Here is an 85,817-nt window from a genome sequence, read left to right as displayed (position 1 = left end):
CCGAGGTAGGCGGCCTCGCTCCTGCCGAGGAGGGTGTAGCCGGCGACGGCCAGGTTGTCGGCGTTGCGGTAGCTGACGCCGGAGACGGCCTCGTCCGCCCACGCCTGCTCGTCGGTGACGCCCTGGTGGGAGACGCGCTGGCCGGCCGCGTAGGCGGCCGGGTCGGCCTGGGCGACGACGTTGCCGTCCGCGTCGCGCTCGACGGTGCCGTCGGCCCTGAGGGCGATGAGGTCGCCGTCGCCGGTGACGACGTAGCGCTCGACGTAGTAGGCCGTGTCGGTGTCGGCGCTCCAGACCGCGTAGAGGGTGATAGTATGCGTGGTGTTGTGCTCGGCCTTGCCCATCACGTAGGAGTCTCCCGGCGCGGTGAAGGTAACGCCAAGGTCGACGCTGGAAGTCCCATCGGCGACGGCCAGCGCGGAGGCATCCCTCGAGGCGAGACCCGTGGAGCTGCAGACCGAAGTCGGCTTCGTCCCAACCTCATAGCTGGGCTTAGTGCTCCATCCCATAAAGGTGTATCCGTCGCGTTTGATGTCAACGGGAAGCAGAATCGTCGTCTCGGAGCGGTAGGAGCCGTCATGGCTGGCACCGTCGTCGAAAGCTCCGAGGCCGGTGTCGAAGACGATGTTGTTAAAGCGACCGACGTAGTAGAGCGTCAGCATCATCTTAGACTCGGCCGAGATAGTGCCGTGGGACTTCGTGATCGCAGTGTAGCTCAGGTCGCCCTTGACGACAGTCTGGGGAGACGCCTGCCAGACGTAGGTGTAGCCGAGGACGTTGTCGTTCTTGCTCCACTCGTTCCTCGTGACATTCTCGACGGAGGCCTCGACGTTGGCGACCTCGTCAGTCGTGCCGTAGAGCGTCTCGGTGGCTTTCAGTGTCTTGACCTCGACGTCGCCGGTAACGTAGAAGTACTCGACGTCGAAGGCGGTGTCGTTGCGCGCGCTCCAGACCGCGTAGAGGGTGACCTCGGAAGCGGTGGGCATGGTGTAGCTCCCGCCCAGGACGACGAAGCTCATGCCATTGGCGGGGTCGTCAACAGGTTGTCCACTGATCGTGGTTGAGGCAGACTGGGAGGCGTAGCCAGTGGAGGTGTTCGCGCCGGAGTAGATGGACCAGCCGACGAGGTCGTAGCCGGCGCGCGTGATGTCAGCCGTGCCCGGGAGCTGGATAACCGTGCCGGTAGAGTACTGCGCATCGGGCTCGGTGATCTGCCAATGGGCGGTGCTCGGTCCAGCCACGAAGTCGAGGAAATTCAGGTTAGGAACGTAGACGAGCCTCAGGACGAGGGCATCGGCGATTCTGCCGTTGATGTTGCCATGCGCCACGGAGGTGTACTCGTCGCCATTGTGAATGTTGGTAGAGCCGGTGACGTTGGAGTTGTCCTGGAAGACGTACGGGGTCAGCTCGTCATCGTCGTAGTAGGCGTAACCCGCCTTATCAGTGTTGTCGTGGTTGACCCAGCTCTTGCTAATGTCGGGATCGTCCAGGGCGGCGTCAGCGTATGCCTCCTCGTCGGTAACGCCAACATGGTTGATCACCGTAGTCGTAGTGGTTCCGTCACCCTTGACGACGACGACCTCGACCGTATAGGCCGTGTCGGCGTTCGCCTCCCAGACCGCGTAGAGGGTGATGTTCGCGCTGGTAGGAACGACGTACGAGAGGGGCGTTACGTCACTGGCGGGAACGGGCGAGAAGACCTTGCCGCCGTCATAGCTGCGCGAAGCGTAGGCGCTGCCCGCAATGACCTGCGACATCGTTCGGCTCGCGAGACCCGTCGACTCGTTGGTCGCGATGCCGTCGAGGGCCTGCTCGGTGGTCCACCCCTTGAGCGTGTAGCCGGGCCTCGCATAGGTGCCCTCTCCCCCACCGGCAACCGTGCTGGAGGGGAGGACTATCGTCTCGTCGGTGAGAACCTCGACGATAGTGGTCTGGCCAAGGTTGGAATCAGAACCGCCCTCGAGGGTGATGACGTGGCTGTTGGGCTGGTAAATCAGGACGAGCACGGTCGAGCCGTCGCCGGAAATAGTCCCACGGGCCACCGTGGAGTGTCCGCCATAGCCGGCTGCCGCATAGGCATATCCGGCAATGGCGCGCCTGTCGTCGTTGCGGTAGCCCTCGGTCGCGTTGGCGTCCGCCCATGCCTGCTCGTCGGTGACGCCCTGATGAACGACGCGGTGGGCGGCGTCGCCGGAGCCCTCGGTGAGGTTCGTGGGGACCACGAGGCCCTGCGCGTCGCGGACGAGGTTGCCGTCCTTGTCGATCGCCACGAGCACGCCGTCGCCGGTGACGACGTAGCGCTCGACGTAATACGTGGTCGTGTCGTTGGCCCGCCAGACCGCGTATAGCTTCTGAGTGGTAGTGGGCATCACGTAGTCGGCACTGACGCCGGAAGTCACGGACGTCCAGTTCGCACCGCCCTGGTCGGGAGCATCGCCCGTAACGGTCGCGAGGCTGGCGGCTATGGTCTGGCTCGCGATGCCCGTCTTGTCCTTGCCCGAGGGGCTCGTGGACCAGCCGACGAGGGTATAGCCCGCGCGCTGGACATTAGTGGGAAGCTTGAAGGTGGACTCGACGTCGTGGTTCTCGACGCGCGCATTGGTGTTCGCGCCCGCGCCCGAAGTGAACGTGCCGAGGCCCGCATCGAACTCGAGCTCGATGGTGTCAGCCTTGTAGAAGATCGTGAAGCGAGTGGCGTCGTCGACGACCTCGTAGCCGAGGATGGTGAGAGTGACGTCGGTCGTCTTCGTGCCGGCGGTAGTCGATACCGAGGAGGCGTAGGAGTAACCGATGAAATTGTACGGGAAGTTGCCGGCCGCGGACTCTGAGCTGGAGAAGATCTTGCGCTGGTGGTCATTCTGCACGTCACCGGTGACGATAGTGTACTGGTCGTCCGTGATGCCCGTGAAGCTCTCGGTCAGCACCTCCTCCTTGATAACGCGGTTGCCGTCCACGCGATAGAGGTCGACGTAGAACGTGGTGTCAGTGTTGGCCCTCCAGACCGCATAGAGAGTGGTAGAGGTCGTCGGCATCGTGTACCTGACGCCACTGGCAATCCACTGGGCTCCGCCCGCAGCGGGGTCGTTGCCCGTCAGGGTGCTGATGCGCAGGTACTCGCTGCGCGATGTCGAGCCCTTGGCGGTGGCGCAAGCGGGGTCGGTGCTCCAGCCCATAAAGGTGTAGCCGTCGCGCTTGACGTCGACGGGAAGCGCGATGTTGGAGAGCTCGGTGGTGCGCTGCCAAACGAGCCCGTTAGTGCCGGCGGTGGAGCCGGCGGTGAAAACGCCAAGGCCCGCGTTAAAGGTGAGGTTGAGTGTGTCGGGCTTGTAGAACAGCGAGAAGTGCGTGATGCCCTCGCCCGCCGCGTTCACGGCAATCGCGAGGGTCGTGTCGGACTCCACGCTCGTCATGCCAACGTTGAAGGACGATCCGAAGGTGTAGCCGACGAACGCGACGTTGTAGCGCGTGTCGCCGCTAACGCCCGAGCGGATGTTTACGTCATGGGAGGCGGTGGAGTACGTAGTGGTGACGGTATAGTCGTCGTCCACGATGCCGGTAAACGTCTCGGCCCAGGCCTCCTTGATGTCACCGTCGCCCTCGACGCGGTAGTGGTCGACGTAGTAGCTGATGTCGTTGGCGCGCCAGACGGCGTAGAGCGTGATGGTGCCGCCCACCTCGGAGGCGTAGGCCATCTCGAAGTCAGTGCCGGGGAGCGTGAAGTGCTTTCCGCCAGAGGTCCAGTCGCCAGTCGCGTCAGAGGAAAGAGTGCCGGCGTTCGTACGATTGGTGCTGCCTGTGGTAGACGCCGCGCTGTCGTGCACCGACCAGCCGACGAAGGTGTAGCCGGGACGGTCGAGGGCTTCGCCGAGCGGAAGCTCGACGAGTTCCTGAGTCAGGTGGTTGGTGCCCGCATGCGGATTGGTGCCCGAAACCCAGATTCCCTCGCCCTTCTCGAGCATGAGCTTGTAGGTGTTGGGCAGGTACCAAAGCGTGAACGAGGAGCTGCCGTCGGGGTCGATGTTCCCGTAGGCGGAAGTCGTGACCTCGTGTGAGCCGACCGAACCCGTCTGGCCCTGAGCGAGGTAGTGGTAGCCAGAGGGAACGACATTGAGGGTCGCACTCGTGATACCGCCTGCATAGCCGGCCACGGTCGCATCGAAGCGAAGCTCGGTATCAGAGAGGCCCGAGTAGACGTCAGTCGTGAGCACGACCTCGTCGCCGTTGCCCGTGAGCTTGCTGCGAATGATGGTGTAGTCGACCTCAATGGGCTTCCAGACCGCGTAGAGCGTGATGTCATGGGTCGGCATCTGGTAGGTCGCGCCCTGCGCGAAGAAGATCTGGTTGTAGCCCTGCTGGGTGTTGAGGACGCCGATCGCATCGATGAGCCGGAAGGCTGTCTCTCCCCTGGCCGAGCTGACCGTCACGTCGGAGCCGTCGACCTCGACGGTCTGGCGCGTGGTCCAGCCAACAAGCTCGTAGCCGGTGCGACTGACGTCGCCCTTGCCCTTGAGTTCGAAGGTCTCGTCGGAGCGGTGCGTGCTATCGGTCATCGTAGAGACGCTGGCAAGGTCGCCAAGGTCGTAAGTGAGGGCGGAGACACGATCGGCGTACCAGTAGAGCCTGAGAATCAGTGAGCCGTCACCGTCGATGTTGCCAGAAGCGTCGGTGGTGCCGCTGCCCGGGGAGATGGTGTAGCTGGCACCGTTCAGCACGAAGGTATAGCCCTCGATGAGGATGTCGTCGTTGTAGACTTTCGCGTTCTGCTCGAAGGAAGTACCGTTGCGACCGTCTGCGTGGGCGATAGAGTCGGTGGTGCCTGTGCGCTCGGCCTGGTAGGCTGCGGCGCTGGTGGGAACGCCATCGTCGTCGCGCACGATGCTGCCGTCGACGTCGAGGGCGACGACCTGACCGTCTCCCGTGATGATGTAGCGCTCGACGTGGAAGACGGTGTTGGTGTGGGGTTTGTAGTACAGCACGAGTGTCGTCGCCTGGCCGTAGACGACCTCGACGTTGGCGTGCGTCGTGACGGTCTGGCTGACGCCGTGGTTGTCGACGTAGGTGTAGCTCTGGTTGTCGCCAACGAAGTCGTAACCGGCAGGGGTGGATTCCTTCTCCTGCGCATAACGGCCGACACGCGTCTCAAGGTTGGTCTTGGCGATGAACGTCTCGAGCGTGCCGTCGCCACGCACCTTGATGTGCTGGACGTCGTAGGTCTGCGGGAGCGCATCCCAGACGGCCTTGAAGGTGACGGCACCGACGGGCATGGAATAGGCGTCGCCGGGCTTGTAGATGACGCTCATGTCGTTGCCGATCATCCAGCCCTTGAGGGCGTAGCCGGCGCGGTAGGCGGCAGATCCGTTGGTGGGCGTGCTTCCCGGATCGATCGCAGGGAATGTGATGGCCGTGGTTGCCTTGAACTGCCCAACGAAGCGCTTGCCGTCATCAGAGAGCGTGTAGCCCTCGAGCTCGGTAATGCGCCAGGTGCCGTTGTTGACGTCGAAGGTGAGGGCGAAGCTGCCAGGCACGTAGTAGAGCCTCAGCACCGTGGAACCGTCACCGAGAATCTCGTTGTTGGTCGAGGTGTCACCATGAATCACCTCGCCACCCTCGCCATCGGGCGTGGTGTAGTAGTACGTCGCGTTGTAGGCGTAGGCCGGCGTCCCGTTGACGATGTGGACGTTGTTGCGGTTGTCGATCGTGTAGTACTGGTGTGCGATCACGTCGTACCACTGGTCGGTGGCGCCCGTGACGGCGGAGGCGGAGGCAGGAACCGAGCCGGGCACGACAACCGTGGCATGCGCGCCGGTCTTGCCCTGGTAGACAACCTTGGCATCGTCCTCGCTCGCGGCATCGTCACCATTGGCGTCGACGGGCGTCAGGGTTCCGTCCGCGTCGACGCGATAGCGGACGACGCTGTAGTCGACGTCGACGGCCTCGTAGATGAACGGAAGCACAAGGCCACCGTCGGCGGCGACGATGCCGGAGGTCTTCGTCTGCTTGGGCAGGGCCGCGTTGACGCTCTGGTCGACGCCGGGCTCGAAGAAACGGTACCCGGCAAGGCCGAACTCGCTCTTGAGGGCGTCGGCACGGCCGGAGAGGTCGCCCGTCGACTCGTCAGCCGTGCCGTCGCCGTAGGCATGGCTTCCGACCTTAGACATGGTGCCGTCGCCGCTGATGGCGTAAACGTCGACAGTGTAGGTCGTGGCGTTAGTAGGGACCCAGACGGCGTAGAGGGTCATCGCCGTAACCGGCATCGTGTAGGCAGAGCCGGCAGAGAAGTACCTGCCCACGTAGCCCGCGCCCGCAAGCGTCGCGGCGAGGGCATCCGCGGCAGTGCCCGTGGCTTCGGCAACGACTGCGGAGTCAACGGTCCGCTCCGACGTCCAGCCGACGAGACGGTATCCGCTGCGCTTGACGGCGGAGGCCGCGGGAAGCGTGATGTTCTGCTCGGCACCGTAGTTCCTGCTGATAGCGTCGCCGTTGAGCTGCCCCTTGCTGCCGAGGTCGAACGTCAGGGGGATCTGGTCGGCCACGTAGACGAGGGTGAGGACGAGCGAGCCGTCCGCAAGAATCTCACCGGAGACCGTGGACTTGCTCAGATCGAAGCTGTAGCCGGTCAGAACGCTGAAGGGGTTGCCCTCACCATCGGTCTCGGAGCTGGTGTAGTTGAGGTGCGCGTAGGTAAGCTGGCGAGCGGAACTCGTGTCACCGGCGTTGCGGTTGACGATCGCGGTGGTACTGGTGAGGCCGCTCATGCTCACGACGTTGGTGGCATCACCCGCAGTGGCCGCACCGCCGTTGGAGTTGAAGGCATTGAGGGCGTAGCGGTTGCCGTTGCCGTCAATCTTGTAGAACTCGACGGTGTAGTCGGAGTAGTCGAGCTGGTAGAAGAGCACGAGGCGTGTCGAGCCGTCACCGGCGATGGTCGCGGACTGGACCATCGCGGAGGGCATGCCCGAAACAGGGGTTAGGCCAGGTGCAACGCTGTTCTCGGTGTCGAACTTGTAACCGAGTATGAACATGGGCGTGATAACGCCGGAGTTGGCGTTGTAAGTGACGTCGGTCGCGCTCGCGCTGGACGCGCCCGTCGCAACCGGAGTGCCGGTCGTACCCGCGAGCTGGGTCGTCTTGTGGAGAAGGACCTTGGTGCCGTCGGGGTTGACGATGTAGCTGTCGACGTAGAAGGTCGTGTCGAGGTTGGCGGCGTAGTAGACCATCAGCTTAAGCGGCGTCGCGCCACCGACCGTGCCCGTAAGGACGCTCTTGAAGCCGTTCGAGCTGTCACCGTAGGCATAGGCTCCGTCGGCCACGAGCGTATAGCCCTTGAACTTCTCGTCCGTGGAGGTGTTGCGCGGCGTCGCGCTGACGGAGACGTCGGTCATGTTCTCGAGATGGTCGACGTCGTAGGCAGACTCGAAGATGGTTGAGTAGCTTCCGTCGTTGTTCTTGACGACCCTCCAGTGCTCAACGGTGTAGGCGGTCTTCGTGTTGGGGGTCCAGACGGCGTAGAGCGTGCTGCCGCCGACGGGCACGAGGTACTGGAGGCCGGGCGCAAGGATGTCGGAGGCGATGTCGGTCGCGTACTGTGCGGCAGTCGCCCCAGAGCGCACGGTGGCGGCGTCGGCCCTCGTCGTCCAGCCGACAAGGGTGTAGCCGGCGCGCGAGGCCTGGCCGACGGCGAGGAGGGTTTCGGTCTTCTCGCTCTTGGTAGCTTCGACGCGCGGGTCGGATCCGCCGACGAGCCACGCGGTATTGGCATCGCCCGCGAGGACGTACGTGAGGGAAGCGTCATCGGCCTCGTAGAAGAGCGTGAGCGTGAGGGCGTCCTTGGCCGAGACGGGACCGGAGACGACGGAGTTGTGCGCACCGAAGGAGGCCTTGTAGGTGTAGCCGTCGAAGCGGGCGTCGTACTTCTCGGAACCGAGAACGTAGGGAACCGCAGTGGCGGTATCGTCGGTCGCAATGCCGCTGAGCGTCTCGGAGATGACCTCCTTTGCGGTGCCGTCACCGGTAATGCGGATGTGCTTGACCGTGTACTCGACGGTGGTCAGGGCCTGCCAGACGGCATACAGCGTCAGGTTGTTGCTCGGCATCTCGAAGTCGAGGCCGCCGACTGCGCTCGCAGAGAAGAACGTGATGCCCTCGGTCGCAAGGATGGCCTGGGCCTTGTCGATGTTGTCCTGTCCGGTGGACACGTTGGCGCGGGAGTCGGTCGACCAGCCAAGGAAGGTGTAACCCAGGCGCTCGACGTAGGCGGTACCGGGCAGCGTGTCGAGCTTGCCCGCCTTGACCGTTTGGGTTCCGTAGTCGGTGCCCGTCCAGCGGGCGCCGCCAGAGGTGCCGACGACCAGCGTCAGGGTCTGGTCGAGCGCCGTGAAGTAGAGTTCGAGCGCATCGTGCTCGGCAAGCTGGTCGATGGAGAGCGTGCTCTTGTGGCCGGGGTACGCGAAGTCGGCATCGAACTGGTATCCGATGATGGAGAGGTCCTTGTCCGCCTGGGTCGCCGCGACGGTGGAGTCGACCTTGGCGCTACGCTCCTCGCGCTGGTACAGACGGATGCTCCTCTCGGCGGTTGAGTTGTCGGTGAACAGGAACCAGTCGACGTAATAGGTAACGTTCTGGGCCTCGTAGTAGAGCTTGAGCGCAAGCGTGGAATGACCGTCGGCATCGACGGTGACGGGGGCGTTCGTGACCTCGTTGTAGGTTCCGGCCGTAGTGGAGGCAGACGTTGCCGCGACCGTGACGCTAGAGGTACGCTGGTAGTGCTCGTAAGTCTTGACCTGCTCGTCGGTCACGCTCGCGTTGATGTCAGTCTCGCCGTTGGTGACGGTGATGACGTCGGCGAGCACGAGCGTGTCGGCGCCGGTGTGCTTCCAGTACTCGATGGTGTAGCTGATGTCGTTGCGCGGGCTCCAGATGGCGTAGAGGGTCGTCGCGGTCGAGGGCATGGTGAACGAGCCGCCAGCCGCGTAGAAGCTGCCGTCGTCGAGGCCCTCGAGCACCTGCAGGAGGTCCTTGGCGAGCTGGCCCTTGACAGAGGGATCGGTGACGGTGACGTCGCCGCCATTGACGGTCACAGTGGCACGCGTGGTCCAGCCGGCGAGGGTGTAGCCGGAGCGACGAACGTTGGAGCCGCCGGGGAGCGTGACGACCTTGCCCGCAAGATAGCTCTTGGAGAGGTCGACGCCGGCGGGGTACCAGCCGCCCTGGGTCGTGTTGAGCGTCAGCGGAAGCTCGGTAGCGATGAAGAAGAGGTTGAACACCGTGGAGCCGTCGGCCTCGATGATGCCCTCGGCGATGGTGCGGACTTTGTCCTCCGCCTCGTTGTTGAGCGTGTACCAGACACCATGCTCGAGGAAGCGATAGCCCTCGGGAGCCGTCTTTCGGTTCCACCTGTTGTTGGCGGCCTCGTCAGAGTCAGCGTCGACGTAGCCGGTGCGATCGGCGATGCCCTGGTGGATGGTCTCGGTCTCGCCCAGCTGCGTCACCGAGCCGTCTCCAGAGATCGCCCAGCGAATGACCCGGAAGTCGATGTCGTTGCGCGGCTCGTAGTACAGGTCGAACACGGTGGTATTGGCGGTGTCGCCAGCCAGGTGTCCGTGGATGCGCTGTGTATAGACGCTCGTGAGGCTGGAGCCACCGAACGAGAAGACCGTGCCATCGGGCTTGACGACATAACCTGAGAGCGTCGGGGGAACGATGGTGTAGTCGGCCTCGGTCGTGGCACTCTGGGTCGCATCGCTGTGGTCGAGCACGACGACACCGTTCTTGAGCTTGTAGTAGTTGATGATGTAGGTCGACGTGGTCGGGCTCCACTGGGCAACGAGGGTCATCGGCGTGCGGTTGGTGACGAACTCGCCACCCGGGAGGATGGTCCTCTCGACGCCGTCGTCGTCGGTGTACTTCCAGCCAGATAGCTCATAGCCAGGACGCGTGACGTCCGCCGCGACTGGCGCGTTCATGGTGTAACCCGAGTTGGGAGCCGTGGTGGGCGTCTGATCGGTTACCGTCCAGGACGCGATGGGGTCGATCGCGTTAAGGTCGTATGTGAGCGCATTGCCCGTGGCACGATAGTAGAGAACGAGCTCGAGCGTGCCTCCTGCGGCGACGATGCCGTCAGAGGTGGTGGAGTACGTAACGCCGCCGATGGTGACCGAGAAGGACTGCACGTACTCGTAGCCGCGGGTGAGCACCGCATCGACGATAACCTCGTTGAAGCGGTAGTCGTTGGAGCCGTCGACGTGGCTCGATGCGCCGTAGGCAAGCGCCGTATCGTCGACGATGACGTGCGTGTTCGCGTACCCGGTGCGCGTGACACTCGCGACGTAGCTGCCGGAACCGTCATCGAAGATAGCGAAGTCCTCGATCGTGCCGGATCCGGTATAGCGCTTGAAGTAGATGGTATAGGTCGTGTCAGGCTTGGCGTTGAAGAAGAGCGAGATGCGCGAGAGGCCGTCCGCGCCAACCGTCACATGGTCGATCGTGTCGTGCGCACGACTGGCGTCGACTTCGTCGTCGTGATAGGTGGCATTGTAGCCGTAGCCGGGATAGGTCTTGTCGTCCGCGGTCGCATAGACGACCGTGTCGGTGTAGGCTTGGCGACTCTCGAGCTGCTGGAGCAGCGTGACCTGCCCGTCCTCGCGAACGCCGTACTGGTAGATCGAGTACGTGGTCATAAGCGGCTTCCACACCGCGTAAAGCGTCGTGTCAGCCTTGGGCATCGTGTAGGAGCTACCGGCGGAGAAGTACGTGCCGCCATCCTTGATCAGGTCGAAGAGGTCGAGCGCCTTCTGGCCCGTAGCCGTGTTGACGGTGACGGACTCGCCGCTGACGGTGACGGTCTGCCGTGTGGTCCAGCCGACGAGCTCGTAGCCCGAACGAGTGACATTGGTCGTGTTGACGGGTAGAGCGGAGATAGTCTTGCCGAACTGGGTCGCCGGGGCCGAGTCGGCCGAGCCAACCCAACTGCCCGCACCGGTGCTATAGGTGAGGGTGTAGGTGTTGGGTTTGAAGTAGATGTAGAACTTCGAGCTGCCGTCGCCTGCAATGGCGCCAGAGGCGGTGCTGCGGAAGGTCCTGCCGTTGACCGTGAAGCTGACCTTGTCACCCGGATAGCTATACCCATCAGGAGCGACCGCAAGCACGTGGCAGTAGGAGCCCTGAGGGGCCACTTCCGAGGCGTCTGCGTCCGCCTTGACGATACCGCCCGCGTACCCGGTGAACGCGTGAGCGGCGTCGACGATAGTGGCGTTGCCGTTGCCATCGACCGTGTAGACCTCGACGGTGTAGCCAACGGTGGCGGGCCTGAAGATGAAGACGAGTTTAAGGCTGCCGTCGCCGGCGATGGTGCCGGAGGTGAGGCCGGCGTAGTCGTCGCCCTGGAATGTGATCGTACCGGTGGCGTCAAGCTGGTAGCCAGCCGGGGCGCTCACCGACGGCGCAGCCGTGCTGTCGGTGCGTCCGTAGGCCGTGGTGGAAGAGATCTTCTCGACCGTTCCGTCTCCGTTTTGCTTGAACTGGATGATGGTGTAGGGGGTGTTCTCGTTCGCCCTCCAGACTGCATAGAGCGTCGAGTCCTTGGCCGCGGGCGTGACGAAGGTCGCGCCAGGGGCGTAGTCGACAGTGCTGAGATCGGAGTTCACGCTCCAACCCTGGAAGGTGTAGCCGGGATAAGTGACATCGGCCACGCCGGGCAGGGAGATGCGACTCTCGGTGCGGTAGGAGCTGCGTGCGTAGTGCGAGTGGCCGGAGACCCACGCCGCGGGCGAGGTAACCACGAGGTTGAGAACGTTTCCGCTGTCGGCCTCATAGTAGAGGTCGAGAACGAGGGTGCCGTTGCCGAGTGCGTTGACGCTGACGACACCCGAGGTGACGGACGGATAGTACTCGTTGGTCCCCGGCGCCCTGAACGTGTAGCCCACAACCGCAATGGGGGTGGCGTTTACCGTCTTGCCCACATAGTCCTCGAATGTGTCGGACTCTGCGGCCTTGACATAGTGGCTGGTGGGATCACTGTCATGCCACTGACCCGTAACCTTCCAGTAGTTGACGGTGTAGGTCGCCTTGACAGCCCTGAAGACGTGGGTGAGCACAAGGCTACCGTCGCCGCAGATCGTTCCAGAGAGCACGGAGGAGACGGTCTTCGAGGTACCCAGGTAGGTGCCGGTAACGCCAACGCCCTCCCCCACCAGCTCATAGCCAGCAGGCGTGCTGACGGCAGGCGTGGCAGTCGAGTCGGTTGTGCCGCTGCCCTGCTGGTCATCGAGGCGAGTGAGGTTGCCGTCGCCGTCAAGGGCCCAACGCTCGACCACATAGGGCGTGCTCGTGTTGGCGGTGTAGAACAGTAGTAGGACAAGGCTGCCATCGGCCTCGACGCGGCCTTCGGTCTTGGCGCCGGTATAGCCGGCTGCATAGGTATAGCCGTCCCAGCCGCTCGTGGTGGCGGTGTCGATGGGCGTAGCATATGCGACGGAGCCCGTCGCGCCGACGAGAGACTCGCTGGCGACCAGAGTCGTGGAGCCATCGCCATGGACCTTGTAGTGCTTGACGGTGTAGCCGACGTTGTCAGCCTCAAAGAGCGCGCGGTAGGTAGCGCTCACATAGATGCCGCTTACGGGATCCTTGGCAGGAACGAGGAACGCGGGGGCCGCGGGACCGTCGATCGTGCCGTCTACCGTGGCGCGATAGCCTGTGGTGACGTTGAGCCAGCCGACGAAGCGGTAGCCCTCGCCAGCGGTAGCCGTAGAGCCTAGCGGAGTTCCGGATACGGGACGGACGCTTTCGCTGGGACGGGAGACGCTTCCGCCCTCGCCAGCCTCGTACGTGAACGTCGCGAAGCCTGGTGCCTCGCCGAAGATGGCGGTGAACACGTAGGTGGCCTCGCTCGACCAGCCGCCGTCGGGCTTCGCGGGGACAAACGTGACGGCCGTGCTGACGTTCCTGCCGGAGGCGTCCTGCCAGTGGTCGAGACGATAGCCGGCGCCCGCAGTGACGGTGGTGCCGGATGCCGCCTGGTCGGCGGAGACGAGCTCGCCGTTCGTGCTTAGGCTGCCGTGGCCATCCGTCTTGTAAACAATGGATATGCCAGGGGCGGGATCGATGACGTAGTAGAGCGACAGGGCCATCTTCCCGTCGGCAGCGACGACGCCGGACGTGGTGGAGAGGTCAGAGCGATAGGTGTAACCGCCGATCGAGACCAGGACGGTATCGCCGGCGACGACCGAGACGGTCTCACCGGTCGTTCCGTAGCGGATAACAGGAGCGGGGTCAGTAGCGACCGAGAAGCTGCCGTCGGCATTCTGGAGAAGGTAACGCACGGCGTAGGCAACGTTGCCCGCCGCCTCGACACGCAGCGTGTAGGTGAGAGACTCGTACAGCCCCGTCTCGGAGTTGCGAGATGGAGTAAAGGCCGCATTTTCGCTCACGAGCTGGTCGCCCAGATACCAGCCGACGACTCGGTATCCCGCGGCCGCATAGCCGGTAGCGCCAGAGGGAACGCCGCTGACGGGACGGACGGACTCGGAGGGGATGCTCGTCCAGGAGGTGGTGCCGCTCTCGACGGCGTAGGTGATGACGACGGGCGCGTCCTCCTCGAACAGCGCGTAGTACGTCATGGGCTCGAAGCGACCACTCGACCCACGAGACGGCACGAAGGTTGCCGAGCTCGACGCGGTGGAGCCGTCGGAGTAGACCCAGCGCACAAAGTGATAGCCGTCAAATGCCCGAGCGGTGACGGCATACGGGCTTACGGCGATGATGCTGCCCGAGGCGTCGACAACGTCGCCGGAAACCGAGCTGAGGAGCTCAGCAACGGAGGCGACACTACGGTCGGGGAACGAGAGGCCGGTATAGGCGTTGCGCGGGTCATGGACGGTCGTGGTGGTAATCGCAAGCCCTACGCCCTCGGCCTCGATGGTTCCGTAGGTCGCGCCGCCGTTCTTCTGGACCTCGAAGCCCAGGGCGATGATGTCCTGCTTCCAATGCGCGAACAGCGGTGTGAGGACGGTCGGCATCGGAATGGTCGCGCCCGCGCCGTAAAGCACTTCTCCGTCAGCCGAAAGCGACCAGCCGTCAAGCAGGTAGCCTCTGCGCGTGACCTCGGTGTCGTCAGGCAGGGTGACGTTGGTCTTGGGAGTTGCGACGATGGTCGCGTAGACGCCCTCGGAGAAGGAGCCACCGTTCGCGTCGAGGGTTATGGTCTGGCTACTGGGAATCCAAAGCGCGACGAGGTTGAGACCGCCGTCGGGAACGACGAGGGAGGCAAGGTCCTCCATGGAGTAGGCGTTGCCGTCGGAGGAGCGCCAGCCATCGAACATCCAGCCCTCGTCGGCTGTCGGCTCGCCCTGGAAGACGGGTGCAAGCGTTCCGGGGACGGCCTCGGGGTAATTCTGCGTCGCGAAGGCGCCATGCTCGCCGGGCTGGTAGGAGACCCTGACCAGACGCTGCCAGATGGCGGAAGCCTCGGTGTCGCCAAGGGCGACGATGTCATCGAGGGAGTCGACGGTGCGTGTGGTGACGGTGCCGTCGTCGGAGGTCATGATGACCTTCCACCCCTTGAGAACCCAACCGGTATCGGAGGTGACGTTCAGAATCGCGTCACTGTGCGTGCCGTACACGATGTCGGCGACGAATATCTCCTGCGAGACGGCACCGGTTATTCTGCTGTCGACGGCAAAGCCCGTACCGGCAGTGAGGGTTCCGTGAGGCTCGGTGCCGGCGTCGACGATCAGGTCGTAGGTCTTTGCCGACCAGACGCCGAAGAGCCCGAGCGTCTGTCCGTCAGAGAGAGTGACCTCGTCCATGTCCGAGTAGACCTTGGCACCGTTGACGCTGGTCGCCCATCCCTGGAACTCGTAGCCGTTCGCACGGAAGCCACACTTGGCAAGAGGCGTCGCAATGCCGGCAACGACTCCCTGGCTGGCCATGGCGCCGACGGAGGCGGAGTTGGCGGGAACGTTGGCATTGTAGACTACGTGGGCATTCGGAACGATCCAGTAGGCGACGAAGCTGACGTCGTCGTTGACGACGAGCCCCTCCACTGCGGAGAGGTCCGCCTGGCGATAGAGGGTCTCTCCAGAATCGAGGGAACCGTTGCCGTTGGCGTCGACGAACCATCCGCCGAAGGAGTAGCTGGCGTCATCGCTCTCGGGCGTCACGCCATTGGTACCGACGAACGCAGGTACCTTGGCACCGGGGGCGACGTGCGAGAAGAGCGTGTTCCCCTCCTGCGAGCTAAACGTCCCGTGGTCGCCGGGGAGATAGCTGAGGGTGTATCCGTCGGCCCACTGCGCGAGGAAGACCGTGGGTCCGATGATCGTGTAGTCCGCGACGGCGTCGGCCGCGATTGTCGTGTGCTTCTCCTCGCCCTGGCTGTAATAGGTGACGGCCCAGCCCGAGAGGAAGCTTCCTTCGGCCGGGGTGACGACCACGCGGTCGAAGGCGGGCTTCGATCCATACCAGATTGCCTGGCTGTCCTCACCCGAGATGGTTCCCTTCGTGACGTCGGAGCTGGCAAAGGTGACGCTCACGCGCTCTGCCGCCCACTGAGCGAAGAAGTCGACGGTGGCACCGTCGCGGTACGTGAGGTTGCTGACATAGCCCTGTGACGACGTGAAGGTGAAGGTCTCGTCCGAGGCACCGACGACCTCCCAGCCCGTCCAGACATTGCCCTCGCGCAGGAAACGGTTAGCGATGGAGACCTGCTCGCCATACCTGACCGTAACGCTCGTCGGCAGACCCGCCGACGAATCGAGGTAGGCGTCGATGACGTTGCCGTGGAAGACGACGGTGTAGGAGATGGGTGTCCAGTGAGCGTAGAGCACGATGTCCGAGTTGCCCATGGTGATGCTGTCACCGAAGGAGTACTGGGCGGTCGCGTCGTCGCGGTGCGTGGCGTCGTTCCAGCCGTCGAAGGTGTAGCCGCGACGCCAGAAGTCCACGGTATCGCCGGCCGTCGCGACCGCGAAGGTCTCGCCGACGGCATGAAGGGCGCCAGAAGGCGGCGTGTTGATGCTGCCGCGCTCGCTGTTGTTGGGATCGTACGTGATGAAGTGACCGACGATCGACCACTGAGCATAGAGCGTGACCGTCGCGCCGTCGGTCGTCGTCAGGTTGTCGAACTGACCGCCGTCGGTGAAGGAACGGCCAGATCCGTCGCGCTTGGTGTTCCAGCCCGCAAACGTGTACCCGTCGCGCGAGAAGGACGTCGCGACGATGGGAAGGGCATCTGGTGTGTCGAAGAGCGCGGGAATGGCGACGATGCCCGTGCCGGTTCCGCCGTTGCCGTCAAAGGCGACCTCGTAGGCTATGGGAACGAAGCGAGCATACCAAGTAGTACCGGGGAACCAGACCTCGTCCACGGTCTTGGTGGGAGCGAAGGAGAGGTTGCGGGAGACCCAGGCGCCCTTGGAGGTGTACCAGCCGTCGAGCTTGTAGCCCTGCGCGGGCGTCGCCACCGAGCCGGTGGGCGAGCCGTCGCCCGCCCTCACGGTCTCCGCATCGGGGGCAACGCTGCCCAAGCCGGACTCGACCGCGTAGTGCAGCGTTGCGTACTCGGGCGTGAACCACGCGTACAGGGTAAACCCGCTGGTAGTGTCATCGATTCCCTTGAGCGTCGCAATCTGGGCAAAGCTCATGCCCTCGCTGACGCGGCCTTCGTCGAGGTCCTCGGTGTTATGAGTGGGGCTGTGGTACCAGCCGATGAAGAGGTAGCCGACGCGCGAGGGGGCCGCGGGAACGATGTCGGTGGAGTCCCAACCGACGTCGGTCCTGGTGGGAATGTACGAGCCGTCCTGGGTGTCATAGTTGACCGTGTAGAGTTTCTGGGTCCAGCGTGCGAAGAGCGTCGTGTTCACATCCATGGCCACGGCGCTGACGCCAGGTGCAAAGGCCACGGGTCCATTGGCCGAGAGGGACCAACCGTCCAAGCGCCACCCGGCACGACGGACGTCAGAGGTGCCGGGCAGCGTCACGCTCTCCCCTGCCGCGGCGGTCACCGAGCTCGGTGCTTCCGAGGAAACCCAGGCTCCACCATTAAGATTGTACGAGATGACGGTGTCGCGCGCCCACAGAGCGGTGAAGACGAGGCTCTGACCCTCGAAGTTCACGGGCTGGATGGCGTTGGCCGCATAGGTGACGCCATCGGAGCCGAGCCATCCAGCGAACGTCCACGTGACGCCGTCCTCGGCCGTCTTGCCAAGTGGCAGGCCTTCGGCAGTCGCGGGACTCGCGAACGCCGGAACCAGATCGCCGTCATTGTAACCGTCGAAGAAGGTTCCCGAAGAGCCGAGGTCCCAGCTGCCGTGCTCTCCGGGGAGGTAACTGACGGAAAGGACCTGTGCCCAGAGAGCCGTAAAGACGGTGCTGCCCTCGATGGCCACTTGGGTCGGGTTGAGCGTCTGCCCGTTCTTGACGGTGCCGTCGTCGAGGGTCATCTGCCAGTTCCAGGCACGAATCTCGTATCCGGAGGCCGCCGTAGTCTTCACACCCTCCATGGCATCTGCAGATCCATAGGTGACGTAGCGGGTGGAAGCAGTTACGGTTCCCTTGGTGCCGTCCTCGGTTCCATAGGTAACGGAGTAGAGGCGGGCTGACCAGACGGCGTAGAGCATCACGTCTCCGCCGGCGCGCGAGGAGAGGTTCTTCACGTACGCCTCGTCGGCATACGTGGCGTCGCCCGACGCGCTGGTAGACCAGCCGATGAAGTCATACCCGTTGCGTTCGAAGAGGTTTTTAGAGAGAGCGCGCTCCACGTCGTAGGTGAACGTCTGGCGCGCCATCGAACCCGTGGCGTCGGGAGTCCCCGCAGAGTAGGAAACGGAGTAGGTGATGGGACTCCAGTGCGCGAATAGTGTCGTCGGGCTGGTGGGCATGGCATACGTCGAGCTCGGGAGGTAAACGACGTCACCACGGGAGGTCGTGGAGAAGCCGTCGAGCACATAGCCGGCACGCTCGAAGCTGCCGCCCGAAGGCAGGTGCATGGAGTCGCCGCTCTTGAGGCTGTAGCTGCGCGTGGTCGTGGCAGAGGAGGGCAGGTGGCCACCGTTGCCGTCAATGGTGAGAGCGAGCGTCGCCGCCGTCCACTGGGCGTAAAGCGTAACGTCAGCGCCCTGGGCGTCAGACAGATTCTTGACCGAGGCGCCGTCGGCCACGTACGTACCGGATCCGTCGGGCGCAGTCGTCCAACCAGCAAACGTGTAGCCGGTGCGCGCGAAGCCGCCCTGGCTCGCCAGAGGAATGTCCTGGGCGATTCCGTAGGTGAAGTGGATTGGATTGAGCGAGCCAGTGCCGCCGTTGGCGTCAAAGTAAAGCGTGAAGTCGTGCGCCGTAAACACTGCGAAGTACTCGGTGGGATTGCCCCAGATGGCGTAGGACCCGACCGAGGGATCGTACGGGTCCTTGGTGGGCACATACGCAGCGGACGTGGAGACTACGTTGCCGTCGGCGTCAATCCAGTGGACGAACATGAACCCCGGACGCGCATAGGCGGCAGAGCCCGTGGCAGTGCCAGTGACGGCCGAGAGGACCTGGCTCTTGTGGTTGACGTAGCCACCGTCGGTCGGCGTACGAACGCCCGTCGTAGCGTCGACCGTAACGACAGAGTAGACGATCTTGCCGCTCATCTCCTCCCAGCGCGCGTACAGCGTTCCAGCGGAGCCGTTGGCAGAGGAGGTTGCGATGGCTGAGAAGGGCGTGTTGGCATCGGCCCGAGCCGCGTCAGCCGCCGTGGAAACAAACCAGCCGCGGAAGACGTAGCCCGTCTTGGTCGGGTCGGCGACGCCGGCGAGAAGGTTGCGGTCGTTCCATCCGATGCCGTTCTTGCTGGCCTGGGTCGACCCACCACCGGTATCGAAGGCCAAGACATAGGAGCAGGCCTCCCAAATCGCGTATAGCGTCGTGTTCTGAGAGAACATCGGGATGGACGCGCCGTCCGCGTACTCGACGGGACCATTGGAGCTCGTCGACCAGCCGGCTAGATCGTAGCCGCCCCTAGCGACGTCAGAGGAGCCAGGAAGCACGACGTTTGCGCCCGTTGCAGCGCGCACGGCAGAAAGCGATCCGGGGCCCGCAGACGTCCCGCCGTTCGCGTCGAAACTCAGGACCTGGACATCAGCCTCGAACAGGGCGACAAAGACGAGGTCGGAGGTGACGGTGGAAGGAAGCGAGTCGCCACTGAGAGTGGAGTAGCTCTGCCCCGCGCCCCGCCAGGACCAGCCAACGAAGGTGAAGCCGGCCTGGGCCTTGGGGTTGTTGTAGTTGCGGGGGTTGGTAGAGACCGTGTCCTTCTCGCCCGCGAATGCGGGAAGTACGGACCCGTTCGCAAGGTCAGTCCAGTATGTGAGTCCGGACTCGTCCGCAAAGGCGCCATGGTCGCCACGGTCATAGCGGACCAAGAACACGTCGTCGTCGATGAAGGTCGCGATAAACGTGACGGAACCGGTGACGGTAAGGTCAGACGGGCTGCCGACGAGGCCCGAGACGGCCTGAGACGTGCCGGCGGGCACCATGCTGTAGGCCCAGTACACGAGCTTCTTGCCCGACTCAGGAACCGCCGCGGGAATCTGGGGGCCGGAGAGTCGTGTGCCCCAGTCGATGTTGACGATCGTCGCACCCGTCAGCGCGCCGCCGACCCCAGCCTCGAAGGTCACGGACTGGGGAGCAGCGATCCACTGCGCGTAGAGTATCACGGTCTGCCCGTTGGACGCGAGCGCGCTCACGACCTGGGCGTTGGAGTAACTGTCACCCGTCCCGTCCGCCTTCGTGTTCCACCCGGCGAACTCGTGTCCCGCAAGGCTATAGGCGTTGGCGGTGATTGCCTTGGCGACGCCGTACACCATGGGCTCGTCGGGCATGCTGCCCGTCGCGCCGGAAGCGCCCGGCCTGAACGAGATGGTGTAGTCGAGGGCATTCCAGCAGGCATAGAGCGTTACCGTCGCCCCCTGCGTGGACGACAGATCAGCGGTGAGCAGCTCGACGTCGGCGAATGAGGCGCCGGAGCCGTCGCCCTCAGTATTCCAGCCCGCGAACGCATGTCCGTCGCGCTTCAAGGCCGCGGCTGAAGGCAGTTGGACGTTCGTCCCGTAGGTCTTCTGGATGGAGGCGACGGACCCCTCGGTCGCGCCGTTGCCGTCAAAGGCAATGGCGTAGGTGATTGGGGCAAAAACCGCGATGTAAGACATGGTCGCAGGCCACTGGGTGCCGGACTTGGAGATGGTGAAGCTGGCGGTCGTGGAGACGGTGGCCCCGGTCGCGGCGTCAATCCACTTGACGAAGATGCGACCATCGGACGGACGTGCGACGGCCGTGATGGCCTGGCCGGTGACGCGGCCGATGGTCTCGGGACGCCAGGTGGCACCCATGTTAACGCCGCCGGCGTTCTCGATAGTTCCACCGTCACGCGTGGAGAAGACAACGCTCGACTGGAGCTCGTTCCAGTGGGCAAACAGCACGATTATCTGGTTGCTGGTATTGAAGTCATTGACCAGCTGACCCGAGCTGTAGTGCGTACTGTTGGAGGCGTCGTCAGTGCTCATGCTCCAGTACGAGAAGGAATAGCCGTCACGGTGGATGCCGTCGGACGTTCCGCCGTCGGCGATCTGGTAGTAGACTCCATAGGTCGCGTTGTCCTGCGGAATAGAACCGGTGCCTCCGTTGGCCTGGTACTGGATGATGTAGGTCATCAGGCCGAAGTGCGCCGTGAACGTAACGGAATGGAAGGAACCGTCATGGTAGGCGATACGGTAGACGACGTCGGGTGTGATGGAGTTGGTGCCCGTGATGACCTCGTCGTTGTAGTTGTTGGTCCAGCTGACGACGCGATAGCCGTACGAGGGCGAGGCGACGCCGCCTACGCCGGAGGCAACAGGCGAGCTTGAGAGGATCTCCTCGGTCGCGCGCTTTCCAGAATCGAAGACGTTTGTCGAGCTGACCGTGCCGTTTCCGTCGGCGAGGTAAGTGATCGTAACGTTGCCGGCCTCCCAGACCGCGTAGACGGTGACCGGCAGACTGTTGTCATCGGGGCTCTCGAAATCGTAGAAGTGCGTCTCGTTGGTGAGTTGGACGGGGTCGTCCTCGCTCTCGACGTCGAAGAACCAGCCCACGAAGCTATAGCCCTCGCGCGTCGGCACGACGGACGGAACGAGGTTGACGGAGTCCCAGTAGACGTCGGTGCGGCTGTCGATCGCGGGGATGCCACCCCTGACGTCGTAGTTGACGGTGAAGTTGCCGTGGGGCGCCCAGATGGCGTAAAGCGTCTGCGCGTAGGTATAGCGGTCCACGCCCGCAGTCGTGTCGTAGGTGTACCAGGTTGCAGTGACGCCGTTCACGGTTACCGTGCCATTCTTGACGACCTGGTCGCTCTCAAGCCACGGCATGCGGAAGGTGTCGCCGTTGAGGTAGCGCGTGCCCGTTCCGTCGGCGGTGGTGCACCACCCAATGATGTCGTAGCCCTCAGCCGAGACCACGCCGTTGTAGTCGGGAAGCTCGATGTCCGTGCCGGCGTCCTTGTTAATCTGCGTGAACCCGATGATTCCCTGGTTGAACTGGGCGTTTGAGTTGTTCTTGTCGAACGAGAGCGTCGTCTGGTCGACGGGTGCCCACATGGCGTAGAGGTTGGTGACCTCGCCGAACTCGGCGTCGGTGGGGACGATGGTGGAGCCAGGCGCGAAGGTGGGGTACTCGCGGCCAGATCCGTCAGGCTGCGTATTCCACCAGAGGAGGCGCCAGCCCTTTCGCTCGTATCCCGTCCACTGGGAGCCGCTGAGGTTGGGGTCCTCGAAGGTATAGCTGTAGTTGAAGGGCGCGAAAACGTCGGGCATCTGCAGCGGGCCACCGGTCTCGTGGCCAGCCGCAGAGCGGTTGAACTTGAAGATAGTGCCGGGATACCAATGCCAGGTGACGGCATTGCCCTTGTTATTCTCGACGTCATAGATGTCGAGGAGCTCGGAGTTGGTCTTATAGGAGCCAACCTTCAGGTCAGGACCATTGGAGCCCCTCAGCCAATCAACGCGCCAGCGCGCGGCCTGGTTGTCTGCGTGATAGAGGCCGGAGTTGGTCAGGATCGAGCCGTTGTCGAGAGACAGCTCGACGAGCGAGGTGGTGCCGGTGAACGCATTGGTCCGCGGCGAGGACAGCGCCATGTTCCAGCCTGTAAGGCGGACGGTCGTGAGGGCAGAGTCGCCCTTGAAGAGGTTGGCGAAGGACGTCGTGGTGCTTCCCACCCGCATGTTCGTGCCATCGAACTCGATGAGCCCATCGTAGAAGCCGTTTGTGTTATTGAACCAATCGGAGAGGTCCGTCGGGTTGATGAGATGGCCGGACTGCGCGTCGCCCTCGATGTACTTGACGGCGCCAGAGTTGAGAACGACCCTCCAGGGCATCGAAGTGCCGTGGTCGGCGACGATGACGGAGCCCGTGGTGGAGCTGCCGGGATTGTCGACGCCAAAGGTGAGCGTGCGAGAGAGCTGGTCGTAGCGCCACCAGGCAGCGTCATTGGACGGGAAGCGGCCACCGATGTCGTCGGTCTGCCAGACGTAGGTCTGGACGCCGAGCGTGCTGCCGATGCCGGCGAGCGAGGAGGGATACCTGCGCTCAAGGTCAGCGCTTGTACCGAGCCAGTTGTTCTCGGAGCCCTGGTTCTTCCAGGAGTGCATGAGAGTCGTGCGGTAGTTGAGCTGACCGGCGACGCGCTTGGTGACCGTCCAACTCGTACCCGCGAGACTGACCTGGTCATCAAGCGTGAGCTCATTGAGCGAGTCGAGGCCGTAGAGCATGTCGCCGTAGGAGGCGGGCATCTTCCAGCCGGTGAGGTTGACGCTCTGGAGCTTCTTGAGGTTGCGGAACATGTTGCTGACGTTCGTGGCAGAGCTCATGTCGAGGCCGGAGCCGTCGTAGTCCAGGACGTTGGAGAAGACCTGCTTACGAGCATAGGTCGTATAAAGGCTGTAGTTGGAGAGCGAGTTGCCGTCGGCGCCGGTGACGAAGTAGTTCCAGCGGTAGTCTTCCATGTAGGAACCGCCGTTGTGGCCGATGCCGTACGCTCCGGCGAACCACATGCTCATGTCACCGGGCTTGGCGCCGCCAGAGGTCCTAATATGCTCCACGGAGCCAGGTTGGAGGATGTCGAACCAGGGAGCGTTGCTCCACCACAGGGCAAGGTCGCCGGAGTACATATCGTAGGCACCGCGGCCGTCGCTCCAGCCGACCGCCGAGCTGGAGTCGCTTCCGGTCGTGAAGTTAGGAAGCGACTTGTTCGTGCCGGGTCCAGCACCATACCAGAACGTCTTCGTCTGGCTGTCGTAGGCCCAGAACGCATTGTCGTTCGGGCTGAACGAGCGACCGACGCCGGGCGTCCAGACCAGCGTTACGGCACCAGCGGGGTGCTGGTTGTGGGTAAGGTCGGTACCGTAGCGCACGTTGGCCAGGTGCGTCGAAGTGTCAAACCAGGTGTCGGTCCCTTCTCCCGTGCGCCACGTGCCATTGTCCTGCCCGCGCGCGACCATGCTGGCGGCAAAGCCGGAGCCGTAAAGAATGACGTTGGGACCGACGCTGACGGTCGAGGGGCTCGTGCCGGCAAACATGTTGGTTAGGTCGGCGGCAACCTCCACAGCCGGCTCCTCGGAAGTGCTGCGAGCCAGGTTGTTTCGCATGTCCCACGCGTCAATCTCGATGGTGGAAAGCGCGGTGCAGCTCGAGAAGAGCGACGCGAAGGAGGTCGAACGCGAGACGTCGAGATTGTTGCCCAGGAACTCCAGAAGCGCGGTATGGCCCTCGAACCAGCTCTGCATGGAGCGTGGCGTGAGGAGCTGCCCCGCGCCGTTTGCGACGGCCTCAAACTTGTGGATCTTGCCCTGCGCAACCGACGGGCGCCATGGGAGGCTCGTGCCGTACTCCGTCACGACGAAGTCGTCAGAGTCGATAACCCCGTCACCGGTCACGTCGACGGGGTTATCGACGATACCGACCTGAAGGGCCTTCGTCTCGGGGTCGTAGAACCACCAGGCGTTGGGGTTGCTCTTGAAGAACTCCTTGGTGACCCAGTCATACGTCACGACGCCATGACCGTTGCCGCCCGAGGGATACAGCGAGATGAGGGCCGCGGTGGAGCCAGGGTCAGAGTCATCGTTTCCGACGACCTTGGCGTCTCCGTTCATCCAGTTACCGGAGTTGGGGACGCGCGTCGTCGTCCCAGAAAGACCGGTACCCGCAAGAACGGAGCCACCGCCCAGCGTGAGATGGGTGATGGAATCGAGGCCATCGAGCATGTTGGAGACGTCATGGCCGACGAGGTTCCAGCTGCTGATATCGAGCGAGACAAGCTCCTGGTCTCCCTGGAAGGCCGAGGAGAAGTCCACTACGTTAGAGGTGTTCCATTCCTCGGTTCCCGTTAGGGTCTCGAGGGAAGTGGCGCCCGAGAAGATACCGGCAAGCGAGGTCGCGGCGCTTACGTCCATGCTTGCCACGTCGGCCTCGGTCATCGCGCTGTAGCCCGCAAACCACCCAGCGGGATTATCGACCTCGACCTTAAGTCCGTCGACGTTGAGGGAGCTGTCTTGGAAGACGAGCTTCTGCAGAACGGACTTGATGCCCTGCCCGCCGGCATCGGGCGGAGCCAGCGAGCCCCACGGCAGGTGGTTGGCATCCTCTTGCACGTGCGTGTTGCCGTCAGTTCCGTCATAGCCGATGGTCAGGGTATGCGTGTTGAGGTTGTACTCCCACCAGACGCCCTGGTTGGAGTCAAAGCGCCCGCGGACGACCTCTTCCCAGGTGTAGGTCGCGGGCGTCAGGCTGTTGCCGCCCGCGGGATAGAGGTCCGCAAGCTTCGACGAGCTGTCGGCCCACACACCGTCAACCGCTGCGGCGGAGTCATCGCGGCTCCAAGAACCGTCGCTCTTGCCATGGCCCTCGAGGTTGTCGGAGAGACCCGTGCCGGCAAGCACCGTGCTTTCGCCCGTCTTGATCTGGGTGAGATCCCCGCAGCCGTCGAGCATGCCCGTCAGGCTCATGCCCCGCCCCTTCATGTTCCACTGCGAGAGGTCGAGGTACTTGAGGTTGGAGCATCCCGCAAACATGTAGCTCATGTTATTGGCGGCGGCGGTGTTCCAGTTACGGATGGGCGACTGGTCCTCGAGAGAGACGCAATCCTTAAACATGGACGAGAAGTTCTGAACGTTGCCGGTCGCCCACCTTGCCAGAGGCGTAAGGTCGCTCAGGCCCGAGGCGCCCTCGAACATGGAGCTGAAGTCGGTGGCGGAGACCGTAGACCAGCCGTCAAGCTGGTAGAAGCCGCCCTCGTTCGTGAGAGCGCTAACACCCTTGAAGACACCGGAAAAATCAGTGACCGAACTGGTGTCCCAGTCCCTCACGCCGGCAAGGGTATCGAGCATGGAGTCACCAGCGAACAGGTTGCTAAGGTCCGTGGCGCCCACGACGTCCATCTGGGAGCCATCGAAGGACGTGAGATTGTCGTATCCCGCAAACCAGCCCGACGGGGTCGAGAGCACGATTCCTCCCCTGCTGCCCACGGAAGTAATATTCGCGAGCCCAACGACGTCAATCCAGGGAAGGTCATCGGCAGACATGGCCACGGACTTCTCGGCACCTCCGTCTGCACCCAAGATCAGCTGGCTCGTTGCGTTCTCGTAGAGCCACCAAGTGTTGCCATTGGGCGTAAAGCGACCGCCGCGGAAGTTGGGGTCCCACACGTAGGTGAGCTGAGAGGTGAAATCGCTGCCGGCGGCGCGGGCAGGATAGCGGGATGCGAGCCTCGAGGAGCAGTCGAACCAGCCGAGGTCCTCAAGCTTCCACATGCCGTCCGAGGGCCCGCGGCCAGAGAGCGAGTCGGTGAGGCCCTGGTCTATGACTGAGCTCCGTCCGGCGACAATCGTTTGGATGCTCGTGCACCCGTCGAGCATGCCGGAGGTTTCCTGCGCAGAGGTCATGTTCCAGCTGGAAATGTCGAGGTTCGTAAGCTTGAAGTCGTCCTTGAAGAGGTCGGAGAAGTCGGTAACGCCGCTGACGTTCCAGGAGGCAATGGCCGCGTTGCTCGCAAGGGAGTCCATCTGGGAGAACATGCCGCTCATGGTGGCAGCCGAGCTTAGCTGCCAGCGCGTGATGTTCGAGAGGTCGGCAAGGCTCTCGTTGTCCCTAAAGACGTTCGAGAAGTCACTCACGTTGCTGACGTCCCAGGTGGAGGTGTGGCTAATGCTGTTGAGAGAGATGTCTCCGTCGAAGAAGCCGCTCAGGTTCTCAACGCACGAGACGTCGAGACCCTGCCCATTGAAGGAGGTCATGGCGATGTATCCGGGTTCCTCGATGAGCGAGAGGTCCTTTACCGAGAACCTGTACGTCCTCCTCGTGTCAGCGATTGCGCCACCACAGATGCCCAGGTAGAATCGCCCGGTGTATGGAGCTGTGAACGTCACGAAACGACGCTGGTAGGAAGAGGCGCCGGACTCGAGGAAGGGGATCACGGCCACGCGGCTGCCGCGTGTGTCGCCGCGAACCGCATAACGGTTGACCTCGACGCCAGGAAGGCCGCTGTTGTCGAGGCGCGTGTACGCGTCACCCTTCATGTAGAGCATGAGCGTGTAGGTCTTCCCCGCCGTCAGCTCGAGGGCGATTTGCGTGTACGCATTCTCCCAGCCGCTATCGCTATAGATGGAGATCTCCCCATCGCCACTCAGTGAGATGTTGCCATGGTCTCGCGTCCAGACGGAGAGGGTCTTGTTAGCAGCGGAGAGCATCTCCTTGGAAGCATAGGGAGAGCTGGCAAACCAAAGCGACGCGTCCTCGGGAAGGACGATCTGCCCCTGGGACGTGACACCGAGGACGTCGGCGAGGGTCACGATGCTGAGCCAAGGAAGCTCGTCGTACTTCTCGCTTACCTCGACGCGTTGGTCATCCTGGGTTCCGAGGGTCAGGACCCTCGTGGCCTTGGTGTAGTACCACCAGGCGAGCTCATCAGAGTGGAAGCGGCCACCCAGCTTCGTGTCGTCCCAGGTGTAGATGAGAGCGTCGCCTCGGCTGTTTCCGCCGAGGGGATAGAGGCGAGAAAGGCGGGGCGAGCCGTCGAACCACGTGCCGTCGGCGAGGACCCAGCGGCCGTCCTTCGAAGTGCGCCCAGAGAGCGTGTCGTCGAGGCCGGAGGTCGCGGTCGCATCGAAGGCATCGTCATCATCGAGCACGTTCTGCTCGTCGAGAATGATTGTGTCAAGCCCCGTAACGCCAGAGAGCATGCCGTCGACAGTCGTGGCCTCGCTCATGTCCCAGCCCGTGAGATCGATAGCAGTCATGCCCGAATCGCCCGCAAAGACGTTGGAGAAGTCGGAGACCGAACTCGTGTCCCAGGCGGTAAAGGCGTAGTTGTTCGCCAGGCCGGTGTCACCGCGAAGGAGCCCGGAGATCGTCGTGGCGCTGGAGGTGTTCCACCCGTCGACGTTACTGACTGTCGTCAGGCGAGGGTCGTTGGCGAACATCAGCGAGAGATCGGTCGCGCCGCTGACATTCATGAGCTCGCCGTCGAAGGAAGTGAGGTTCGAGTAGTTCGCAAACCAACCAGAAGGGTTGAGGAGATTCGCATTGCCCTCGGAGTTGATGGTGTACACGTTGGCGCGGCCGGGGACGGTGGCCCAGGGGAGCTGGGAGGAAGTCTCGGTGATGTTTCTGTCACCGCCGTAGTCGGCGCCAATCGTCAGAACGTGAGTGCTCTTGTTATAGCGCCACCAGGTATTGAGATTGGAGAAGCGCCCACCGAGGTTGGAACCGTCCCAGTAGAACGTGAGGTCAGAGCCGTTAGCGGCACCAACCTGCGAGTAGACCGCGGCCAGGCGCGAGGCGGAATCGAGCGTGTGCTCGTAGAGCCCCTCGATGGCGCTCGAATTACCAAACCAGGTGTAGGAGGACAGGTACCAGCGTCCGTCGTCATCGTTTCTGGAGCTGATGTCGGAAAGTCCCGTCCAGACGATGGAGGTCGGGCCGAGTGTAATCGTGTCGAGGAGCGTTGCATTGTAGAGCATGTTGGTGAAGTCCGCAGAGGTGGACATGTTCCAACCGGAGAAGTCGACCACGCGCAGCGAATCGGGGTGATAGAGGAAATGGGAGAAGGATGTCACGTTCGAGACATCCCAGTTGCTGATGGCGCTGGCATCAGTGAGCGCGTTGGCATCGTAGAGGAACGAGGTCATGTTGATGACGTTTGAGACGTCCCAGTTGGCGATTCCGGAGAGATTGGCGAGGGAGCGTGCGTTGCAGAACATCTCGGTGAGGTCCGTGGCGTCGGCAAGGTCCCAGTTGGAAATGCCCGTGAGCGTCGTGAGGCCGGTGCAGTCGCGGAACATGCGATAGAAGCTCGTGGCCTTGGAGGGATCCATCGCACCACCGTCGAACGTGACGAGGTTTCCGTACCCGTAGAACCAGCTGGCGGGATTGTGGGGCGCGATGTTGCTGCGGGCGACGACGTTGTTGGTATTGCCGGCAACGGCAACACTGTACTTGAGCCACGGAAGCTGGTCGCGTGTCTCGTAGACGTCCAGGTTCGTGCTGTTCGCGTCAACGCCGAAGGTGAGCGTCCTTGTGAACGGATCATAGGTCCACCACGCGGAGGTATTTGTGGTCGTAGCTCCACTGTTGGCCAGGAAGTGGCCTCCAGGCTGCCCGTTCTGCCAGTCGTACGTCATGGTCTCGGCAGGGCGCGTCACGTCTGCGGCATAGCGGTCCGCGAGGTTGGCGGTGCCGTCGAACCAATAGCCACCGCGCAGCTGCCAGCGGCCGTTCGCCGCCGCATGCCCGGAGAGGGCCTGTCCGAACCCCGTGCTGTTGGTGGAAGTGGAGGTGGAGCCGCTCTCGGAAAGAACGACGTTCTGCCCGAACGTCACCGTCGAGAGGCCGGAGCAGTTGTTGAGGAAGCCGGTTCGTCCGCCGCTCGTGGGAATGCTCGCACGCATGTCCCAGCTCGAGATGTTGAGGTTGGTGAGCAGGGTGTCACCGCTGAACATGTAGGCGAACGTGGTCACGTTGGAGGTGTCCCACGTGGGAGAGGTCAGCACGACCTCAGAGAGAGACGTGTCATTCGCAAACATATAGCTCATGTCGAGGGCGGAGGAGGTATTCCAGCCGTTGATGTACTCGACGGAGTTGAGCGCACGGCAGCCGTCGAAGGTGTGGGAGAAGGACTCGACCTTGCTGACGTCCCAGTTGCGGAGGTAAGAGAGATCCGTGAGCGAAGAAGTACCCCGGAAGGTGCTTGCCAGACTCTCGACGTTGGAGGTGTTGGTCCACAGCTCGATACCATCGATGGTAGAGAGACTCGCGTCATCCTTGAAGAGGTTGGCGAGGGAGGTGAAGCGCTCGGTGGGCCAGGCGCCAATGCCCGTGATGGTCGTAAGGTTGGGGTCATTCTCGAACAGGCTCGCGATGGATCCGTCGAACTGGTCGGAGAAACGCAGGCCCGTGCCGTCGAAGTCAATCAGGTTTGCGTAATCCTTAAACCAACCCTCGGGGTTCGTGAGCTTGATGCCGCCGCGGACGACGATGTGGCGAATGTTGGAAATGAGCGCGTTCCACGGGAGTCCGGCCGGGATCTCGGTGGTCCCGTTGATCGCCTTGTCGTCGACGGTAAAGTCAGCCCCGACGACCTCGGTAGTGCCGATGGTCAGGGTCTGGTTGCTCTCGTGATAACGCCACCAGGTGTTGGTAATGCCCGAGCCGTACCTGAAGCGGCCGCCGGGCTCATTGGACCAGACGTACTCGTAGGTCCCCGCGAAGGCGGCACCGTCCGCCGTGTATAGCGCGGCAAGAGCGGAGGTGCTGTCAAACCACTTGGCGTCGTTCCTTTCCCAGGCGCCGTCGACAACCCCGCGACCCAGGAGACTGTCCGTAAATCCGGTTCCGGCAAGAATAGTAAAGTTGTCAGAGACCTTGACCGTCGAGAGAGCGTGAGCGCCAGCAAGCATGTTAGAGACGCTTGTCGCCTGGTCCATGCGCCACTTGGAGAGGTCGACAGTGTCCAGGACGGTGACGGCGTTGTCGGCACCCGTCAACGAGTTAAGCATGTTAAACATGTTCGAAAGGTCTGTGCCGACGACGTTCCAATTTACGAGACCAACCGCATTCGCAAGGTGGATTGCGTTGCGGAACATGGACTCCATCGAGGTCACGCGGGTAGTGTTCCAGGTGGCAAGGTTATCGACCGCCTCAATCGCGGTGTTGCGGAACATGGATGCCATGATGACGTCCTCGGACTGGTTGATCTGCCAAGAGGCCAAGCCCAACAGGTCGTAGAAGGACGCGTCATCGCGGAACATGGACGAGAAGTCGACAACTCCGGAGACATCCCAATCGGACATGTCTCCGACAGACGAGAGCACGCCGTCGCTTTGGAACATCGAAGCCATGGTTGTGACGCCAGAGGTATCCCAGTCGCCAAGCCCACTGACCGTTGTGAGGGCGGGGTTGTTCGAGAACAGGTTGGAGAAGTTCGTCGCATACCCCGTCACGACGCCGCTCATATCGATGGTGACCACGTTGCTGTAGGTGGAGAACCAGGACTGAATGTTGGTGGGCGCTAGGCTGCCGTCAGAGACGACCGAATAAATGTAAGACTGCAAGCCGTGACTGGTCCTCGTGGTGTTCCAGGAGCGCAGGAAGTCCCAGGGGATGGTGGAGGCCCCCTCAACGGTGACGCCAGATGCGACCTCATTCACCTGGCTGTCGGCGGCGACGCCTGTGCCATGAAGCGCAAGCTCGCCGTTGGCATAATGCCACCAGGTATCGTCATTGGACCCGAAGCGACCCGCAATCTCCCCGATAGAGAGCTCGTATATGCCCTGCGATGCAGCTCCACCGTGGCCGGCATACGAAGTCATGAGCTCCTGCCAGGATCCCATCCAACCGTCTTCCCCGCGCTTCCAGACGCCTCGCGAAGTAACGCCCTGGGTCTTGCCCTGGGTGGCCGAGGAGCCGAGGAGCTGGTAGATGTTGTGATCGGACGTAACGGTCAGGTTAAAGCCGACGGCCTCGACGTTATCCTCGACGGTCATGACGATATAAAGCGTGTCACCCTGGACGGTCAGTGTGACGCCGGTCATGGTGCTTCGACTCCAGCTGCCCTGTGAAACGCCGTTCCTGTTATAGATGGTGACCGTATCGGCATGGTAACCGTTGTAGTACCAGGTCCTGTAGCCCATCTTGTAGTAGGGATCCGAGCTAAAGGTCACCGTGAGGCTGGTGGCCCCAGGTGAGTAGACGTACCAGGTGTTCACGCCGAGGCCCGTAGCATAGCGCGTATAGTTGTGGGCACTCTCGACCACGAGCGCGTAGGTGGGACCGTCGGCGTCGGGGTTAAACTTGTCGCCAAGTGTCACCTTGGTGAGGGAGACGCACCCCGTCAGGAAGCCCGAAACCGTGGGGGCGGTCGCGCGACCGTTACTCGCGGTCATGTCCCACCCGCTGAAGTCGAGCGCAAGAACGGAGGACATGCCCCTAAACATGTTGTTAAAGGTAGTCGCCTTGGTAGTATCCCATTGAGAGATACCGGTCACGTATCGCAGAGACGAAGCTCCTTGGAACATCGAGGAGAAGTCCTCAACATTTCCGGTCGAGAAGCCCGAGAGGGAATCGAGAGCGGACAGGGCCGAAGTTCCCTTAAATGCAGAGGCAAAGCTTGTCATCTCGGAGGTGTCCCAGTCGGAGATGCCCGTGACGCTTTGGAGCCTAAGATCATTCTCGAAGACGGATGCCATGCCGAGGCAGACGCTCGTGTCGAAACCCTCTCCGTCGAAGGACACGAGGCTGGTGTAATTCTTAAACCAGCTCGAAAGGTCGTCCATCTTGAGGTAGCCGCTCGTGGCAGTCTTAGTGGTGACGGACGTCACGCTCACGGCGGGAACGATGGCAACGTTGACGTTGCCGGAGCTGGGCTTAGTCCAGGGAAGCGCGGAGTCACCCATCCCCAGCGCCGTCTCGGTCACGTGGGTTCCGTTGGCTCCAAGGTCTCCGCCGTCCACGCCAATCTGGAGCAGCCCCGTTCCGGCACCAGACTTGGTGTAGATCCACCACGCGTTTCCGTTGGAGAGGAACCTGCCGCCCAGATGGTTTCCGTCCCAGTTATAGGTAAGCTTGCCCGTGGGGTTAGTCGCTGTCGAAGCATAGCGGTCAGAGAGACGGCTAGTCGTATCGAACCAGATCCAGTCACCAGCAGAGCTCTCGAGCAGCCACATGCCGTTGGTGTTGCCGAGTCCGACGAGTGTATCTTCGAAGCCCGCGTCATCCATCAGGACGCTCTCGCTCAGGATCAGCCTGCGAATTCCAGAACAGCCCGCAAGCATGTTGGTCCTCGAATCGGCGTCGTCCATCGACCAGCTGTGCAGGTCGAGCTCGGTCAGAAGGGAATCGTTGTAGAACGCGCCGCTGAAGTCAGTAACGCCCGAGGTGTTCCAGCCCGAGAGATCCGAGAGCGTGCTGAGGCTGGTCGTCCCGTAGAAGACATTCTTGATCGTAGTGAGGTTGCTCGTGTTCCATCCCGAGATGCCCGTAATGCTCGTAAGTCTGGTGTCGCCCTGGAACATGGACTCCATCGAAGTGACGGACGAGAAGTCGAAGACGGTCCCGTCAAAGGTCTCGAGCAGGCGGTAATCATAGAACCAACGCTGGAAATTGACGGGCACGACCTTGCCCCTTGACGCAGAATCGTACCAGAACGACGAAACCTCGGTAACGCCATTGGGGTCGTTAACGTCATCGAGGAGGACGCGCCACGGCAGCATATGGTCCTCGGTGCCGTCATCATATTCGGTCACGATCCCGTCACGCGTCGGGTCGGAGATGCCCACAGAGAGTTTGCCGTTGTCGTAGTGCCACCAGACGTTGTCGTTAGAGAGGAAGGTGCCCAGTAGAACGCCCTCGTTCCAATCGTACGTTGCGGTGTAGTACGTGGGAGAAGTGCGCGTGTTCTGCTGATAGCGAGCGGCGAGGCTGTCGGTGTTGCCAAGGGACTCGCCGCTACGTGACCAGGTTCCCCATTTTGCTCCGTGCTTTACGAGCTCGTTTCCGAAGCCCTCGTCATCAGCATCCAGAACGACCCCGTCACTCACCGTGATGTGAAGGAGGGACTCGAGGCCCGTAAACATATCCTTATACGTGATGGCAAGACGCGTCGGAGAAAGGTCCATGTCCCAATTACGAATGTCGAGCGTCTCGAGCTTGTTATCTCCCATAAACATGCCGTCATAGCAGGTAGCGCCGTCGACCTGCCAACCCGAGACGTCAGTCAGGCTGACAAGCGAGGTGAGTCCGGCAAACGCATTCTCGAACGTCTGGACGCGATTGACGCCGTTCCAATTGGAGAGATTTAGGAAGGTCGTCAGGGAGCTGTCGCCGTAGAAGAGGTTCTTCATGCTCTCGGTGCGACTCGAGTTGATGCCGATGGCGTCGAACGATGTCAGCTTGGTGAGGCCCTGGAACCATCCCTCCATGGAGAGAGGTGAAATACCGCCTTCAGAGGTGACCTTAGTGATGCGAGTGAGCGTGGAAATGGCGCTCACCCACGGCATGACATGGCGTGAGGTGCCGTCACTATACTCGTTGACGACACGGTTGTCGGCCGTGCTGACCGCACCGACCGTAAGGGTTCCAGCCTTGCTTCCGTTGGCCTGGACCTCGCGATAGAAGACCCACCAGGCGTTCTGGTTGGAGGGGAACCTTCCGCCAAGCCTGTTGCCGTCCCAGTGATAGGTAAGCACTCCCGTCGGGCGCGTTGCGCCGACACCGAAGCGCTCATTCAGGACTGCCGAGGTTCCATAGCGCTTCTCGAGCTCGGCAGAACAGTCAAACCAGACCTCTGTGGCACCATCCGAGAGCACCCAGATGCCAAGCGTATTTGCGCGAGACGAGAGTCCGTTGATTCCGGACCCATAGATAATCGAGTCATCGGAGAGCGTAATGGTCGCGAGGATGCCGCACCCGGAAAACATGCCGCTGCGGCTTGCGCCCTCCTGGTTTTGCCAATTCTCAAGGGAGACCGTGGTGAGCTTTCCGTCATTCTGGAACATATTGGCAAACGATGTCGTGCCAGAGACGTCCATGCCTGAGCCGCTAAACGTCGCCAGGTTCGAATAGCCTGCAAACCAAGAGGATAGGTTGTCTGGGGCAATACCGCCCACACTCGAGACGGAGTAGATGCGGCTGACTATGTTGAAGACCGTGACCGTAGTCCATGGGAGCTCGTTTGAGAGCTCGGAGACCGTGAGATCCTCGTTGTCGGCCGTCTTGCCCGCTCCAATGGTCAGGAGCCCGGAATTGTAGTCATATATCCACCATGCGTTGTCGTTGCTGGGGAACCTGCCGGAGTAGCGGCCGCCAACCCAACGATAGGTCTTCTCCCCCACTTTGTGGCCGTTGGTTGCTGATGATGTCCCATAGCGCGCGTTGAGGTTGGTCGAAGAGCCGAACCAAGTCTCGTCAGTCGTAAGCCATGACCCCGCGTTGGGATCGCGGGAGTACTTGTTCTGGCCAGCAACCTTGCCGAGATTGACGTTATCGAGCCCCGTTCCCTCAAGGATGACACCATTTCCGAGCGTCACTAGCGAAAGCGAGCGACAGTTGAGGAACATGTTGGTGCGGGTCGAGCCGGCATCCATCACCCAGCCGGAGATGTCTAGCGTCTGCAGGGAGGTCGCCCCCGACAGGAAGCCTTCGAATGTGGTGACACCAGAGACGTCCCAAACCGCAACGTCAACAAGACTGGTGAGCGACGAGGCGTTGCGGAACATGTTGGCGACCGTCTCAAGCGAGGACGTGGTCCACTGGTCAAGGCCAGATATAGTCCTGAGGGAGCTCGCCCCATCGAACATGCCGGCGAGGCTCGTAACGCCGCTCACGTCCCAGCCGCCAAGGCCGGTCACGGTCGAGAGCGCCGAGCAGCCGGAGAACATATTCGCGAGCGTTGTGTTGGCAGACACATCGAAGCCCTGCCCGTCGAAGCTCGCGAGACTCTTATAGCCCGCGAACCAGCTTGTGGGATCCGTGGCTTGGAACATATTGGCACTATTGGACGAGACGGCGGTGACGCGGTCCGTCGAGCCGATTGCGGCCAGCCATGGCATGGGCGTCTGAGCCGTATGGACCTCGGCGATGACGTTAGTCTCTCCGGCGGGAATCGTGGACTCGGCACCAATGGCAAGCCTGCCGCCAGAGAAAGTCCACCAGGTATAGTCGTTCTCGAAGCGACCGGACAGGACATTGGCGTTCCAGCTGTAGATCTGCTCGCCTAGGCCCGAACCTCGCCCGGAATGGTCGTTCTGGTAACGGGCAACTATATTAGATGTGCTACCAAACCAGGCATTGCCGGTCGTAGACCACGAGCCGTCGGAAGGCTCACGCGTATTGTCGAGTTCGTAATCCGAGAAGCCCGAGCCCTCGAGACCGACACCATTGCCAAGCGTGACGGTCTTAAGCGACTTGCACCCCAGGAACATGTCGTCTCGACTCGCGCCAGAGTCCATATTCCAACCGGAGATGTTAAGCGTCTCGAGCTTGGCGGCCCCGGAAAGGAAGCTGTCAAAGGTCGTAACCCCCGAGACGTCCCAGGAGTAGATGTCAGTGAGCGTGTAGAGCTCACCGTCACCCTTAAACATGTTGGAGACATCAGTGAGCGAAGCCGTATTCCACCCACTAACCCCACCTAGTGTCGTCAGTGAATCATTGTCCTCAAACATGGACTTCATGGAGGAGACAGTGGAGACGTCCCAGGTGCCGAGGCCTAGCACGGAAGAGAGATAGCCATCATCGTAGAAGAGCTTCTCAAAGGTTGAGTTGGAATGAATCTTCAGGCCATGGGCCTCGATCTTCTCCAAAGCCCAATACTCCATAAACCAACGGTCGAGGTGGGTGGGCTCAAGGTCGGCACCGGCCTCGATGACAATCTGGTGGACATTGTTGTTGACAAACTCACGTCCAAGGACGGTCTTCCAAGGCTGCGCAGTGTAGACCTCCTCGACCTGGCCATCATATCCTGCGCTCTGGAATGTCGTGCCGAGCGTAAGGACCTTGCCTTCGGAATCCCACTTCCACCATGCGTTGTCATTCGAGGCAAAGCGCCCGCGAATATTTCCAGGCTTCCAGGTATACGTCGCGATGCCAGAGTAGTTGGGGCTCGAAAGGCGTGTGGAGTCGTAGCGCTTGGCGAGGTCGGAGGTATTGCCGAACCACGGATCGGTCCCAGCGGCCGATGCGGCGTCATCGCGCTCCCAACTTCCCACGTCGTTCGCACGAGAGGCATTGGAGTCGAATCCGGTTCCATCAAGCTTGACGGTGTCATTGATGATAAAAGAGACCAGGTTGTCGACACCACTAAACATATTGGTACGCATCACATCGGGCATCTGCCAGCCTGATAGATCAATCGTCGTGGCAGCCTTAGCATCCCTAAAGAGTTCCGTGAAGTCGAGGGCAGCCCTAACATCCCAACCCGAAAGGGCGGTAATCGAGACGAGGTCCTTATCGTTACGGAGAAGATACGAGAAATCGCTCACCTGAGAGACGTCCCAATTAGCCAGACCCTCAACCGACGTGAGGGATCCGCAGCCGTCAAGCATTCCCGAGATGGAGGTAACGCCCGACATATCCCAATTCTCGAGTCCGGAGAGCGTCGAGAGCGTGTGGCAACCACGAAGGAAGTATGCGAAGCTCGTAGCCGCGCTCGCGTCGAGGCCAGAACCGTTAAAAGACATGATGCCGGTATACAGATGAGCGGAATAGCCGTCGCTGTTAGTCGAGTTAAACCAGGCGACAGGATTCTCGGGAGTGACACCGTCGAGGAATTCGACGATGCGAATCTGGCGAAGATCAGCCAGAACGCTGAGCCAGGGGAGCTGATCATAGGGCTCAGAAACATTCTTGCCCAGAGGGGAATTGACGTCGCCAACGCCAATAGTCAGAGTGCCAATGTTCGACTCACCGGGATCGAAGAGCCAGTAGACGTTGTCATTGGAGACGAATCGTCCGGAGAACATGCCACGAGACCACACATATATATAAGTAGCATCCTGCGACCCCGAAGCATAACGGCTAATCAGGTTGTCACCAGACCCAAACCAAGCCTTGTCATCGGTAACCCAGGAGCCATCAGCGGGAGTATGGCTCGCAAGAGTAATGCCAAGGCCAGAAGTGGCACCAAGTCGGACATCGGGACCAAGCGTTAGCGTCGAGAGGTTGGTGGTCCCGGTAAACATATCTGCATCGGAGGTGGCCGAAGACATGTCCCAGCCATCAAGGTTGATTACCTTAACCGAAGAACCCCTAAAGAGTTCCGAGAAATCAGTTGTGCCAGAAACATCGAGACCGCGTCCGTCGAAGGACTCAAGATTGGTGTAGGAGCTGAACCAAGACGCAAGAGACGTAGGCGCAAGATTGCCAGTGGAAAGAACTTCACGAACCTGCTTGACGGTAACCTTTCCTTCAACAAGCCAGGGCGCGCTCTCACGACTGGAAAGAGTTACGGACTTGTTGGCTCCGCCGTCGGCGCCGAGGGTAAGTTTATTTGAATCATATTTCCACCATGCATTGTCATTGTCGGAGAAACGACCGCCGCGCTGTCCCGCATGCCACGTGTAAGTAATTGAATCGTTGGGGAGAAGAACGTTTGAACCCGTGTAGCGACTCGCAACATTGCTTGAAGTTCCAAACCAATCGGCAATGCTAGCATCCCAAGTTCCGTCAGTAGCTTCACGATTCAAATTGAATCCATCGTTCGCAAAACCTGAACTAGTAAGAACTGCATTCTTCGAAAGAGTAATTGAATTGAGGTTCGAAACACCCTTGAACATATCAGCAAGGTTCAGATTCGAAACTGAATTCATAACCCAACCGGTAAGGTTCAGTTCAACGAGTGCAGAGTCATTCTCAAGAAGGCTAGTGAAGTTCGAAACGTCGTTAACAACAAAACCTGAACCGTCAAAAGATGCGAGGATTGAATAATTGGCAAACCAACTAGCAAGTGAACTTGCCTTAACTGAACCCTGAACAATAATGTGAGCAATCGTATCGCGCGCGACGGAGGGAAGCCAAGGCAGAGAGTTATAATTCTCGTTCAGGATAATATTGCTAGCGTTTGAATCGCCTGCGATTGTAAGGGTCTTTGACTCGGTGTCATAACTCCAACTGATGGTTGCATCCGAAACGAAGTGTGACTGATATTTAAATGTGTAAGTAACGGGAGTAGCCTCGGTTACTTTCTGAGCGTACCTAGCAATAATCTCGCCAGTGGTAAAAGGAACGTTGGAATTGTTAAACCAAGTACCAGCCGTATTACCGCGACTTACTGAATCACCGAAGTTTGTGTCGCTCAGGATTACATCGTTCGCGACGGTAAAGCTCTCGATTGAATTGAGACCGCTAAGCATGTTGACGCGATTATTGGCCCCAAACAAATCCCAGGACGAAAGATCGATGGCGACTAGAGACTCGCAACGGTCGAACATCTCCGAGAGGTTCGCCCCACTGGCAGCGCCCGTCCCAACGAAGTTCGTAACGTTGACGAGATTGGAGCATCCCTGGAACATCTTCGAGAAGTTGGAGATGCCCGTAACAAGAAGCCCCTCGCCATCAAAGCTGACGAGGGAGCTGAAGTTTGCAAACCACGAAGCAAGAGAGGCAGGATTGACCTTCCCGACAAAGCGAATCTCGATAACATCGGAGGGCGTGATGGCAGACATCCACGGAAGGGCGCCACGCTCTGAGCTGGAGGCGGAAAGCCTCAGCTTTTGGGCGGTATTGGAGCCGATAGTGAGTGTACCGTTAACGAAGGTCCAATACCCGGTTACACCGTCCTCCCCCGTAAACGTCTGGGGGTCCGAGTAGTTCTCGGCGGCAACGCCGAGCGCGGGAGTGGGGCGAAGGCCATTGGAACCCTCCTCCGAACCAGCCGGAACCTCTACGCCCTCAGAAAAGAAGCTCTTCTCCCCCGCTACGGACCGCGCAGAACCTGCAGGTTGGTCAATGGTGACGTCGTCATCGGTATCCCCCTCTTCCTGAAGCTGCACGTCAGGCGAGGCGACCGAGGGAGCAGTCTCGGTAGCGTCACCAATGGTGGAGCCAGCAGCATCGGTCGTGGTATCGAAAGACAAAGCCGCCTGGTCGGTCGAAGGAAGCACGTCGTCAGATACACCGGTAACCGAGGTCGCGGGAGCAGTCGCGGCCTGGTTGCCCTCGGAGGACGGAGCAAATATTGCGGCACCGGAAGGAGCGGTCGCCTGCTGCGTGGATCCCGCAGCATCCGTATCAGGCGCAGTCGCGGGAGCAGTCGCGACGGACGCATCAGAGGCGAAGACGTCATCGGCGAGCGCCGGATGCGCGGCAAACATGGACGCAAGCATAGTCATCGCCAGCGCCATGGCAAATACGGCGACAAGGCGGCGGAGAAAACTCTTATAGGGGGTGGGTGCGTCCATGCTCACCTCCAAACACAATCCTTGCAGGTTGGCAAAACACGCCAACATATAAATAGGATGCAACCGACGGGCGCATTTGGAGTATGAAGTCGGTAACTACCCAAAGGGACAAAAGACACAAGAGTAGTATTATTTATCATACTAACACTAAATTAGTCACATTTACCAGAGCCCAATTGCGATGCCGAGGAGCAACGCCTTGGACAGCCGACGAACGGCATGCAACTCAAGGCGAACGTAGGAACACAACTCAGAATGCACATCCGCGATACAAGAGCCAAACGAGTGTCGGCGAAGCTTCGCGACCTTCAAATTGCAATCAGGATGCTGAGAAGAAACTCTCGACCTGACCCCGAGGCTTCTCTCCCCCGCCGGTCTCTTGCGGTGGATCAGGCACCGCAAGAGAATATTGCGAGGCTATACGAGCGGCCGCGTTGAAGCAGTCCCTCAGGCCCACCTCCCCGACACCGTATCGACCACCGCCCATCCGCCTGCAACGAGCACGCAATACAAGCACGCAACACATAGGAACACAACGCATAGAAAATGTCACTTGACGAATCGCATGCAGGAGAACATGAGTTCAATCGAAGAAAAGAGTGTATCGACAGACGATTCTAATCGACAGCGGATTCGCCCCCCCAGAGAGAATGGCCAAGCCGCCAAAAAGCCAGAGAGCCAGAATGCCGGAAAAAGGCGGTTATGAGGCACGAAAAACGAGCCATTATAAGGCGTTTTAAGGCCCTAGAATTTTTAGAATGGGTAATACGACCTACAGCAAATAACAATTGGCCGGCCCCAAGAATCATACTGAGGCCGGCCAACTATATATATGTAAGAAGAATCTACGCGACAGTCTTGGGATCGAATGCGCCAGCCTCTGCAGAAGGAAGCGGTCGGGCAAAAAAGTAGCCCTGGATAATGTCGCAGCCCAATCGTTTGCAAATCGCGTATTGCTCCGCAGTCTCAACGCCCTCCACGATGATCTTCTTATCTATGCCGTGGATTAGTTGGGTAAGGTGATCGATGAAGTCTTCCTTACCAGGGACCATGTAAGTATCAACCAGAGACTTATCGAGCTTAACGTACTCAGCTGGAGTGGTCGCCATTCTATAGAGCGAAGAATAACCGGTTCCAAAGTCATCGAGCGCAAGAGAAATGCCCATTTGTTCAAGTCTGGAAAACAGTTCTTCAGCAAGACCTTCGTTCTCGAGCATCATCGATTCCGTAATTTCAATCTTGAGATAGCGCGGTTCAACGTCATACTCGCGAAGTAGGGACTCAACGAAATCGCAATAGGTTTCGTCGCGAAGCTGAGCAGCCGAATAGTTAATTGAAACGACCTTCATTTCGCGACCTTCGGCACGCCAGGCAGCCTGCTGCTGGATCACCTTCTTGGTAACGATGCGATCGATACTCGAGACAAGACCAGCAGCCTCAGCAACCGGAATGAATTGATCGGGAAAATACGCGTTGTCCTTTAGTCGAACAAGAGCCTCATAACCGTAGACGGTCTTGTCGTAGGTGTTCACCTGGGGCTGGAACAAAACGACGGGACTCTCCTCCGCAATCGCACGCTTAAGATAGTCTGTAATCTCAAGCTTTCTCTCCATGTCACGCTTCATCTGTTCGTCATAGAAGAATACCGAGTCGCCACCACCGACCACCTTGGCATTACGAATGGCGAGGTCGACGCACTGGACAATAGAACTCTCGTCCATCGACTCATCCCAATTGGCAACGCCGTAGCTTGCCTCAATGTCGAGAACGGAATCGCCAAAGGCAACCTTCTCGGCAAACACATTCATTATCTGAACGAGAAGAGCTGATTTCGGTTCGACGCGTTCACCCAGAACAAGGATGAACTCGTCGCCAGCAGAGCGCACAAGAAGCTTGGAGTCAATTTCACTCAGGCGCCTACCAATCTCTTTCAGAACATAGTCGCCGCAGTCATGCCCGTACGAGTCGTTGATGTCACCGAAGTCGTTAAGGTCAATACTCACAATCGACTGAATTGAACCGTCCTTCTCGTCATGCAGAAACTGCATGAGAGCCTGCCTATTGGGAAGATCAGTAAGGATGTCGTGAAAGAGACGGTACCTGAGGTTGTTGCGAGACTCAAGAATCTCAAGAGAATCACGAAGGCTGCGAGCATAGCCGATGTACGCAAAGGCCAAAATGAAAGTTACCGCAAGCAGCAGGAGGAACACCGGGAACAGAATCGGCCTGACGGACTGCCAGCTTATGCCATGCTCGTTAATCATGATTGCGTCTACGGGCACGTCAGACTTATCCAACCCGAAGCGATCCAAGACCTTCGCATCATATATATATGATGGGGTGGCATCCGTTACGAGGGGCAGGTTACCAGGAAGCTCCCCGTTTAGAATCTGAATGCACATTTCTGCAGCTTGTGCACCTTGCTTTTCGTAATCGACAAAACCTGAGCCACAAATTCCCTCGCCTACGCCACCGATGCTGTCGCGAAACACGGGGCGCGAGCACTTCTCGGCGACATAGTGAGAGCTCTCGTCGAGCGAGTAGACGTTGCCGTCAGCATCCTCGTAAGAAGCAAGGTGAATGACGATGGTGTCGTCACCAACGTTGGAAAGACGCTCTCCAAGCTCGTCGTGCGTAAGCTCTGACGTATTCACGATGTTGAACTCAAACCCGCTGAACTCGGACTTGAGAGATTCAAAAGTTGAACAAGAGCCCCTGCCGGTTGAGGTGTTGTCCACAATGGCGAGGAACTTGTTTGCGCCTGGAAGAAGAATCGATGCTGCGCGCATAGTATCGGCAAGCGAGCTGTTCTCATATATTCCGGTCTCGTAGCCCGACTGGGTCGCCCGGGTGGCATGGTCAAAATCGTTGACGCCAAAGAATACGACGGGAAGGCCCCTAAACAAAGTGTCGTGGTTCTGCTCGACGAAGGTAAGGGCGTCGTCATCGGCGCAGATGATGGCGTTATAGGAATCGGACGACGAGATCTTCTCGGCCATCGTTCTTTTCCAGGCATCATATGCCGGCGAGCCAACCGGATAGGCCTTGGTGTCCATATACTCGACGTCGACCTCAACCCCGCTGCGCTTCATGTAGTCGAGAACGCCCTTGCGCTCGTACGGTACGGTAGCGTGGGAATCGTCGTAGCTCATGATGAGAAGGACGCGCGCCTGGCCCTCCAATCGGATTACCTCATTCGCAACGGTCTCAACCTCAACCTGATGGTTAGTGTTTTGGTTTAAGAGGAACATGCCGATAACGGCGCAAACCGCAGCCGTCAAAAAGAGCGAGATGCGCAGGATGTGATAGCCCACGCTACGCTTCTTCTCGTACTTCGAGGAATCAGCGGACGATTCGACGAACTCCGAGTTGTTCATTTCGGCAGTCATGACTACCCTCCCGCCATCAATAGCCACTCGCGATGATGCACGTGAGAGGGGCTAATCTTGCTCGTCATTAGTATTATCGTCCCCAGAGGAGGCCGCGCGACGACGTTTACGACCAAAGATGCTGGTCAGACGGTCAACCGGTCCCCGACCGGCCGCCTTCGCTTCTGCCGCAATTTCGGCAAAAATGTCAGCGAAACCACTGGCTCCCGTAGCTCCAGCCGCACCGGCGACGGCGGCGCCGAGCGCAGAGGCGCCGACGCCAGCCAGCGCAGCAATAGTTCCGACGGCAGTCACAGCCGTAACGACCGAGCCCGTGGCGGCGACTGCCTGCGCCGAGGTCATATTGTTGAGAGAAGGGAACAAGCTCTGGTCCTCAGAGGCGCTGCTCAGAGGCTGTGTAACGATAGGGCTCTCAAGCTCGGGAAAAACAACCTCAGACAGAGGCTCGACAACAGGTGTCAGAACACTCTCAATCGTTTCAATAATCTTGCCAGGAATAGCTGGAGTGACAGAATCGTCCTCCACAACAGGAGAAGCAGGCTCGACAGGACTATTGGGAACGATAGGAGTAACAGGGCTGACTGCCTCATACATCGCGTAGAGGTTAAGCACCCCGCCGTCACTGTCAACAAGAGCGCCCCGTGAGATCAGGCCATTAATCAGGTCTCGAGAAGCAGAGGAACCAGGGGCGAGATATACACCGGAACCATCCGGAGAAGTATTCCAACCAATGAACCGCATTGAACCAGAAGAAGGGCCGGAAGAAGAGAAGGACCCACCCGATTCGTAAGAAAGTGAACTCGAGCCAATTCCGGAAGAACCCGAATGATAGTTCACGCCATACACGTTTGAGGAAAAACTCGCAATAAACAGCAGGTCGGACCGAATCGAAGAAGACCCCATTGCAGCGTTTGAAACTGAACGAGCATCAAGCGAGCTTATGATGGAGCGGGAGGATCCGCCCCCAAGAAGAGAGGATACGTCCTTCTCCCCCGCCCGCACCGTCCAGCCAGCGAAGTGGAACCCCGTGTTTGCAACGGCAGCAACGTCGTAGCCGTTGCCGTAGCCACTCATGTCAGAGCCAGAAACTGCGCCGATCTTCTGGGAAAAAGAGCTGGTAGAAGAAGAGATACCCGGGCTCACCGTAAGGATGCCGTTATCGCCGCCCTGAAATAGAAGAGAGACGGAAGACTCCTTCCACTGTGCGTGAAGTACGAGCGAGAGGGTCGCGCCTGTCGTAGTGAAGGCCCCTCGCGAAAGGAGTTGGGAAAGGACCTGGGGAGAGATGCTCCCTCCCTCGTCGAAGTGCATCCCTCCAAAGGGGTCACTCGCCGGATCCAAAGCCACGTCCCAGCCGGTAAAGGAATAGCCATGCCGGACATAAGGATTAGAAGGAACGACTACCGAGACGCCAAAGGAAGAGACTGCAGAATAGTCGATACCAGAGCCCCCGTTGGCGGCAGTCTGAACAGCAAACGAATCAGGACTAAAACGGGCAACAAAAGAGCAGGTCGTTGGCCAACCGTCGGCAGGTCTAGCCGGCGTAAAGCCCAGCTCACTGGAGACGAGATTGCCTGACGATTCGTCATACCATCCGTCAAACCGATATCCGGCACTGGGGCGAGCCGTAACGCCAACGGCCGTGCCACCAAGATTTGAGCTGAAGAATTCAGTCGAGCTACTGGACCATGTTGACGAGTTATTAGACCTGAGTTGGCCACCAGTGCGAACGGAATACGAAATCGTTGAGGGATGAGAGCTGACGATGCTAGCAACTTGCAACAAGTTGCTAGCAGAATTGGCACTCAAATTGCTATCAGCATTTTCATCTGGCACACCACCATTGCTAGCTAGCACGATTAGCTGGGAATTATTGCTGCTAGCAGTAGTTTGATGCAGTCCGTCATCAGCTCCCGTGACTTCAACGATCGACGCGGAGTCGGTGATTGAGTCCATTATTGATTCATCGTCGTCAGCAGCGATATCGCTCGAACGGGACGAATCCAATGCGGAGTCACCGATACCGAGCCGCCCCTCAGGAGCCCCTTGGCCAAGACTGGGCTTATCGGAAACTACGCCATCCGTCACAGAGGACGCCCCAGGAAGCCAAGACCCGCAAGAGTCATTGGCCACAATAGTCGCGATGCCGTCGGCCCCAGCTGGGCAGTCAACTGAATAGTCTCCGCAGTCGGATGGAAGACGATCTCGTTCCGAGGCGGCATTGGCAGCATCACCTTGCACTGTATTATCCACAGCCGCCTCGATACCGAAAGCGCAGGTGGGCATTATGAGAATGCGGACGAGAAACAGGGTGACGAAGAGGCAGAGTGTGAGGAGGAAGCGTCGAAATCTATCGACGCTTCCCTCCCCCGTTGCTATGTTGGGTTCAAACAACAACGTCATACCCCATCTCAAGTGCTTAACAGCCGCAACTCATCTGAGTCATTGCGGCGAGAAACGACGACAAGGCGCGCATCATAGCCACTGTCAGGCTCATAATCTGTAGTCCGTTCCGCAAGAGACTCGGAGTTATCGAGACGGGCTTCCAAACATTTCGAGGTAGAGCAACCAACTCCCGTCTCATAAGATATTGATTCGTGCCATGCAAACGAGTCAAAACCACCACAAGACAGTTCATCGGACACTTCGACCAAATCCAACCTCGAAGCTACGGTTTCCGCCTCGGATTGAACCGTAAGACTCCCTCCAACGTCATTCGATTCACTGTCGCCGCCCACGTCGCTCACGGAATGGATGATCTCGTCGCCAGAAGCCATCGATGAACCAGATGCACCAGATTCAAAATCGACACACGCGCCTTCGTAATCCGAGAACTCATCGCCCTGACTTGTTGAAGCAGTGAGGGCAAATGTTGGCGGAAGGCCGCCATCACTCTCAGACGTCAAAAGAGACGCAACCGCAAGCGAAGAAGCACTCAAGCTTGTAGTACTCAACGCACCTGAGGGGATATACTCCCAGAGAGCGTAAACGGTCATCGTCGATCCGTTGTTCTCGTTGGCGAGAGGAATATCGCCATACATAAGCGTTCCTCCAGTCGCCGGGCAAAGCAGGGTTCCTGCACCATCCCTCTCGGAGTACCAACCCCGGAAAACATAGTCCGAGTTGCTCGAAACTGCCATCGGGGCCGTATAGGATGTATCCCAATACAAATTAGTCCTGTCAGGAACCGATGAGCCGACCGCACCAACCTCATACTTAATGGTGTACTTGTAGTTTGTCCAAATGGCATAAACGGGGAACGGACCCTCATCGCGGTCGTCAACCACTCCATCACCGTTAGTATCAAGGGCAGTAAGATTGGCGCCCGTAAGGGTAGTGGCTAGCTTAGTGATGATGTCGCCGATAGTCATCGAAGTATCAATTGTTTGGCCAAGCGCCCTTTTCGTAGCCCACTTGGAGAATCCATAGCCCTTGCGAAGAGTAATGGGAGAGGTAAAGGCCTTTGTCCAACCAGAAGTGAACAGTTTTACGTTAACCCCCCGGCCAGTTGAATCAGTCGCAGCGATATCCGTCCCGTAGCCAACAACGTACTCGATATAGTAGTTGCGCTTTGTAAACCTAGCGAAAACGTCTACCTCAGTCTTAGTGGTATCCCCGCCGCAAAGCGTTGCGATGGTATCAGTGGCAGTCCACTGCGTACCTCCTAAGACATTTTTAGTGTTAAACCAGCCCTTGACATACTGGCCAACGCGCTTCGGACCCACACCGTTTGCAACATATTCGTCGTTATCCTGGAATTCACGGAAATCAAGACCCGTGGGGTCGCTGTCGGTGTAGTCGATAAAGAAATCATTCCAGCTAAGAATCTCGCTATGAACGCGCTCGCCAGAGTACGAAGTGGGTGTTCCACCGACGTTAATTGTTGTCGTATATCCAGTCGAGGCAGTCCAGTCAGTAACGGAGTAGTAGTTCACCTTAACCTTAATCTCAACCCAGACCGCATACAGCTTGTTAGGATTATCAAGATCCGGAATGTCAGTGATGGCCGCAGGGATGGTAGTACCAGCCTCCCAATCCGTCTTGGTCGTGCCCTCGGGCGCAAGCATCTTCCAATAATCCCAGGCGGAGCCACCGTCGGGATCGGGGACTGCCGTACCCTGGACGAACACGGCAGTGTTAGTACCATCGAACGACCGGACATTTCCAGAAGCGTCAACATTGGTCATCGTAAACGTGCCTGACGTCGCATCGTAGTAGTAGAAGGCTTTGGTGCCCGATGCAAACGTGATGATGAATGCATTGGTTCCGTAGTCATACTGCATCTCGGGCGGTGTCATGCTCGAGTCGGACGTCCAACCAAGGAAGCGATAGCCAGAGCGCGTGGGTATGGGATTTGTCGTTGTACCGTCGCCATACAGGGGGTTGGCCTTTTCACCGACAACCCAATCCGAGTCCTCGTACTCAAGCTTCTGAGTAGGAACGGTGGGATCACCAGGGTTGAGACCCGGAAGGTCCTCGGTGCTGTAGTAAATGAGCTTGATCGGGTTTGGCTTCCAGACGGCGTAAATCGTTTCGGCATCGGCGAAAGCCTTGATGGTCGCCCCGGGAGTCATTGCCGTTCCATAGTCGTCCTGCTCATCAGAAAGCGTGCCAAACGCGCCAAAGTCATACGAGGTCTTGGACGGGAAGTAGTTCAGGAAGTAATCGACGTTCTTCGTGAAGCCGACGAGCGTATATCCGTTACGCGTAAGCTCCGACGCCGTGGGGAGGACAACGTCGTCATCCGTCTTGAGGTGGTTAGCGGCCGATGTGCTAGAGGTGTCCTTGTACTCAATCGTCGCGCGATACGTGTCGGCGGGCGTGGACGTGAGATGAGCCGTGATGTAAGGCGAAAGAATATTACCGTCAGTGATGGCCACACCATTCTCGTCATTGGGATGCGCGTTGATGGTAAGCGTGGTGTCACCAGGCTTCCAGACGGGATAGAGGTTCAGGTCACGTGCGGGCATCTTCAGGGTGGCACCAGCGTTGAGGAGGACGCCATCTATGGTGTCAACGGTAGTCGACCCCTTCGTCTCGCTCCAACCGTCAAGGTCATATCCCTTACGGATAACCTGAGCCGAGGTCGGAAGCACAATCGACTCGCCCGTGCGAGGACCGGGTGTCGTAGGAGTGTGCGGGAACGGATACTCGCTGACCGCGGAATCATCGCCGAACGTGGTATAGCCAGGAGCCCAGTGACCGGTCTTCTCGACAAACGGAGGATCAACATTGGCGGGGACAACCGTAAGCTTGAACTCGTCAGCGATGTAGTACACGTCAAACGAAGAGCTTCCGTCGGCCGCAAGGCCAACGCCGCCCACGGTCGTGGCGCTCGTGTAAGGCGTACCAGTCTTGGGATAGTTTCCGCTGGCCGAGAATGAATAGCCCTTATAGTTTCCAGTGCTTCCGTCGACGAAGGTGTATCCGGTCGAGCTCGAGCCGGTAAGCTGGGCAATCGAGGGATGGCTGGCCGTCTTAGCACTGCCGTCAAGGGCACCGCCTGCAACATAGCCCGTTCGTCCGTAGATCCAGACGTCGGTCTTGACGTCATTGCCGTCACCATCGATGAAGTGGTAGGTGACCTTGTACGAGGTGTCCTCGGCCTTCCAGACCGCATACAGCGTCAGATCGCCGGTGGTCGTCCAAGAGGCACCGTCGGCATAGGCCGTGCCCGAGCCGTCATCCTTGGTGTTCCATCCCTGGAAACTGTATCCAGCGCGGGTGGGAGACACGGGAACGCCGATGGTTACGGAGGTGTTAAGGATAATGGACTGGGTTAGGATGGGCGTGACATTACCCGTGGACGTGCCGTCATTCGCGTAGTACTTGATGCTATAGGTCTTGTCCTGTACCAGGAACACGCGAAGGATCAGATACTGAGTCGGGTCTCCCACGATCGTGCCGCTGGTGACGGAAGAGAGCGGCGAAATCGTCGCACCGGTGTTGTTGACGACGGCAGTAGCCGTACCCGCGGCAGGGTTGCCGGTGTAAGAGTAGGTGACGTACTTGTACAGGCCGGGATACGTCGTTCCAGAAACCCAGTCGGTATCGGCGGTATCCAAGTGGTAGCCCGTGAAAGATGCGTCAGACCCAGATGTAAGGGCGCTGGGGACGTTACCCGTCGAGCCAGTAGGCCCAGTGAGAATTCGAACCTCCCTCGGACCAGTGCCATTCACGACGAAGTTGTACCCTCCGCCAACCTTGTCGACCTTATCGACAACGTAGATCTCGATAAAGTAGGGCGTGTTGGGGTCAGCCTCAAATACGGCGTACAGCTTGTAGTCATCGCCATAGAAGATATGGCCGCCAGTGGCATCGTAGATGTCGTAGATGCCCCTTGCGTTGGGTTCAGGCATGAAGGTCGAGTAGCCGGAGTCCGCAATCGTCCCCGAGGAGAAGGTGTAGTCGACGTAGGCGCCGGTTGCATCACGATACTTCCAACCCTTGAACTTGTAGCCAGCAAGAGGTGTGGCAACGGCGCCGTAGATGTTGGAGCCATCCGAGTGCTTATGCGTGACGGGGGCAATCATCTCATCAACCGCATTAGCCTTCGAGGCGCCAGTGCGGTTGAGGGCAACGGTGCCGCCAGTAGTATTCATGACCTCGTATTTGATAACAAGGTTGGGGGCGTCAGGCTCGAACACGGCATAGAAGGTAAGGTTGGTCCATGGAGAGCCATAGCCCTTCGCGCGCATGTCAGCCGCAGTTATCTGGGCGTTTGTAGTAATGAGCGTCGAACGCGTCGGACCCTCGTACCATCCCACGAAGTGATAGCCGTAGTTGGCCGACTCGTAGCCGCCGCCGCTCTTGAGAGGCCTGCCGTCATTGGGGATGACAAGGGCTCCCTCGGGATTACCGGACATGGTGGCAACCGTCTCAGCAGGCCAAGGCGCGGGAACGCCAGATGTCTTGGTAAGGTCCCTGATAATCTGTCCACCCGAAGTGTCGCCCGCAGTGCTCTTGCAGTACGTGACATACGAGATGGTAGCGTTACCCTCGTCACCCCAAATCGCGTAGAGCGTAATGGTACCCGAAGCGCTACCGGGGACGACATATGTTCCGCCAGGAGCGAACTGCGGCGTCCTGGTGATGACGTCGGCGGGGTTGTCAGACCACCCAAGTAGGATGTATCCAGTTTTGGCAATATCACCGAGCTTGGGAACGGTGACGTTGTCACCGGTCGTCACGGTGAGCCCGGCATCGGTAAAGTACGGGCTGATGCCGTCGGCGGGACTAACCGTCACGGGGTTAGTTGACCAAGATCCCCCGCTCTTATCAAAGAGTAGCGTGAGCGTTTGTGCCTCGTAGATAGCCTCGAAGTACCAGGAGCGATCTTGCAGGAGTGTGGGCAGAGGATCGCCACCCCATACGCCGGCAGCGCTGTAAGTCGCCGTGCGATCGACGGCAATCTGCCCACCGAAACCATCGTTGATGTATTCCGTCCAGGTCCAGCCGGCAAAGCGCCAACCAGGCTCAATCCCGGTAGGAATGTTTGTCGATGCTCCATGGAAATACAAATTGCCCGGCATGGGGTTGCCCGCAACCCACATGTCATTAGCGCCAAACGAGGCCCCGGAAGCAGGAAGGGTTGCATAGGCAGCCGTTGAGGGGTTAGAGCCATCGGGAGTACCGCCACGGAAGAAGGCGCCAGAGGAGATCATGGCAAGGGCGGTAGGACTCGCGGCGTTTGATCTTATGACATTGTAGTAGCTATACGGACCCACGGGCCCAAAAGCCACCTCATTGAGCGGGTCCCAGACGGCCGGATCGCCATGCAAGCCCGAACCCCAAACGACTTCATCTACGTCAGTCAAACCCCAACGAGCATAGAAGGTAGTGTTGCCGGTTAGAGTCATGGACTTGGGGCCTTGGGGAAGGGTAAAGCCCTTCCTGATGACCGTCCCGGAGGCATCCGTGACCTCGTAGCGCCAACCCTTGAGCTCGACCATGCCGCTTGACGGAGTCGTGACGACGTCGTTCATGACAATGGGGTCACCATACTTGCCAGAGTAGCTGACACCGGTGCCCGTGACCGTACCAGCAGGAGCGGTACTGCTGAGGTTATCCTCAGCATACGGGGACTCCGTAAAGAGCACGTCGAAGTCGGCCTTCTCCCACGTTCCTGTGAAGGCGACGTCTGCGTTGGGCATTATGAACGTGTAACCGCCCGCACCGTCGTCAGTGAGGGAGACGCTTCTTGTGGTCCAGCCAACGAACTTGTAGCCCCTCATGGTCGGCTTGGGCTGAACGTTATATGTGAGTCCATAGGCCCCGTCCTGTCCACCCATGGACTGGTAGGGATCGGCCATGGGCGCACCAGGAATGTCGTTGGTGTACCTGTAGGTAATCTTCCAGACGTTGCGCTTGTAGAAGACGGAAAGCACTAGGCTGCCGTCGGGGGCGATGGTTCCAGACATCGTGGAGTATGCCTCGTTGTAGGTGAAGCCCTGGATGTCCGTCCTGGGAGTAGCCGTGACGGTGTCTCCGTTGGTTCCCTGGTGGGTCTCGCGAATCGCCTCGTACTCCTCGAAGCCACCGGTCGTATTCTCGAGGAAGTGCTTGACAGTGTACTTCACGTCATCCGCGAGGCCGAAGTGGGCGATGTAGTTAGCGCTGACGTAGATGTACCTGCGACCGTCTCCGAACAGAACCGCTCCGGCGGCGTCATCCATGCCGGACTTCTTGGGAATGAAGTAGGCATCGTAGAACTTCTCGCCGTTCTCGTCCTCCCAGTAGAGGAACTTGTAGCCGGGTCGAGCGTAGGCGATCGAGCCCGTCGAGATGCCGGTTGCGGGGGCGACCTTCTCGCTCGAGCGCGAGACCCAACCCCAAGAGGAGTTGTCCGGCTGATACGTGAGCGTAACGTCGTCGTTCTCGGCAAACACCGCCGTGTACTCCATGGGAACGTACACGCCGTCAGGCCCGACGGTCGGAACGAACAGCGGAGAAGTGCCAACGATATCGCCGTTCTCGTCAACCCAATGCACGAAGTGATACCCATACGTCGCAATGGCCTGGGAACCGGTGATAAGGCTGTCGTCGTTGACATGCTTGCCCGTAACGGCGCCGATGGTCTCAGCGTCGACCGTGACGTAGTTGTAGGCGCCGGGGTTGGAGGAGACATACGAGATGGTGATGACCTCCTCCTTCCAGTGCGCGTAAAGCGTGGTCTCGACACCGGGGAGATAGTAGAGCTCACCCGCGCCGACCACGGCGTCTCCGTTAGCGGAAAGCGACCAGCCGTCGAGCACGCGTCCAGGACGCGAGACGGAGAGAGGTCCAGGTGTCGAGACCTGGGTGAAGGTGTACCCCTCGACGTCGTCGAGGATGTTGGGCGAGGCGGGAGAGCCACCGTTCGGGTTGAAGTGCAGGAGCGTCTTGAGAGGAGCCCACTGAGCCACAAGCGTGTAGTTGCCGTCAAGGGCGTTGGGAAGCTTGGGGTTGCCCGCTCCATCAGGCCCACCATAGACGATGCCATCCTCGGTACGAAGCCACCCGGCGAACATGTAGGCGTCGCCCGTAGAGGCAGGATAGCGAGTGAGCACAAGGGGGCTCGTTCCGAATGCGCCCGCGTACACGGGGAAGGCGCTTCCGGCGTCAAGGTTCGAGAACTTGGTAGTCCCCTCGCTGGCCTCAATGAAGTCGCCATGGGCGCCGTTCATGAACACGACGTCGTACAGCGGCATCCAGCGAGCCGTAAACGTCGTCTTGCCGAGAATTGAGACGTTGATGAGGTCGGAGGTCGAGACGGGCTTATCGCTCTTGAACGTCCTGCCCTCGTCGTTAACCATGACCCAATCCCAGCCAAGGAAGCGAGCCTTGTTGGGAACGACACCAATGGAGCCGGACCCATCAGTGATGACGGGACCCTCACGATAGGTGACGCCCTGCGTAATAAGCGATGAGGGCCCGCTCACGGTGCCAAGGCTGTCGTCCTCGCTCACGAAGTTCACCGTGTAGGAGGCAAGCTCCCAGACCGCATAGAGCGTGACGTTCCACTTGGACGGATCCGGGTCCTGAGCACGATCGAATATGGCGGCGTCAGCCCACTCGACGGGAGTCGAGGTGTGGGTATCGACGTATCCGTCGCCATTGGCGTCGCTCCAAAGCTGGCGCACCGTCGACCAGCCCTTGAACACGAAGCCGGTGACCGCATAGGTGTTTTTCTTGAGCTGAGAGCGACCGTCGAAGCTCATGGGCTGGTCAGGCATGGAGTCGGGATAGCGGAGCGTCTCGGTAATGGTCGGAATTGAACCATCGACGCGCGGAACGTTACCGTCAAAGTGGACGTAGTAGTGAATCTCGCCCCACTGTGCGATGAACGTGTGGCCCTCGCCAACCGTCAGTCCAATCACCTCGGAAGGCTGGTAGTATACTCCGCCCTCCTTCCAGCCAATGAACACCCACTGGTTGACGTCGGTCGACTTCGGACGGCCCCAGGCGTCAAGGGGTCCGCCAAACGCGTAATCGCTCACGGAACCCGTGGGATTGGCGTGCGGGTAAATGGTAACGCCCTGATCGCTCGGCTGATCGGCGGTCCAATTGCCGTGCTCGCCAGGCAGGTACTCGACGGTACGTGCAGCGCTCCAACGGGCCACAAGCGTCGTGGGTCCGTAGACGAGGAACTCAGAGAGGTCAGTGGTGAGGGTACCGGTGACCGTAGTCCCGTCCTTTGTCATGGTGTAGTCCCAGCCGGAGAGGTAGTAGCCGTCCTTCTCGACGATTGTCGCGGTGTCACCGGTAGGATTGTGGCCCCAGGAGACAATCTCAGGACCATAGGGCATGGTTACGGAGCCCTTGTCGGAATCCGACGTCTTCGAGGTGAAGATTACCTGGATGTCCTCGGGAACCCAGAGCGCATAGAGCTTCACGACGTCACCGTCTCCGGAGGCGAGGTTATTGACGACGTCGCCATCCAGGAAGGTCGCCGCCTTGTCGGTCGGCGAGAGACCCCAGCCGAGGAAGTGCCTGTGCTGGAGGGTGTACTGGTTGTCCGGAAGGACAGTGGGGGTGTCGTAGCTAGTCTCGATGGGAAGCATGGATCCGCCAACGAAGTAGGTGGCGTCCATCGCGTTCTTCTCGAAGATGATCGTGTACTTGTGAGCCTTCCAGTGCGCGTAGAGCGTGAGGTCACGCGCGGGCATGACAGCCGTCCCGCCAAGCGCGTACTGCGGAGTGTCGAGGTCCTTGTGAGAGGCGTCGGCCCAGCCGTCGAGGTCGTAACCCGTGCGCTCGTAGCCCTCGCGAGGAAGGCTGATGGTCTGACCCACGCCATAGGTGGAACGCGGGATGGAGCCCTTGGTGGCTCCGTTACCGTCATAGATGACGTCATACAGGTCAACGGCCCACTGAGCGTAGAGGGTGACGACCGCGTTGTGTCCCGCGATGAGGTTGCGGACACGCTGGTAGTTGTCATAGTGCGTGCCGGACCCATCGGGCGCGGTGTTCCAACCAGCGAAGCGATAGCCAGGATAGTACATCGAGGTGTTCTTGGTGAGGTTCTGCCAGACGTCATAGACGAAGGCCTGCTCGGGAATGGTTCCGATGCCACCATTAGCATCGAAGCGGACGCGGTAGGCGTCAGGCTCGAAGTAGGCGTAGAAGACGAGGTCAGTAGCCCATGCCTCGACCAGGGACTTGGAGGGCTGGTAGAGGTCCGCGGCCCCGACCGTACGGCCGTTCTTATCGGTCCACTTGAGCAGGTGGTAGCCCGTCCTGGGCTGCGCCGTGGAGCCGACGGCGACGCTCTTTGTGACGTTGACGTCCTCATAGTAGACAGTCAGCCCGCCGTTTCCGACGGCGACGTAGGTAATGCGAACCGTAACGGGCTTCCACCAGACATGGAGGGTTATGCCGCTGATGGAGTCGTCAACCGCACGGCCCGCCTTGGCGGCATATGTCTCAACGATGTCGCCGAAGGACATGGAGTCGGTTACGAGGAAGTCGACATCGGGATTGTACTTCCCGTCGTTGTCGACGTCATAGAACCAGCCACCGTAGATGTAGCCATCGGTCGAGGGGTCAGGCGAGGGAAGAAGGTTGGTGTCTTCCCAGACGACGCCCGCCTTGTCGACAATGTCGGCGGCGATGGGATCGCCCTGGTGCGTGGTGTCGTACGAGACGATGTAGGGAACGGGCAGCCACATGGCATACAGCGTGATAGTCTCACCCGCCATGGTAATGGTGTCGCCCGGATTGTAGACGATGGCGAGCGGGTTGACCGGATCGGTGGCCCACCCCTGGAATGTATAGCCATAGCGTCGCACGGCATCCGCGGAGGGCAGCCCGTCAACAGGGGCCTGCTCGCCGACCGCATAGGGCTTGACGACGAGGTTGCCCGCACCATCCTTGTTCATGCCGCTATAGTCGGTGCCGGTCCACCAGCCACCGTTCGTGGAGAGATAGAAGAACCTCTCGGTATTGGTCGTAGCGGCCCAAACGGCAGTGAGGGTCCAGTCCCTTGCGCCCTCGCGCGGACCCTGGCCCATGTACCAGGGAAGGGACTCGGTCGACCACATGTGGCCGTACTGGTCGATCCAGCCGATGAAGGTCCAGCCGAGGCTGCCCTTGGGGTTGCCGATATTGTTCGGATTAGTGGTGGCATCATCAATGTCACCGGCGTAGAGCGGGAACGTATCTCCCTCGTCGACATCCTCAAAGAAGGTGACGTCCCTCTCCCCCGCCATGAACAGACCATGCTCACCCGGGAAGTACATGACGGTGTATTGGAGCGCCCAAACGGCGTCAAAGACGACGTCACCCTCGACCACGACGGTCTTCGGGTCACGCACGACCCCATTGAAGACGGTGCCGTCAGCCATAGTCATCTTGTAATTCCACGCAGCAAGCTCATAGCCAGCTGCAGCACGGACGCGAACGTTGGACATGGTCGGCTGCTCCTGGAAGCTCAGAACCTCGTTGCCCGAAGCCTCGCCGTGAACCGTGTCGGTCGTTGTGTAGATGACGCTATAGGAGGTCGGCCTCCACAGCAGGGTGAAGGTGGTGTCGCCCCAAATCTCGAGATTGTCGATGGAGACCGTGATACCCTGTCGCTCGTACCAGCGGTTGGCCGCGATTTCGGCGGCAGTCACGCCGGGCATGGCAACCCTGCCCCTCGTTGTCTTGCCGCTATCGTCAACCATGGTGTAGTTGAAGGCGTAGGGCTCCCAACCATTAACGGCAGTGTAGTTGATTGCCGAGGAATCCGTCCTGGCATACTGGCCGTTCTTGACCTGCTGGTCACCAGCGGTGATGGTGCCGCGCTTGTCGTTTTCTGTCTCGAAGTGAACGATGCGCGGCGTACGACCCCAAACGGCAGTCATGACGGTATCGCCAAAGATCTGAAGCTCTCCCGCCCGCTTGTAGTCAACATAGCCCGTCTTGGTGGTTATGGCCCCCGTAACGGGATCCTCCATGGTCATAACGTAGTTCCACCCAAGGAGCTCGAGGCGGTTGCTGGCAGGAATGGCCTGAACGAAGGAGGAATCGAAGTCGACACAGCGACCATAGATAACGGTCTGAGGCGACGGCGACGCGGTGACGATACCCTTGGACGCGTCACTCGTCTCGAAGGTGACGTCAAAGTCCATACGACGCCACACGGCGGTGAACACGGTGTTGCCGTAGATGTCGATGGACGACGGGTTGTCGGTTATGCCCTCAGACGTGGCAGCAGTACCATCCCAGTTAGTCCAGTCGTAGGTCGTGACGTACTTCCAGTGGTCAAACACGTAGTGGTGCGGGTCAACGCTGGGGTCGGGGTCAACCGTGTTGTAACCGTACTTCGAGGACGGAACCCTGTCGCCCGTGAGAACGACCGTATCGTTGCCAGTCACCAAGCCCTTCTTGTCATCCGTGTTAGCAAAGCTGACGACATGACTCGTAGCCATCCAACGCGCCTTGAAGACGACGTTTCCGGGCAGCCAGAGGATGTTGAGGAAGTAGTCACGGTTGCCAAGGGTACCCGATCCGTAGACGGCATGACTCTGGGTGCCATTGTCGTAGGTAATCGTCGCCTCCCACTGCCAGATCATCCAGCCGTCCTTGGGGACAACGTTCTTGGCGTCGTTGTTGGAAACCGTCGATCCGTAGATGCGCCTCATGGTCGGCGTGTCAACCGTGCCCTTTTCGGGCTCGGTCGAGATGAAGTCAATCGTATAGAGCGTGTGCTCCCAACGCGCGAACATGTAGATGATGGCGCCGTCCTGCCCATTGTTGAGGTTGGACACGACCTCCATGTCGTCGTAGGTCTGGCCGTTATACGAGCAGTACCAGTGGTCGAACGTACCGCCAATCATGTGGTAGCCGTTTGCCGTGAGCGCTCGGGCCTGATCGTAGCGCATGGTCATGCTAGCCGTGGATCCCCACGAGGCGCCACGATGGTTGCCCCAGCTGGGGAAGTCGGGATAGAAGACGATGGTGTACGTCGTGGGCACCCAGTGCGCGTACAGATCGAGGTCGTTCGGAGGCATCTTGAAGAGCTGGTTGGTCTGGTATTCGACCGGACCGCCCTCAGTAAGGGACCAGCCGTCCATCTTATAGCCAACGCGCGTGAACACCTTGGCCCCCATCAACCTGAAGGCCTCGTTCGTATCGTACTGGCGCACGTAGGTGTCGGGCGGCATATCGTAACCACCATTGCTGGTGTCATACATCGCCTGGGTGGGAGTGCCGCCATTGCCGTGGTACTTGATGAAGAACGGCGCGGCCTCCCACACAGCATAGAGCGTAATGGTCTTGCCCTCAGTGACCGCGAGATTGTTGACGAGAGCCATGTCGGCATAGCGGACATTCGGCTCGACCGCCGTTCCGATTCCATCCGCAGCGGTATTCCACCCGGCGAAGCGGTATCCGGTCTTGGAGAAGAGATTCTTGTTGAGAGCAGTATCACCCTGGTCGTAAACGAACGCCTGATCAGCCATCGAGCCCGAACCACCCTGGGCATCGAAGTGAATGACGTAGTTGACGGGGGCAAGAACCGCAGTAAAGGTGACGGACTCGAACCTGGTAATTGTCTTGCCATCAGGAGTGATCGTGGTGACGTACTTGCCCCAGATGTTGTAGGCGCCTATCGAAGCGTCATAGCGCCCCTTAACGGGCTTGAGGGTATAGTCGGCGCCGACGTGGTTGCCATTCTCGTCAACCCAGTACAGGAAGCGATAGCCAGCCGCGGGGGTAACCGTAGACCCCTGGGGAATGCCAGTGACGGCATCAACGTACTCGTAGGTGGGATTGGTGGTGCCGTGACCACCCTGAACGAGGACGCCACCGGAGTAGATGCCGGTAACGTAGTTGATCTGTGCGACATCCTCGACCCACTTGGCATAGAGGGTAGCAGAGGTTCCCTCGGCGTCAGACATTGCAAGGGCTTCGAACGGAATGCCGTTGTCGTACTTCGCGACGGAAGTGCCGCCGTCAAGGTTGCGATACCAGCCTTGGAACACGTAACCAGGCTTCGAGGGGTCGGGCACATCAGTGATGAGGTTGGTCTGATCCCACTCGACGTTCTTGTCAGGGCGCGGGTCACCACCAAGGCTGTCGAAGTGAAGCACGTAGTGACGGTTGGACCAGTGCGCATAAAGCGTCGTGTCCGCACCGAACATCTTGATAACCTGGCCGGGGGTATAAGCAAGCGGGCCGTCCGGGGTGAGCGACCAGCCGTCAAGGTCAGAGCCCTGACGCGAGACGGAGGAGGCGCTGGGCAGAGTTACGGACTCGCCCGTGCGAGCAACAACGGCAGCGGTAAAGCCGGATGCAAATTTTCCACCGTTCTTGTCGTAAGTAAGTACCTGGTAGCTGGGAGTCCAGACGGCCTCGAAGATGAGCGTGTGGTCGGCAACGACAGTCAGGTAGTCCATATAGTTAGGAGCGCCCACCACCGAAGTCCACTCGTTGCCGGCAAGGTCGAACCACTTCCAGCCAGCAAAGGTCCAGCCGACCTCGCCAGAAGGCTTGTCGAGGTTCTTTACGTTGGTAAGGGCTGTGTCGACGCTGCCCTGATAGTGGTAGTTCCTCGCACGACCGGAAACGTAGATTTGCTGGTTGTACGCCATGAACGCCGCCGAGCCAGACCAGATGGTGCTGCCCTGAACCGAAGCAAACGTACCATGGGCGCCGGGGCGATACGTGATGGAGAGCTGACCATAGCCCCAGGTCGCAACGAACAGCGTGTCGCCCTTAATGGTCACATCCGTCGCAGAGAAGGTAACGCCCTCCTCTTTGACACGGGAGCCATCATCCTTAGTTGTCCAAACCTCCCAGCCTTTGAAGTAGGCTGCCGCCAAGCCCGCACCCGGCGTTGGCACGACGCCAGGAATTGACGAGCTGGACGAGGCGAGATTAGAGCCATAAGTGACAGTGCCCGGGAGCGTATACGTTGTTGCGGTCAAGCCACTCGGAAGCTTCAGAAGACCGGAGGCCTGGGCGCCGGAGTAAGTGTCATCGCCGGCATCAAAGGTAACCGTATAGCTCCTAGGAATCCAATACGCATACAGGGTAATCTTGCCCGAGAAGACGGGGGACGGGTGCAAGGCGCCGCCCGTAACGTCTCCCAGGGTATCGCCATCGTTGTAGGCAAGGCTGCCATTGGGCGTGCGTGTCCAGTATCCGAAATCGTAGCCATTGCGCCTGAACTGGTTCAACGTAAGAGCTTGCGTAACGTCGAAAGTGAACGTCTGATCCGGCATGGTGCCGGTAGCGTCGACCGAGGCGCCAGAGAACACGATCGTGTACTCCTCCGCAGTCCACTGCGCATACAGGACAACATTGCCATTAGGAACCGTAGTGAGATTCCTTACCGACTGCATGTCATCGTAATGGGTTCCCGTTCCGGCCGGATCGGTGTTCCATCCCGTGAACTTGTAGCCGTCGCGGTAGATTCCAGTCTTGCCACTCCCCGTAATCGAATTAGGAACGAGCTGCATAACCTCGTCGTACGTGAAGTTCTGCTTTCCGTTCGCCCCAGGGGTCGAAACGAAGCCGATGGAGCCCGAGCCGCCATTGGGATCAAATTCCACCGTGTAGCTGATGGGTCTGAACTCCGCGCGGAACGTCATCGAGCTGGGCCAGATACCAAGCGTGGTCTTGTTTGGGAAGAAAAGCTGTCCAACCGTCTTTCCACCAGTCGAGTAAACGGTAGTGTAAGCACCAGGGTAAACGGTATCCGCGGGATAAATTGAGGGAGAATCGGGAATCTGATCGCCGGTAGCATCAAAAACCCAACGGAAGAACTCGTAGCCGTCATCGGGAACCGCGATGGAACCGAAGGGGGTCCCACTGACGACGCCAAACTTCGGTTCAGTCCACTGAGTGAAGCCGCCCAAAACCCCGGAGTTAGAGGATACGGTTCCGCCCGTATCGGCCTTATAGGTAAACTCTGCCTCGTTCTCGCTCCACTGGGCGTAAAGGTTAATGTCGGCGTTGTGCGTCCTGGCCCAGGCGGTTAGCGTAACAAGGTCGCTCACATTGAGGACGGCCCCGTTAGCGACGTCATAGGTCACACCGCTGAGGACCATGTTCGCATCGGCCCTCCATCCCGTGAAGGTATAGCCCTTTCGGACGAGATTGTAAGCAGGGAGCTGAACATATGTGCCGTACGTCACCTTCGTCGGCGCAGTGGGAACGGCGTCGCTGGAGGGCTCAAGCGTCTCTCCCAACGGCAAACCATCATAAAAGTGCAGGTTATAGTCATTGCGCACGAAGACCGCCGTAAATGTAACGGGCTTCACGTAATAGTAGAACGCGGGGCCAGAGGGTGGCGTATAGAGAATGTAAACGTTGGGATTGATGCCCCCGATGTTTGGACCTTCGATATCGCTGGTGGAGAGCGTCGAGATCTCGCTGCCAGAAACAGCGCCAGTAGACGTCCAGCTGTCATTAGTATTGACAGTCCAATGCGAGAAGTGCCATCCCGCACTGGCGGTGGCGGTAGTGCCAGTGGCATGGTCTGTCGTGCAGTCAGCGAGGAACTCGCTGTACTTGCTAAGGGTGCCACCGTTGCTGTCGGAGACGGCATAGCCGACCGTAAGCGAATACGGCGTCCACGCCGCATAGAGCGTGAGAGCGGTGCCCAAGCTGCCGGACGGAGAAGTCCCGCCAGAGGCAACCGAAAGAGACGCGCAGCGAAGCGAGGCACTCGAGGGAGTAAGAGCGGGATCGGTGGGCATGACACCGCCATTGGCCATCCACATGGCCTCACCATACGTAGTTGAGGACGTCACGAGCGTGGACAGGTCACCCTGAACAGCGGTCCAGCCGAGGAAATCATAGCCCGGCAGATAGAACGTTTCAGGACTCGACTTGGGAAGGAACGTCGAGCCCGGAGACTCCCAGCTTAGCCCCTCCTTGGAGACAAGGGAGCTGCCACCGCCCTTGGCGACGCCGCCCTCAAGGTCATAGTTCACGACATAGCCGGTCTTCACCCTCCAGACAGCGGTAACCGTCATGACAGGCAGGCCGTTAGCGTCAACGGTATCGCCGTACTTACCCGCAGGGACGTCGTGAAGGCGGAGCTTGCTTCCGACCGCATAGGTCTTTCCACCATAGGACCAACCGATGAAGTCGTAGCCCGGACGCGTATAACCGTTGCCGGGAAGCGTGATGTCGTCGCCGGCATGTGAGGTGATTGCGGCAACGTGCCCGGAGGCCTCGGGAGAGCCAGCGGTAAACTGGATGGTCGCGTTGACGTCCCGGACCCAAATCGCGTAGAGCGTCTCGTACTGCTTGACGCCGCCAACGTACACCGAGCCGGTATTGTACTCGACGGCCGGCGTGTCGACGGAAGTTGCGCCCTGGGTGGTATTCCACCAGTAGATGACGTAGCCCTCTCGGACAAAGTGGGTGGTCTTGGGGTTAGGCACGAGCTTGGTAAGTCCCTGCTCGAAGAAGACGTTGAAGTCCTGACCCTCGCCACCGTTCGCACTGAAGGTAACGAGCGTACCGTACTTCCAAACGTACGTGGTCTTCGAGATGTCGTTGCCACGCTTGGGATAGATGCTCATCAGCTGATTACTGTCAAAGTAGTCACCCTGATAGGCGCCACTCGATGCATACCACATGCCAACGCCCGTGTGCGTCAGGCGGCAGCCGACGAGGGCAGAGTTGTCGGAGACAGTAATCGAATCAAGGTTGGCAACGTTGAGACCAAGCGAGTAGTCATACGGAGCCGTCATGGTCCAGGACGAGATGTCGAGGTCGCCAATCAGGTAACGATCGAGGAACATGTTCGACGCGTCGGTCACGTTGCCGGTGTTCCAGTCGTCCATACCGACAACGCGCAGCTGAACCATCGTCGAAAGGCCGCTGTCGTTGTACATACGGAACATGTGCCTGAATCCCAAGGTGTTGGTCGTGTCGAATCCAGTGCCGTCAAAGTACTGCAGGTTGTAGAAGCCGTAGGGATTGGTGCCAGAAGGACGCGGATTGTAACCGCTCCACCAATGGTCGTTCGACCCGGCGAACCATCCGGAAAGGTCCCTCGGAGCGACGCGGCCGCCCTTGCCGTCATCACTCTTGCGCGTAATGACCCTGGTGACAGACTCAGCGTAGCCGTAGAAGGGAAGGTTGTTCTCGAGGTAGCCCTTGCTGGCGCTGTCGCCATGGCCATCCCAGTTCCTAGGACCATACTCGGTGACCACGAGGTCGAGGTCGCTTTGGTAGGAGCCGATGGTCAGGGTTCCCGTAGAGCTGTCAAAGCTCCACCAGACGTTGGGAGTCGACTTGAAGATGTTGTCCGTCGCTACGGCCGACGTATCCCAGGACCAGGAGATCTTGGACTCCCAGTTGCTCTGAAGGCCAGGGTAGATCAGCTTGAGCGAGTTGTTGGTAGCCGGCATGCCGTCACCGATGCCGCCAGTGTAAACCCATGCGCCGGCACCGGTGTGGTTGATGCCGGAATCGGAAAGACTGCCGCCTACGCCCATGATAATAACGGGCAGGTTCGCAGCCGCAGTGCCACCGAGCCAGTTCTCGGTAACCATGTGCGACATGTCCCAGCCCCAACTGTTGACGTCAAGCGTCGCAGTGAGATTGGTGTTGTACAGCATCTTCTGGATGCTGGTCGTGTTGGACGTGTCGAGCGCGTCACCATCGAAGGCGGTCATGTTCGTGTAGCCCTCGAACCAGGAGGACAGGTTGGCAGGAGCCACCTTGATACCCTGGGAGTCATCGGCCTGGAAGCTCTTGACCTCGCTCCTGCGGGAGTACCAGGGGACAGCCGTGCCGTACTCCTGGACAACAACCGAGCGTGTCGAGTCAACAACGCCGATGACCAGGTTGCCATACTCGTCAATCCTCCACCAGACGTTGGGGTTTGACGGGAAGTAGCCCTGGACGAAGGCCGAGGCGCCGTCCCAGGTCCACGTGGTAACGTCGACATCGTTTCCGGCCTTGGCGTACATCCAGACAAGGCCAGTCGTGCTCGTGGTCGAACCGTCATGTGATCCGCCGGACGCACGCCAGGTGCCCAGGTCGGAGTTGGCGTGGTCGAAGCTCGAGCCAAACAGTACCGAGCGACCGCCAAGAATGACAACATCAAGGTTCTTCGTACTGGAAGCCGCCGCCACAATGGAGCCAGAGGCGTTGGACCCGCCAAAGGCATACTGCAGGTTGGCGGCACCCATGTTCCAACCGCACAGGTCAAGCGTGCCCGTAAGAGGACGCAAGTCGTGATCGTTGAAGAACAGGTAGCGCATGTCGGTCACGCTGGCGGTGTTCCAGGCGGAGACGCCGCTCACCGTAAGCGTCGTGGCGATATTGCAGTCAGGCAGGCTGGCGTGGCTGTTGACAGAGGCGAGAAGGGCATACATGTCCGTGATGCCAGTCGTATCCAGACCAGATCCGTCAAAGGCGGCAAGCGCTGGATAGAAGCGGAACCAGCGATCAAGGCTGGCGACCTGAATCTGAGCAGTGCTCGCACTCCCCCACGTCTGGCCAGCCGCGCCCTGTCCGTCAGTCTGAACGTCGGTAATGAAGTAGTAGTAGTCATCAAACGGAAGGTTGCCACGGCCGCTCTTGCCGGAATCGCCGGTACCGGCCTCGGTGACCATGCGATTGCCCGCCGCGTCCGTAACGCCCATCTCGAGGTGGCCGTCCTTCAGGCGCCACCAGACGTTCGGGTTGGCAAAGGTGCCGCCAACCCACCAGGTGACGCCCGAGACCGTCCTGGTGTCGGGGTCGTAGTCGTATGCATAGTTGACGGCAGCGGCGTCAGGAGTCCCGGCGTTCCAGATGAACGTTCGGGTACCGCTAATCGTCGCGCCGCTGGCGGGATACATGGCCATGAGGTTCGCATGCGACAGACCGTGGAACGGATCGTTCCAGGTGTAAGTCCCGTCGATGAGCCAAGTGCCCACGCCCGTATGGGTCATCGCAGTCGAGGCGAGGATGTTCTTCTCGCCTACCGTGATCGTCTTGAGGTTGCTGGCACCCGAGAACATGTTGGTCACGGTCGAGTCGATCATGTCCCACTGGGCGAGGTCGATGGTCGAAAGGCCCGTGCAGCCATAGAACATGTTCGAGAAGTTCGTGACGCGTTCGGTGTTCCAGTGACCCGTGTTCACGAAGTCGACGAGCTTGGCGTCGTTGTAGAACATGCCAGAGAGGTCGATCGCGAGCGTTGTGTCGATACCGGAGCCGTCGAATGTGGTCAGGTTGGAAGCGCCACTGAGCCAGGAGTTCATCGTGTAGGGACGAATCATGCTCCAGGAGTCGGAGGCGCTGTAGTCGACAGAGAACGTCTTGACGTTCGCAATCTTGGCGTTCCAGGGACGTGCGCCGCCGGCGTCCGTCACGAACGTCGACTTGGCCGCGTCAAAAGCGCCAATGGTCAGGTTGCCGTCGTCATCAAGCTTCCACCAGACGTTGGGGTTCGAGTCGAAGCAGCCGCTCTTGCCTTGCGAAGCCACGAGCGCCTTGGCGTCCGTAACCTCAGTCGAGTCGTCCGCAACCCAGGTCCAGGAGATGGTTCCGTTGTCGGTGCCGACCTTGGGATAGAAGCACTTCAGGGTGGCGGTGCGCAGCAGCGTGCCGACGAACCTGCCGTCGGTACCGGCCATCCAATAGCCGGCGTTCGCGTGGCTGAGGTCGGTGTCAATCAGGACCGTATTCTGGCCCAGACGAAGGGTCTCGAGCGTTGCGAGCGCGTCGCTGCCGAACATGTACGAATGCGTTGCGCCTCTCGTATCCCAACTGGACAGGTCAAGCGTGCCGCGCACGTAGCGCGTGCCCTCGCGATAGAACAGGTAGTCCATATCGGTAACGGAGCTGACGTCCCACCCCTCGACGCCTGCAACGTAGAGGTTGACGGTCCTGCGCGTGTACCAGTTGCCCGGCACCGCGGCGAGAAGTGCGCGCATGCTCGTGGTCCCCGAGACGTCAAGGCCCGATCCGTCGAACTCAGTGAGCAGCGGGTAGAAGCGGAGCCAGTGACTCATGTTGGTAGGTTGGATGAGCCCCGCCGAGGCGGTGCCGTCAGCCTGGGTGCCAAGGGTGTTGACCTTGTAGACGAAGTTGACCAGGAAGTCGAAGGGCAGGCTTCCGCGGCCGTTTGCGTTGTTGTCGCCGCTGGTGCCGTACTCAGTGACGCTACGGTCCGCACTCGCGTCGAATACGCCCGTCTCGACGATACCATCGTGCACGTACCACCAGACGTTGGGGTTGGATGCCCAGATACCGTCAGCGCTCCAGTGGACGTTGGAGACCGTACGCGTCGAGGAATCGTAGGTGTAGGTGTAGGTAACGGGAATCGGGTCGTTATCGTTGAAGGCGGGAGCGCCATCCATGACGCCGTCACCCGTAACGTCGAAGTCGCCCTGGTACCAGACGTAGGTGCGCTTGCCCAAAGCGTTACCATCAGCAGGATACAGAGCGATGAGCTCAGCCGTACTGAACCACTTGCCCTCATCGCTCAGCCATACGCCAATGTCGGCATTGCGATGCTGGAAGCCGGCGCCCACAAGGACGACGCCATTGCCGAGGGTAAGGTACTTGACGTCGTAGCCGGCAGAGCCGGCGAGGAACGCCCCAACGTTTCCTCCGACCATATCCCAGCTGGAAATGTCGAAGCCACTGGTGATGATGGAGCCCTCATAGCCCTCGAAGACATTCGTGAAGTCGCCGATGCGTGAGGTGTCCCAGGCATCGAGGCCCGTAATGGTGATGGGGGCATTGCCCTCGGTGTTGGCAAGCTGGCTCATCGAGACCGTAAGACTCGTGTCGACACCAGAGCCATCGAAGGAGTAAAGGTTCGTGTTAGTCAGCCAGGAGGCAAGGCTGTAAGGCTGCACCTTGCCGTTGCTCTGGTCGACCGAGAAAGTCTTCACGTTGCCGCGAGATCCGTACCACGGAAGCGTGGAGCCATTCTCGATGAAGAAGTGGGACTTGGCCACATCGACAACGCCCAGGGTAAGGTTACCATCCGCGTCGCAGTTCCACCAGATGTTGGGGTTGGATGGCATGAGGCCGTTCTTGCCGTTAGCCGCCGCCCACGAGAGATCGGCCACGATGGAAGCGTCGTCGCGAGCGACCCAAATCCAAGTAAGCACACCGTTCTGGTTACCCTGGATGGGATAGTAGTCCGCAAGGCCGAGGTTCGAGAGGAGCGTGCCGGCCATGGGCCCATTGTCAAGCCTCCAGTAGCCAGAGCCGTTGTGGGCGATCGAGGACCCCGCGAGCAGGGTCTTCTGACCCAGGATGATCTTCGGGAGGTTGAACGCAGCAGACTTGGAGTCATCCCCTCCGAGGAAGAGACTGATGTTGGTCGCCTTGGTCATGTCCCAGCCGCTGATGTCAAGCTCGGTGACAAGCGTGCGGTTGAGGTGGTTGTAGAACACCGCGTAGAAGTTCGTGACGCTCGAGACATCCCAGTCCGAGACGTTCTTGACCAGTAACGTGCGCGCAAGCTGCTCGGTCGAAGCCGCGCTCTCGAGGAACTGGGACATATTGGTGAGAGTCGGTACGAGCTCGAGGCCACGACCGTCGAAGCTCACGATCTCGGGGTATAGCCTGAACCAGTGATACAGGGTGTTCGCGACGATCTTGGCAGTCGAGGCGGCGCCCCAGGTGTCGCCCGCGGCACCCTGGCCGAGCGTGTCGACGGTGTGGATGTAGTAGCGCAGGTACTCGAAGGGCAGGTCGCCATACTCACCAGAGCCCTCCGTAACGATGCGGTTGCCGGTAGCAAACGCGACGCCGAGTTCAAGAGCGCCGTCCTTTGCGCGCCACCAGACGTTCGAGTTGGAGCCAAAGACGCCATCAGCCGTCCAGTGCACGTTGGAGACCGTCCGAGTCGTAGGATCATAGGCGTACGTATAGTTGACACGTGATCCGGTTGGCGCGCCGTCAAGCTCGCCGTCGCCGTTCTCGTCGTAGAAGCCCTGGAACCAAACGTAGGTGTGGACGCCAAGGCTGTTGCCAGCCGCAGGATAGAGAGCCACGAGTTCAGCGTTGGAGAACCACTGTCCGTCGTCGCGCAGCCAGACGCCGACCTGTGCGTGAGCGAAGTCCGTACCCGCAAGAACGCTCTTGTTGCCGAGCGTGATGGAGTCGAGCTTCGAAACCTCTAGGTTGGCAAAGGCGCGCGAGCGATTAGCCGCCGTCATGTCCCACCCGGAGAGGTCGAGGTCTCCCCTAACGTAAGATCCCTGACGTCCGTTCTCCGCGCTGAAAAGCCAAGTCATATCGGTGACCTTGGTGGTATCCCAATCATGAACGTTTATGATGCTGCCCTGGCCCTGGCCGCCCATGCACAGAAACCAGTGCATGCTCGTGGTGAGCGACGTGTCAATGCCCTTGCCGTCGAACAGCGAGTACATCGATGCCAGATAGAACCAGTTCTCCATCGTGAGCGGCTGAATCTTTCCGCCCCGACCGTCATCAGACGTCTGCGAGATGATGCTCCTTATGCTTCCGTTGCTGCTTGCGAAGCCAGTCTCGGTGACGATGCGGGACAGGGCCGTGTAGAACGAGCCGAGCGTCATCTTGCCTTCTGCATCAATGCTCCACCAGACGTTGGCATTGGAGGCGAAGATGCTCGGAGCCGTCGCCGTCGCGTCCCAGATCCAGGTGACGTCACCAATGACGGAGCCATTGTTTCCAATCGCAGCGGACGTGGGCAGGTAGAGCGTTACAAGGCCCGCGGTAGAGGTCGTGAACCCGCTGGAAAGCACGGAGTTGGTGGCCTTCCATGCACCCTTGCCGTCAGAGCCGGCCGCCTTCGTAAGTCCAGTTCCAGCCAGGATCACATTGCCGTTCGCCTTGATTCCGGTGAGTTTGGCACCGGCGGTGCCCGCAAGCATGTTCGTGAGGTCGACTTTGGTGAAGTCGAAGTTGGAGTTCGTGAGGTCGAGCGTTCCGGTCAGGCCAGTCCCCGAGAACGTAGCATTGAGCGAAGTCGTCGCAGACAGATCGAGTTTGGAGAGATCGACCGTAGCCAGGTTGCTCGCCCCAGCAAACCAGCTAGCCATAGACATGGGGGCAACCTTCCCGTTCGCGGAGTTCGCGGAGAAGGACTTGACCTCGGCCCTGCGAGAGTACCAGGGAACGCTGGTACCAGTCTCAGTGACCGTAAGCGGAGAGTTGGGATCGAAGGCACCCACGATGAGATTGCCGCTCGCGTCGAGCGTCCACCAAACGTTGGCGTTCGAGGCGAAGGTGCCAATGTCGGGCGTCGCGGTGGAATCCCACTTCCAGGTAACCGTGCCAAGCGAGTTGCCCACCTGAGGATAGAGACTCATGAGCTGAGCGCTGGTGAGTGCCTTACCAGCAAAGATGCCAGACTGAGCGACCCAGGCGCCCGAACCATTATGGCGGATGTTGGTTCCCAGGAGAACGTCGTCGTTGTCCAGAGTGATGGAATCGACGTTTCCGGTCGAGATTGCAAGCATGTTGGTAACGTTTATGGCCCTGGTGTCCCAATCCCAGCTAGCCATGTTAACGTTGCCGGTGAACGAGACACCCGTCAGAGCGTTGACCGCAGAGCTGCACTGCGAGAGATCGAGACCATGACCGTCAAACGCAGTGAGCTTCGCGCTGGCACCGCTCGTCAGAGTGAGATTGGCCATGGTAACGGTAGCGGTATGCCCATCCGTTAGGCCATCAAGCTGGAAGATAAGGTAGTAGTACCCAGCGTTTGTCACGGTGAAGGTCGTGGAACCATGTCTTACGCCGGAGCCGGTCATCTGGATCGCTCCGATGGCGGAACCGCTATGCCCGCCGTAGCCAACAGCATGTACGCCAGAGTCGACCTCAAGCCACATGCCGCCGAAGGGGGCAGTGTAGTCAAGCGAGAGGAAGTAGTCCGTAGCAGGAAGGTATATGCGAGTGTAGAGTACGGCAATACCATTCGCGCCATTCATGGTGATGGTGCTGTCCGTATAGGACTGCAGGCCCATTGCGCTACGGCTCCAGGTGCCGGGAAGGGCCTGGTCACCGGTGAGCATATTACCGCTGAACCAGCCATCGAGCGTCTTCGGAAGGATTCGCCCGTTCGACTCGTCGACGTCAAACGTCAGGACGCTACCTGCAATGTCAGCCCAAGGAAGATGCGCGCCGTTTTCTGTCACCACACGCGAGAGCGAGGAGTCAAAGGCGCCGATGGTGAGGTTGCCGCTGGCGTCAACGTTCCACCAGACGTTCGCGTTGGAGCCGAAGACGTTGCTCAGCTCACCCGCTGTCCAATTCCAAGTGATGGGACCATACTCGTTGCCTCCGACACCATAGAACGCGACAAGCTGAGCGTTCGTCAGCTTTGCTCCAGCAAGCTTACCGTCCTGGGCAGCCCATGCACCGCCGGACTTCGAAAGAGCGGCGCCTGTGAGGACAGAGTCAGACTTGAGCTTGAGGGTGGTCGCAGGAGTCAGCCTGAACTCATTCGTTACCGAGGTGGTCTTGGAGCAGTCGAGTCCCGTGAGGTCGACGGACGAGAGCTGCGAGCCGCCCTCGGAGCCCGTCTCACAGAAGAGGATGTCCTTAATCGTGAAGTACTCATAGGCTCCATTGTTGGGGTCAAGATCAATAGCGATGTAGAACGTTCCAGTGTAAGAGGGCCTCAGCGTACGGTCGAAGGTCACAAGTGAGGTGTTGCCCGGATACAGATAGTCGGACATGATGTTGCCGCTGTTGTTCGAGGTATTAGGTCCAATCCAGATGGGAAGGTTGGTCTTCTCGCCCCTCACGAAGGCATACTGGAAGCGAAGGCGATAAGTGACGTTGGCGTCAAGAACAACGGCAATGTACATCTCGGATTGCTCGCCAGAGTTCCAGTCGCGCATCCCGTAGGTGTCACCATCGGCGGTGAAGTCCATTCCGGCCTTGCTCCAGTTGCTGAAACTCGAAACCGCCGAGAAGGTCTTGCGCGTCGCAAACCAGCTGTCGAGCTTGAGGGGCTGAACCATGCCATGATCAGTGTTCGCCGAGAAGGACGTGACCTCACCCATGCGATGCGCCCACGGCAGGGAATCGCCGTACTCGGAGACCTCGAGAGACTGGTTCTCGTCGTAGGCGCCAATGGTGAGGGCGCCATTCTCGAGCTTCCACCAGACGTTGTAGTTGGACTCAAAGGTGTTCGGGCGGTTGTTCGTCCAGGTCCAAGTGTTGGCACCAAGAGAGTTGCCGCTAGCGGAGTAGATCTTCTGCAGGGTCGAGTTGTAGACTCCGCGACCACTGAGCGGGCCATTGCTCGCAACCCAGGAACCAACGCCAGAGCGAGAAAGACCCGTACCGGCGAGGACCGACGTGTCGTCAACCGTAATGTACTCGAGCTTGGCCGCATGCTCCAAGATGTTGGAGACAACGGCTCCGGTTACCTTAACTCCCGTGAAATCGATGGCCGTCAGCTCCGTGGACATGCGCTCGAAGTGCCAGACCTCGGCGTAGGTGAAGGTGCCGTTGCTGGGCGTACGCGCTCCGTTGTCGGCGATGCGCGTGTTCCTCATGCCATCCCAGCCGCCATTGGTCCAGTAGCGAACGGGATTGTACTGCTCGGCCGTACCTCCCTTTAGGTCTACGGATTGGTTGAGGTTCTGCGTCGAGGTAATGACAATCCTGTTGTAGGGCGAGGTGCTCAGGTTAACCAGCTGCCACTTGGCGTTTCCGTCAAGGGCGCCGCCGTGGTACCCCGCATCGGTGCTTGCTCCCGTGTAACGCATGTAGGTGCCGTATCCGCTAAGAAGCGTGTAGGCACCGCCGATGTTGGTGACCGTCCAGTCAACCTTGACGTCGGAGGGAACGTTGTCCTGGGAGACCAGGACAAGCGTGTTGTTGCTGCGCGCGCCCAGGTACCAGCGCACGCCATAGTAGTTGAAGTGAATCCTGTATACGCCGTCCACGATGGCGTTGCGGTCCTCGAACCAAAGAGACATCGTGGTCGGCTCAACCTTGCCGTAGGTCGGGTCAGACGCGAACGAGGTAATCTGCGTGCGCTTGCCAGCCCAAGGCACCGACTGCCCGTCCTCGGTGACGACGTGGCTGATGGCGGTATCGAAGGCACCGATCGTCAGGTTGCCATAGTCGTCCATCGTCCACCAGATGTTGGGGTTAGAGGCAAACAGGTTGGTGGGAGCCGTGGCGGCGGTATCCCAGTACCAGGTCTGCACGCCGTAGTCGTTTCCAGCCGAGGGATAGATCTGCATGAGCCTCGGGCTCGAGACTATCAACGTGCCGCTCACACGCCTCCATGCACCATCCTCGTCGGCATTGGCGATGCCCGTACCGGCCAGAACGGTGTTGTCGTTAACGGTGAGGTTGGTGACGTTCTTGAGGGCGGTGCCGGAGAACATGTTGTCGACAGTCTTGCCCCTGAGATCCCAGCCCCACGACGCAACGTCAAGGGCGCCCGTCAGGTTGGTGTCGGTAAACATGCCAGAAAAGTCCGTAACGCCACTGACATCGAGGCCTTTGCCGTCGAAGTGCGACAGGAACGAGTTGCCGAGGAACCAATGATAGAGCGTCGTGGGCTCGACCTTTCCGTTCGTCATGTTGACGCCAAAGTCCCTCACACTCTCGCGCTCAACGTACCAAGGAAGCCTCTCGCCCGTCTCGGTAACCACGCGAGAAAGCTCGGGGTCGATGATGCTCAGGGTAATTTTGCCGGTTCCCGCATTGAAGTCCCACCTGACATTTGGGTTGGAAGCGAAGACGTTGGGGGTGTTCACGTCAGCATCCCAGACCCAAATCTGCTCTCCGTAGGGGTTGCCAGCCTTCGGATACAGCTGCCTCAGACCATCAGACGAGGCAATCATCGTGCCCGCGGTACGACGCCAGACGCCAACGCCACTCGTCGTACCCGTTCCAGCCTCGGTCGCGGAGTGATAGAAGGAACTGCCGGCAAGAACGGTCTTGGAGCCCAGAACGAGCCGGCCAACGCTATCCATAATGCCGCCGCCAAAGGCTCCCGTCAGCAGGGCCTTTGACATATCCCAACCAGAAATGTTGAAGTCCCCGGCGAGGTAGCTCCTACCGTTAGAGGCAATGGAGATGATGTTGGTCATGTCCGTCACCTTGGAGGTCTCCCAATTGGAGACGCCGGTGATGTTCAGGGTCACCGCGGCGTATCCGTCAGCAGCCTCGTTAAAGAGGAAGTTGCGCATGTTGGTGACGTTCTGAACGTCAAGTCCAGAACCGTCGAAGCTCGTGAGGCAGACGGCGGTGTGGAACCAGTCCTGAAGCGATGCGGGCTGAATCTTACCTTTCGTCGCGGCATCAACGACCGAGAAGGACGTGATCTTCTTGTTCCAGATGTTCCAAGGAAGCTTGTCACCGTACTCGGTAACCTCATGGGACTTCGAGGCGTCGTGGGCGCCGATGGTAAGAGCGCCGGTAGTCGCATCGTACTTCCACCAGATGTTGTCGTTGGAAGCAAAGACGCCCTCCTGGGGAGCCGTTGCCCAATTCCATATCGTGGCGCCAAGGTCATTACCGGCGGCAGGATACAGCCTGATGAGCTGAGCGGTGGTGACGGAACGACCGTTATAGGTGCCACCGGAGGCAACCCAATAGCCACCGTCAACGTGCGTGAATCCAGTCCCCTCAAGAACCGAGTCGTTATCCAGAACAATCCTGGACAGGTTGCTCGTCGCAGTCCCGGCAAAGAGCCCGCTCACAGGAATGCTCGTGGTATCGACGTTCCAAGAACTCATCGGCAGGGTGCCTTCAAGAACGGTTCCGGAGAGCGCGTTCGCGAGGCTCGATATGCCGGAGAGATTGAGATCTTCGAACTTCGCGGTCTCCAGGACAGAGCAGCCAGAGAACCAGCCAGAGAGATTGATAGGAGCAACCTTGCCGTTGGTAACGTTGGGGGCAAAACTGATGAAGTTGTTCCTTAGCGAATTCCAGGGGACGGAGGTACCGTACTCAGCAACAGTGAGCGAGCGAGATGCACTCTCGGCACCAATCACGAGCGTGCTTCCATCAATCTTCCACCAGATGTTGGGATTGCTCATGAATACGCCGTTGGCACCCGCAGGGACGGTCGCAGTGCCGTTGGCAATCCAAGTCCAGGTCTGAATGCCAAGATCATTGCCGCCGGCACGGTACATCGCAAGGAGCTGCTCGGTCGTCACGCGTACGTTGAGGTACGTGCCGCTCGTGCACGCCCACACACCGGGAGAGAGACGGGCAAAGCCAGATCCTTGGAGCACGACACCATTGCCCAAGATGAGGGTAGTGACGCCGTCCATGTTGTCCTTGTTATCGTAGCTGAACGCATAGGCGACGCTGCCGTGGGTCATGTCCCAGTCGTGCAGGTCAAGCGCCCCGACGATGACATGGTTGTCATCGGACGAGCCATCGAAGGCAACCGTAAGATCGGACTCAAAGGTGCCGTAGAAGCTCGTGACGCTCGAGGTGTTCCAGTTGCCGATGTTGCGCAGCTCGAGGTTCTTCGGGCCATCGTCGAACAGCTGCGCCATGGTGGTTGTCTTGGAGGTGTCGAAGCCCGACCCGTCAAACAGGCCGAGAATCTTGTATCCCTCGAACCAGCTCTCAAGGTTAAGCGGCTGGATGGCGCCGGCAGAGGCATTGCCGCTGCCGTCAACGCCGGAGGTCGCAACAGAAGAGATAAAGTCACGCAGGTAGAACCAGGGAAGCGTCGAGCCACCGGTGTTGTCGCGCGAGCCATGTTCGGTCACCTCGCGACTTGCCGATGCGCTGGCGTCGGTCACGCCAAGGTTAAGCTTGCCATCCTTCAGGAACCACCAGACATTCGGATTGGCAAAGGTGCCACCGACCCACCAGCTGACGCCGGAAACCGTCCTCGTATCCGGGTCGTAGTCATAGCGGTATGTGACGGTCCGAGAGTCGGGGAGGTCCTTGACCCAGACAAAGGTGCGCCCACCGCCCAGAGCAGCATCAGTCGCCGCAGGATAGAGAGCCTGCAGCTCCGCCGTATTGCCGTGCCAGGGATTGGCGGAGTCCTGCCCAAGCCAGACGCCAACGCCGCTGTGGGTAAGTCCGGTACCGGTAAGTACGACCTTCTCACCTACGGTGAACGTGTCGAGGTTTGACATGTATGTGAACATCGAATCAATCAGCGGCACCGAGGAACGGTCGGGGTTAGCGTCACCATAGGCCTTGTCGTCCCAGTTGGAGATGTCCAGGCTCTTGAGTGCGCTGCAACCCATGAACATCTCGCGGAAGTCCGTGGTCGAGCCCGTGTCCCACCCGGCGACGCCGTCGATGGTCTCGAGCTTCGCGCAGTCGCGGAAGAGCGCGACCATCGTGCGCGTGTGAGAGGTATCGAGGCCGGAACCGTCAAAGTAGACGAGATTGCTGTAGTAGCCGTCGTAGCGATAGCGAGAATTGCAGAACCAGGCATACATGTCCCAAGGCATGACCTGGGGCTTGCCCGACTCGGGAGTCGTAACGATGCGCTTGATGGCGCCACTGGCAAGGGCGTTGGAACCGTACAGCCAGGGCAGCAGGTCGCTCCCCTGCCCGGTATGGGCAAGTCCCTCGGTAACGATGGTGGGTCTGCCGGCGTCGTACACTCCGATGGTGAGGGTTCCGGAGTCGTTGTCGAAGTCCCACCACACGTTGGGATTGGACGCGAACACTCCCCTCTTGCCGGGAATGGTCACGCCGGAGACCGTGAGCCCCTCGACGAACGTCCAGGTGATGGACCCAAGGCCCATGCCGTTGCCACCCCTCTGATACAAGTAGTAGAGGGTGGAGGTGGGAAGCTGGCCACCGCGATAGGTTCCGGACTCGGCCTGCCAGAGTCCGGTGCCCGCCTTGGCGAACATGCTTCCCTCAAGCACGCCGTTGCTACCAAGGACAATCACCTGGAGATTGCGGGCGGAGCTCGCCACTCCCCCAACGTTGGGGCCGTAGAACATGTTCTGGACGTTAGCGCGAGTGAGGTCCCATCCGCTCAGGTCAAGAATGCCCAGCAGGGAGCGCGTGGCGGAGCTAGTGATGTCGGCAAACATCCAGCGGGCGTCGCGAAGGCTCGAGGTGTTCCAGTCCTCGACGCCAGTAACCATCAGATTCTGGGCAATGGAACTGCCAGAAGAGCTCGCGAGGAAGGCGTACATGTCGGACACAAGGGAGACGTCGAGTCCCGCGCCATCGAACTTGTAGAGCGCGGGATACAGGCGGAACCACCTGTTCATGGTCAGGGGCACGATCTTCTCGGTGGAAACGGAGCTAACAGTGGCCACACTGCGAATGTACTTGTAAAGGAAGTCGAACGGAAGGTTGCCGCGACCCGTAGCATTGGTGGCATCCGAGCTTCCGCCCTCGCTAATCCGGAAGTCGAGGGAGTTGACGATGCCGTCACCCGTGACGTCCACAGGAGAAGCGACTACGTTCATCGTGACAGCGCCGTCCTTAGCGTGCCACTCGACGTTGGGATTCGAATCAAAGGTTCCCGCGGCGGTCCAGCTGACGACCGAAACGGTGCGACGCACATCGCTGTAACCATACGTGTAAGTCACGCTGGCATCCGAGGGGGCACCGTCGGGAATGCCATCCCCGTTCGCGTCCTCGTTGCCCTGGAACCAGACATAGACGTGCTTGCCAAGCATGTTACCGCCAGCGGCGTACAGTGCGATGAGGTCGGCGGTCGAGCCATGCCAGTTGCGGTCGTCGCGCAGCCAAACGCCATCAGCCGCGTAATCGTGGCTGAAGCCGGTGCCGACAAGAACGCTGCCGTCGCCAAGGCGAATCCACTTGAGGGAGGCGGCGGCGTTACCGGACAGGAAGTTCGAGACGTCGGCGCCGACCATGTTCCAGCTGGAGATGTCGAGGCCACCGGTGATGCGCGACCCCTGCGAACCGTCAGCGAAGTACGTGTAGGTCGTCACGCGAGAGGTGTCCCAGGCCTCGGTCCCCTTGAGCTCGAAGGTGTTGTTGGAGCCAGAATCGAGGAAGGAATACAGGCTGATGGCGAGGGAGGTGTCGATGCCCGAACCGTCGAAGCTCTCCATGTAGCGCCCGCTGTTGTTGCCGGCGCCCTCGAGCGAGTAGGGCTGGATCTTTCCGTTGGTAGCATCCGCGTAGAACGAGCGAACGACCTTTCCGTACCACGGGAGACTCGCGCCATGCTCCGTGAAGAAGCGAGACTTCGCGGGGTCGATGACGCCCATGCTGAGGGCGCCAAGGGTCTCGTCGAGCTTCCACCAGATGTTGGGGTTGGAAGCGAGCACGCCCGATTTGCCATCGGGAACGGCAATGTCGGAGGCGGGAAGATCGGCAGCGTCAATCCATTCCCACTCGATTACGCCATTGGTGTTTCCGACCCTAGGATAGTATGCAACGAGCGCCTGGCTCGAGAGGAGCGTACCAGAAAGTGTTCCAGAGACGGCCTTCCAGTAGCCCGTTCCCCCGTGTGCGAAGGCCGTGCCGATAAGAACCGTGTTGTTGCTCAAGATGATTTTGCTAAGGCCGCGAACCGAGGAGCCAGAGGTAGTCCCCTGCCCGCCGGTGTTGAAGATGGGCCAGGTTGACCAGGAGGCACCCCTCATGTCCCAGCCGCCAATGTCCAGGGTCCCGGACACAAGTCGCGAGCCCGAACCGTCGCGCAGGAGCGCGTTCATGTCGGTCACCGAGGAGACGTCCCAATCCGCCACGCCGGAAACCGTGAGCGTGCGAGCAGAGGTGGCGGTCGCGGTTTCGATGTGCTGCAGGAATCCAAACATGTCCGTAACCGCAGAGACATCCATGCCGGAACCGTCAAAGGACTCGAGAAGCGGGTAGTAGCGCAGCCAGCAGCGCAGACTCGTGGGCTTTACCTTGATGGTCGCATTGCCCGCGAGATCCGTTGCTACGGACGAGAAGGACTTGATGGAATCACGATAGTAGCCCTCGAAGGGAAGGTTGCCTCTGTCGCCCCCAGACTCTGTGACGACGCCGGTCTCGCCAAATGCCGTGCCGTCGTCATAGGTACCAATCAGCACCTTGCCGGTGTCGACCTCAAACTTCCACCAGACGTTGTCGTTCGAGGCGAAGGTTCCTCCCATGTAGCCGTCGTACCACTGCCAGACGGTGTCGCCAATGGCAAGCTTTGCGCCATTCACGCCGTAGAACGCGACAAGCTGCGGAGTGCGCAGGAAGCGGCCGGCGTACCCGCCGTTCGTCGCATACCACGCGCCGTCGTCGGCATGGTTGAAGCTGGCGCCGGTAAGCACGCAGCCATCGCCCAAGACCAGAAAGTCGATCACGGACGTGGCGTTTCGGAACGCGTTCGCATAACCCTTCCCGACCATGTTCCAAGAATGAATGTCGAGCGTAGATGCCTCCCCAAGGGCTTGAGAGCCAGCTGCGTTCGAATCAAACACAGACGAGAAGGACGTGACGTTTGAGGTGTCCCAGCTGCCCACATTGGTGACTGCAAGAGGACCCGCATGGTCAAGGAACATGTTCGCGAAGCTCGTCGCGAGGGAGGTGTCGAAGCCACTTCCGTCGAATGAGGCAAGGCTCGCGTACGCAAGACCAAGACGCCAGTCCAGCGTACGAGGCTTAATCTTTGCCGCGGACGAGGTGCCGTCCGTCACGATGGAGGTGATGTCCGCCGCGTGGGTCGCGAAGGGAAGGTTGCTGTAATTCTCGGTAATGATGCTATTCTCCCCCACCGTGGACGCGTTGGTGAAGACGCCCATCTCGAGGGTTCCCGTAGCGGTGTCAAACGTCCACCAGACGTTGGGGTTGGAAGCAAAGGTGCCGCCAAGGTATCCGGGCACCCAGATCCAAGTGGTCTGGCCGATTGCGAACCTTGCCCCCGTCGTCCCGTAGAGCGAGACGAGCTCCGCAGTGCGAAGGTGACGACCGTCAAACAGGCCGCCAGACGCAAGCCACGCGCCATCATTGGTGCGGCTGAAGCCGGAGCCGGTGAGGACGACCTTGTCGCCCAAGATAAGCGTAGTGATAGAGTCCATCCAGCTAGCATTGTCGCCCGAGCCCAGGAACATGCCGGAGACATTGCCCCTTGTCATGTCCCATCCATGGATGTCAAGCTCGCCAGTCAGCGCGTTTGAGGTGCTGTCGGCATCAAACGCCTCCAGGAAGGAGGTTACCTTCGAAGTATCCCAGTCGCCGACGTTGACGACAGTGAGCGCCGGGTGCGCGTCATCGAACAGCTGAGCAAAAGAGGTGCAAGCAGAAGTGTCAAGCCCAGCCCCGTCGAAGTACTCGAGCGTCACGCAACCCTCGAACCACCCGCGGAGAGTGGTGGGTTTGATCTTTCCGTTCGATCCTGAACCCATCGTGTTGACGCGAACGATGTACTCGCGCAGCTTTGCCCAGGGGGTCGTGGCGCCGTACCAGTCATCGTTTATGCCGCCGTAGACGCTAACCGTCACGTCCCCGTCAGGGTCCTCAACACCCATCTCGAGCGTACCAGACACGAGCCTCCACCAGACATTCTTGGAGGGATTGAGGAAGCCTGCGGCACTCCATCTGACGTTGTAGACGGTCTTCGTGTCGGGGTCGAAGTCATAGCTGTAGATGACGTCATTTCCATCAGGGCCGCCAGGGAACCACACATAGGTGACCACCCCGTAGTCCTTCGTAACCGTAGTGCCGTCCTGATAGCGGTTCATGAGGTCCTGGCTCGATCCATGCCAGCCATCGCTGCCGAGCCAGACGCCAACGCCCTCGTGAGAGAACTGCGTGCCGGAAAGACGGCAGTCGTCGCCGAGTGTAATGGACGAAAGCTTGCCGGCGGAACCAAACGTGAACGTTGGATAAGGCGTGAGGATGCCATCGCCAAGCATCGTCCAGCTGTGGATGTCAAGGTCTCCCGAGAGGGGGCGCACGGCATACTGGTCGTGGAAAACACGACCCATCTCGAGGATCTCCTCCGAGCCCGTCGCGACCATTCCCGTAGTGACCCAGTCGCCCGTGCCCGTGACGGCGAGGCTCTCGACGTTGCAGGTCTGGAGCGTGTACTCAAGCCACCCGGCGAAGACGGTCGTGTCCGTGGTGTCGATACCAGAACCGTCAAACGAAGACATGTTGGGGCAATCGCGGAACCAGTTGAACAGCGTGGTCGGCTTGATCTTGCCCTGGCTCTTGCGTCCGTTGGTCACGACCTTGTTGATCTTGGTGGAGCCACGCATGAAATCGGGCGCATACACACTTGCACTTCCAGAGGAGCTCACGAGCCCCATCTCAAGCGTGCCGTCAGCATAGAGCTCCCAGTAGACGTTGGGGTTATCCCCGACGGTACCAGACTCCAGAATATCCGTCTTCCAGATGGCATACAGAGCAACCGGAGCCTTGACCAGCAGGGTATCGCCAGCCCCATAGGAGACGCCGACGTCATTGGGGTCGGTACTCCAATGGTCGAAGCTCATGGTCGCGGTGTTATACGAATACGTGGCCATAGGACACGTCTGAACCGAGACCGAAGTGTTGTAATCCGCACGTTGGGCAATGGAACCCGACCAAGTTGACCCATCGAGCGTATTCGAGACGTACGTAACGTCGTACGAATCAATAGCCCAAACGGTATAGAAGGTTGTATCTGCGTTGATGCGGAAGCGCGTGTAGCCAGGCGCATACAGAACTGCACCACCGAGCGTGTCCGACCACCCGATGAGGTGGTAGCCCTCGCGGTAGACATAGCCCGCAGAAGGCAGAAGCACGCCCGTGTTCGGCGCGAACTCCGTCTGCATTCTTGAGGTATCGACGGTCCATGTGCCACCATCGGTCAGGACATAGGCAAGCGTGTAGGTCCCTTCAGAAGAGGCGCTCAGATAAACGCAAGAGCTGGAATTGCTCTCGGTCAGAGCGGGCTCGAGTCCATCCTCAGTGACAGCATCAACCTCATGGAGATCATCCTCCGAAGAGTCCGATACATATATATTAGATGCGTCAGTCGGAGAAGTCGCCACGGCACCGGGTTCGGAACTGTTGTCTTCGCTCTGCCGTGTATCGTCACTCTCCCTGGACCCAGCAACTACTGTCCCCTGAGCTTCAGTCCCGTCCGCAGAGGGGTCCCCCTCTGCACAAACGTCCCCAGCAGACACGGGAGACTCTGTGGCGGAGCTGACCTCCGAAACTGGTGCGGATTGCGAGACCACACTGTCTACCTGCTGATTTACAAAAGTTGAACTCTGAAAATCGGCATAGTTGTCCTGTTCGCTTGGCTCCGCAATGACAGAATCGGCCCCATCCGCCCCCGCCTCATCCGCAAACGCGAACGAGGGAGCGGCCACGAAGACGGAGAGGAGCGTCGCCGCACAGGCAACCATGACGCCGCCGACGAGGGCGCGCCACACTCCCCTTTCCTCCTGAGCCGTGTATGTCATTACGTTTTTCATCTCAAACCTCAAAGTCACTGGGTTTTGCGCTTCCGCTGCGCCATGTGGATCGTTATGGCGCAGCGCTAGTCAACCAACCGCTTTCGCCTCAATGCATAGACGCCAAATGCGGACGCAACAAGAACCACGCCCACGGGGGCAAGCGGATTAAAGATGTCCCCGGAAGCGGATTGCGAGACGTTTGAGTCACCCACAACCGCAGGAGCAGGCGGCTCGATTGCCGTCGGCTCTTCGGCAGCCGCCAAAGCGGCAGCATCAGGTGAAGAAGCCGGCTCAAAAATTGAGGAATCAGTTCGAGTCGCATTACTAGACTTTGAACCGGCCTTATCAATCAAAATTGAACTATTGGAATTACTGGCGGCGTTATCTCCAACGCCCACCTCAGATGAAAGATCAGCCTGGGACGGAGAAAAGAGATTCGTACCAGAAGAGCTCCCCGATGCCGGAGGCACAGACTGACCACCCCCGTCTTCGGCCACATTCTGGTTATCGGATGATTCTTGGCCGCCCGTCTCGTTCGAGCCTGTTTGGTCCTGATGCTGCCCAGGATTCTCCTGACCATCGTCAGAAGAAAACTCTGAGGCGTAAACGGCCTTCAGGGTGACGGATCCATAAGAAGCGTCGTCACCATACCAAGAGGTATACACATCCGCAAAAGACGTATCGTCCGACACGGCAAGCATCTTTCCCGAACCGCTACGATACGTCCAAACCACTTCGTTGACGGGAGCGGCAACAAGGGCATCGTAGACGGGAGAAAGGTCCCGCGAATCCCAGCTGACGCCGACTCGATTGTTGGGCTGCCCATTGTCGCCAGCACTTAGACCGGAGACGTCAAACTCTACTTGATAGTCATTGCGCATGACAAAGGTGCCGTAGAGCTGAAGGGGTGCGTCGGCATTAAAGAACTCACCCGTCTTCCGAAGCTCTTTACGCAGCTCATTCACAATATCACCGAACTTCATTGAGTCGGGGCAAAGGAAGTCGGTGCTGAGTGAATTGTCCATGTTGCGCTCAAGCTTATAGAAAAACTTGCCGACCTTATAACCAGGCTTGGGCTTATAGGTAGTGTTGAAAGTATCGGAATTAACGCCATTCTCCTCAAAGGCAACAATAGAATCCCAGGTAACGTTAGAGCGATAATTAACTGCACCACCGTCGTAGAAGCTTCCGTCATCGTCCACGACGCTAATAACATAGGAATAGAAACCAGGAACGAACAACAACCGCATGCGGTCAAAGCCAGAGCCGGTGACCGTTACGGAATCAGTGCTCGCATAGCCTGCAGATGTCCTAGACGCAAAGACATAGCCATCAAAATGGTTCATAAAATCGGGATCAACGTCGCGAATATTAACTGTCGTGCCGATTGGAGCGGATTTCTGCACGGAATCCATGTCGTCAGGGCCATTCAATAGATTGCCGTTAGGATCACACTTCACATAGGTGATGACGTAAGAAGGATCAAGTGCGGAATTGTTCAAATCTGAGTCTGAAGAAGGAATGAGGTTTGCGCAGCTAGACACCTGAGTCGCATCGATTTCACTCTGGCACGAATATGCCAACGGGTTTTCATCTGACAACGCTTCGGTATCCGATTCACCAGCAGAAGATGAACCCGTATCAGTCACAACGTAAAGGTCGGCACCGATGGAAGATCCATCCGACACAGTAGGCCGCGCGGAATAATCCTCACTTGTGTCGAGCGCGATGCGATCGTAATCAACGACAGCAGGATAATTGGAAGCAATTTGGTCGCCTGCGATAGAATCGCCAGGAGGTTCGTTGGCGTACGACATAGTTGGGGCCGCAAAAAGAGCCGTCGCAAGCGAGAGCGCACCCGCGACGACGGCAACGCACGCCATACGAGTGACTAGGGGATGTCCCTTTCGGTGCAAGGGGGTGGCATCTCCGCACTGAGTCGAAATACCGAGAAGTGTTGTGGGATCGAAGAACATGGCAGTACCTTTCAACGTCTCGCAAGCTTCAACTGGCATTAAGCTAAGAGAAATCGACCTAAATATAGACACTAATATAGTCTCAAATACATATGTATTTGTCAAAGTGGCATAAGGACAACAGCCAAGGTGATTTTCACAGGTAGATGCCTATTTCTGTTATTGTTAGCAGCCGTTCACGGAATCGATTTTGGGCGAGCGGTATTGCCCTCAATAAATAACCATCTACCACCTCAAATGTCCGAATTCACCAAGCTGAAAATCAATATGTTTAACAATATGCAAATTTATCGACAATTCGTTTATCAATCAGCAAATTTCATCCATCAGGACGACAAGAAATGTGGTAATGATTAACATATTGATATCTATGCTCGCACGTTATCATATGACATCGTTCTACCTGCTGCTACATGCCTGCTAGCTATCATGCTAGCAGGCATGTAGCAGCAGGTAGATAAGTCACAATCCCAGAACTACAATGCAGGGAACGCCAGGCATCACGGACTGGATGAGAAGCACCATGCACGCACGAGCCACGCAAGCCATTCTCGGCGCCTGCCCCCCCAATCGCGTCTTAGGACGTCCACAAGCCAGAAACCTTCAATAGACAGATGTGAACGCTTATGAGGCCAAATAGGCGCCGTCGATGGCGTTGACAAAAAAGGCACGGCCCCGCGAACGGGGCCGTGCCAGAGGAAAAATGTCCTTCTCCCCTACCCGCTATGCTTCTTCCCGATCATCGTTACGACGCCTCAGCACAATGGCTGGGAGAATAAGCGTAACAGCAGCGCCGATGAGGACGATAGCGAGGGATCCGTCAAAGAGGTCTCCAGTCTGCGGAATCCTCTCACCCTTGCCGGCCACATTCGGGCCAATGTTCTTGGCGGACGCGGGAGTCGGCTCGATAACGTCGCCCTCGGACTCGACGACGTCATCCTCAAAGATCGGGGTGAGCGTGACCTTGCCAGTAACGATGAGCTTGGTCGGATCGTCGATGGTGCCGGTGTGGATGACGCCGTCCTCGTCGAGGATGACATAGGTCCAGCCGGAAATGTGCTTGCCGGAATCGGGGATGACCGTCACCCAACCCTCGGGGATGGGCTCGCCATACGGAATGGGCTCAGGGTCGCCACCGATGATGGTACCGCCCTCCGTAGGCTTGGAAACCTCGATCTCGAAGGTCAGCTTCTCCCACTCGGCGTAGAGAACCGTAGTGCCATCGGGCATCGTCCAGCCCTGGGACAGATCGTAGTGGATTCCGCTGTAGTCAGGCTCGGTATTCCAGCCCACCAGCTTGTAGTGCGGGCGACGGAAGCCGTCCTCAATAGTTACCGTAGTGTCCTCGGTACCGCTGTCGAGCGTGATGTGGGTGCCATACGGCTTCACGACGTCTGCGATGGTGCCCGTAGCATCCTGGGCGTTCTTGTCGTAGATCAGACGGCCCTTGTTGATCTCCCACTCAGCGTAGAGAACCGTCGTGCCCTCGGGAAGCTCGAAGCCATCGAACGAGAGGTCGTAATGCGTACCGGACAGGTCTGCCTTGGTGTTCCAGCCAAGAAGCGTGTAGTGATCGCGCTTGAAGCCGTCAGTCAGGTCAGAAGGCGTCTCGATGTCGTTCTTGCCGGAGTCGAGCGTGAGGATGGTGCCGAAGGGCTCGACGACGTCCGCGATGGTACCCGTGGCATCAGAAGCGTTCTTATCGTAGATGAGCGTAGCGGGATCGTTCTTCTCGAACAGGGCCATGTACGTCTCGCCATACCAGAGGCCGTCGGTGACATTCTGAATGGAGGCAAAGGCGAGCTGCGTCATGTCTGTAGGCAGGTCATTGAACCCGGTCGTGGAGGCCGTCATGAGAGCAGAGGTCAGCAGGGATGCATCGAGACGGATCCACTTCACGAAGTGCCAGCCGGGGTTCGGTGCGGCAATCGCGCCAAGCGCAGTGCCGGAGACCACGGTGATGGTCTCGGAGCTGCGGGAGACTGTGCCGGCCGAGGCATTCGCACTGAATGCGCCGGTAGTCGTGTCAATCTCACCAGTGACGTACTTGAGCTCAATCTCGTTCTCGATCCACTTGGCGTACAGCGTGATCTGGTCGAGGGCTGCAGCGGGGCTCAGGGTGTCAGAGATCGTGTTGTACTGATCCGTGGAGTCGATATCGAAGACGTTGCCGTCCGCGATGTAGGTCCAGCCGCCGAGATGATAACCCTTAGGAGCAACGATTACGGAGGCATCGACGGGCTCGAGATCGCCGGCAGTCCAGGCAACGTGCTCCCTGTCAGCGGCTGTCACCGTACTCGCAGGACGGTATTTCGCGCCAACGGAGATGTAGTTGTTGTCGTAGACGACCTTGAAGTCGCTCTTCTCCTGCCAGAGGCCGTAGAGCGTAAGGGTCGTGACATCAGTGTCAGAAGCCGTCGGATCGACCAGCAGGACGAGCTGACCATACTTGTCTGTGGCGACGACGTTCTTGCCGGAGCCATCGGCGGCCGTGTTCCAGCCAATCAGGGTGTATCCGCGGCGGCTGGCGCTGTGAGCGTCGAGGCCGTCCTGAGCCCAGAAAGCATTCTGGATGTCTGTCGTGGCAGGAACGCCATTGTCAACGTAGTTGGGATCGTAGATGAGGATGTAGTCGGACCTGCGAACGAACACAAGTTTGAGTTCCTGGTCGGTGAGCGTGGGATCGAGCGTGATGGAGTCGATGCCATAGTTCGTGGTGGCGGGCACGTCGAAGACGTAACCGGGGATATGGCTGACGTTACTCCAGTTGTGCGTGGCGTCCGCCATCGTGGAGGGCGTGATGACGGTTCCTTCTACATCGGTGCCGTGGCCAGTAAAGCCGCCGTAGACTAGCGTCGCCCCGTTGTCGTCAGTAGTCCAGTAGGTGACCTTGTAGTCGACCAGCTTGAGCCAGGCGGCATACAGGGTGACCTCGGCCTGGACAACGTTGGGGTCGACGGCGTCAGAAAGCGTGGAGTAGGCGGTAGTGCCAGGCGTCACGGCAATGAGAGCGCCAGTGGCATCCACGTACATCCACTTGTCGAAGACATAGCCGGTCTTGGTGGGGTCAGTGGCCGGATAGAGATCGGTTGTCGACCAGGTAGCGTCAGTCTTATCCACGGACACTGTGGTAACCATATCGGCGGAGTCGATGTAGTGAACGATGAAGTTGGTAATTTCGTCCCAGATCGCGAAGAGCTCGATCTGGTCGCCGTCGGTGGAGCTGAGGTTGAGGACGGACTGCGCGTCGGTGTACGCGATGCCCGTGCCGTC

At 59.5% G+C, this 85,817-nt stretch carries 6 protein-coding genes; all 6 read right to left on the bottom strand.

Annotated elements, in window-relative coordinates; genetic code table 11:
* Positions 1–39,440 (bottom strand): BspA family leucine-rich repeat surface protein (locus B5D13_RS08625; RefSeq protein ID WP_159444014.1); only part of this gene is annotated, 39,440 nt, incomplete at its 3' end.
* Positions 39,441–40,285: 845 nt separating this feature from the next.
* Entirely contained in the window at positions 40,286–42,829 is a 2,544-nt protein-coding gene (locus B5D13_RS07995; RefSeq protein ID WP_078687801.1) for an ABC transporter substrate binding protein, read from the bottom strand.
* A 51-nt stretch (positions 42,830–42,880) separates the two neighbouring features.
* Complete coding sequence (locus tag B5D13_RS08670) at positions 42,881–44,785, bottom strand: InlB B-repeat-containing protein (protein WP_159444013.1); 1,905 nt, start codon at positions 44,783–44,785, stop codon at positions 42,881–42,883.
* Positions 44,786–45,240: 455 nt separating this feature from the next.
* Complete coding sequence (locus B5D13_RS07985) at positions 45,241–79,938, bottom strand: InlB B-repeat-containing protein (RefSeq protein WP_159444012.1); 34,698 nt, start codon at positions 79,936–79,938, stop codon at positions 45,241–45,243.
* A 713-nt stretch (positions 79,939–80,651) separates the two neighbouring features.
* Entirely contained in the window at positions 80,652–82,544 is a 1,893-nt protein-coding gene (locus tag B5D13_RS07980; protein ID WP_143327770.1) for a hypothetical protein, read from the bottom strand.
* A gap of 723 nt (positions 82,545–83,267) precedes the next feature.
* A partial coding sequence (locus B5D13_RS07975; protein WP_180363895.1) for an InlB B-repeat-containing protein occupies positions 83,268–85,817 on the bottom strand: 2,550 nt, incomplete at its 5' end.

Source organism: Olsenella sp. KH1P3 (assembly GCF_900167315.1).
GTDB classification, from domain to species: Bacteria; Actinomycetota; Coriobacteriia; order Coriobacteriales; family Atopobiaceae; genus Olsenella_J; species Olsenella_J umbonata_A.
This window is presented reverse-complemented; position numbering and strand designations above follow the sequence as displayed.

Excerpts from the sequence above, each read along its gene's own strand:
- B5D13_RS07995 (WP_078687801.1), bottom strand. The coding sequence starts at position 42,829 with ATGACTGCCGAAATGAACAACTCGGAGTTCGTCGAATCGTCCGCTGAT.
- B5D13_RS07980 (WP_143327770.1), bottom strand. The coding sequence starts at position 82,544 with ATGTTCTTCGATCCCACAACACTTCTCGGTATTTCGACTCAGTGCGGA.
- B5D13_RS08670 (WP_159444013.1), bottom strand. The coding sequence starts at position 44,785 with ATGGACTCAATCACCGACTCCGCGTCGATCGTTGAAGTCACGGGAGCT.
- B5D13_RS07985 (WP_159444012.1), bottom strand. The coding sequence starts at position 79,938 with ATGCAGACGGAGTTCGCGCCGAACACGGGCGTGCTTCTGCCTTCTGCG.